The sequence below is a fragment of the Clostridium sp. MT-14 genome, assembly GCF_042436595.1.
Taxonomy (GTDB): domain Bacteria; phylum Bacillota; class Clostridia; order Clostridiales; family Clostridiaceae; genus Clostridium_B; species Clostridium_B aromativorans.
Genome location: NZ_JBHMIY010000009.1, coordinates 1 through 115,343, shown reverse-complemented (window position 1 = coordinate 115,343; position 115,343 = coordinate 1). Strand labels below are relative to the sequence as shown.

General features: G+C 32.8%; 103 protein-coding genes, 11 tRNA genes, 2 pseudogenes and 1 other annotated feature (1 of these 117 running past the window's edge). Of the genes and pseudogenes, 86 read left to right on the top strand and 30 right to left on the bottom strand.

All coding sequences use genetic code 11. The features are described from left to right. The 6 genes and pseudogenes from ACFHWD_RS08930 to ACFHWD_RS08905 form a co-directional block, all read left to right on the top strand. Positions 1–187, top strand: the final stretch of a protein-coding gene (locus ACFHWD_RS08930) for an ABC transporter substrate-binding protein (protein ID WP_378061451.1). It extends 1,163 nt beyond the left edge of the window; only the last 187 of its 1,350 coding nucleotides appear in the window; the start codon falls outside the window, past its left edge; the stop codon is at positions 185–187. A 32-nt stretch (positions 188–219) separates the two neighbouring features. Beyond that, positions 220–924 carry a glycerophosphodiester phosphodiesterase gene (locus tag ACFHWD_RS08925; protein WP_179978199.1) on the top strand — a complete coding sequence of 235 codons (705 nt, stop codon included), beginning with the start codon at positions 220–222 and terminating at the stop codon, positions 922–924. A gap of 34 nt (positions 925–958) precedes the next feature. Further along, positions 959–1,835, top strand: a pseudogene (locus ACFHWD_RS08920) (ABC transporter ATP-binding protein); the annotation flags it as partial. Between the two features lie 218 nt (positions 1,836–2,053). Next, entirely contained in the window at positions 2,054–2,821 is a 768-nt protein-coding gene (locus ACFHWD_RS08915) for an IclR family transcriptional regulator (protein WP_150356480.1), read from the top strand. A 66-nt stretch (positions 2,822–2,887) separates the two neighbouring features. After that, positions 2,888–3,775, top strand: a complete 888-nt coding sequence (locus ACFHWD_RS08910; protein WP_179978197.1) for a dihydrodipicolinate synthase family protein — start codon at positions 2,888–2,890, stop codon at positions 3,773–3,775. 38 nt (positions 3,776–3,813) lie between these two features. After that, complete coding sequence (locus ACFHWD_RS08905; RefSeq protein ID WP_150356482.1) at positions 3,814–4,794, top strand: D-glycerate dehydrogenase; 981 nt, start codon at positions 3,814–3,816, stop codon at positions 4,792–4,794. 169 nt (positions 4,795–4,963) lie between these two features. Here ACFHWD_RS08905 and ACFHWD_RS08900 read toward each other — a convergent pair whose 3' ends face one another. Next, positions 4,964–5,257: a hypothetical protein gene (locus ACFHWD_RS08900; protein WP_150356483.1), complete on the bottom strand. Its 294-nt coding sequence runs from the start codon at positions 5,255–5,257 to the stop codon at positions 4,964–4,966. A gap of 213 nt (positions 5,258–5,470) precedes the next feature. On the opposite strand from ACFHWD_RS08900, the gene ACFHWD_RS08895 reads away from it, so the two are divergent. The 3 genes from ACFHWD_RS08895 to ACFHWD_RS08885 all read left to right on the top strand — a co-directional run bounded on the left by ACFHWD_RS08895 (position 5,471) and on the right by ACFHWD_RS08885 (position 9,166). Continuing rightward, complete coding sequence (locus ACFHWD_RS08895; RefSeq protein ID WP_150356484.1) at positions 5,471–6,874, top strand: NAD(P)/FAD-dependent oxidoreductase; 1,404 nt, start codon at positions 5,471–5,473, stop codon at positions 6,872–6,874. 70 nt (positions 6,875–6,944) lie between these two features. Next, complete coding sequence (locus ACFHWD_RS08890) at positions 6,945–8,231, top strand: adenylosuccinate synthase (RefSeq protein WP_150356485.1); 1,287 nt, start codon at positions 6,945–6,947, stop codon at positions 8,229–8,231. Between the two features lie 179 nt (positions 8,232–8,410). After that, a complete protein-coding gene (locus tag ACFHWD_RS08885; protein WP_150356486.1) occupies positions 8,411–9,166 on the top strand; it encodes an acyl-[acyl-carrier-protein] thioesterase in 756 nt (251 codons plus the stop codon). 18 nt (positions 9,167–9,184) lie between these two features. On the opposite strand, the gene ACFHWD_RS08880 is transcribed toward ACFHWD_RS08885, so the two are convergent. After that, positions 9,185–10,414 (bottom strand): NAD(P)/FAD-dependent oxidoreductase, encoded by a 1,230-nt coding sequence (locus tag ACFHWD_RS08880; RefSeq protein ID WP_150356487.1) that lies wholly within the window; start codon positions 10,412–10,414, stop codon positions 9,185–9,187. Between the two features lie 164 nt (positions 10,415–10,578). On the opposite strand from ACFHWD_RS08880, the gene ACFHWD_RS08875 reads away from it, so the two are divergent. From ACFHWD_RS08875 to ACFHWD_RS08840, 8 genes are all read left to right on the top strand, one after another. Further along, entirely contained in the window at positions 10,579–10,959 is a 381-nt protein-coding gene (locus ACFHWD_RS08875) for a CoA-binding protein (protein WP_150356488.1), read from the top strand. 14 nt (positions 10,960–10,973) lie between these two features. Continuing rightward, on the top strand, positions 10,974–11,789 hold the full coding sequence (locus tag ACFHWD_RS08870) for a pyruvate, water dikinase regulatory protein (RefSeq protein WP_150356489.1): 816 nt from the start codon (positions 10,974–10,976) through the stop codon (positions 11,787–11,789). A gap of 315 nt (positions 11,790–12,104) precedes the next feature. Next, positions 12,105–12,179 (top strand) — tRNA-Glu (locus ACFHWD_RS08865). A 104-nt stretch (positions 12,180–12,283) separates the two neighbouring features. Further along, a tRNA-Asp gene (locus tag ACFHWD_RS08860) sits at positions 12,284–12,360 on the top strand. A gap of 128 nt (positions 12,361–12,488) precedes the next feature. After that, positions 12,489–12,563, top strand: a tRNA-Glu gene (locus ACFHWD_RS08855). 9 nt (positions 12,564–12,572) lie between these two features. Continuing rightward, a tRNA-Val gene (locus ACFHWD_RS08850) sits at positions 12,573–12,648 on the top strand. Positions 12,649–12,667: 19 nt separating this feature from the next. Next, a tRNA-Asp gene (locus tag ACFHWD_RS08845) sits at positions 12,668–12,744 on the top strand. Positions 12,745–12,749: 5 nt separating this feature from the next. Next, a tRNA-Thr gene (locus ACFHWD_RS08840) sits at positions 12,750–12,825 on the top strand. A 55-nt stretch (positions 12,826–12,880) separates the two neighbouring features. On the opposite strand, the gene ACFHWD_RS08835 is transcribed toward ACFHWD_RS08840, so the two are convergent. Then, a complete protein-coding gene (locus ACFHWD_RS08835; RefSeq protein ID WP_150356490.1) occupies positions 12,881–13,441 on the bottom strand; it encodes a TetR-like C-terminal domain-containing protein in 561 nt (186 codons plus the stop codon). A 135-nt stretch (positions 13,442–13,576) separates the two neighbouring features. Here ACFHWD_RS08835 and ACFHWD_RS08830 point away from each other — a divergent pair, with 135 nt between their 5' ends. From ACFHWD_RS08830 to ACFHWD_RS08820, 3 genes are read left to right on the top strand one after another with little or no spacing between them, the layout of a single operon-like run. Next, positions 13,577–14,305 (top strand): ABC transporter ATP-binding protein, encoded by a 729-nt coding sequence (locus tag ACFHWD_RS08830; protein WP_150356491.1) that lies wholly within the window; start codon positions 13,577–13,579, stop codon positions 14,303–14,305. Next, a complete protein-coding gene (locus ACFHWD_RS08825; RefSeq protein WP_229981231.1) occupies positions 14,302–15,321 on the top strand; it encodes an ABC transporter permease in 1,020 nt (339 codons plus the stop codon). The genes ACFHWD_RS08830 and ACFHWD_RS08825 overlap by 4 nt, the downstream gene beginning before the upstream one ends. A 37-nt stretch (positions 15,322–15,358) precedes the next feature. Then, complete coding sequence (locus ACFHWD_RS08820) at positions 15,359–16,504, top strand: HlyD family secretion protein (RefSeq protein ID WP_150356492.1); 1,146 nt, start codon at positions 15,359–15,361, stop codon at positions 16,502–16,504. 116 nt (positions 16,505–16,620) lie between these two features. Here the strand turns inward: ACFHWD_RS08820 and ACFHWD_RS08815 are convergent, their stop codons facing one another. After that, a complete protein-coding gene (locus ACFHWD_RS08815) occupies positions 16,621–17,607 on the bottom strand; it encodes an ATP-binding protein (RefSeq protein ID WP_179978196.1) in 987 nt (328 codons plus the stop codon). Continuing rightward, positions 17,600–18,598: a DnaD domain protein gene (locus tag ACFHWD_RS08810; protein ID WP_150358469.1), complete on the bottom strand. Its 999-nt coding sequence runs from the start codon at positions 18,596–18,598 to the stop codon at positions 17,600–17,602. Before ACFHWD_RS08810 ends, ACFHWD_RS08815 begins: the two co-directional genes overlap by 8 nt. A gap of 271 nt (positions 18,599–18,869) precedes the next feature. Here ACFHWD_RS08810 and ACFHWD_RS08805 point away from each other — a divergent pair, with 271 nt between their 5' ends. From ACFHWD_RS08805 to ACFHWD_RS08780, 6 genes are all read left to right on the top strand, one after another. Further along, entirely contained in the window at positions 18,870–20,222 is a 1,353-nt protein-coding gene (locus tag ACFHWD_RS08805) for an 8-oxoguanine deaminase (protein WP_268253789.1), read from the top strand. A 132-nt stretch (positions 20,223–20,354) separates the two neighbouring features. After that, the gene (gene ygeW, locus ACFHWD_RS08800) at positions 20,355–21,551 is read left to right on the top strand and encodes a knotted carbamoyltransferase YgeW (RefSeq protein WP_179978195.1); all 1,197 of its coding nucleotides are present in this window, start codon (positions 20,355–20,357) and stop codon (positions 21,549–21,551) included. A 118-nt stretch (positions 21,552–21,669) separates the two neighbouring features. Beyond that, the gene (ygfK, locus tag ACFHWD_RS08795; protein ID WP_150358472.1) at positions 21,670–24,690 is read left to right on the top strand and encodes a putative selenate reductase subunit YgfK; all 3,021 of its coding nucleotides are present in this window, start codon (positions 21,670–21,672) and stop codon (positions 24,688–24,690) included. A 24-nt stretch (positions 24,691–24,714) separates the two neighbouring features. Further along, positions 24,715–26,043, top strand: coding sequence for a putative aminohydrolase SsnA (gene ssnA, locus ACFHWD_RS08790; RefSeq protein WP_378061441.1), 1,329 nt, complete (start codon positions 24,715–24,717; stop codon positions 26,041–26,043). A gap of 169 nt (positions 26,044–26,212) precedes the next feature. Then, on the top strand, positions 26,213–26,797 hold the full coding sequence (locus ACFHWD_RS08785) for a TetR/AcrR family transcriptional regulator (protein ID WP_150358474.1): 585 nt from the start codon (positions 26,213–26,215) through the stop codon (positions 26,795–26,797). Positions 26,798–26,905: 108 nt separating this feature from the next. Then, entirely contained in the window at positions 26,906–27,667 is a 762-nt protein-coding gene (locus tag ACFHWD_RS08780; RefSeq protein WP_378061439.1) for a sulfite exporter TauE/SafE family protein, read from the top strand. Between the two features lie 95 nt (positions 27,668–27,762). On the opposite strand, the pseudogene ACFHWD_RS08775 reads toward ACFHWD_RS08780, so the two are convergent. Further along, a pseudogene (locus ACFHWD_RS08775) lies at positions 27,763–29,127 on the bottom strand (nucleobase:cation symporter-2 family protein). Positions 29,128–29,825: 698 nt separating this feature from the next. Between ACFHWD_RS08775 and ACFHWD_RS08770 the strand changes: the two are divergent. The 14 genes from ACFHWD_RS08770 (at position 29,826) to ACFHWD_RS08705 (ending at position 41,772) form a co-directional block, all read left to right on the top strand. Then, positions 29,826–30,923 (top strand): nitronate monooxygenase family protein, encoded by a 1,098-nt coding sequence (locus ACFHWD_RS08770; protein ID WP_179978194.1) that lies wholly within the window; start codon positions 29,826–29,828, stop codon positions 30,921–30,923. A gap of 4 nt (positions 30,924–30,927) precedes the next feature. Beyond that, a complete protein-coding gene (locus tag ACFHWD_RS08765) occupies positions 30,928–31,404 on the top strand; it encodes a MarR family winged helix-turn-helix transcriptional regulator (RefSeq protein ID WP_150358366.1) in 477 nt (158 codons plus the stop codon). Continuing rightward, complete coding sequence (locus tag ACFHWD_RS08760) at positions 31,397–32,374, top strand: beta-ketoacyl-ACP synthase III (protein ID WP_150358365.1); 978 nt, start codon at positions 31,397–31,399, stop codon at positions 32,372–32,374. Before ACFHWD_RS08765 ends, ACFHWD_RS08760 begins: the two co-directional genes overlap by 8 nt. A 27-nt stretch (positions 32,375–32,401) precedes the next feature. Then, positions 32,402–32,644, top strand: a complete 243-nt coding sequence (locus ACFHWD_RS08755; RefSeq protein WP_229981234.1) for an acyl carrier protein — start codon at positions 32,402–32,404, stop codon at positions 32,642–32,644. Continuing rightward, the gene (gene fabK / locus ACFHWD_RS08750) at positions 32,637–33,596 is read left to right on the top strand and encodes an enoyl-[acyl-carrier-protein] reductase FabK (protein ID WP_150358363.1); all 960 of its coding nucleotides are present in this window, start codon (positions 32,637–32,639) and stop codon (positions 33,594–33,596) included. The genes ACFHWD_RS08755 and fabK overlap by 8 nt, the downstream gene beginning before the upstream one ends. Beyond that, positions 33,584–34,522 carry an ACP S-malonyltransferase gene (gene fabD / locus ACFHWD_RS08745; protein WP_150358362.1) on the top strand — a complete coding sequence of 313 codons (939 nt, stop codon included), beginning with the start codon at positions 33,584–33,586 and terminating at the stop codon, positions 34,520–34,522. The genes fabK and fabD overlap by 13 nt, the downstream gene beginning before the upstream one ends. A 10-nt stretch (positions 34,523–34,532) precedes the next feature. Further along, positions 34,533–35,279, top strand: a complete 747-nt coding sequence (fabG, locus tag ACFHWD_RS08740) for a 3-oxoacyl-[acyl-carrier-protein] reductase (protein WP_150358361.1) — start codon at positions 34,533–34,535, stop codon at positions 35,277–35,279. Between the two features lie 24 nt (positions 35,280–35,303). After that, entirely contained in the window at positions 35,304–36,542 is a 1,239-nt protein-coding gene (gene fabF / locus ACFHWD_RS08735; protein WP_179978193.1) for a beta-ketoacyl-ACP synthase II, read from the top strand. A 1-nt stretch (position 36,543) separates the two neighbouring features. After that, on the top strand, positions 36,544–37,059 hold the full coding sequence (gene accB / locus ACFHWD_RS08730) for an acetyl-CoA carboxylase biotin carboxyl carrier protein (RefSeq protein WP_150358359.1): 516 nt from the start codon (positions 36,544–36,546) through the stop codon (positions 37,057–37,059). A 52-nt stretch (positions 37,060–37,111) separates the two neighbouring features. Then, on the top strand, positions 37,112–37,567 hold the full coding sequence (gene fabZ / locus ACFHWD_RS08725) for a 3-hydroxyacyl-ACP dehydratase FabZ (protein WP_150358358.1): 456 nt from the start codon (positions 37,112–37,114) through the stop codon (positions 37,565–37,567). Between the two features lie 24 nt (positions 37,568–37,591). Then, positions 37,592–38,935, top strand: coding sequence for an acetyl-CoA carboxylase biotin carboxylase subunit (locus ACFHWD_RS08720; protein WP_150358357.1), 1,344 nt, complete (start codon positions 37,592–37,594; stop codon positions 38,933–38,935). 79 nt (positions 38,936–39,014) lie between these two features. Further along, entirely contained in the window at positions 39,015–39,890 is an 876-nt protein-coding gene (gene accD / locus ACFHWD_RS08715) for an acetyl-CoA carboxylase, carboxyltransferase subunit beta (RefSeq protein WP_150358356.1), read from the top strand. Between the two features lie 49 nt (positions 39,891–39,939). Next, on the top strand, positions 39,940–40,785 hold the full coding sequence (locus ACFHWD_RS08710; RefSeq protein WP_150358355.1) for an acetyl-CoA carboxylase carboxyltransferase subunit alpha: 846 nt from the start codon (positions 39,940–39,942) through the stop codon (positions 40,783–40,785). Between the two features lie 39 nt (positions 40,786–40,824). Beyond that, positions 40,825–41,772 carry a phosphoglycerate dehydrogenase gene (locus ACFHWD_RS08705; protein WP_179978192.1) on the top strand — a complete coding sequence of 316 codons (948 nt, stop codon included), beginning with the start codon at positions 40,825–40,827 and terminating at the stop codon, positions 41,770–41,772. A 100-nt stretch (positions 41,773–41,872) separates the two neighbouring features. On the opposite strand, the gene ACFHWD_RS08700 is transcribed toward ACFHWD_RS08705, so the two are convergent. The 10 genes from ACFHWD_RS08700 to yqeC all read right to left on the bottom strand — a co-directional run bounded on the left by ACFHWD_RS08700 (position 41,873) and on the right by yqeC (position 52,066). Further along, positions 41,873–42,397 carry a ferritin gene (locus ACFHWD_RS08700; protein ID WP_150358353.1) on the bottom strand — a complete coding sequence of 175 codons (525 nt, stop codon included), beginning with the start codon at positions 42,395–42,397 and terminating at the stop codon, positions 41,873–41,875. A 109-nt stretch (positions 42,398–42,506) separates the two neighbouring features. Further along, complete coding sequence (locus ACFHWD_RS08695) at positions 42,507–43,706, bottom strand: S8 family serine peptidase (protein ID WP_179978191.1); 1,200 nt, start codon at positions 43,704–43,706, stop codon at positions 42,507–42,509. Positions 43,707–43,794: 88 nt separating this feature from the next. Continuing rightward, positions 43,795–44,688: a selenium metabolism-associated LysR family transcriptional regulator gene (locus ACFHWD_RS08690; RefSeq protein WP_229981236.1), complete on the bottom strand. Its 894-nt coding sequence runs from the start codon at positions 44,686–44,688 to the stop codon at positions 43,795–43,797. Between the two features lie 107 nt (positions 44,689–44,795). Further along, positions 44,796–45,227 (bottom strand): DMT family transporter, encoded by a 432-nt coding sequence (locus tag ACFHWD_RS08685; protein ID WP_150359037.1) that lies wholly within the window; start codon positions 45,225–45,227, stop codon positions 44,796–44,798. 123 nt (positions 45,228–45,350) lie between these two features. Beyond that, positions 45,351–45,830, bottom strand: coding sequence for a dUTP diphosphatase (locus tag ACFHWD_RS08680; protein WP_150359036.1), 480 nt, complete (start codon positions 45,828–45,830; stop codon positions 45,351–45,353). A gap of 296 nt (positions 45,831–46,126) precedes the next feature. Then, the gene (gene asnS / locus ACFHWD_RS08675) at positions 46,127–47,518 is read right to left on the bottom strand and encodes an asparagine--tRNA ligase (protein WP_150357999.1); all 1,392 of its coding nucleotides are present in this window, start codon (positions 47,516–47,518) and stop codon (positions 46,127–46,129) included. 61 nt (positions 47,519–47,579) lie between these two features. Next, positions 47,580–47,826, bottom strand: a binding site (T-box leader). An 86-nt stretch (positions 47,827–47,912) separates the two neighbouring features. Continuing rightward, positions 47,913–49,727 (bottom strand): DUF4434 domain-containing protein, encoded by a 1,815-nt coding sequence (locus tag ACFHWD_RS08670; RefSeq protein WP_229981238.1) that lies wholly within the window; start codon positions 49,725–49,727, stop codon positions 47,913–47,915. A gap of 137 nt (positions 49,728–49,864) precedes the next feature. Continuing rightward, on the bottom strand, positions 49,865–50,734 hold the full coding sequence (yqeB, locus tag ACFHWD_RS08665) for a selenium-dependent molybdenum cofactor biosynthesis protein YqeB (protein ID WP_179978188.1): 870 nt from the start codon (positions 50,732–50,734) through the stop codon (positions 49,865–49,867). A gap of 12 nt (positions 50,735–50,746) precedes the next feature. Next, complete coding sequence (mocA, locus tag ACFHWD_RS08660) at positions 50,747–51,322, bottom strand: molybdenum cofactor cytidylyltransferase (protein WP_179978187.1); 576 nt, start codon at positions 51,320–51,322, stop codon at positions 50,747–50,749. 21 nt (positions 51,323–51,343) lie between these two features. Further along, the gene (yqeC, locus tag ACFHWD_RS08655) at positions 51,344–52,066 is read right to left on the bottom strand and encodes a selenium cofactor biosynthesis protein YqeC (RefSeq protein ID WP_378061428.1); all 723 of its coding nucleotides are present in this window, start codon (positions 52,064–52,066) and stop codon (positions 51,344–51,346) included. Between the two features lie 337 nt (positions 52,067–52,403). On the opposite strand from yqeC, the gene ACFHWD_RS08650 reads away from it, so the two are divergent. The 3 genes from ACFHWD_RS08650 to xdh all read left to right on the top strand — a co-directional run bounded on the left by ACFHWD_RS08650 (position 52,404) and on the right by xdh (position 58,218). Further along, positions 52,404–54,158 (top strand): sigma-54-dependent Fis family transcriptional regulator, encoded by a 1,755-nt coding sequence (locus ACFHWD_RS08650; RefSeq protein ID WP_378061426.1) that lies wholly within the window; start codon positions 52,404–52,406, stop codon positions 54,156–54,158. Between the two features lie 195 nt (positions 54,159–54,353). Further along, positions 54,354–55,565, top strand: coding sequence for a diaminopropionate ammonia-lyase (gene dpaL / locus ACFHWD_RS08645; RefSeq protein WP_150358003.1), 1,212 nt, complete (start codon positions 54,354–54,356; stop codon positions 55,563–55,565). A gap of 67 nt (positions 55,566–55,632) precedes the next feature. Continuing rightward, a complete protein-coding gene (gene xdh, locus ACFHWD_RS08640; RefSeq protein WP_378061424.1) occupies positions 55,633–58,218 on the top strand; it encodes a selenium-dependent xanthine dehydrogenase in 2,586 nt (861 codons plus the stop codon). A 17-nt stretch (positions 58,219–58,235) separates the two neighbouring features. Here xdh and ACFHWD_RS08635 read toward each other — a convergent pair whose 3' ends face one another. From ACFHWD_RS08635 to ACFHWD_RS08615, 5 genes are all read right to left on the bottom strand, one after another. Beyond that, on the bottom strand, positions 58,236–58,739 hold the full coding sequence (locus ACFHWD_RS08635; protein WP_150358005.1) for an SEC-C metal-binding domain-containing protein: 504 nt from the start codon (positions 58,737–58,739) through the stop codon (positions 58,236–58,238). A 115-nt stretch (positions 58,740–58,854) separates the two neighbouring features. Further along, positions 58,855–59,418 (bottom strand): GerMN domain-containing protein, encoded by a 564-nt coding sequence (locus ACFHWD_RS08630; protein ID WP_150358006.1) that lies wholly within the window; start codon positions 59,416–59,418, stop codon positions 58,855–58,857. Between the two features lie 17 nt (positions 59,419–59,435). Then, positions 59,436–60,221, bottom strand: coding sequence for an MBL fold metallo-hydrolase (locus tag ACFHWD_RS08625; protein WP_378061421.1), 786 nt, complete (start codon positions 60,219–60,221; stop codon positions 59,436–59,438). Positions 60,222–60,243: 22 nt separating this feature from the next. Further along, positions 60,244–61,506, bottom strand: coding sequence for a UDP-N-acetylglucosamine 1-carboxyvinyltransferase (locus ACFHWD_RS08620; RefSeq protein WP_150358008.1), 1,263 nt, complete (start codon positions 61,504–61,506; stop codon positions 60,244–60,246). A gap of 235 nt (positions 61,507–61,741) precedes the next feature. Continuing rightward, complete coding sequence (locus ACFHWD_RS08615) at positions 61,742–61,906, bottom strand: DUF1540 domain-containing protein (RefSeq protein ID WP_150358009.1); 165 nt, start codon at positions 61,904–61,906, stop codon at positions 61,742–61,744. Positions 61,907–62,076: 170 nt separating this feature from the next. On the opposite strand from ACFHWD_RS08615, the gene ACFHWD_RS08610 reads away from it, so the two are divergent. Continuing rightward, on the top strand, positions 62,077–62,625 hold the full coding sequence (locus ACFHWD_RS08610; protein ID WP_150358010.1) for a 2'-5' RNA ligase family protein: 549 nt from the start codon (positions 62,077–62,079) through the stop codon (positions 62,623–62,625). A gap of 52 nt (positions 62,626–62,677) precedes the next feature. Here ACFHWD_RS08610 and ACFHWD_RS08605 read toward each other — a convergent pair whose 3' ends face one another. Beyond that, a complete protein-coding gene (locus ACFHWD_RS08605; RefSeq protein WP_150358011.1) occupies positions 62,678–64,576 on the bottom strand; it encodes a glutamine synthetase in 1,899 nt (632 codons plus the stop codon). A gap of 327 nt (positions 64,577–64,903) precedes the next feature. Between ACFHWD_RS08605 and murI the strand changes: the two genes are divergently transcribed. From murI to ACFHWD_RS08585, 4 genes are all read left to right on the top strand, one after another. Next, entirely contained in the window at positions 64,904–65,683 is a 780-nt protein-coding gene (gene murI / locus ACFHWD_RS08600) for a glutamate racemase (RefSeq protein ID WP_150357201.1), read from the top strand. 48 nt (positions 65,684–65,731) lie between these two features. Beyond that, positions 65,732–66,133, top strand: coding sequence for a DUF3783 domain-containing protein (locus tag ACFHWD_RS08595; RefSeq protein WP_179978184.1), 402 nt, complete (start codon positions 65,732–65,734; stop codon positions 66,131–66,133). A gap of 39 nt (positions 66,134–66,172) precedes the next feature. After that, positions 66,173–66,844: an XRE family transcriptional regulator gene (locus ACFHWD_RS08590; RefSeq protein WP_150357203.1), complete on the top strand. Its 672-nt coding sequence runs from the start codon at positions 66,173–66,175 to the stop codon at positions 66,842–66,844. A gap of 61 nt (positions 66,845–66,905) precedes the next feature. Continuing rightward, entirely contained in the window at positions 66,906–68,705 is a 1,800-nt protein-coding gene (locus ACFHWD_RS08585) for a heme NO-binding domain-containing protein (RefSeq protein ID WP_150357204.1), read from the top strand. Positions 68,706–68,771: 66 nt separating this feature from the next. Here ACFHWD_RS08585 and ACFHWD_RS08580 read toward each other — a convergent pair whose 3' ends face one another. Next, entirely contained in the window at positions 68,772–69,671 is a 900-nt protein-coding gene (locus ACFHWD_RS08580; protein WP_150357205.1) for a radical SAM protein, read from the bottom strand. A 132-nt stretch (positions 69,672–69,803) separates the two neighbouring features. On the opposite strand from ACFHWD_RS08580, the gene hydA reads away from it, so the two are divergent. Further along, positions 69,804–71,183: a dihydropyrimidinase gene (gene hydA, locus ACFHWD_RS08575; protein WP_378061416.1), complete on the top strand. Its 1,380-nt coding sequence runs from the start codon at positions 69,804–69,806 to the stop codon at positions 71,181–71,183. 75 nt (positions 71,184–71,258) lie between these two features. Here the strand turns inward: hydA and ACFHWD_RS08570 are convergent, their stop codons facing one another. Next, on the bottom strand, positions 71,259–72,308 hold the full coding sequence (locus tag ACFHWD_RS08570; RefSeq protein ID WP_150357207.1) for a transporter: 1,050 nt from the start codon (positions 72,306–72,308) through the stop codon (positions 71,259–71,261). A 185-nt stretch (positions 72,309–72,493) separates the two neighbouring features. On the opposite strand from ACFHWD_RS08570, the gene ACFHWD_RS08565 reads away from it, so the two are divergent. After that, positions 72,494–73,600: a hypothetical protein gene (locus ACFHWD_RS08565; protein ID WP_150357208.1), complete on the top strand. Its 1,107-nt coding sequence runs from the start codon at positions 72,494–72,496 to the stop codon at positions 73,598–73,600. Between the two features lie 61 nt (positions 73,601–73,661). Further along, positions 73,662–74,597, top strand: a complete 936-nt coding sequence (locus tag ACFHWD_RS08560) for a TIGR01212 family radical SAM protein (protein ID WP_150357224.1) — start codon at positions 73,662–73,664, stop codon at positions 74,595–74,597. Between the two features lie 53 nt (positions 74,598–74,650). Here the strand turns inward: ACFHWD_RS08560 and ACFHWD_RS08555 are convergent, their stop codons facing one another. From ACFHWD_RS08555 to murC, 6 genes are all read right to left on the bottom strand, one after another. Further along, a complete protein-coding gene (locus ACFHWD_RS08555) occupies positions 74,651–75,067 on the bottom strand; it encodes a hypothetical protein (protein WP_150357209.1) in 417 nt (138 codons plus the stop codon). 73 nt (positions 75,068–75,140) lie between these two features. After that, the gene (locus tag ACFHWD_RS08550) at positions 75,141–75,785 is read right to left on the bottom strand and encodes an HAD family phosphatase (RefSeq protein WP_150357210.1); all 645 of its coding nucleotides are present in this window, start codon (positions 75,783–75,785) and stop codon (positions 75,141–75,143) included. Between the two features lie 37 nt (positions 75,786–75,822). Then, positions 75,823–77,172: a [Fe-Fe] hydrogenase large subunit C-terminal domain-containing protein gene (locus ACFHWD_RS08545; protein ID WP_179978182.1), complete on the bottom strand. Its 1,350-nt coding sequence runs from the start codon at positions 77,170–77,172 to the stop codon at positions 75,823–75,825. Positions 77,173–77,351: 179 nt separating this feature from the next. After that, positions 77,352–77,427: transfer RNA gene (locus tag ACFHWD_RS08540), tRNA-Pro, on the bottom strand. A 65-nt stretch (positions 77,428–77,492) separates the two neighbouring features. Continuing rightward, the gene (locus ACFHWD_RS08535) at positions 77,493–77,813 is read right to left on the bottom strand and encodes a hypothetical protein (RefSeq protein WP_150357212.1); all 321 of its coding nucleotides are present in this window, start codon (positions 77,811–77,813) and stop codon (positions 77,493–77,495) included. A gap of 81 nt (positions 77,814–77,894) precedes the next feature. Then, on the bottom strand, positions 77,895–79,271 hold the full coding sequence (murC, locus tag ACFHWD_RS08530) for a UDP-N-acetylmuramate--L-alanine ligase (RefSeq protein ID WP_150357213.1): 1,377 nt from the start codon (positions 79,269–79,271) through the stop codon (positions 77,895–77,897). Positions 79,272–79,485: 214 nt separating this feature from the next. Between murC and purR the strand changes: the two genes are divergently transcribed. From purR to murD, 35 genes are all read left to right on the top strand, one after another. Beyond that, positions 79,486–80,301: a pur operon repressor gene (purR, locus tag ACFHWD_RS08525; RefSeq protein ID WP_150357214.1), complete on the top strand. Its 816-nt coding sequence runs from the start codon at positions 79,486–79,488 to the stop codon at positions 80,299–80,301. Between the two features lie 101 nt (positions 80,302–80,402). Continuing rightward, the gene (gene spoVG / locus ACFHWD_RS08520) at positions 80,403–80,693 is read left to right on the top strand and encodes a septation regulator SpoVG (RefSeq protein WP_150357215.1); all 291 of its coding nucleotides are present in this window, start codon (positions 80,403–80,405) and stop codon (positions 80,691–80,693) included. 201 nt (positions 80,694–80,894) lie between these two features. Then, positions 80,895–82,265 (top strand): bifunctional UDP-N-acetylglucosamine diphosphorylase/glucosamine-1-phosphate N-acetyltransferase GlmU, encoded by a 1,371-nt coding sequence (gene glmU, locus ACFHWD_RS08515; RefSeq protein ID WP_179978181.1) that lies wholly within the window; start codon positions 80,895–80,897, stop codon positions 82,263–82,265. Between the two features lie 21 nt (positions 82,266–82,286). Next, positions 82,287–83,246: a ribose-phosphate diphosphokinase gene (locus tag ACFHWD_RS08510; RefSeq protein WP_150357217.1), complete on the top strand. Its 960-nt coding sequence runs from the start codon at positions 82,287–82,289 to the stop codon at positions 83,244–83,246. Between the two features lie 225 nt (positions 83,247–83,471). Further along, complete coding sequence (locus ACFHWD_RS08505; protein ID WP_150357218.1) at positions 83,472–84,158, top strand: response regulator transcription factor; 687 nt, start codon at positions 83,472–83,474, stop codon at positions 84,156–84,158. Next, the gene (locus ACFHWD_RS08500) at positions 84,159–85,574 is read left to right on the top strand and encodes a HAMP domain-containing sensor histidine kinase (protein ID WP_179978180.1); all 1,416 of its coding nucleotides are present in this window, start codon (positions 84,159–84,161) and stop codon (positions 85,572–85,574) included. 83 nt (positions 85,575–85,657) lie between these two features. After that, the gene (locus tag ACFHWD_RS08495; protein ID WP_150357220.1) at positions 85,658–86,863 is read left to right on the top strand and encodes a S1C family serine protease; all 1,206 of its coding nucleotides are present in this window, start codon (positions 85,658–85,660) and stop codon (positions 86,861–86,863) included. 23 nt (positions 86,864–86,886) lie between these two features. Further along, positions 86,887–87,450: an aminoacyl-tRNA hydrolase gene (pth, locus tag ACFHWD_RS08490; RefSeq protein WP_150357221.1), complete on the top strand. Its 564-nt coding sequence runs from the start codon at positions 86,887–86,889 to the stop codon at positions 87,448–87,450. 176 nt (positions 87,451–87,626) lie between these two features. Beyond that, positions 87,627–91,148 (top strand): transcription-repair coupling factor, encoded by a 3,522-nt coding sequence (gene mfd / locus ACFHWD_RS08485; RefSeq protein WP_378061409.1) that lies wholly within the window; start codon positions 87,627–87,629, stop codon positions 91,146–91,148. A 70-nt stretch (positions 91,149–91,218) separates the two neighbouring features. Next, entirely contained in the window at positions 91,219–92,244 is a 1,026-nt protein-coding gene (locus ACFHWD_RS08480) for a peptidylprolyl isomerase (RefSeq protein ID WP_179978178.1), read from the top strand. A gap of 164 nt (positions 92,245–92,408) precedes the next feature. Continuing rightward, positions 92,409–92,957: a stage V sporulation protein T gene (gene spoVT, locus ACFHWD_RS08475; protein WP_150357785.1), complete on the top strand. Its 549-nt coding sequence runs from the start codon at positions 92,409–92,411 to the stop codon at positions 92,955–92,957. A 194-nt stretch (positions 92,958–93,151) separates the two neighbouring features. Next, positions 93,152–94,684, top strand: a complete 1,533-nt coding sequence (locus tag ACFHWD_RS08470) for a polysaccharide biosynthesis protein (protein WP_179978177.1) — start codon at positions 93,152–93,154, stop codon at positions 94,682–94,684. Positions 94,685–94,696: 12 nt separating this feature from the next. Then, positions 94,697–96,142, top strand: a complete 1,446-nt coding sequence (gene mazG / locus ACFHWD_RS08465; RefSeq protein WP_150357789.1) for a nucleoside triphosphate pyrophosphohydrolase — start codon at positions 94,697–94,699, stop codon at positions 96,140–96,142. 264 nt (positions 96,143–96,406) lie between these two features. Beyond that, complete coding sequence (locus ACFHWD_RS08460; RefSeq protein ID WP_150357791.1) at positions 96,407–96,682, top strand: HU family DNA-binding protein; 276 nt, start codon at positions 96,407–96,409, stop codon at positions 96,680–96,682. 60 nt (positions 96,683–96,742) lie between these two features. Beyond that, positions 96,743–97,003 (top strand): RNA-binding S4 domain-containing protein, encoded by a 261-nt coding sequence (locus ACFHWD_RS08455; protein ID WP_150357793.1) that lies wholly within the window; start codon positions 96,743–96,745, stop codon positions 97,001–97,003. Positions 97,004–97,060: 57 nt separating this feature from the next. Beyond that, entirely contained in the window at positions 97,061–97,351 is a 291-nt protein-coding gene (yabP, locus tag ACFHWD_RS08450) for a sporulation protein YabP (RefSeq protein ID WP_150357795.1), read from the top strand. A gap of 11 nt (positions 97,352–97,362) precedes the next feature. After that, the gene (yabQ, locus tag ACFHWD_RS08445) at positions 97,363–97,773 is read left to right on the top strand and encodes a spore cortex biosynthesis protein YabQ (RefSeq protein ID WP_150357797.1); all 411 of its coding nucleotides are present in this window, start codon (positions 97,363–97,365) and stop codon (positions 97,771–97,773) included. Positions 97,774–97,907: 134 nt separating this feature from the next. Beyond that, positions 97,908–98,180, top strand: coding sequence for a septum formation initiator family protein (locus tag ACFHWD_RS08440; RefSeq protein ID WP_378061404.1), 273 nt, complete (start codon positions 97,908–97,910; stop codon positions 98,178–98,180). A 179-nt stretch (positions 98,181–98,359) separates the two neighbouring features. Continuing rightward, complete coding sequence (locus ACFHWD_RS08435; RefSeq protein ID WP_150357801.1) at positions 98,360–98,770, top strand: S1 domain-containing RNA-binding protein; 411 nt, start codon at positions 98,360–98,362, stop codon at positions 98,768–98,770. A gap of 129 nt (positions 98,771–98,899) precedes the next feature. Beyond that, positions 98,900–98,988: transfer RNA gene (locus tag ACFHWD_RS08430), tRNA-Leu, on the top strand. A 9-nt stretch (positions 98,989–98,997) separates the two neighbouring features. Then, a tRNA-Met gene (locus ACFHWD_RS08425) sits at positions 98,998–99,073 on the top strand. A gap of 14 nt (positions 99,074–99,087) precedes the next feature. Further along, positions 99,088–99,164, top strand: a tRNA-Met gene (locus tag ACFHWD_RS08420). Positions 99,165–99,504: 340 nt separating this feature from the next. Beyond that, positions 99,505–101,892 (top strand): stage II sporulation protein E, encoded by a 2,388-nt coding sequence (gene spoIIE, locus ACFHWD_RS08415; protein WP_179978353.1) that lies wholly within the window; start codon positions 99,505–99,507, stop codon positions 101,890–101,892. 179 nt (positions 101,893–102,071) lie between these two features. Next, positions 102,072–103,460: a tRNA lysidine(34) synthetase TilS gene (gene tilS / locus ACFHWD_RS08410; RefSeq protein WP_179978175.1), complete on the top strand. Its 1,389-nt coding sequence runs from the start codon at positions 102,072–102,074 to the stop codon at positions 103,458–103,460. 3 nt (positions 103,461–103,463) lie between these two features. Next, positions 103,464–104,009, top strand: a complete 546-nt coding sequence (hpt, locus tag ACFHWD_RS08405; protein WP_150357803.1) for a hypoxanthine phosphoribosyltransferase — start codon at positions 103,464–103,466, stop codon at positions 104,007–104,009. An 82-nt stretch (positions 104,010–104,091) separates the two neighbouring features. Continuing rightward, positions 104,092–105,894 (top strand): ATP-dependent zinc metalloprotease FtsH, encoded by a 1,803-nt coding sequence (gene ftsH / locus ACFHWD_RS08400; protein ID WP_150357804.1) that lies wholly within the window; start codon positions 104,092–104,094, stop codon positions 105,892–105,894. 161 nt (positions 105,895–106,055) lie between these two features. Then, positions 106,056–106,439, top strand: a complete 384-nt coding sequence (locus ACFHWD_RS08395) for a thioesterase family protein (RefSeq protein WP_150357813.1) — start codon at positions 106,056–106,058, stop codon at positions 106,437–106,439. A gap of 168 nt (positions 106,440–106,607) precedes the next feature. Then, complete coding sequence (locus ACFHWD_RS08390; RefSeq protein WP_150357805.1) at positions 106,608–107,396, top strand: type III pantothenate kinase; 789 nt, start codon at positions 106,608–106,610, stop codon at positions 107,394–107,396. Further along, positions 107,396–108,358 carry a tRNA dihydrouridine synthase DusB gene (gene dusB / locus ACFHWD_RS08385; protein WP_150357806.1) on the top strand — a complete coding sequence of 321 codons (963 nt, stop codon included), beginning with the start codon at positions 107,396–107,398 and terminating at the stop codon, positions 108,356–108,358. Before ACFHWD_RS08390 ends, dusB begins: the two co-directional genes overlap by 1 nt. 58 nt (positions 108,359–108,416) lie before the next feature. After that, positions 108,417–109,241: a hypothetical protein gene (locus ACFHWD_RS08380; protein ID WP_150357807.1), complete on the top strand. Its 825-nt coding sequence runs from the start codon at positions 108,417–108,419 to the stop codon at positions 109,239–109,241. A 172-nt stretch (positions 109,242–109,413) separates the two neighbouring features. Next, complete coding sequence (gene greA, locus ACFHWD_RS08375) at positions 109,414–109,893, top strand: transcription elongation factor GreA (RefSeq protein WP_150357808.1); 480 nt, start codon at positions 109,414–109,416, stop codon at positions 109,891–109,893. 16 nt (positions 109,894–109,909) lie between these two features. After that, complete coding sequence (gene lysS, locus ACFHWD_RS08370) at positions 109,910–111,421, top strand: lysine--tRNA ligase (RefSeq protein WP_179978173.1); 1,512 nt, start codon at positions 109,910–109,912, stop codon at positions 111,419–111,421. Between the two features lie 193 nt (positions 111,422–111,614). Further along, a tRNA-Asn gene (locus ACFHWD_RS08365) sits at positions 111,615–111,689 on the top strand. Positions 111,690–112,023: 334 nt separating this feature from the next. Next, positions 112,024–113,415 (top strand): glycine--tRNA ligase, encoded by a 1,392-nt coding sequence (locus tag ACFHWD_RS08360; RefSeq protein WP_150357810.1) that lies wholly within the window; start codon positions 112,024–112,026, stop codon positions 113,413–113,415. 415 nt (positions 113,416–113,830) lie between these two features. Continuing rightward, positions 113,831–115,207, top strand: a complete 1,377-nt coding sequence (gene murD / locus ACFHWD_RS08355; protein ID WP_150357811.1) for a UDP-N-acetylmuramoyl-L-alanine--D-glutamate ligase — start codon at positions 113,831–113,833, stop codon at positions 115,205–115,207. Positions 115,208–115,343 lie beyond the last annotated feature (136 nt).

The window sequence follows — 115,343 nt, the reverse complement described above, 5'->3', positions numbered from 1 at the left end:
TCAACTTCATAATTCTCCTTCCACAGCTAAAGGTGCACTTATGTCTGTATTCCCGGAGGCAAGACAGACTGTTGAGACAAATATAGAGCAGATGCTTCAGGGTAAACAATCTCCGGAAGAGGCTGTTAAGAATTCGACAGACAGCATAAATTCGGCTATAGAGAAATATAATCAGAATAACAAGTAATATATGAGGAGAAAAAGGAGAGTACAGTGGTAATGGTCAAAACTTTAAATATTGCACACAGAGGATTCAGCGGAATGTATCCTGAAAACACCATGCAGGCTTTTAGAAAAGCAGTGGAAACAGGTGCGGATGGAATAGAGACAGACCTCCATATCACAAAAGACGGCGCAATAGTTCTCTGTCATGATGAGACAATAGACAGGACTACGGATGGAACCGGGTTCATAAAAGATTATACTTGTCGGGAGCTTATGAAGTTCAATGCCGGACATGGAGAAAGAATTCCAAGTTTGGATGAGCTGTTGGATTATATGAAGGATAAAAATCTTCTCCTAAATCTTGAACTTAAAAATGATATTGTACATTATAAGGATTTAGAAAAATATACAATAGACAAGATTCATCAATATGGATTAGAAAAAAATGTGATAATATCATCTTTCAATCATTATTCTATGCAGAAAGTAAAAGAGTATGACAGCAGTATTAAGACAGGGCTGCTGTATGGATTACCCATTCATAAACCGGGAGAATATGCAAGGAGGATAGGGGCTGATGCACTCCATCCTCTCTTTTCCCTTATTATGGATAAGGATATAATTGGCGATATAAAGGAAAATGGTATACTTATAAATACCTATACTGTAAATAAGGAAAGTGATATGAAAAAGCTTATTCATTTGGGAGTAGATGGTATAATAACGAATTATCCTAATGTGCTTAAAAAATTAATTTAGGAAATGATGTCTAAAAGGAAGGAGTATAGTAAAGATGGCGAATTTATCCCTGCGGCACATATGCAAAACTTATTCAGGTAATGTTGACACCATTAAAGATTTTAATCTGGAAATAAAGGATAAAGAATTTATAGTATTTGTAGGACCTTCAGGCTGTGGAAAGTCCACTGTTCTTAGAATGATTGCAGGGCTTGAGGAGATAACCGGTGGAGAGCTCTATATAGATAATCAGCTTGTAAATGGAGTGACTCCTAAGGATAGGGATATTGCTATGGTATTTCAGAACTATGCATTGTACCCGCATATGACTGTTTATGATAATATGGCCTTTGAACTTAAAATGAGAAAAGTACAAAAACTTCAAATAGATCAAAAAGTAAAAGATGCTGCTAAAACGTTGGATATATATGATTTGCTTAAAAGAAAACCTAAGGAATTATCAGGTGGACAAAGACAGAGAGTGGCTATGGGGAGAGCTATAGTCAGAAATCCAAAAGTATTTTTAATGGATGAACCTTTGTCAAATTTGGATGCCAAATTGAGAGTTCAGATGAGGACAGAAATATCAAAACTTCATAAGAAGCTTCAGACCACCTTTATATATGTAACCCATGATCAGACAGAGGCAATGACACTGGGTACAAGAATCCTGGTAATAAAGGACGGGGCTATACAAACAGGTGGATACTCCGCAGGATATATACAATCACCCTAAAAATGTATTTGTGGCAGGATTTATTGGAAGCCCGCAGATGAATTTCATAAATTCCAAATTGGATCATGTAAATGAAAAACTTGCAGTTTTATTCGAAGGAGAACAGATAATTCTGCAGGATGGCATGTCAAATGTTCTGGAAAAGAAGGGTTATGTGGGTAAAAATATTATAATTGGAATAAGACCTGAAAATATAAGAATACCTGGAGAAAAGACAGAAAATGAATGTCTGGTTTTTGATATGGACACGCGATTAACAGTATTGTAGTATGATTTTCATAGTTAAAATTTGAGATCACGGCTAATTTTTAAATAATGGCCGTGATTTTATTATTGACATTGGGATAGTAAATATTTATAATGTATTTAAAATATGGAATAGCGTTTCATATATAGAATAGTGAGGTGAATTGTTTGAACAAGGCAATTTTAAGAGGCTTAGATATTTTAAAATTTATCGGTGAAAGGGAAGAACCTGTTACTATAGCTGAATTAAGTAGAAGCCTGAATATACCTAAAACCAGTGTGTTTAATATTGTAAATGCACTGGTTGAAAGAGATTTTCTCTCGATAAAGGATAAAAAGTTGAAGAGCTATGAATTGGGTATTGGTGCATTTAAGCTTGGAAGTCTATATTTAAATAAAACCGAATTGATTAATATTGCAGATCCCATCTTAAAATTGGTAACTGATAATATAGGGGAAACTGTATTTTTAGCAGTAGTAAACAATAATGAGCTTGTATATATAGATAAGAAAGAATCAAAAAAAGCATTGAGAACAACTGCTGATTTGGGATCAATCATGCCTCTCTATTCTACAGGTTTAGGGAAAGCTATTTTGGCTACTTATAGTGAAGCAGAAATTAGTGAATATCTATCCAAAGTTAAATTGATACCAAGGACTAAAAGTACATTGGTAAATCCTGAAGACTTGCTAAAAGATTTAGAGGCAACGAGAAAAAGAGGGTATTCCATATCTGATGAGGAAAATGAAGATGGTATATTCTGCATAGGCGTTCCGGTATATAATAATGTAGGAAAAGCTATAGCTGCAGTATCTACTTCAAAATTGAAAGTTAAAAAATATGATGAAAATGTGGAAGAAAACAAGAATTTTATAATAAAGGCAGCTTTAGAAATTTCAAAGAAACTTGGATATACAAGAGAAAAATTATTTTGAGATAATAAGCTAAAAGCATATTATATATAAAAATAATTCTAAGGATAAAATGAGGAGGAAGTTTTAATGTTTAAAGGAATTTATACACCAATGGTCACTATTTTTGATGATAAGGGAAGTGTTAATAAAGAAGCTACTAGGATTTTAATTGAAAAGTTAATTTCTAATGGCATTGATGGTATTGTAGCTCTTGGAAGTACGGGAGAATTTTTTAGTATGTCGCTTGAGCAGAGAAAAGATTATGTGAAATTTGTATGTGAAGTTATTGCAGGGAGAGTTAAGTTTATAGTTGGGACAGGCTCCAATAACATAGAAGAAGTGCTGGAATTAAATAAGTTTGCAGAGAGCATAGGTGCGGATGCAGTTTTGATTGTAACTCCTTATTATTTTAGTTTAAATGATCAGCATCTCTATGAATACTATTCTATAACAGCCAGAAATACAAAATTGCCTATATTGTTATATAATTTTCCAGATAGAACAGGGACTAATTTATCACCTGATCTTGTGTTTAAACTGGCCGTTGATTTTGATAACATTGTTGGTATAAAGGATACCATTGATTCCATAAGCAATGTAAGAAAATATAGTGAAAAATTCAAAAATTCCCAAAGTGGTTTTTCTATATTTTCAGGATTTGAAGAATACCTGATACCCAATTTACTGTCACAGGGTTCAGGGATTATAGGGGGACTTACAAATATAAATGCCAAAATATTTATTGATGCTTATAAAGCATTTCAGAAAAAGGATGTTGACAAATTGATGATCTGTCAGGGCAAGATAAATAAATTGATGGGAATATATAATCTCATGGATCCATTTATGATAACATTGAAAGAAGCAGTAGGTATGCGTTTAAATATAAATATTAATACATCTTTAAAAAATTACAGTATCGAAGCAGATGAAAATATAAAAAATAAAATAAGGGAATTTATAAATATAAAATAAAAAGGGATAAAAATATTGAAAGATTAAGGAGGTAAGTTATGGATAGGCCTAAAGTATTTATAGCAAAGCCTGTTCCTAAAGAGGTGGAAGAGTTTATTGCTAAATATTGTGACTATAAAAAATGGGATTCCGATTCAGAAATATCTGAAGGGGAACTCATTAAAAATTTAAAGGATGTTGAAGGCCTCTTAACTTCAGGAACTAAAATCAATGATAGAATTTTGGCACATTCACCTAGGCTTAAAGTTGTTAGTGATATTTCTGTCGGATATGATAATTTTGAAATAAATGCTATGAAACAAAGGAAAGTGATAGGAACCAATACACCTTTTGTATTAAATGAAACCGTGTCAGATCTTATAATGACTCTTATTATGTCTACGGCTAGAAGAATCTCTGAATTGGATTCCTATGTAAAAAAAGGTAAATGGAAAAAAGATATTGACAGCAATCTTTTTGGAGTGGATATAAATCATGCCACTTTGGGAATCATAGGAATGGGTAGAATAGGTGAATGTGTGGCCAGAAAGGCAAAGTTTGGTTTTAACATGAATGTTTTATACCACAATAGAAATAGAAGGTTAAATATTGAAAATGAACTAGGTGTACAATATGAAAGCCTTGATGATTTACTTAAAAAGTCTGATTTTATTTCAGTAATGGTTCCATATAATAAGAATACCTATCATATAATTGATTATAAAGAATTTGATCTAATGAAGAAGTCAGCGATTTTCATAAACGCTTCTAGAGGGCAGACGGTTAATGAAAAGGCATTGGTGGATGCTTTAAATAACAATAAAATACTTGCTGCAGGACTGGATGTTTATGAAACAGAACCAATAGATCCTGAAAATCCTCTTTTAAAAATGACCAATGTTATAACTTTGCCTCATATTGGTTCAGCTACTGCGAAAACTCGTTTTGATATGGCAATGCTTGCTGCGGAAAATTTAGTAAAAGCAGTACTTGGAAAGACTGTACCCAATATGGTACCTGAATTGAAAGATTTAGTATAGATTTTTTTGTGCCAAGTTTTGTCTATTATAATAGTGAATTTATATTTTTTAACTTCTACGGGTATAAAAGCAAGAGATGCTTTGAATTAGTTTATGGTAGTTCAAAGCATCTTTTATTTATTTAAATGATATGGGTTGATAGTATAATGTAAATGAAATAAGCTTTTATTTAGTAATCCCAATCGTCAAAATCAAATGGAAATATGATTGGGAATATCACTGGACCAAATCCAGGATAATATGGACGTCTACGTCTGCGCCTTCTCCTGCGCCTTCTTCGGCCGTGTTGTCTGTATGCTGAGTCAAGATCAATTGGCTCTTCTATGCTTTCATCGTCATATTGGTCCGCTGCAGACGGAGCATAGGGACAATTGTAAAGGGGGCAATAATAGGGGTAAGTATTTCTAGTATAATCATAATTTTCCATGGATTCCTCGTTGATATCTTTATTGTCGTTGTTCATTAAATACCTCCATAAAATTTACTACAATAATATATTATGGAAATAGAGCTAAAATTGTTAATAAAATTATAATGTAAAGTTGTAATTTTTATTTAACTAAAAGTGTATACTTTGAAAATTTACGAATTTTTATTCAAAATTCATGAAAAATATTCGTATATTTTGTTGACTGGAGCGTCTAATTTTGATACCATGTTGAAGGAGGGATGCTACTTGAAAGAAAAATATGATGTTGTAATAGTTGGAGCTGGCCCTGCAGGAATATTTACTGCTTTGGAAATTACTAAACTTAATAGGAACATGAGTGTATTGATAATTGATAAAGGGCGAAATATAGAAAACAGGAAATGCCCTGCGAGAACGACTGGAAAATGTATGAATTGCAATCCATGTGGTATTACTTCTGGCTGGTCAGGTGCAGGAGCTTTTTCTGATGGAAAGCTTTCACTGAGTCCAGAAGTAGGAGGAAGGATTTTAGAGTATTTTTCAGAAGATGAATGTAAGAAATTAATAAAATATTGTGACGATATATATCTAAAATTTGGAGCCAATAAAACTGTATATGGATTAAATAATGAAAAAGTAGATAAAGTGAAATATGAAGCAAGCAAATATAATATAAGGCTTATAGAATGTCCGGTTAGACATTTGGGAACGGAATTAGCCTATGATGTATTGAAAAAAATGTATTATCATCTTTTAAATAATATAAATATAGAATTCAGTGAGCTTACCACGGTGAAGGATATATTGGTTGAGAATGGTGAAGTTATAGGGGTAGCTATTAAAAATAAAGATGGAGAAAAAAATATTCTGGCAGATTATGTAGTAGTGGCTCCAGGTAGAGGTGGTGCAGAGTGGTTTGCAGTTCAGTCCAAAAGACTGAAATTAAAAACCACCAACAATGCTGTAGATATAGGAGTAAGAGTGGAAGTTCCAAATTCTATAATGGATAACCTTACAAAAGATCTATATGAGGCAAAACTTATATATTATTCAGACACTTTTGATAATAAAGTTAGAACTTTTTGCATGAATCCAGGAGGAGTTGTATCGGAAGAACATTATGATGGTACCATAGCTGTAGTAAATGGACACAGCTATGAGGAAAAAGAGCTCAGAACAGAAAATACTAATTTCGCTATGCTGGTTTCTACATCTTTTACAGAACCGTTTAATCAACCCATAACCTACGGTAAATATATTGCGAAACTTGGGAACATGCTTACGGGAGGAGGGATTATGGTTCAAAGACTGGGAGATCTGTTAAATGGAAGGCGAACAGATTATTCAAGACTTAAGAAATCCACTACTATACCAACTTTAAAATCAGCAGTTCCTGGGGATTTAAGTTTTGTATTACCCCAGAGATATTTGACATCTATAGTTGAAGCATTAAAAGCTTTTAATAATGTTGCACCAGGACTTTACAGTAAAAACACACTGCTCTATGGTGTAGAAGTAAAATTTTATTCCAGCAAATTTGAAACCAATGACAAATTTGAAACATCTATAAAAAATTTATATGCCATAGGAGATGGTGCCGGAATTACAAGAGGGCTTATGCAGGCCTCGGTAACTGGAGTAGTAGTGGCTAGGGATATAACTAAAAAATAGCTAAAATATCTGCTTCTATTATAATTATTTATTTAAATATTAACCTATATAAAAAGGGGAGGAAATTCTTATGTCAGCATTTATTGTTTTGGGAGCCCAATGGGGTGATGAGGGAAAAGGTAAAATAACAGATTACCTTGCTAAAAATTCAGATGTTGTTGTTAGGTTTCAAGGTGGCAGCAATGCAGGACATACGGTTGAAACAGGCGGCAAACAATATAAACTTCATCTTATACCGTCGGGAATACTTTATGGGGATAAAATCAATATAATAGGTAATGGCGTGGTACTTGATCCAAAAGCTTTATTTGAAGAAATAGACTATTTGAAAAAAGCATATGTTAATATATCACCTCAAAACTTAATTATTAGCGATAGAGCCCAACTTGTGATGCCCTATCATAAAGTTTTAGATGGTATTAAAGAGAGGTCCAGAGGCAAAAAAGATATAGGCACGACAGGAAAGGGAATTGGACCTTGTTATACTGATAAAATGGAGAGAAGCGGTATAAGAATATGTGATCTCATACATCAAGATGTATTCGAGGAAAAACTGAGGGAAAATTTAAAAGTAAAAAACGATATAATAACAAAGGTATATGGAGAAAAGCCTTTGGAATTTGACTCGATATACAATGAGTACATTAATTATGGAAAAGCATTGGAACCTTATGTAAAAGATATATCAGTAGAGGTTTATAGAAATATAAAAGATGGAAGAAAAGTATTATTTGAAGGAGCACAGGGAACTCTGCTGGATGTGGATTATGGCACTTATCCTTATGTTACCTCTTCCAGTACTATTGCAGGAGGAGTTTGTATTGGTTCAGGGATTGGACCTACTGTGATAACGGGTGCAGTAGGTGTGGCAAAAGCCTATACTACAAGGGTAGGAAAAGGTCCTTTCCCCACAGAACTTTTTGATGAGACAGGAAATTGGCTTAGGGAAAATGGTCATGAATATGGAGTTACTACGGGTAGAGCCAGAAGGTGTGGATGGCTGGATTTGGTGATACTTAAGACCAGCGCCAGACTTTCGGGACTTACAAGTTTTGCAATTACTAAAATAGATACTCTGGCAGGACTTGAAAAAGTAAAAGTATGTATAGGGTATAAGCTTAATGGAAAGGTTATAGATTATGTACCTGCAAGTCTAGAGGATTTGGCTAGATGTGAACCCGTATACGAAGAATTTCAAGGGTGGAACAGGAGTATAGAGAATGCAAGGACCTATGATGAATTACCAGGTGCTGCTAAAAAGTATTTGAGTAAAATAGAAGATTTCACAGATACAAAGATATCTATAGTCTCTGTAGGACCAGGTAGGGATCAAACAATAGATGTAAGCCATATTTAAAGAATTAGTTTATATCATCTTTAAGTAAGTTTTTGTAATAAGACTTATTTAAAGATGATATCTTATTCTATGGAAAAAGTGAATATTGTATTATAATATTAATTATAGTATGTGGCTGGAGATGAAAATAAATTTATCTATTATATTTTAAATATTACAATTGAGGGGAATGAGAGATAATGAATAGATCAATTGCTGAAAAGGAATATGAAGTGAACTACTATGAAATAGATTATAAAGAGAGGCTGCTTATAACCAGTCTTGTGAATTACTTTGGAGATATAGCTACCAAGCATTCTGAAAATGTTGGAGGTGGACTGAGTTATTCGAGGAAAAATGGAGTGGCATGGGTGCTGTATAAGTGGAATATAGATATAAAGCACTACCCTGAATATGGTCAAAAAATCAGGGTGAGGACCAATGCCTGCTCTTTTAGAAAATTTTATGGTTACAGAACTTTTGAAGTATTTGATAAAGAAGACAATATGATAGCAAAAGCCAATTCAATATGGCTTTTAATAGATACCAATAAGAGAAAAATATTGAGAATAACTGAAGATATGTATAAAATTTTTGGATTGACGGAAAAGGACAATAAGCCTCTATTAATCAAAAATGTGAAATTACCTAAAAAATTTACCATAGAAAAAAGTTTCAATGTAAGATATAGTGACATAGATACCAACAAGCATGTCAATAATGTAAAATATATAGATTGGATTTTGGAAACTATTCCTCTGAATATAATACTTGAATACAACATAAAGCACATAAATATAACTTATGAAAAGGAAGCACTATACGGTGAAAAAATAAAGATATTTACTGAATTAAAAAAACAAGATGAAGGTTATATATCTTTACATAAAATTATTGATAACAATGGAAAGGAATTATCTGTAATAGAAGCTATTTGGGATGCCAATGAAAAATAAGAGAGAAATGCTGATGAATTATGATTCAGCAGCACTTGTCCCTGCTACAAAACCAGAACTCCATGCCCATTGTAAATTAAAACCACCACAGCATCCATCTACATCTAGTATTTCACCAGCTAGGTATAGATGTTCTATTTTTTTAGATTCAAGTGTATTATAGTCTATTTCATCAGTACTGACACCGCCGCAGGTGACCTGTGAATTTTTAAAGGAATTAGTATCGTATACCATGAATTCCCAGCATTTCAACAAATTGCATATGCTCTTTTTTTCACGCCAACTCAGCTCATAACAGGGCTTATGGATGTCATTTACTGCAGCTTCTTTTAAAAGTATTGGTATTATTTTTTTGTTTATTATTCCTATAAGTGAGTTATAAACGCTCCTGTAATTGAAAGTTCCCCAATGGTTTTCTAAAAATTCTAACAGACTTTCTCTTTTTAAATCTGGAAGCATGTCAATTCTGATCTTTACGGATCTTTTATTCAATAAATTACAGGAAGCTATACGGCTTATTTCCAATATAGGAGGACCTGATATGCCGTAGTCTGTAAATAGAATTTCGCCGTATTCTCGCTGCTGTATCTCATTATCTACTAATATCTCAACGTATCCATTGAATTTTACCCCAGATAGAGCTCTTAAGTGATCGTATCTTAATTTTAACTGCACCAGGGCGGGAAGAGGGGTTATTATACTGTGGCCTAAATTTTTGCATATATTAAAACCTGAGCCGTCAGAACCAGTATGGGGAGCAGATTTACCACCAGTGCATAATATGATTTTGTTGCATTTATAAACCTTATCACGGCAAAAAAGTTTAAAATATTTTTTATCGCGAATTATATCAGTAACTTTGGAATTTAAATAAATTGGTATATTTCTATCTTCAATTGCCATTCTTAATATATCCAGTACAGATGAGGCTTGAAGGGAAAGAGGATACATTTTTCCGTTTTCCAGAGTTGTTAGAGGAAGTCCTAGAGAATCAAAAAATGTGATTGTGTCCCTAACGGAAAATTTATTTAAAATATTTTTAACAAAATCAAGATTTCTACTGTGATATTTAGTGAAAATTATATTTTTATTTGTTATATTACATCTGCCGTTTCCAGTAGATAAGATCTTATTGCCCATCCTATTTTTGGATTCTAATATTGCCACATCTTTTCCATTGTCCTTTGCAGTAATTGATGCCATAATGCCAGAAGCACCTGCACCAATTACAATTATATTATGAAACAAAAGGTATACCTCCTTTTTAATAAAGCCTATAGTGTATATTTTAACTTACTTATGATATTTTTAGTATAGTTTATAATTATAAATTGCCATAAAATATATATATTTATGGAGAATTGTTTATAATAATATTAAGAATGAAATTATTTTATGAGGAGTGTATGAGTATGAAAGCTTCTAATTTTCTCTATTATAAGAATTGGGCGGTGATTGGAAATGTTTCTACGGAAGGGAAATATGCCTTTAAAATAGTAAATTCTCTAAAAAATTCAGGATATGATGTGATTGGAATAAACCCCAGAAATATTGCTGGAGATACTCACGAATATATAAAAAAGGCATTTTCAAAGATCCATGTACTGGATTTGTGTATAAATCCCAGCAAAGGAATTGATATAGTTAAGATAGCAAATGAAGCGGGAGTGGATAAGATATTAGTACAACCTGGAGCAGAAAGCCAGGAAATATTGGACTTTTGCAATAATAACGGAATAGATGCTGTCTGTGGATGTGCACTTGCAGAATTATCTAAAAGACATCAAAGGTAGGAGGGTTTTAATTTATGTTAAAAATATATGCAGTATCCGATTCCATAGGTGAGACTGCAGAACTTGTAGCTAAAGGAACTGCCTGTCAATTTTATTCTGATATAGAAGTGCATAGGGTACCGTATATAAAAAGCTGTAGTGATGTAAATAAATTTATAAATGGCTTGGATAGCAAAGAAAATATTATGATCATATCTACTATCGTACTTGTAGAAGTGAGAGAATTTTTAGTTCAGAGGTGTATAGAATCTGGTATACCTGTAAATAACATCTTAGGGCCCTGTATAAGTATGGCATCTAGGCTTTTAAATAAGATACCTGAATACAGGCCGGGTGCTGTATGGGAAATAGATTCCCGGTACTATAAAAAGATAGAGGCAGTGGAATTTGCTATTAGGTATGATGACAGTAAGGATAATTCGGGCATAAGATATGCTGATGTAGTATTATTGGGACTTTCTAGAACTTCTAAGACTCCACTTTGTATGTATTTAGCTAATAAAGGAATAAAAGCTTTGAATATACCACTTATGCCGGAAGTACCGATACCAGAGGAACTGTTTCAAGTTGATAGAAAAAAGATTGTGGCTCTTACTATAGATCCTATACATCTGATAGAAATAAGAAAACATAGAATGGATAGATATAATATGATGTCTACAAAATTGAAGTATGCTGATGAAGAGAGAGTTCTTCAGGAATTGGAGTTTTCGGACAGGCTTATAAAGAAATTACACTGCAAAGTAATAGACGTGACAAAAAGAGCTATTGAAGATACCGCCCTTATTATAATGGAGTATATAGGGTATGTAGGTACAAAAAACTATTAAGGTAAGCAGAAAGTTGAATAATTAATTTTAAACTCGAAGATTTTCTTAAAGTGTTGATATATAAGGATTTTAGAGAAAATATAGGGAAATGAATCTTATAATCTGGGAAAAAGGTGTTGACACTTTAAAGAATATTTTGTATTATAGACTATGTCAGGTCGCAGGGATATAACATAGAAGAATGTATAANGGATTTTAGAGAAAATATAGGGAAATGAATCTTATAATCTGGGAAAAAGGTGTTGACACTTTAAAGAATATTTTGTATTATAGACTATGTCAGGTCGCAGGGATATAACATAGAAGAATGTATAAGGCCCCTTGGTCAAGTGGTTAAGACACCACCCTTTCACGGTGGTAACAGCAGTTCAAGTCTGCTAGGGGTCACCACAATTATATGGGTACATACTCAGCTAAATGAGTATCTGCCTTATAAGCAAGATACTCATAATAGTTTGAGTGCCGTGGGTCTGCCATGTGGAGCTTTTTAATGTGGCTCAGTAGCTCAGCTGGTTAGAGTGCCGGCCTGTCACGCCGGAGGTCGAGGGTTCGATACCCTTCTGAGTCGCCATGTATACAAATATCTATATATTTGTAGAGCAAATAATGAATTGACTTAAATGAGAAGTCTACTCTAGAAGGGAGGCTTACTCATTTAAGTTGAGGATTGTAATGTGTTTTTTAATTTTATAAAATAAGGGCCCCTTGGTCAAGTGGTTAAGACACCACCCTTTCACGGTGGTAACAGCAGTTCAAGTCTGCTAGGGGTCACCACAATCATATGGGCGCATAGCTCAGCTGGGAGAGCATCTGCCTTACAAGCAGAGGGTCACAGGTTCGAGCCCTGTTGTGCCCACCATGTGAAATTGTTTTAATGTGGCTCAGTAGCTCAGCTGGTTAGAGTGCCGGCCTGTCACGCCGGAGGTCGAGGGTTCGATACCCTTCTGAGTCGCCATGTACGCTGGCATAGCTCAGTTGGTAGAGCAACTGACTTGTAATCAGTAGGTCGTGAGTTCGAAGCTTACTGCCAGCACCATGGATAGGTTTTACAGTACTTAGCTGTAAAGCCTATTTTTTATTTAAATACATTATTATCTTATATTAAAAGGTCCTTTAAACAGTACTTTGATCATCAAGCCTATTAGTTCTTCCGGATCTGTTTTCATTCCTGTTTCAACCCAATATGTTATAACTCCTATATTCGCAGAAGATATGTATTCCAGCAGATATTCATTTAAATTTCCTACATTTCTCTTTTCTGCTTTGAATTTTATAGAAAGTTTCTTTTTCATGGTACTTTTTATCTTGTATGTAAATAGATTATCTCCATTTTTACCAAGGAGAGCTTTAAAATAATTACTGTGCTGTTTTATGTAGTTGAATATTTTTCTTATGGTTTCTAAAAAAATATCAAGATCCTGCTGTTTATGGATTATAATATTTTCTGTTTTTATTATATTTACTAAGTCGGAAAGTAATCCTTCCTCTATTTCTTCCAACAGATTATCTATATTTTCATAGTAATTGTAGAATGTTCCGCGGTTTAAACTGGATTTCTGGCATAGTTCCTTTACGCTTATTTTGTTTATAGGCTTATGTGTATATAGTTCAATAAAGGTGTCTTTAAGTAACTGGTTTGTTTTTGAAGTCATGGATGCTCACTTCGCTTTCAGTTGAATTCATTAACATTTTACACGTAAAGTAAAATAAAAATCAACAGAATTGGAGAAAATGTTTATTATGTAGAGTCATCCCTGTAGTATAATCAGCATATGAGGAGGAATACTATGGAGCATAGTTCTTATAGTGTAGTAGTTCAAAATGTAGATAGATGCTTTGGAAAGCATCAAATACTTTACAATATAAACTTGAAAGTGACCTGTTCACAGATCTTCGGACTTCTAGGACCTTCAGGTTCAGGCAAGACAACTCTAGTTAAAATGATCGCGGGAATTGATGTGCCTACAAAGGGACAGGTTTATGTACTGGGAGAGGAAATGCCTAAACTTTCAATGATGAATAAAATTGGGTATATGGCACAGTCTGATGCCCTTTATGGAGATATAACTGCAGAGGAAAATCTGAAGTTTTTTGCTGCCATGTACAATATATCTAAAGAAAATTGTACAAAGCGTATTGATGAAGTCATGGAATTGGTAAATTTATCTGAACATTTAAAGAAGAAAGTCAATCAATATTCTGGTGGAATGAAGCGGCGTCTGTCACTGGCTATTGCAATGTTAAATCAGCCTTTAGTACTTATTTTGGATGAGCCTACAGTAGGCATCGACCCTGTGCTTCGGAAATCTATATGGAATGAGTTGGACAGGTTAAGCAAAGAGGGTACTACCATCATAATTACAACTCATGTGATGGACGAAGCTGATAAATGTGATAACCTTTGCATGATACGTAATGGAAGGGTAATTGCAGCAGGCACTCCTGATGTGCTTAAAAAAAATACTGATTCCAATACAATAGAAGAAGCCTTTCTGTACTATGGAGGTGCTAAATGATGAGAATTGCCGCACTTACTATACGTATCTTGCGTCAGCTTAGAAATGACCGGAGGACTATTGCACTTATGATATTGGCACCTATTTTTGTATTGACGTTGATGTCATATATTTTTAATGGAGTTCAGTATGATCCAAAAATAGGCGTTATAAATGCACCTGAGAGCTTTATAGACAGATTGGAGAGCAGGTATGCAGTTGTAGGCAGGTACAGCGAAAGTGAAGCAGATATGCTTATAAGAGAATCAAAATTGGATGCGGTCATAAATTATAAGAGAGGAATTCCATATATTACGCTTGAGGGAAGCGATCCGGGGAAAAGCAAAGCAGTTATTGTACTGGTTCAAAACAGTATTCAAGATGCAAACCTAGGTATTAAACCAGATGTAACTTATTTATATGGTTATGAGAATATGACTTCATTTGACAATTTTGGACCTATACTTATTGGTTTCTTTGTGTTTTTCTTTGTATTTTTAATATCTGGAGTTTCTTTTCTAAGAGAACGTACCCAGGGAACTCTTGAGAGACTGCTTGCTACTCCAATACGTAGATGGGAAATTGTACTGGGATATATTTTGGGGTTTGGTATTTTTACTATAATACAGGCAGCTCTTATAGCCTGGTTTTCAATCAATGTTATAAATATGATGATGGTGGGATCTTTTATTTTAGTACTTATAATTACATTTCTAACTGCCATGGTAGCATTAACTATGGGAACTGCTCTATCTGCATTTGCGGAAAATGAACTTCAGATGATACAATTTATACCACTTGTTGTAGTTCCGCAGGTGTTCTTTTCCGGGCTATTTGATATGAGTACTATGGATACCTGGCTTCAAGTAATTGGGAAATTTATGCCGTTGTACTATTCAGCCGACGCCTTAAAACAGATCATGATACGGGGCAGGGGAATGGCTTCGATCTGGACAGATATTTTTATTTTAATAGGGATTTGTATGGTTTTTATTGTATTAAATATATTGGCACTCAAAAAATATCGCAGAATTTAAAATAGAATTATTTTAGGATGATAAGGGAGAGAGTTTTATGAAACGAATATATATATGTATTCTATTTGCGGCATTTATATTAACAGGCTGTGGAAGTAAATCTTCTATAACTTTAAAAGGTGATATTGCTGACAATACTGTTTCTGTAAGCAGCACTGTTGGCGGCAAGGTAATAAAAATGAATAAAAATCAGGGTGAAAAAGTAAAAAAAGGTGATCTAATTGCTCTTATAGATAATTCAAGTCAAAAATATCAGGTGGCTCAATTACAGGCAGTGGTTGATATGAAAAAGGCAAAATTGTCTTCATTAAATGCAGGCACCCGTACTGAACAAATTGAACAGGCTAAAGCACAAGTCAAGGCTGCAGGTGCCCAACTTGATTTATTAAAATCGGGGAATAGACAGGAACAGATAAATCAGTCACAAAACAATGTTTCAATTGCACAGCAGGATTTAAATATTGCTCAAACTCAATATGATAACTCCAAATCAGATTACGAAAAATATTTGATTTTAAATAAATCAGGAGCCATATCTCAAAAAGAACTGGAAGATGTTAAGTTAAAAATGGATACTTCAAGTTATACGCTCCTGTCTGCAAAATCAAAATTGGACAATGCCAGACAGCAGTTAAATTTAATGCAGGAGGGCTCTACCTCTCAGGCCATTGAAACTGCCAGTGCAAATTATGAGGCAGCAAACGCCCAGCTGAAACTTCTTGAAAATGGCCCTACCGACGATGAGATCAAGGCGTCACAAGAAGATCTAAATCAATCCATAGCTCAGCTTAGCCAGGCAAAAAATGAGCTTAACAAATACAATATAACCGCATTGTCCGATGGAATTATAATAAGTAAAAATTTTGAATTAGGTGATATAGTGACTGCGGGAAGTAATATTGCGGACATAGCGGTGACAGACGATCTGTATGTCATCTGTTATCTGCCGGACAAGTATTTGGATAAAATACACTATAATCAGTATGTGAATGTAAAAACATCACTGGGAATACAGAAGGGAAAGATAAATTATATTGATCTTAAGAAAGGATACACACCTAAAGATAAACAATCAACTTCAGATAAGGATCATATAACTACTAAGATAAAAATTGCCATAAAAGATAAAACTGGGATATTAAAGTCTGGTATGACTGCAGAAGTTGAAATCCCATTTAAATAAATGAAAATAGAACTTTGAATATTTTTCTAGAGAATTAAAAAATATAAGGGAAATAGGCACAGATCAATTTAGAATATGATCCCATGCCTGTTCTCCCTATCTAGATAAAGTGGATTTTATTTTAAATTCTTATTTTGTATATTTTGTTTTATGCGTATGTCTTCTCCGAAGAATTTACATAGGGTAAACTCTCCCAGTAATCTGGAGGAAATTCTTTCAGAATAGGATTTTAAAAGTTCTTCTAAGTCACAATTAGTCGATATAAGCATTTTTTTTTGTTTTAATAATTTTCTATTTAGAATGTTAAATAGTTCAGTTTTAGAAAAATCTGTTATTTGTTCTGAACCCAAGTCATCTATTATAAGTAAATCACAGTTCATAAGGAAATCTTCTAAATTAGTATCATTTTTAAATCTTATATTTTTTAAGTCTTCTATTAGATCTTCTGAAGTTCTGTAAACTACTAAAAAACCTCTATCCAGCAATTCTTTTGATATGCAATTTGATAAAAAGGTTTTACCCGTGCCTGGATTGCCGTAAAATAACAAGTTTTCCTTAGAAGAAGAAAAATTTTCTATGTAATTCCAGGATATAGAGGCTATTCTCTCTATGTTTTTCCTGGGGCTGGTCGGATTTCCTTTACTTTTTAAAGAAGAATATACTTGAAAATTAAAATTGTCAAAATTATTTTTATTTAATATATTTATTAAATCAGAATTATTATAGTATAATTTGATAAGTTTCTGTTTATAACAGCTGCATTTTTGGTGGCCTATAAATCCAGTGTCTTTACATTTAGGACATTGATAATGTATTTCGAGATAATCTACAGGATAATTATTAATTGCCAAGAGTTCAGATTTCCTAATTCTCAAATCTGTAATTTTTTCTTTTAACTCTTTTAAATATTTATCTTTGTTTTCGACGTTATTTAATATATTTATTGACAATTCTAGACTGAGCTTTCCTATAGATCTTTGTATGTCAATTATCTCAGGAAGTTTTCTCCTGATTTCTTCTTTTCGTATGTTCAAAGATTTTTCATCTTCTTCTCTTATTTTTTCATACATTTTAATTATTTGTGAATGGTAGCTCTTAATCATTTTTATCCCATCCTAACAATTTTTTTTCCAGATCGTCAAAATCATAATTTCTCTGTTTAAAATTATTGAAAGTACTTTTAGAATTTCTATTTCCAATATTTTTATTGCTATTTCTAAAGTTATTATGAGGTGTTTTTTTTACATCTTTTTTTTCAATATCTTCTAAAGTTCTAATTTTATCTTTATTCCAACTGGTCAATATTCCGTCAATATATTTAAAATCAGCTTTATTTATTCTCTCAAAACATATATTACAAGCTTTGAATATTATTTCTAGAGAAAAATTATAGCTTTCAATCCATTTTGAAAGCATTTCTTCCTGTGGCTTCATTATTTCTCCGTCTTTTATACCAAGATAATTTAGAATTTTTCTTATTTTAATCCATCTATCTTCACGGTTTTTTATAAAAATCTGAGCATCATTTACATTCTTTATCTTTGCATCAAACCAGGATAGAGCAGTTTTTTCTATATATCTGCTGTTTGTTTTACCCTTTGATGTACAGTATTGAACTAGGAGAAGTATAACTTCAGGGGAAAAATTGAGGTCATTTATCCAGCTTATATACATAGTCATTTCTTCTGAAGATAGAGGTCTTCCCGTGGATTTTTCTATATCTTCCAGCATATCTTTTATAGAATCTTTACTTAGTTCTTCTAATAAATTTATGCTATTTTCATTTTCTGTTTTTCTATCGGCTAAATCTAGAAAATCTATATTGTAATTTCCCATGTTGTCAATAGGAATCATTTTAATAACATTTTCGTCATTCCAATAATTCCAGGCGTTTAATACATCAGTTTCTAAAAGATGTAAAGCACTTGCCATAACTTGAGAGCTGACACCTAATTCACCAGATTTGCAATATTTTAGTCCCAGGAGATATACTTTGACAAATTCTCCCCGGGCCTTAGGCATAAATTTATCTATAAAGATATTGCTTACAGGTGTATAGTTTGTTTCATTAGTTTTAAATACAAAAGTACTCATATTTTTTACCTGCCTCTTATAAATTCCATTTTTAAAAAGCTACTATAATAAATCATTATATCAAAATAAGAAAAGTATAACAATGAAATGGATAGCTATTGTGGAAATTACTGTATATTGACAAAGGTTAATTATCATGCTAAAATTAGATTGATTAGTTAATTTAATATTCAGATTTTTCTTAACTAATTGTTAATAATACTGAATTCAGAATGTATATTTTATCTATATGTAAAGGTTTTATTATAATGGATCAGGGGAGAAAATAAAAATGATAATTCTTAAAAATATCAGTACTGTGTATACTTTCGATGATAAAGATAATGTGTTTACAAATTGCGACATTCTTATTGAAGGATCTAAAATTATAAAAATGGGGAGAAATATTTTACCAGATCATGAATGTGAAGAAATAAATTGCACAGGACTTGTGGCACTTCCGGGCTTTGTAAATACTCATCATCATTTATATCAAAGTTTGTTTAGGGGAATTAAGGAAGTACAAGAGCAGCCACTTTTTCCCTGGCTTACAAAGCTCTATAGTTATTGGAAGAATATAAACCCAGAAGCAGTTTATTATGGTGCCATGGTAGGATTCAGCGAACTTTTAAGAACAGGATGTACTTTGACTTCAGATCAGCATTATGTTTTTCCATTTGATCAGCCTGAGAATTTAATTGATATGGAAATAGAAGCATCACGTAAAATAGGAATTAGATTTCATGCCACCCGGGGTTCAATGTCTTTGGGAAAAGATAAAGGAGGGCTGCCTCCTATAAGTGTTATTCAAAAAGAGGATAAAATATTAGAAGATTGTAATAGGTTAGTTGATGAATATCATGATCCAAAGGACTTTTCTATGATTAGAATAGCGTTTGCACCATGTTCTCCATTTTCTGTGACTAAAGATTTAATGATAGAGACGAGAAAATTGGCGAGACAACTGGGAGTTATGATGCATACTCATTTAGCTGAAACCAAGGATGAAGAAAGATTCTGTATTGAAAAATACGGGAGAAGACCCTTTGAGCTCATGGAAGATATTGGATGGATTGGCTCAGACGTGTGGTTTGCACATGGTATATATTTAAATGATAGAGAAATCAGCAATTTAAAGGGAACTGGTATAGCTCATTGTCCATCTTCAAATATGAAATTGGGAAGTGGGATTTGCAGAACTACTGATATTGTAAAAGCATCAGGAAAATTGAGCATTGCAGTAGATGGAAGTGCAAGTAACGATGGTTCCAATATGTGGGAGGAAGTAAAAAGAGCATATTTATTAAATCATTTGAAATATGGTAATTATGGGTTGAGTGCATACGACATATTGAAAATTGCTACTAGAGGAGGAGCTGATGTACTGGGAAGAGCGGATACAGGAAGATTGGCTGTGGGAAAAGCAGCTGATATTATACTATTTGATCTGAACAAAATTGAATATGCTGGTTGTCATGATCCATTGATATCTTTGGTGTGTCTTGGTAACAGTTGTTTTACTAAAATGACTATAGTGAATGGGGAAGTTGTATCAATGGATGGAAAAATTCTGACAATTGACTGTGATAAGGTTTTTAGAGAGGCTAATAAAATTGCAATTCATATGTTGAAAAAACAGTCTTAGAATATTGACAAAGTAAGTATATTATTATAATATTTAATTAACTAGTTAATCAAATATTTAATAAAATTTAGTTCCCGTTTTAGCGTGGATTTCTATAAGTTCATAAATGAATTTAAAATTAGGAGGGTAATTATGTCTGAAATTAAAAATTTAATTCAAAAACTGGGAAATTTGAATTATGAAAAAATGTACAATAATGATTTTTTCCTAACATGGGAGAAAACAGATGAAGAACTTAAAGCCGTGTTTACAGTGGCCGATATTCTTCGCGAAATGAGACAAAATAATATTTCCACAAAGATTTTTGAAAGTGGACTTGGTATTTCAGTATTTAGAGACAATTCCACAAGAACAAGGTTTAGTTTTGCCAGTGCCTGTAATTTACTTGGACTTGAAGTACAGGATTTAGATGAATCTAAATCTCAAATTGCACATGGTGAAACCGTACGTGAGACGGCAAATATGATTTCTTTTATGGCTGAAGTTATAGGAATAAGAGATGACATGTTCATAGGTAAAGGCAACAAATACATGCATGATGTAGCTGATGCGGTTAAACAAGGCTATGAAGACGGCGTATTGCAGCAGCGTCCATCTCTTGTAAATCTTCAGTGCGATATAGATCACCCAACTCAGTGTATGGCAGATTTATTGCATATGATACATTATTTTGGTGGCATAGAAAATCTTAAGGGTAAAAAAATAGCAATGACATGGGCGTATTCACCTTCTTACGGGAAACCCTTGTCAGTTCCGCAGGGAATCATAGGATTAATGACAAGAATGGGTATGGAAGTTTCTCTGGCTCATCCAGAAGGATATGATCTAATGCCGGAAGTAGAACAGGTTGCTGCGAGAAATGCAGAACTGAGTGGTGGTAAATTTGTTAAAACTAATTCAATGACAGAAGCATTTAAGAATGCTGATGTTGTTTACCCTAAGAGTTGGGCATCCTTTGCTGCTATGAAAAAAAGAACCAACTTATATGGAGAAGGTAAATTTGATGAGATAAAAGTTCTTGAAAATGAACTATTGGCAGAAAATGCTAAACACAAAGAGTGGGAATGCACTGAAGATATGATGAAACTCACCAAGAGTGGAAAAGCTCTTTATATGCACTGCCTTCCAGCAGATATAAGCGGTGTGAGCTGTAAAGAAGGAGAAGTAGCGGCTTCGGTATTTGATCGCTATCGTGATCCACTATATAAACAAGCTGGATATAAGCCATATATTATTGCAGCAATGATAATGCTCAGTAAGGTTAGAAATCCAATTGAGGTACTTAATAAGCTTTTGAATTCAAATGTACCTAGATTTTTAGGAAAGTAAAGAACAGATTACATTAAAGAGTGACTCAAATTTATTTTGAGACACTCAATTCATATAATGTCAAAATAATCTATGAGATGTTATTGAAAATTTATTTTGTTTGGAGGGAGAATGAAAAATGAGTGATAGAATGTGCCCCATTTCTTTTGAAAAAATGATTAATTGGATCATTACAGAATTAAATGAAAATGGCACTATATTCGGAATTCATAAAGGCAAATTTTATAAAAATAAAGAACACAAATCTGCTGTAATATTTAATGAAAAATTATCTTCACCTTTGGGACCGGCAGCAGGTCCTAATTCTCAACTTGCTCAAAATATTATAGCGGCATATTTGACAGGAAGCCGTTTTATTGAACTAAAAACAGTACAAGTTATAGATGGAGAGGATTTGCCTGTAGCAAAACCATGTATTCATGCTCAGGACGAAGGTTACAATGTTGAATGGTCTACTGAATTGAAGGTTCAGGAAGCTTTTAATGAATATATAAAGGCGTGGTTTTTACTTCATGTTCTAATGAAAGAGCTTGATTTAAGTGAAAAAAGGGATTTTATGTTCAATATGAGTGTGGGTTATGATCTAAAAGGCATAAAGTCTCCTAAAATAGATGCCTATATCGAGGGAATGAGAAATGCTGTCAATACGGAAATATGGAAAGAATGTAAACAAGTACTTTCTTTAAATATGAATTTATTTAAGAAATTTAGCGAAAAAGATTTAGATAATATAGATTCTACTATATGTTCTTCTATTACATTGTCTACTTTACATGGATGTCCCCCTGAAGAAATAGAAAAGATTTCGAATTATCTTCTTGAGGAAAAGCATTTAAATACATTTATAAAGATGAACCCTACTTTGTTGGGAGAGAAATTTGTCAAAAATACCTTTGATAAAATGGGTTATGATTATATAGAATTAAATTCAAGCAGTTTTACAAAAGATCTGCAATATGCCGATGGAATAGCTATGTTGGGGCGATTGAAGGATAAGGCATCAAAATTGAATCTGGAAATAGGAGTAAAATTAACCAATACACTGCCAGTTAAAATAGTAAATGACGAACTTCCAGGTGAAGAAATGTATATGTCCGGGAGAGCTCTCTTTCCACTTACGATAACTCTGGCAAGCAGATTGTCTAAAGAATTTAATGGGGATTTGCAGATATCTTATTCGGGAGGAGTTGATTTCTTCAATGTAGATAAAATTTTAGCTGTAGGTATACAACCGATTACATTTGCTACAACTATTTTAAAACCAGGTGGATACGAGAGAATAACCCAGATGGCAAAAAAAGTGGAAGGACAGCTTAAAGGAAGCATTTCCTGTATTAATGTGATTCAATTGGAGGAACTTGCGAAACATTCATTAAAGGACAAACATCATCTCAAAGAATTGAGAACGGTGGACAGCAGAAAGATTTCTAAAGAACTTCCAATTTATGATTGTGCCATAGCGCCTTGCAGTATAGGATGTCCTATAAATCAGCAAATTCCTGAATATGTGAATTTGGTAGGAAAGAAAAAGTATGACGAAGCTTTTTCCATAATTGCAAAAGACAATACATCTCCAGCAATTACAGGTACAATTTGCAATCATAATTGTCAGTATAAATGTACAAGGCTTGATTATGACGAGTCTGTGCTCATTAGGAATATGAAGAAAATAGCAGTGATAAATTCTCAAGATAGGTATGTGGAGAATATCAAACCGGTAGAATTGAAGAGTAATAAAAAGGTGGCAGTTATAGGTGCAGGTCCGGCAGGACTTTCAGCAGCTGCATTTCTCAGAAGAAATGGCATTGATGTAACGGTAATGGATAAAAGGGAAAAGCCTTATGGTATAGTAGAATATGTAATTCCGGAATTCAGAATTTCTTCAGATATGATTAGGAAGGATTTTGAATTGGTTAAAAAGCATGGAGTAAAATTTAAATTTGGTATAGACGGAGTTTTTGATATAAATAGATTGAAGAAAGAATACGATTATATAGTGATTGCAACAGGTGCATGGAAGCCTGGGAAGATATCACTAGAGGAAGGAAAGGAGAAAGTAGTTGATGCCCTGGCATTTCTGGAAAAATTCAAATCAGAAAAAGAAAGCATAAGATTAGGAAAGCATGTTTGCGTTATCGGAGGCGGCGATGTCGCAATGGACTCTGCTAGAGCTGCCAAGAGAGTATATGGCGTTGAGAATGTATCCATAGTTTATAGAAGAACGAGAAAATACATGCCAGCTACACTGGAAGAATTGAAATTGGCCAGCTCAGAAGGCATTCTGTTTAAAGAACTCCTCTCACCTAAAGCTGTGAGAAAAGGTGAACTTGTCTGTGATGTAATGAAATTGGGCTCAAAGGACAGCTCGGGTAGGAGGAGACCCGAGGTAACAGGGGAAATTAAAAAACTACCGGCGGATACAGTTATTTTTGCAGTGGGAGAACAAATAGATACGGACCTATTGTCCAGTAATGGAGTAAAATTGAATGACAGAGGATTTCCTGAGATAAATGATTTTTGTGAAACCAGTATCCCAAAAGTATATGTGGCAGGAGATGTTAAAAAAGGACCATCTACTATTGTAAGTGCTATAGCGGATGGAAAGATAATAGCTAAAAATATATTGACAAGGGAAAACCTAAATAATGATTTTGCAGATAAAAATATTTCCTTAGATATAAAAGAATTATATAACAAAAAGGGAATACTTAGAGATCCTGTCTGCGAAGAATATGAATCGGAAAGATGTCTTGCTTGCAGCCATATTTGTGAATTATGTGTTGATGTGTGTCCGAACAGGGCCAATGTACTGATCAAAGTTGAAGAAAATTTCGAGTCCAAACATCAGATTTTACATGTAGATGGAATGTGTAATGAGTGTGGAAATTGTGGTATCTTCTGCCCTTACGATGGTAACCCTTACAAAGATAAAGTGACTCTTTTCTGGTCAGTGAGAGATTTTGAAAATAGTACAAATAAGGGCTTTGTCATATTGGATAGGGAAAAGTCTCTATTTAAAGTTAGAAAAGAAAATGGACAGGTTACCGATTATATACTTGGGGATAAGAATGTTGTTTCAAAGGAGATGGAGTCCATAATTAATACCTGCATGAAGAAATATAATTATATGTTAAAATAATTTATAGGTTAGGAGGAAGGATAAATGTATCTTGTTGGAAATGGCAAGGTTATTACTAGAGATGAAATCAGACCCATTATAGATAATGGTTGTATTGCAATTGATGGGAACAAAATTATGGAGGTTGGAACCACAGAGAATTTGAGGACAAAATACGATGATGCCAGATTTATAAATGCAAAAAATAGGCTCATTATGCCGGGATTTATAAATACTCATATGCATTATTACAGTACTTTTGCTAGAGGCATGGCCAATGACAGCCCACCTGCTAAGAATTTAGTTGATATACTTACAGGGCTATGGTGGAGACTGGATAGGACTCTCACACTGGAAGATGTGTATTACAGTGCCATAGTTCCCATGATAGATGAAGTAAAAAATGGAGTGACAACGGTTTTTGATCATCATGCCAGTGCACATGCAGTTAGAGGAAGTTTGTTTAAAATTGCTGAAGCTGCGGAGAAGATAGGGATTAGAAGTAATTTGTGCTATGAAACTTCTGATAGAGATGGAGAAAAGATAGCTGATGAAGGTATTGCTGAGAATGTAGAGTTTATTAAGTATTGCAACCGTAAAAATGATGATATGCTAAAAGCTATGTTTGGACTTCACGCTTCCATGACAATATCGGATAAAACTTTAGAAAAATGTTTAAATGCTATTTCAGGTCTGAATACAGGATTTCATGTTCACACTGGTGAAGGCGTTCAAGATATGATAGATTCAAAAGCTAAATATGGTAAGGGAATTGTAGAGAGATGGTATGATGCGGGGGTGCTTTGTGATAAGACTATTTTGGTGCATTGTATTCATGTGGCTGAGAAAGAACTTGATCTAATCAAAAAGAAGAATGCCATAGTAGTCCATAATCCGGAGTCCAATATGGGAAATGCAGTGGGAGCTTCTCCTGTACTTGAGATGTATAAAAAAGGAATATTACTTGGACTTGGAACGGATGGGTATACTACAGATATGATGGAATCCTATAAAGTCGGAAATCTTATTCATAAACATGTAAAAAAAGATTCAACAGTGGCGTATACGGAAATACCAAATATGTTGTTTGAAAACAACAGGAAGATAACTGAAAGATTTATCGATGGACAGGTAGGAATATTGAAAGAGGGAGCATTAGCTGATGTAATTGTAGTTGATTATAATCCACCTACTCCTATCAATAAAGATAATGTCAACAGCCATCTGCTGTTTGGTGTTAATGGGAAATGTGTAGATACAACTATTATAAATGGAAAAGTCATTATGGAAGACAGAGAACTTATTGATATTGATGAGGAAGGTATTATGGCAAAGAGCCGTGAACTTGCAAATAACCTTTGGAAGCGTTTCTAAAAATTGATTTTATAAAGATAAATTCCGGTAAGATAAATTTTTGCCGGAATTTATCTTTATGTTGAAATTAAATCCATTTTACTTTAAAATTTGGAGTATATGGAGTTATTGTTAAATGTCGAACTCATTTAATGTGTAACTTGTTAAGAGAAGAGAGGTTATTGATAATATGACAAAAGATATAAAAAAAAAGATACTAGATGCTGCTATGAAAGTGGTATCCAGGGAAAAAATAAGTGGAACACGTATGTATATGATAGCTGAAGAGGCTAAAATGAGCCAGGGTAATTTACATTATCATTTTGCCACTAAAAATGACATAATGACATCACTTTTAGATGAGGTACAAGAAAAATTTTCTGCTTTACGTAAAAATTATATTGATTTAAAAAATAAAGATGCTAAAGAGAATATTAAGGGTCTTTTTGATCAGAAAAAAGATGAAATTATGAATAGAAAAGAATTGGAATATATTCAATTTGACTACTGGGTCCAGGGAACAGTAAATGAAGAGATAAGAAAAAAATTTCAGAATACCTTTAACATATGGAGAAATAATGTAAATGAAATATTGGAAAAAGGTGAATCCATAGAAAAAGTGAATGATGAAATCAAAAATATGTTACCGTTTATAATGGTATCTTTAATGCTGGGTGGTTCATTACAATATCTTATAGATGAGGGGAAATTTGATCTGGATAAATATTTTAATGCAGCGGAAAAGCTCATATTTGATGAAATTTTTCAAAAGTAGAATTATTTATAATATATAATTTGGAAATGAGTGCGGGTTATCTTATATGAATTTAAGCTCATTTCCATTTTTAAGCATTAATTTATCATAGGAAAAGAGGAATTTTAATTGACACTAGAAATTATAGTAGTTATGTTTATAACAGGTGCTATTTTAGGATTTGTAGGAGCGGGAGGTTCAGGATTTATAATATCAATTCTAACTGTAATATTCCATTATCCAATCCATACATCTCTTGGAACAGCCCTTGCAGCAATGATTTTCTCATCCATTTCGGGTTCTTTAAGCCACTATAAAGAGGGAAATGCCGTATTGAAAGTTGGGATTGCAGTTGGACTATTTGGTGCAATAGGAGCGTGGACTAGCTCTAATTTTTCATACTTCATACCGGCTGATAAATTGAAATGGATTACTTCTGGAATGTTGTACTTGTCAGCGGTGGTCTTGTGGATCCGTATGTTTATAGTTTCACGCAACTATGCAAATATAGATAAGTCTGGTGACTTACCTCCTGGAGTGAAATTCTGGATATCATGCGGCAGCATAGGTTTGATTACTGGTGCTATTTCAGGTATGTGTGGTATAGGTTCTGCTTCCTTCATCCAAATTGGTTTAATGTTTATACTGGGAATGTCAATACGTGAATCTGCTGGAACTACCATGATGGTGATCGTTCCCATAGCTTTAGCTGGTGGAGCTGGATATTATCATTTGGGATATTTAAACATTCATTTGCTGATTGAAGTGGTAGCAGGTACAATGATGGGATCTTATATAGGTGCCAAACTTACAAGGCGGGTTCCTGTACCTATACTAAAAACTGCAATGATTTTAGTACCTATTACAGCAGGTACTTTACTTTTATTTTGATCAAGAGAGATTATGTATTTTTATCCGATTTACAATAATATAAAAAGAACTGCCTTAAAGTATTTTTAGGCAGTTCTTTAAATACATAGATTAGTTTATTTAATTTCAGTATTTTTTATATTCTGTGAATTATTACTGCTTTTGACGGCGCTTTCATGATGTCCGTGATTTAAAAAGGCGTTGAGAATTACAGCTGTTACAGTTGCTGTTACAATTCCACTACTGAATATGGAATTAAATATCTGAGGAGTATTTTTTAATAAATCTGGAACCATAGTTACTCCAAGACCTAATCCTATAGAACAGGCAACTATCAGCATGTTTGAATTTTTGTTGAAGTCTACGGAAGAAAGCATTTGAATACCTGCAACGGCAACCATTGCAAACATTATGATAGTTGCTCCTCCTATAACAGGCTGAGGAATAATAGTAGCTAAAGCGGCGAATTTCGGAATTAATCCAAGAGCAATGAGGATGATACCAGAAGCCACTACTACGAAACGACTTGTTACCCTGCTCAGAGCTAAAAGACCTAAATTCTAATTGAATGTAGTATAGGGGAATGAATTGAATATGCCACCTAAAAGTGAGGAAATACCCTCCGCTCTTATTCCACGAACAATATCCTTTTCACTTATATCCTTGTCACAGACCCTACCTATTCCAAGGTAGGTACCGGTGGATTCAATCATTACTGTAAGCATTACAAAACACATCATGATTATTGTACCTATGTTGAATTTAGGTATACCAAAACTGAATGGATGTACAAAGCTCAGCCATTTAGCGTTTGTGACTACAGAAAAGTCAACCATACCCATGAAGGATGCTACTATAGTACCAATCACAATACCATTTAAGATAGATATGGATTGAAAAAATCCCTTTAAGTATTTATTTGATAATAAAACTATAACGATTACAAATCCAGCTAATAAAAGATTTTTTATATTTCCAAAATCCTTTACACCACTGCCACCTCCAATACTGGTAGCGCCTACATTGATTAATGAAAGACCGATCATAGTTACGACAGTTCCTATTACTACATTGGGAAAGAGCTTCAATATTTTCCCGTATAGTGGAGCGACCAGAAACATAAATATAGCTGATACTATTATAGCTCCGTAAACCGTTTGCATTCCAAAATTTTTACCGATAATAATTATTGGACCAACTGCTGCAAATGTACATCCCAAAATTGCGGGAAGTCTTATTCCTATAAAGTTTCCAATACCAATAGCTTGTAGTAAAGTTGCGATACCACAGGTAAATAGATCTGCGGCTACCAAAAGCGATAGATGTTGTGGAGTCAGCCCTACAGAGCTGCCAATTACCAAAGGTACTGCTACAGCACCTGCATACATAGCAAGTACATGTTGAAGTCCTAAAGTGGCGAGTTGAGGAATTGGCAGCATTTGATTTACTTTGTCTACTTTTTTTACATCTTTTTCTGTCATGTATAGTCCTCCTTTAAAATATAATCTTTATCTAAGGGCTACCATATTTATTACAGAGTTCAAAGTGAAAGGAGTAAATATCAATTAATGGTAATTTTAGGTAATAACCAAAATCTACCAAAATAGAACGCTGATATTTAAATATGTGCCTAGATAAGTTTTTCTAAGGTTCATATAGGAAAAGCATTCTTTATCCGATAGCTACCTGCTCTAATACTGCCACTTCTATAAGTGACAGATAAGGGCAGCTACGCCCCTGGATAACGATTTCTAAACTTCAGATGGTGTCAAAAACCCCACCTGAAGCAAAGAACTCTGTTTATGCATGAATTCTACTTGAACCTAATGGTTATTTGATATTTATTATTAAAATGGCAATTCTAATATAAATGTAGCATATAAAAGAATTCCCATAAGAGTAAAAGAATTTTAATAAAATTAATTAACTAGTTAGTCAATAAGTTATTACTTCTGATCATACAATATTAAAAAAATATTGTCAATATTTTAGCAATGAAATTATTGTTTAAATAATATATTTTTAAACAATTTTGAAAATATATTTGTAAAATAATTTATACATAAATAGGAAAAAATATTGATTTTATTGATAAAAACTATAGACAGCTTTAATTTTTTAATATATACTTTGATTATCAAAATATTTGATTATCAAAAATTTAAAAGGGGAGAGTTATATGAAATTACCTCCATTGATTATAGGAAATTTGAAAACTACTATACCCATTATTCAAGGCGGTATGGGTGTGGGTATTTCTGGATATAGGCTTGCACAGGCAGTGGCAAATGAAGGTGGTATTGGCGTGATTTCTACAGTGCAGATAGGATACAGAGAACCAGATTTTGAAACAAATACCAAGGAAGCGAATATCAGAGCTTTGAGAAAGGAAATAAGGAAAGCCAGGAAGTTGTCTCCTAAAGGTATAATTGGAGTAAATATCATGGTAGCCATAAGTGACTATGAAGATATGGTAAAAACTTCTATAGAAGAAAAGGTTGATATAATTATATCAGGTGCAGGTCTTCCACTTAGTCTTCCTAGACTTGCGGTAGGGAGTGATGTTAAGCTGGCACCTATAGTTTCTTCAGGGAAAGCAGCTTCTATTATAATAAGAAGCTGGATTAAAAGATATAATAGAATACCGGATGCAATTGTAGTGGAGGGACCAGAAGCAGGAGGACATTTGGGATTTCATCTAGAACAGCTTAAAGAAGGGAAAGAGCATTTGGATGATATAGTGTGCGATGTCATTAAAACTGTGAATTCGTTAAAATGTGAAAAAAATATTCCAGTAATAGCAGCAGGCGGTATTTATACGGGAGGGGATATTGTAAGGTTTTTAAGATTAGGGGCAAGTGGAGTTCAGATGGGAAGTCGTTTTGTGGCTACTGAAGAATGTGATGCACATATAAATTTTAAGAGAGCATATATAAACTCGAGAAAAGAGGATATAAAGATAATAAAAAGCCCTGTAGGCCTTCCTGGAAGAGCTTTGAGAAATAAGTTCATACAAGAAGTTGAAAAAAATAGAATTGTACCCTGTAAATGTTACAATTGCTTGAAAAAATGTGATCCCAATAAGACCCCCTATTGTATATCTGAAGCTTTAATTAATTCAGTCAGGGGGAAAATAGAAAAGGGACTTGTGTTTGTTGGAAGCAACGCCTACAGAATAGATAAGATAGTTAAGGTTAAAGAACTTATAGGGGAACTTATTACAGAAGCAGAGGATCTATATGTAAATGATAAAGCAGTAAATTTGTTAAAGTGGTGATTTGATGAACAAGGGTATAAATATTGTAAATGAATTATTGGTGGATCTTTTTAATGATATTTTAGCAATAGAACAAAAATCTCTTCAATATTCCATATTTAAAGATCTATCTATTACAGAAGTACATACCATAGAAGCTATAGGTATGTATAAACCCAGAACTATGACAGAAGTAGCCTGTCAATTAGATATAACCCTCAGCACTTTAACTACGGCTATAAATCATCTGGTAAAAAAAGAATACGTTATAAGGGAACGCAGCGAGCATGACAGAAGGATTGTATTTATAAAATTGACAAAAAAAGGAAAACTGGCTTTTAGAGTCCATCAAAAATTTCACTCCGATATGGTTAAGGAAACCATAAGAGGATTGACGGAGCAGGAAGAGAAAGTTTTGGTTGAATCACTGGAAAAGCTAAATAATTTCTTTAGATCAAAATATAATCTTAAATCCGGATTGAAGGAGAAGAATAATGAATAAGGTTGAAATTATAGGTACAGGAAGTTATGTACCTTCTAAAATTGTGGATAATAATGAGTTGAGTCATACGGTAGATACGAGCGATGAGTGGATAATAAGTAGAACGGGGATAAAGCAGAGGAGGATATCAGAAGGAGAGGATACTTCAGATATGGCTACGAAGGCTGCAATAAATGCCATAAAATCTGCAAAAATAGAAGTAAGTGATATAGAACTTATAATATTAGCTACAGCTACTCCAGATAATTTTATACCATCAACGTCCTGTATAGTACAAAAAAATATAAAGGCAGTTAATGCAACTTGTTTTGATATATCAGCAGCTTGTTCGGGGCTTATATACGGAATAGATGCAGCTGCACAGTTTATAAGAACAGGAAGGTTTAATACGGCACTTGTTATAGGAGCCGAAACTCTTTCCAAGATAATTGACTGGAAGGATAGAAATACCTGCATCTTATTTGGAGATGGTGCTTCAGCTGTTGTTTTAAGAAAGGGAGAAGAAGAGGGGATACTCTCCATAAAAACAGGTTCGGATGGCAGCAAGGGAAGGGCATTAATCTGCCCGGCAGTACCGGTAAATAATTTTTTATCCGGAAATGAAATGTACTTAAATAAAAGTACGGTGAGCATGGATGGAAAAGAGATATTTAAATTTGCAGTGAAAGTTCTGGTAAAGTTAGTGCAGGAGCTGGCTGATGAATCAAACTGTGATCTAGAAGAAATCAAATATATAATTCCACATCAGGCCAATTATAGAATAATAGAATGTGCTGCTAAAAAATTAGGGATAAACTCAAATAAATTTTATACCAATCTGGATCTTTACGGTAATACGTCGGCTGCCAGCATTGGGATAGCTTTAGATGAAGTATATAAAAAAAGCTTAGTAAAAAGAGGGGATAAAATTCTCATTATAGGCTTTGGAGGAGGATTAACCTATGGAGGAATTATGATTGAGGTATTATAAATTCATAGAGGATTTTGGAGGATAATAATGATAATTCAAAGAATAGAAAAAATAATAGCAGATCAACTTGAGTTGGGAGAAAAGAACATAGATGTAAAAACTTCTTTTGAAGATTTGGGCATAGATTCATTGGAATTATTTCAAATAATAATTGAAGTAGAAGAAGAATTTCAAGTTGAAATAGAAGATGTGGAGGATATAAAAACCATAGGAGATCTAGTAGAGATCGTAAAAGACAAAATTAGAACAGGAGGAAATACTCATGATTGATTATGTATTCCCCGATATAATAGGAGTAAAATATCCGATTATTCAAGGAGGAATGGCATGGATTGCAGATAGCTCTTTGGCAGCAGCAGTATCTAATGCAGGGGGGCTTGGAATAATAACAGGGAATGCACCTATTGAATGGGTGAGAAATGAGATTAGACAGGCAAAGAAGCTTACAGATAAACCCTTTGGTGTAAACATAATGCTCTTGTCAGAGTCTGCAGAAGAGGTAGCTAAAATGGCATGTGAAGAAGGTGTTAGAGTTGTGACCACCGGAGCCGGCAATCCAGGAAAGTATATAGATATGTGGAAGAAGTACAATATAAAGGTTATTCCAGTGGTGGCATCTGTGGCGCTGGCCAAAAGAATGGAAAAAGCAGGAGTGGATGCTGTCATAGCAGAAGGCTGCGAGTCAGGGGGGCATATAGGAGAACTGACTACTATGTCGTTAGTTCCTCAGGTGGTTGATGCCGTGAATATACCTGTAATTGCCGCAGGGGGAATAGGAGACGGAAGAGGAATGGCAGCAGCTTTTATGCTGGGGGCGCAAGGGATTCAGCTTGGAACTAGATTTTTGGTAGCAAAGGAGTGTACGGTTCATCAGAATTATAAAAACAGAGTATTAAATGCCAGAGATATCGATACACAAGTTACAGCCCGAGCTACAGGGCATCCAGTACGTGTTATTAGAAACAAATTAGTGAGAAAATTTCAGCTCTTGGAGAAAAGTGGAGCTGATTTAGAGGAATATGAAAAGCTTGGTAAAGGAGCCTTGTCCAGGGCAGCTCGCGAGGGTGATGTAGATAATGGTTCTGTTATGGCAGGACAGATAGCAGGCCTTGTTTGCAAAGAGCAGAGCTGCAGCGAAATAATAGAGGAAATGCTCAGACAGGCAGAAAATGATATTAAAGATGTAAAAAATATATTTGGAGGTAGATTATGGGTAAGATAGCTTTTTTATTTTCGGGTCAAGGAGCCCAATATACAGGTATGGGAAGGGATCTTGCAGATAATATAGAAGTTTCTAGAAAAGTGTTTCAGGAGGCAGACGAAGCAGTGGGGTTTCCCATAAGCGAAATGTGTTTTGAAGGACCACAAGAAGAATTGGATAAAACTGAAAATACTCAGCCGGCAATCTTAACTACCAGTATAGCTGCATTAAGAGCTCTTGAAAGTTTTGATATAAAGGCTGATATTGCGGCAGGATTGAGTTTAGGGGAATACTCTGCACTTGTATGCAGTGGCTCCATGGAGTTTAAGAAAGCGGTTGCTTTAGTGAAAAAAAGGGGAAAATACATGCAAGAGGCAGTGCCTGAAGGTGTTGGAACTATGGCTGCTGTCATGGGATTGGATTACCTGACAATAGAGAATGTCTGCAGGGATTGCGAGACTGTGGGTATAGTTGAACCCTCTAATATAAACTGCCCTGGACAGGTAGTAATTGGAGGGGAGATAAAAGCAGTTGAAGCTGCCTGTCAGCATTTGAAAGAAAAAGGTGCTCGCAGGGTAGTGAAACTTTCGGTAAGTGCACCTTTTCATACATCTATGTTAAAACCGGCAGCAGAAAAACTAGAGTTGGAATTAAATAAATTTAATATAGGGAGATTTTCTATTCCTGTAGTGACAAATGTTACAGGGGAAATTATTAAAAGCTCCAAGGATGTGAAAGCACTGCTGAAAAAACAGGTTATGAGCACAGTTCTTTTTGAAAAGTGTATAAATACCATGCTTAAAGTGGGAGCTGATACTTTTGTGGAGATAGGACCCGGGAAAGTATTGAGTGGATTTGTAAAAAAGATAGATAGGAAAGTTACCTTATTGAATGTTCAAGATATGGATTCTTTAAATAATGCAGTACAAATATTAAAGAATAGATAGGAGAAATGAAATGGATATTGCCAGTAAAAATGTAGCGATAATTACAGGGGCAGCGAAAGGTATTGGAAGGGCTATTGCACTTAGGTTGGCAGAAGATGGATTTGACATAGCGATTAATTACAGAAGTAGTTCAGCTAATGTAAAAGAACTGATGGATGAAATTGAAAATAAGGGCTGTAAAGTGATTGCTGTACAGGGGGATGTAAGCATATTTGAGGAAGCTAAAAATATTATAAAGAGGGCAGTAGAGGTTTTTAAAAGAGTAGATGTCCTCGTAAATAATGCGGGGATAACCCGGGATGGACTGCTTTTGAGGATGAAAGAAAATGACTTTGATAAGGTAATAGAAGTAAATTTAAAGGGCACTTTTAATTGTATAAGGCATGTAAGCCCTGTTATGCTTAAACAGCGAAGCGGGAAAATAATAAATATATCTTCAGTAGTAGGTATAACCGGTAATGCAGGTCAAGTGAATTATTCGGCCGCAAAAGCTGGAATAATAGGAATTACCAAGTCTACGGCTAGGGAATTGGCATCAAGAGGAATAAATGTAAATGCAGTGGCTCCGGGTTTTATAAAAACGGATATGACAAACAGCTTATCAGAAAAAATAAGAGAAAATACGCTGCGTACTATACCGTTGAAAAGGTTTGGGACTGTCTATGATGTAGCAAATGTGGTATCTTTCTTGGCATCATCTGATTCAGACTATATAACGGGTCAGGTAATAAATATAGATGGCGGAATGGTAATGTAAATTTTTAAAGGTCAGGTGATATTTATGAAAAGAGAAGTTGTAATTACAGGATTGGGAGCAGTTACGCCAGTGGGAAATGATGTTAAAACTTTTTGGAATAATATAAAAGACGGGGTTTGTGGAATAGATTTTATCAAAGCATTTGATACGGAGAATTTCAAATCAAAATTAGCAGCTGAAGTGAAAAACTTTGATGCTAATAAAAGCCTAGGAAGGAGAGAGGCTAGAAGACTTGATAGGTTCTCACAATTTGCCCTGGTTTCTGCAGAAGAGGCAGTAGAAGATTCAGGTCTTGATTTAGATGCCATAGATAGATACAGGTTTGGAGTATTAGTAGGTTCCGGTATTGGAGGCATAGGGACAATAGAGGAAGAGCACAGCATCCTTGTGGAAAAAGGGCCTAACAGAATAAGGCCGCTATTTATACCTATGATCATAGGGAACATGGCAGCAGGGAATATAGCTATAAAATTTGGAGCCAAAGGTATATGTACTACGGTAGTATCAGCTTGTGCTACAGGTACTAATGCCATTGGAGAGGCCTACAAGATCATTGAAGATGGAAGGGCCGATATAATGATTGCAGGAGGAGCAGAGGCTTCTATAACACCTCTTTCTATATCGGGATTCATATCATTAACTGCATTGAGCAGAAGTAATGATCCTAAAAGGGCTTCTATTCCATTTGACAGGGAAAGAGGGGGTTTTGTCATGGGGGAAGGCTCAGGTATTGTTGTATTGGAGTCATTAGAGCATGCAAAAAGTAGAAATGCACATATTTACTCTCAAATAGTTGGGTATGGCTCTACCTGCGATGCTTACCACATAACAGCTGTAGCTCCGGATGGAGAAGGAGCAGCAAGAGCTATGAAGATGGCAATAGAGGAAGCAGGAATAGACAAAAGAGAGGTTTCCTATATAAATGCCCATGGAACAGGCACTGTGAGCAATGATAAATCCGAAACCAGGGCTATAAAGAAAGTATTTGAAGATTATGCAAAAGAAATTCCTGTAAGCTCCACGAAATCAATGACAGGACATCTTCTGGGAGCAGCAGGGGCAATAGAAGCCATAATATGTGCTAAATCCATAGAGGATAATTATGTTCCACCTACTATAGGTTATAGAGAAAAAGATGAAGAATGTGATCTTGATTATGTACCTAATAAAGGTAGAAATTTAGAAGTTAAGTATGCTATGTCTAATTCTTTTGGGTTTGGGGGACATAATGCAGTTATTTTATTAAAAAAGTGGAGTGAATAATATGGATTTTGAAGCAATTGAAAATATGATAAAGGTTATGGATAACTCAAAGCTTGGTTATTTAGAAATTAATTGGCAGGATATATCTATAATAATGAAAAAAAAGGGAGAAAAGGGAAATATAAAGCAGATAAATATTGTAAAAGAAAATGAACGTGAAGACAGTATTGCAGCGGGAAAATGTGAAAATAAATGTGAAGAGGAAGAGGGCGATACAGTAAATAAGCTTGAATCAGATAAGAAAGAAAAAAATAATAATGAAGAAGAAGATAATATAAAGGAAGTTACATCACCTATTGTAGGTACTTTTTATAGCTCCCCAGATCCAGAGAAACCTGCTTTTGTAAATGTAGGAAGTAAGGTAAAAAAGGGGGATACTCTATGTGTCATAGAGGCCATGAAACTTATGAATGATATTCAAAGTGAAATAGATGGAGAAGTGGTGGAGATTTTAGCTAAAAATGAGCAAATGGTGGAATATGGGCAGCCCTTGTTTAAAATAAAGACCGATAACTGAAGTTGATTACAGACTCTAGTATTGGAAGATCTATGGAATGGAGGAAAGATATATGGACGAAGACAGGTTTAATGTAAATTTTGGTTTAAAAGAAATAAAGGAAATTATACCGCATAGATATCCATTTTTACTAATAGATAAAGTTACTTATATGGAGCCGGGTAAAAAGGTCACAGCTTATAAAAATGTCACTGGAAATGAGTATTTTTTTCCGGGGCATTTTCCAGAAGAACCTATAATGCCGGGGGTACTCATAATAGAGGCTCTGGCCCAGGCTGGTGCTGTAGCTATACTGAGTAAAAAAGAATTTAAGAATAAAATAGCTTTTTTTGGAGGAATAAATAAGGCAAAATTTAGGAAAAAAGTAGTTCCTGGGGATATACTTAAACTAGAAGTTGAAATTATAAAAATCAAGGGCCCTGCTGGAATGGGAAAAGCAACAGCATATGTTCAAGATAGGAAAGCTGCAGAAGCGGAATTAATTTTTATGATAGGAGACAAAAACTAATTGTCAGGAGTTGAGTTTTAAAAAATGTTTAGTAAGATTTTAATTGCAAACAGGGGAGAAATAGCAGTTAGGATAATTAGAGCCTGTAGAGAAATGGGAATAGAAACTGTGGCTGTATATTCTGAGGCCGATAGAGAGGCACTACATACCCAGTTGGCAGATGAAGCTATTTGTATAGGACCTGCTTCTCCTAGAGAAAGCTATCTAAATGTGCAAAATATAATAAGCGCAACAGTTTTATCTGGTGCTCAGGCTATTCATCCTGGATTTGGATTCTTATCTGAAAATAGTAAATTTGCCAGTATATGTAGAGAGTGTAATATAACTTTTATAGGGCCTTCTCCTGAGTGTATTGAAAGTATGGGTAATAAATCCAATGCCAGGTATATAATGAATAGGAACGGTGTTCCGACTGTGCCGGGATCAGAGGGAGCTGTTACTTCAGGCGAGGAACTTCTGGAGGTAGCCAGGAGGATAAAGTATCCTGTTATGATAAAGGCTTCAGCAGGGGGCGGTGGAAGAGGTATACGAGTTGTATATGCGGAGGCTCAACTTATAAAAAATTATGAAAATGCCAAGCTAGAAGCTAAAAATGCTTTTGGTGATGACACCATATATCTAGAAAAATTTATAGAAAGACCAAAACATATAGAAATTCAGATACTTGCAGATAATTTTGGGAATACGGTTTACCTGGGAGAAAGAGATTGTTCCATGCAGAGGAGAAATCAGAAAGTGCTGGAGGAAACGCCCAGTAAAGTTGTTACAGAAGAACTTAGAAGATCTATGGGGGAAACGGCGGTAAAAGCTGCTAAAGCAGTGCATTATACTAATGCGGGAACGGTAGAGTTCCTTTTAGATAAAAATAATAATTATTATTTTATGGAAATGAACACCCGTATTCAAGTAGAACATGGCATAACTGAAATGGTAACGGGAATAGATCTGGTAAAGGAGCAGATAAAAATTGCAGCTGGAGAAAAACTTGATTTTTGCCAAAATGATGTAAAGATTCACGGACATTCTATAGAATGCAGAATAAATGCGGAGAATGTGCAAAAGGGATTTATACCCTCACCGGGGAAGATAAAAGATCTATACGTACCAGGTGGTTTTAATGTGAGAGTTGACAGTGCAGTTTATTCGGGATATGATATTCCTCCTTATTACGATTCTATGATAGCAAAGCTAATTGTATATGGTAAAAATAGAGAAGAGGCTATATGTAAAATGAAAAGAGCTCTGGGAGAATTTATTATAGAAGGGGTTGATACCAATATAGATTTCCAATTTAAAATCATAAATAGTGATGATTTTGTGAAAGGAATTTATGATACAAAATTTATAGAAAATAATTTGACAGGTTAGAGCCATATTTTTGTTTTATGCAATAAAGTTAGCTGGTAATTAAGTTAAGCAACCAACTCAATAAAAGAGGTGATAGATTTTGTTGGATAAATTATTTAAAAAAACAAAGTATATTACAGTAAGTCAGAAGGCTCTAAGTAATATTGATAATAGCTTAAGTAAAAGACCAAGTATACCAAGCGGTGCTTGGGTAAAATGCGGTAACTGCGGTAAAATATTGTATAGAAAGGATTTAAAGAACAATTATAGTATATGTCAATATTGCAATCACCATTTTAGAATAAATGCAAGAGAAAGAATTGATCTTATAGCCGATAGGGAGAGCTTTTATGAATTTGATAAAAATATGACTTCAGCTAATCCCATAGAATTTAAGGGGTATAGGGATAAAATTAAAAATATGCAGAAAAAGACTAATATGGCGGAGGCAGTAATAACGGGACAATGTACTATATTTAAAGAACCATCGGTTATATGTGTAATGGACAGTAATTTTATGATGGGAAGTATGGGTTCTGTAGTAGGAGAAAAAATAACCAGGGCAGTGGAAAGAGCCATAAAGCTAAAATTTCCATTGATTATTTTTACAGCTTCCGGAGGAGCGAGAATGCAGGAAGGTATTTTTTCGCTTATGCAAATGGCCAAGATAAGTGGAGCCATTTCCAGACTGAATGCAAATGGCCTCCTTTATATACCTGTACTTACGGATCCAACTACAGGTGGAGTCACAGCTAGTTTTGCCATGCTTGGAGATATAATATTAGCTGAACCTGGTGCACTTGTGGGATTTGCCGGAAAAAGAGTAATAGAGCAGACTATAAAACAAAAACTTCCCGAGGGATTTCAAAGCTCTGAATTTCTATTGCAGCATGGTTTTATAGACAGTATAGTTTCAAGAGAAGATTTAAAAGGAACTCTGGGAAAGATACTGTCGATTCACAGCAGAAATAGGTAATATTTTAAAATTTTTTATGTAAATTTTCTAAAGGAAAGGAAGCTCTCGTATGGAAAAATTGGGAAGGGTTCAAAAAATTTTGAATAGGAAGCTTGATGTTAAGGATGCATGGAGAAGGGTGACTTTAGCTAGGATGTTGGAAAGACCAACTTCTTTAGATTATATAAAAAATGTATTTGATTCTTTTATGGAACTTCATGGTGACAGATATTTCGGAGATGATCTCTCCGTAGTTGGAGGTATTGCACTTTTGGATGGAGAACCTGTAACTGTAGTAGCCCAGCAAAAGGGTAGAAATACTGAAGAGAATATTAAGAGGAATTTTGGTATGCCAAATCCTGAGGGATATAGGAAAGGTTTAAGACTCATGAAGCAAGCGGATAAATTTGATAGACCTATTATATGTTTTGTAGATACTCCCGGAGCTTTTTGTGGAATGGAAGCAGAAGAAAGGGGACAGGGAGAAGCCATAGCAAGAAATCTGATGGATATATTTAATCTGAAAGTGCCTATAATATCCTTAATAATAGGAGAAGGTGGCAGTGGAGGGGCTTTGGCTTTTGCCGTGGCAGATTCGGTGTGGATGCTGGAAAATTCCATATATTCTGTTTTATCTCCAGAGGGATTTGCAGGTATACTTTGGAAGGATGCCTCCAGAGCTAAAGAGGCAGCAGCGGTTATGAAAATCACAGCTCAAGATTTAAAAAAATATGGTATAATAGATAAAGTATTAAAAGAACCTGTAGGTGGAGCGCAGAAAGATGTAAGAAAGATATCTAAAGTTATAAAAGGTCAGTTTATAGAAGAAATAGGTATACTTAGAAAGCGTTCTAGGAAGGAATTGTTAGAAGAAAGGTATAATAAATTTAGATGCATTGGAAAATTTATAGAATAGATAATTAAATTATCATATTTTAATATAGAGGTGAATTTCATGGGAATTAAATTGTTGTGTACGCGTAATTTTGGCGATAAAAATATTGCCAATATAAAAAAATTAGGATACGATGTAAAGATCGTAGGGGAAAATGGAGCTCGCTATACAGAGAATATGAAGGATACAGAAGTACTGCTCTGTTATGATCCATTTAAGACCCTGGATATAAGCGGCATGAAAAATTTAAAATGGATACAGTTATTCAGTATCGGTATAGATCAGCTTCCCATGGATGTAGTTAAAAAAAATCATATATTAATTACCAACAATAAGGGTGGATACAGCATACCCATGGGTGAATGGATAGTATTAAAGATATTGGAAATGCTTAGACACAGCAGAAGGTTTTATGAAAATCAGCGGAACAGATTGTGGAAATTGGATACCGGTATATTGGAATTATGGGGTAAAACCGTAGGCTTTATTGGAACTGGAAGTATAGCAAAGGAAGCCGCCAAAAGATTGGTAGCATTTGATGTAAAAATAGTAGGATTGAATACAAAAGGCGAAGATGTAGCTTACTTTAACCAGTGTTTTTCATCGGAGCAAATAAAGGACATGTTGAAATTATGTGATATAGTTGTGATAACCATTCCCTATACTAAAAAAACATGTCATATGATAGATGGTAGTGCATTTAGAGCTATGAAAAATGGGGTCTATATAGTAAATACAGCAAGAGGTTCTATAATGGATGAAAGTGCCTTTATAGAGAATGTAAAGAATAAAAAGATATTAGGAGCAGCCTTAGATGTGGTGGAAGAAGAACCTTTAGATAAGGATAATCCTCTTTGGGAATTTGAAAATGTAATAATAACGCCACATAATTCCTGGGTGTCTGAAAGGGCTGACATTAGAAGATTTAATATGATATATAATAATTTAAAAAGATATGTATCAGGAGATAAATTAGATAACTTAGTAGATGTATACAGGGGTTATTGAAAAATATAAAGAGCTTTAAATGAAAGCAAGATACACTAGAGAGGGGAGATATATCTGGACCTACTAGTGTATCTTTATTAGCTTGTAAGAATTATTGATTTTAATTTACAGAGGGGGATGTAGTTGTGGGTGGCACGAAAGTTCTGGCTGCAAGCTCCTGATCATACAGGTAGAGTGCAGCTGGATTATCTCCTATCCTTTTTAATGTTTGAATGGCATTGTTGAATGTATCTTCCTCTTCTACCTGTTCATTGATAAACCATTGAAGCAAAGCTATTGAAGCATAATCCTTATCTTCACTGGCTATAGACATTAAATTATTAATTCTTGAAGTGACTATTTGTTCATGCTTTAAGGCAGTTTCAAAAACTTCAAGTGGTGATTCGTAGTCATTTTTAGGATCGCTAAATCCTTTTATGGTAATATTGCCACCTACTTGATTTAAGTAGTCAAAAAATTTTGATGCATGGAAATTTTCTTCCTGTATCTGAACTTTAAAGAAGTTGACAAAACCATTTAGATTTTGTCTTGCAAAATATGCTTCCATGGCCAAATAAATATTAGCAGAATAATATTCAAAGTTTATCTGATCGTTTATAGCTTTTTCTAATCTTTTGCTTAGCATAATAATACCTCCTAAATTAAATTGTTATCATATAATAGTATATATTATATGATAACATATAATAATCCAATGTTCAAATACTTAATGAACATTAAGGTTTTAATATTGTTTAAGGAAGCAATTTATTTATATTTATTGTACCGGCACCTTGATACCATTTAGGAATATTTAAAAGATCACAAGATATTTTAAGAAGTGACATTAAATCATTAAAAGTGAGATCAGGATTGTTTTCGTACAGGAGAGCACATATACCGCTTACGTATGCTGCTGAACAAGAAGTACCTGTATAACAAGTATAGGGATTTCCCAAAGGTTTTGGATATATTTTCATTCCATTTCTTTCTGATATATATTCTGGACTGGAATTTATGGAACATATATTTACACAAGCAGCGGTTAAATCAGGTTTTCCGATTTTATCTACAGGTCCGCAGGAAGAATATTCATAAGGTTTAATTATATTAGCACTTGTATCTATACCAGATACTGTTATGCAGTTATCAAGAATAGCTATACCTCTTATGCTTCCCTGAAGGTTGCCGCAGTGGCCTGAAGGCACTATAACAGTTATATTCATTTTTACTGCTATCTGAAAAGCTTTTTCAAATAGAGATAATATAAAATGATTATTTGCACATAATTCAAAAGGGAGGCAAATTATCTTTATGTTTTCATTTTCACTATCATTTAGAAGAAGCTGAATAGAAAATAAGATATCTGATACTAGTCCCTTTCCGAGGGCATTGAAAGCCTTTATTGAATAAATATTGCTGTTTTCGGCAACACCCCTATATATTCCACCGGATTCATTTCCATTTCCACATATGATTCCACTCATAAAAGTTCCGTGCCCATTGTCATCGTAGGGATGTTTATATCCTTTTATTAAGTCTATAAATTTTTTGATTTTATTTTTAGGGCTTAAAAGATCAGGATGGGGATAGACACCTGAATCCACTATGCCTATACATATGCCTTTTCCCGTAAGACGATACTTTTCTCCAGATATTATACCATTTGAAACAAGTACACTTTTGCCAGCACATAATAGAGCGAGACAATCATCTTCTATATGTCTTACCTGTGGTAATTCTATTAGTCTATTTATGGCATTAGGTGTTAAGATGGCACTTATACAATTTATAATTGGTATAACATGAAGTAATTTTCCTTTGTATATTTTTATTTTTTTTTCTATAGTCTCTGGAAGTGAAGTATATTGTAATATTATCCTATAGTTTTTATATAAATTTTTATCTATTGATGATTTCAAATTGGATCCTAATTTATTTTTAATGGAAAACATACTATTCCCCTTAAAATTATTTATAATATATTATAATAATTATTATAATATATGTGCTCCGGCTGAAAATAATTAAATGTATAAATAGTTATTTTATAGCAAAAGTTTTTTTACACAGATCAAAAAAAGCTTTTGCTGTTGGAGTAAGAGTTCTCTTAGAACTTAAAATTAAATATATTGCCCTGTTTAAAGATATATTTTTTAATTTACTTTCTTTTATGACTCCCCAGGATATATAATCTCTAAAGACTTGATTTGAAACTACTGCTATACCTAATCCATTTTTTACAAATTGAATAAGTGTGTCTAAATTATTTACTTCAAAATAGGAATTTATATTTGAAATATTGTATCCGTTTTCCTGGAGAATATCCTCAAAAGTTTTTCTAGTGGCAGAACCTTTTTCACGCAGTATGAAATTATACTTAAAAAGCGAAACTATATCTATGATGTCTGGAATATTAAATGAAGGAGGAGATATTATAACTAACTCGTCTTTAGTCAATTTATAACTTTTAATTTTTTCATCATTTACCGGTTCACCTACGAGACCAATTTCACAGTCAAATTTTATTATATTTTTAATTATTTCGGCAGAACTTAATTCTAAAACATCAAAGGTTACCTCAGGATATATACTGTGAAAATTTTTTATTAGAGAAGGAACTAAGGCATTGCATGGTGTTGTACTGGCGGCTAATTTAAGTTTACCACTTATAGTCTTATTAAAATTTACTAAGGTATGTATAGCTTTATCACGTGTATTTAAAATCTCTATGGCAAATTTTAAAAAAGACTCTCCAGCAGGAGTCAATAATACCTCTTTTGAAGTCCTGTCAAAAAGTTGTACTTTTAGTTCTTTTTCTAGAATGGAAATATGAGAACTAATAGCAGGCTGTGACAAGAATATGGAGTTTGCAGCCTTTGAAAAACTTTTAAACTTAGCTACATTTATAAAGGCCTCTATTTGTTTAAAATCCATTTTTAAGCATCCCCCCTAAGAACAAACTGATTTATTTTAATTAATTTATGTTTCTTCATTAATTATATAGTTATCTTTAAAATTAGTCTAATATATTTAAATATTTATCAACCCTTCCATTTTAGCACTAATATGCCTATAATCATAATTATTATTCCAGCTATTTTATTGAAAGTGAAATTGATTTTCTGAGAATCAAACAGACCCCAAAAGTCGATTAAAGCTGCTGCTAGCAATTGAGATACAAGAATTATTGAAATAGAATGAGTTGTACCTAAAGATTTAATTCCCTGCATCACAGTAAAGGTTATAATTACTCCAAATACGCCACCTAAAAAATATAATTTTTTACAGCAATTTATATTTCCCCAGTTTTCCTTTCCGGATGATAAAACTATTATTAGTGTTATTATAAACCCAACACCCTGGACTATTGTATTCGTAGCCCAGAGACCTATTTTTTCACTGAGTCTGGTATTGAAGACACCTTGAATACTCATGCTTATTCCAGCTATTATTGAATATAGTATGCCAAGCATAAATTATCACCTTCCACAATTTAGTTTAACCATAATGGGGCTATATATTTAATAGTTCTATTTATAAAATCTGGAAGGGATCAAAAATATTCTCAAGATGATAGATCTTGAGAATATTAAAAGTCAATTATAATTGGATCTCTTAATTATAAAAGAATTATTATAATAGGCATCTTCTATTTCTTTTAGTGAAAATCCTAATTTGTTTCCTAAACTTATGAAATCTTCAAACAGAGTTATGTAATGATCTTTAGAAGAAGATATTACAAAATCATTTATATCAATATATAGGTTTAAAAATTGTGATGTCATATCATATTCATTAGGTTTTATTTTTACGTTAATATCTGTAAATCCCTTTTCAATACCTAAAGTCAGCATAAAACACAGGGAATTTATATAGCTTTTTAAAATTAAATTTTTATTTATAGTTTTATCATTACTCCAAAAGTTAAAACATCGAGTTTCATTAGCTAATTCGGCCATTTTTACTTGAAGTGCAAGGGTTTTTTTTGAAATTAAAGAAGTTTTATCAACAGAAATGTTTTTTTTAATTCTCTGATCCAAATTTTCTTGTAATTCAAATAATTTTGTGAGGTTCATAAATAGGCTTCCTTTCTTTCTATATTTATATAATTTTTAAAAAGTTTTTATAAGTACTTTTTTACTTAATTATATTTTAACTAAATTTGATAGATATTGAAACAATGTGCAACCGGTTACAACAAAAATTTCAAGAAATTTTTTAGAATCTAAAATATAAATATAAATTGTAAACCTATTTAAAACCAGAAGTTTTAATTGCTTTTGAATGTTATTTGTAACAAAAGAAAGGTTTATTCAAAATTTTATTTTGAATAAACCTTTCCTTATTTATTTTAAAAGTATAAATTTATATATTAAAATTCAGCAGAACCAGTAGTTCTGGGGAATGGTATTACGTCTCTTATGTTGGACATTCCAGTTATATACATAATTATTCTTTCAAATCCCAGCCCAAAGCCAGAATGTTTTGTCTCCCCGTATTTTCTAAGTTCTAAATACCACCAGTAGTCTTTTTTATTGAGGCCGAGTTCCTCTATTCTTTTTTCCAGTACATCATATCTTTCTTCTCTTTGGCTTCCCCCAACTATTTCACCAACTCCTGGAACTAATAGATCGGCAGCAGCTACTGTCTTTCCATCCTCATTTTGTCTCATATAAAAGGCCTTTATCTCCTTTGGATAATCAGTTACAAATATAGGTTTATTAAATACTTTTTCAGTTAAATATCTTTCGTGTTCTGTTTGGAGATCAATTCCCCACTCCACTGGATACTGAAATTTTTCTCCGCTTTTTTTAAGGATATCTACAGCTTCAGTATAAGTTATTCTGTCAAAACTTGAGTTAACTACATTATCCAACCTATTAAATAGATCTTTATCTATAAATGAATTAAAAAATTCCATTTCTTCAGGAGCGTTTTCAAGTACGTATTTTATCACATATTTTACTAAATCTTCAGCTACGTCCATATAATCTTTTAGTTCAGCGAAAGCCATTTCTGGTTCTATCATCCAAAATTCAGCAGCATGTCTTGCTGTATTTGAGTCCTCGGCTCTAAATGTGGGTCCAAAAGTGTATACGTTTCTGAAAGCCAGGGCCATGGTTTCAGCAGATAGCTGACCGCTTACAGTTAAATTAGTTTCCTTGCCAAAAAAATCCTTGGAAAAATCTACGGTTCCATCTTCTTTTTTAGGTATGCTGCCTAGATCAAATGAAGTTACTTTAAACATTTCACCGGCGCCTTCACAGTCACTTCCCGTTATTATAGGAGTATTTGCGTATACGAAACCTCTCTCTTGAAAGAATTTATGGACGGCATAGGCTGCTATAGAGCGAACTCTAAATACTGCAGAAAAAGTATTGCTTCTAGGCCTTAAATGAGCTATAGTTCTCAAATATTCAAGAGTATGTCTTTTCTTTTGAAGCGGATAATCTGGAGCTGAATTGCCTTCTAAAATTATTTTACTGGCTTTAAGTTCAAAAGGCTGTTTTGCATCTGGAGTAAGAACTAATATACCTTCAACTAAGAGTGATGAGCTAATGGCCAATTTTGATATCTGTTTAAAATTTTCAAGTGTATTATCAAAAACTATTTGAATATTCTTGAAAAATGATCCGTCGTTTAATTCTATAAATCCAAATGATTTAGAATCTCTTATAGTTCTAATCCAGCCTGAAATTTGAATATTTTTGCCCGAAAATTTTTCACTTTCCCTGTACAGAGATTTTACTAATGTTGTTTTCATAGTGTCCTCCTTTGTAAACATATTATATTTTGAATTATTAATAAAAAAAGCCCTTCGTCCTTAAAGGGACGAAAGACTTTACTCGCGGTACCACCCAATTTGCCATAAAATATGACCAACTTTAAGATAACAACATATATTTTATTATCTTTCACTTTAAGGTACTGATTACCTCTAAGCCTACTTTCACGAAAGATTTCGGTTAGAAACTCCGAGATGTTCTTCGATATAGATCTATATTGGACTTCCACCATTACCAATTCGCTTTGAATAGATTCTATATTTACTCTTCTCTTCATGGTCTTATAAATTTATACAGTTTTAATATCATAAATCTTCATTCTAAGATTATAATATTTATAAGATACATTGTCAACAATTAGTGTATAAATGTTTAATTTCTTATTTCAAATTCATCTATGAAAGTATAATAGTTTGGTTTAGTGATGGAAGTAAGCTTTATATATCGGGCATTTATAGGCTTGTCTAAGGTAAGATATATGGGATATCTTGAGCCATTTCTATCCGAAAAAGGTACAGAAGGTATTCTCAACAGTCCTACGGGGGTAAAATTTATTCCATCTTCAGATATACCAATAGAAGCCCTTTCAGGGAGTTCAGCCCAGGGAATAGGATCTCTGAGATAATCCACTACGAATTGCTGTACGGGTTGTATTTTACCTAAATCTATATTTATATCTATAGGATCGTTATACCATCCTACGAAGTCACTGCTTTTTGAAGAGTTTATAGAAGAGTATTTACCATCTGTGAGTTTGATAAAATGTACATCATTATACTTTTCATGGGGCAAAGGCGTAATAGAGTACTTGCAGTTTTTAGAAAGCAAATGTGGTAATTTGGCGAAAGTATCAATATTAACGGATACTGAATTCGAAGGTTTTGAAACATTCCCTGAAAATCCAAGGGATCTTACTGTATAAGTGCAGGATTTTGTATTCTCTTTTAACAAAGGCATGTCTATAATAGATTTTGAAAACCCGTTGGGGTTGCCACCATATTTTCTCTGAAGCATAATTCTTGAAATCAAAATATTGTCCCTATATATTTCGTAGCCGCATATGTTATCGGTGTTTTTGGGAACAGACCAGCTTATTTTGAATTTGTTATTTTCCACAGTTGTTATAGTTAAATTTTGAGGACTGTCTAATTTTTTATAAGGGAGTTTTCCGTGCTCTACATAATATGAATATGCTTTATTAAATCCACTGTCTATATTATTGGGACTGTAATAGTGACTGTAGGAAAAGCATATTATGTTGTCTACACAGGGGCTCTCCAATGTGAGTTGTTTTAGGAATCTGTCTAAAGGTACACTGGAATTATTTACATAGTCGAAATTTTCGGCATTTGACCAAAATAACATGCCAGGTTTTTTAGCTACAGCTTTTTTTAAGGCAGTATACCAAGAATTGACTTCCTCTAAATTTAATCTTCCACTTCCTACAGAGTCTTGTGGGCAAAATATGTCCCCCTTTTTAAAATTGGTTTTTGAAAATAGGTACTGCCAATTTGAAGAATATTGATTAGCAGTACCAGCAGATGAATTCATAAATGGAGATAATAGTATAGGAAGACGCTCTCCTTTGGAATTAAGATGGTTTATGTGAATATTAATGGCATTGGCTAAATTTTTAAATTCACTTATTTTAGTGTATTTGGCGTTGTCGACTTCGTAGGGGAAATACCACCCGTAGAAGGCATTTGGATATTTAGAATGATACTTTTTATACAGATCATCGGCTACAACGTTAGCTCTTTCCATCTGTGAGTTTAGCCACAGGTAGTTGTCTGCAGGTACCTGCCACCAGTCAGTGTTAAAATTAGGTCCTATAAAAACTTTCATGTTTAGGTGCTCCGCATTTTTTAAACATAATTCCACAGGATCTATATTCCCATATATTTTTTTATATCCAGAGATATTATTTTTATAGCAAGTATTTGTTATATTCCCTTGAGTTTGGGACACGTTTGTTATTATTATATATTTCATTTTATTTTCTTTGAGATAATTCAATTCATTTTTCCAGTCATTGCTATTCCAATGTTGTGTCATATCCAGCTGTATAAAGCTTCCCGTTATTATAGGATAATTTCTATTAGATCTAAGAGGGCTATTGAAGTAAATGAGTCCAAAAGTAAAAATTAATATAATTAAAGCTATATAGAGGAATTTTTTATTCATCATGGTGATAGATTTTCCTTTCTTAATTCTAAAAATATTTAAATGTATTTTGCATTTAAATAATAACATATAAATTATAAAGGAGTAAACTTTTAAAGTTTACTCCGAGCTCTGTACAAAAAAATGAATTGCTGCATAGTTTAATTATGCAGTAATCCCTTTTGTAAATGTGTCTTAATATTCTGTACTCTGCAATGATCTTCCACATTTGATTTATTGTTTTGCAAATATAAAATAGCTTCCAATACACCACCAGCAATATTTCTTGCTTTATCAGAAATTGTAAAGCAGTTCTTACGCTCCGAAGCCCTGGGATCTATATCAGCTATCTTAAGTCCCTTAAATACAGTACTGTTATCTCTTATAATACCTCTTAACACTCCTGTCAATGAGGCTTTTATTTTTACATTGTCTACTAGGGCTATGGTGCTGCCTTTTTTTACTAGATCTCCAATTTGCTTAATATTTTTTATGATTCCACTGCAGGGGCTGTATATCACTCGTTCTTTAGAAAAACCAAGTATACTTCCAGGGCATCCTGTGTCGGCCATGGCACAGCCGCTGTATATAACTCTTCCCAAATTGTGACCTCTCATGGTTTCAACAACTGCATTTACATCGTCACCTGCTTTAAAGCCAGGGCCTAGACCTATAGTTATATCTGCCATGTTTATATTTGTTCCTAAATTTTTTTTAGCCAGTATTGCATCAACTAAAATTTTAGGCCTTATGGTATTTAAACAATTACAGTGTGGATCTACCATTATAGGAACTCTGTTATTTATCCACGCATCATATATATTTTTCATATTTTTAGCATATACAGCGGTAATTCCTTCTATTGTAATCTTACCCTCGTATATTGCTTCGCTAAAAGATACCAATCTTCTAATAGAAGTGGGATTTTTAACTTCTAAAACCAGAACCTTAAAACCACATCTGTGAAGCTTTTGCACAGTACCTGAAGCAATATCTCCTCCTCCTCGAATTATCACAATATCATTACGCATATTAGATCACCCTTATTTTATATTTAATATATTTTTATAATCGTACGGTGTATCAATATCAAAAATAGGATATTGATTTTTTAATTCTAAAAAGATTATTTTATCAATGTTTTTATTTATTATAGATTTTCCACCAGTGTCACCGGTTAAATTCAGAAGTTCTTTTATATAGTCTTTTGGAAAAATGACAGGGGAACCAGGCCTAAGCTTGAATTTAGGTACTATAATAAAATGTCTATGAAATTTAAAGCACTGCACTAAATCGTTTATAGTATTTGAAGTTAGCATAGGCTGATCACCTGTGAAAAACATATATCCGTCAGCAGGGACTGAATTGATAATTCCGAGTTTTATAGATTGACTCTGACCAATGTAAGCCCTGTTGTTTTTTACAACATTTAACCCCTTTTTTTTAGCCAAGTTTATCACTTTTACATCTCGTGCAACTAGAATGACTTGATTAAAAGTACAATTTGCTATGGCATCAATAGTGTGTTCAAGTAATGGTTTACCCTTATAAGGTAAAAGCAGTTTATCGGTACCCATTCTATGAGAATATCCTGAAGCCATTATAATAGCATTGATCATTTAATTTATAGTTTACCCCCTTTAAAGTACCTCATAAATTTTATTTTTTAAGCTGCCCATAATTATTCTATCTACGTAATTATGAGGTTTAATGTTTTTCGATAATATTTTTGAAAATACTGTTGAATTTGTGTCTTCCACTTTGTTGATGAATAGAATTTTTTTACCCGATGATTTTTTAAATAAACCATTAGGATGAAGTATAAGTGAAATCAAATGATTTAATGAGACTTTTTCACCTAAGTGAGAATTAGTTAGTTCTATAAATCTATCAACTCTATGGATATTATCTGAATTGATTGTCTTACCTAAGCAAGTTATATCAATTATTCCAACAGTAATGTTGGTGCCTTTGAAGATTACAGGTTCGTTTTCTCTCCAACCTTTTAGAGATTTGCCTTTTGAACCATCTGCTTCTATTAATATATAGTTAAAATTATGAAGCTCTTTTATTAATGTATCTTCATCTAGTCCCGATATTTTTGAATTATTATCTAATATATTACCATAAACATAGATACCTTTTTCAGGTAATGTACAGCAGTGCAGAAAATTTTTTTTACCTATAGCCATAAAATCATACTGTTCTTTAGAGGGAACATAAATTTTTGTAGTAGTAAATAACAGTACTTTATTTTGAGATCTAAGTTCCTGTGCTAAGTTAAACATAAAAGAGGTTTTACCTCCAGATCCAACTATTGATACAACGCAGTTTTTATATATACCCAACAAGTCTTTCAGCAATTTTTGAACACCTCGTTTATCAGTGTATTAAATATATATTACTGATTTCTATTAATACAAGCAATAAGTATACCTAAAGTATTTGATAAGCCATTGATATAATAATTATGTATGCTAAATTTAAAGATAAAGCAAAGGGTTAATTTTAAATTTATGGATATAAAATTGTGGTTGGAAAATAAAAAAACTATATTATAGGCAGTTCCATTATCAAATTGATAATTATATGTATATTTGATAAATTTCATAATGCTATAGGGTATAATAAAATCAAATTATAATTTTAGTATAAATATATCAAGATGATAATTTATTAGATCTAAAAAGGATTGATGTAATGATGGAAACTTCTTTTTTAAAGCAAATACAGCCTACAGTTATCAAGTATGCAAATATAATTTCAAAAACAATAAATGTAGATGTAGAAATAGTTGATAAGAATTTTTTAAGAATTGCGGGTACAGGTATCTATAGTCAAAAGACAGATGAAGATATTTCTACAGAAGGTTATGTATATAATCATGTTCTTAAAACTGGAGAAACACAGGTAATAGAAAGTCCAGGTAAAAATTTTTTGTGTAGGAATTGTAATAATAGGAAGCATTGTATTGAAAAAATGCAGGTTTCTATGCCTATAATTTATGAAGAAAAGATTATTGGGGTTATAGGATTTATATGCTCAGATGATGAACAAAAGCAGCGGGTAAAGAAAAATATAAAATCTTATCTGGAAATTTTAGAGCAAATATCAGATTTTATAAGAGCTAAGATATATGCCCATTTTGAAAATAAGAGAAACAATATGATGATAGATCTTTTAAAACAGGTTATAGATTCTGTGAATAAGGGTGTAGTGGTTTTGAGTGATAATAATGAAATTGTTCATATGAACAGCAGTGCGTCAGATCAGCTTAATATAGATCCGGAAAAATTTAAACATAGTATAGATGTGACTGCAACTGGTGAATATATAGCAGGTACAGAAGTGTATACAGTTATAGTAAACAAGAAGAAATTATATTTAATGGGACAGTTGATTCCAGTATATCCGAGATTAGCCACCTATGATAGAATATTTATATTTGACAAAATAAAAAAATTAAAGGCGGATATGTATAAGGTAGCAAAAATACGAGAAGTTAAAGCTGATGATATTATAGGAAAGTCTAAAGTTATGATTAAATTGAAAGATAGGATAAAAAAGATGGCTTCTTCAAAATCCACAGTACTTATAACAGGAGAAAGTGGAACAGGGAAAGAATTGATCGCCAAAGCTATACATTCTGAAGGTGATAGGAGGAATAAGCCTTTTATAGCCATAAACTGTGGAGCTATACCTGATAATCTTTTGGAGAGCGAATTATTTGGATATGCCAGAGGTGCTTTCAGCGGGGCAGATCCTAGGGGAAGAATAGGAAAATTTGAACTGGCCAATGGGGGTATAATATTTTTGGATGAAATAGGTGATATGCCACTATATTTACAGGTGAAGATACTAAGAGTAATTCAAGAGAAAAAAATAGTCAGAATTGGATCCAACCAGCTTATGAATTTAGATATACGTGTTATAGCAGCCACTAATAGGGATTTAAAAAAACTTATAAAGGAAAATAAATTTAGAGAGGATCTATATTATCGTTTAAATGTCATACCTATGGAAGTACCACCTCTCAGGTGCAGGAAAGAGGATATAGAATTGCTTGCTATGAATATAATTGGGAAATACAATTATGCTTTTAATAAATCAATTCATGGCATTGATAGTAGAGCAAAACAGCTCTTAGTAGATTATTCCTGGCCGGGCAATGTAAGAGAACTGGAAAATACTATAGAATTTATGATGAATATGGCTGGCAAAAGTGGAATTCTAACTGTAGATATGCTTCCTGAAACTATTTTAAACTATAAGGGTCAGATAGATGAAAAAATTTTAGCACATGAATCGATAAAACCACTTAAAGAAGTTGAAAAAAAATATATATTGAAGGCTTTAGACTTGTATGGCTCTGATACGAAAGGCAAGCAAATGGCAGCAAATAAATTGGGTATAGGAATAGCTACCTTGTATAGAAAATTGGGAGGCATAAAATAATTTTTTATTGGTTATCATTATGATACTTTATTATCATAATGATAACCAAGATATTGTGTATTGTCGCATATTATACAGCGATATCTTTTGAATTTTAAATATCAACTTTTATAGAGTTTTTCTAAATTGTTATGGAATGATTATTGCTGTAGTTAATTGCGTAAAAAGTTATTATGAAGAGGAGACATAAATAAAATGGATAAAAAGATATTGTGGAAGAAAAATACTATCGGAGTAAAGGAAAAAAAATCTGTAGAATTTTTAAGTAAGAGGGAAATTGAAAAGGTTAAAAAATTTCATGAAAGTTTTCCCCAATATTCAGAAACACCTTTAGTGAATCTGAGCAATTTGGCTAAAAAAATTGGTTTAGGTGGTATATATGTAAAAGATGAATCCTATCGTTTTGGGCTAAACGCCTTTAAAGTTTTAGGAGGTTCTTTTGCAATGGGAAACTACCTGGCTCAAAAATTAAATAGGGATATATCAGAATTGGGATATGCCAAAGTCACTTCAGACAAAGTAAGAAAGCAATTGGGAGAAATTACTTTTATAACTGCTACAGATGGAAATCACGGGCGCGGAGTTGCATGGACGGCATCTCAACTAAAACAAAAATCAGTAGTATACATGCCAAAGGGCTCATCTCAAAGCCGTTTTCAGAATATAAAAAATGAAGGTGCAGATGTAACTATTACGGATTTGAATTATGATGATGCAGTTAGATTGGCAAATAAGCATGCAGAAGAGAATGGATGGGTAATGGTTCAAGACACCGCATGGGAAGGTTATGAAGATATCCCTACCTGGATAATGCAGGGATATGGGACAATGTCCTTAGAAGCATTGGAGCAGTTGAAAAAGTTAGAAGTTGAAAGACCAACTCATATATTTATACAAGCTGGAGTTGGTTCACTGGCTGGTTCGGTTCAGGGGTTCTTTGCATCTGCATTTGGAGAGAATTGTCCTAAGACAGTTGTAGTGGAGGCCGATGAGGCAGCTTGCCTGTATAAATCAGCTGTAGCAAATGACGGAAAAGTTAGATCCGTTGGAGGAGATATGCCTACTATAATGGCGGGACTTGCCTGCGGTGAGGCAAATACCATAGGCTGGGAAGTATTGAAGTCCTATAGCAGTGAATTTATTGCTTGTCCCGACTGGGTTACGGCTAAAGGAATGAGAGTTCTTGGAAATCCATTGAAAGGAGATACTAGAGTTATTTCAGGAGAATCAGGTGCAGTTACCACAGGGCTTTTATGTTCTATAATGACAAGAGACGATTTAAAAGGACTTAGAGAAGAGCTGGAATTAGATGAAAATTCAAAGGTACTTTTATTTAGTACGGAAGGCGATACGGATCCGGATAAATACAGAAGAATTGTATGGGATGGAGAATATCAGAGCATATAATTTATAAATATTGTAATCATAATATCTAATTTTTATATATTTTAGATATGTCAAAGAGGAGAGTAATATGTATAAATTCACTTTAAATGGAGTTCAAAAGATTGTAAGTGAAGATAAAAAGCTGTTAGATTATCTAAGAGATGATGAAAGGTTGACCTCAGTAAAGAATGGCTGTGGTGAAGGAGCCTGTGGAGCCTGCATGGTGTTATTAGATGATAAAGCAGCAAGGGCATGTTTGTTTACTTTGTCTAAAGTAGAAGGAAAAAATATAACGACTATTGAAGGCTTTACAGAAAGAGAAAGAAAAGTGTTTGCATGGGCTTTTTCTGAAGCTGGGGCAGTGCAGTGCGGTTTTTGTATTCCTGGGATGGTTATAAGTGCTAAGGCTCTTCTAAATAAAAATTTAAACCCAACTTCTAAGGATATAAAAGCCGCTATCAATGGCAATATATGTAGGTGTACTGGCTATGTAAAAATAGAAAAAGCTATAAAAATGGCGGCTAAGGCTTTTAGAGAAAAAATCAAGCTGCCTGAAAGAAATTTTAAGGGACTTGTAGGAGAGAGAATATACAGGGTTGATGCAGAGGACAAGATATTAGGCAGGGCAGAGTATTCGGGGGATATGTATGTAGATGGAATGCTATATGGTTCAGCTTTAAGAAGTAAGTATCCTAGGGCTTTAGTGAAATCAATAGATACGACAGAAGCAGAGAATTATCCTGGTGTTGTGGCAGTTCTTACGGCTAAAGATGTGCCGGGTAAAAGATATTCAGGTCATATAGTAAGTGATTGGCCGATTATGATTGCACAGGGAGAGGAAACCAGATATTTAGGAGATGCTGTTGCCCTGGTAGCAGCGGAGACTAAAGAAGTATTGCAGAAAGCATTGGGTCTAATTAAAGTAGAATATGAAGAACTTAATCCATTGACGTCTCCTGAAGCAGCTATGGCAAAAAATGCACCTAAAATACATTCTAAAGGAAATATATTGTCAAGAGAAATTTTAAAAAGAGGAGATCCGGATAAAGTTATAGCAGAATCTAAATATGTAGTTACCAACAAGTATTCAGTCCCATTTACGGAACATGCTTTTTTAGAACCAGAGTCTGCATTAGCTATGCCATATGGGGAAGATGGAGTAAAGGTATATACTGGAAGTCAGGGCATATATGATGATCGTAGGGAAATCTCAAGTATCCTGGGATTGCCTCCTGAAAAAGTAAGGATAATTAGCAAATATGTTGGCGGAGGATTTGGTGGGAAAGAAGATATGAGCGTGCAACATCATGCAGCTCTTCTGGCTTGGTATGCTAAAAAACCGGTGAAGGTCACTTTAACTCGTAGAGAAAGTATAATTGTACATCCTAAGAGGCATGCTATGGAAATGGAATTTACGACTTCCTGTGATGAAAATGGTATCTTAACAGCTATGAAAGCACGGATCATATCTGATACTGGTGCTTATGCTTCTTTGGGAGGACCTGTCCTTCAAAGAGCTTGTACACATGCGGCAGGACCTTATAATTATCAAAATATAGAAGTGGAAGGAATTGCAGTGTATACAAATAACCCTCCAGCAGGAGCTTTCAGGGGATTCGGGGTTACGGAATCTGCTTTTGCTACAGAATGTAATTTGAATCTATTGTCAGAAAAAGTTGGAATATCACCTTGGGAAATAAGGTATAAGAATGCTATTGAACCTGGAGAAGTACTCCCCAATGGACAAATAGCAGGAGATGATGTGGCTTTGAAGCAAACTCTTCTGGCGGTTAAGGATGAGTATGAAAAATATCCTTATGTGGGAATAGCTAGTTGTTTTAAAAACAGCGGTATAGGGGTAGGACTTCCGGATATAGGAAGATGTAGATTGACTGTAGTAGATGGAAAAGTGCATATAAGGACTAGTGCAGCTTGTATAGGTCAAGGTCTTGCGACTATGGTAACTCAAATACTTTGTGAAACTGCAGGTGTCACTCCAAAAGATGTAGTAGTGGATTCGCCTGATACGGAAATTACTCCAGATTCAGGTACAACTACTGCTTCAAGGCAGACGGTGTTTACAGGAGAAGCTGCCAGGTTGGCATCGCTAAAACTCAAAGAAGCCCTCGCACATGAGCCGCTGGAGAGTTTAGAAAATAAGGATTTTTATGGAGAGTATTCTGGAGTTACAGATCCTATAAATTCAGATAAACCCAACCCTATAAGTCATGTGGCCTATGGTTATGCAACCCAGGTAGCAGTTTTAGATGAAAAGGGAATAGTTCAAAAAATAATTGCAGCTCATGATGTAGGGAAAGCTATAAATCCAAGCAATATTGAGGGACAAATAGAAGGTGGAGTTGTTATGGGACTTGGATATGCTCTTACGGAAAATTATCCATTAAAAAATTCAGTACCTACAGCTAAATTTGGTACTTTAGGACTTTTTAGGGCACTGAAAGTTCCAGAGATAAAAACCATAATAATAGAAAATAATAATTCTTCTCTTGCTTGTGGAGCTAAAGGAATAGGAGAAATAACCTGCATTCCTACAGCACCGGCAATTCAGGGAGCATATTTAAAATTAGATGGAAAATTTAGAACCAAGCTGCCATTAGAAGATACGGCGTATAATAAAAAAATTTTAAAACATAATAAGAAATCCCTACACTAACGTGTAGGGATTTCTTATTAATTATTTTTTCCACAGCATTGTTTGTATTTTTTACCACTTCCGCAGGGACAGGGATCATTTCTACCTATTTTAATTTTATTAACCACTGTTTTGGAATTAACCCAATTTTTATGAATTTCTTTTCTCTTTTCTTTAGAAAATATGGAATTCCACTGGGGAAGTTTATATAAGTAATCTGCTTTTGCATCTAACATATTGTAATATAATTTTTCAAAATTAATTTCTATGTCAATAGTTGAAGTTCTCTTCAGATTTTCTAAATTTAATGGCTTCTCTATGCTTTGATTTATTCCATCTAAAAACCCTGTAAAAAATATCGGTGATATTTTAAATTTTTTAGCTAAATTTTCTATTGTTCCGCTTATGGTAGAGTTATGTTCTGATAATATTTCTGTATAAATGTTTCTTTCAATTGAACCATATTCTTTCCAAAAAGCGTTTTCTCCTTTTGCCTTCACAAAATCTACTACGGTATCTGTCCATTCTTTATATAAACTCATATATTATCCTGCTGCAGTATTTGGCAGCAAGTACCTCCTTTCAAAATTGAAAATAAATTTTAGATGTATCCTGGTATAAAAGTTTGTGTAAAGGTGATTTCAATAAATTCACTTATTATTTTTTTAAGCTTTCAATATCATTTTTACCAAGAGGTTTGGATAAATCAAAATTATCCCCCCAAATTTTAGAATCTTTGTTATCTATAAAAATTTTAACTTTTTTCACAGTTGGAAGTTGTTCAAGAGAAAAAACTATGCCCTTTAAACAAGCTTCTTCTTCTACCGGAGTCATTTTAGTATTAGCTTCCTTACTTAGATTTAAATAGGCAATATTATCTTTTATGGAAATACTCATAACTCTACTCTCTTTTGGAAGTATAGGTGCTAATCTGCTATTTACCGAGGGACCTTTTATCAGTTCATTTACTATTGTTTCAGCCAATAGCTCATCTTCTTTTATAACTCTGCTCTCCTTTGTAATTTCAACAGTATTTGGCTTACTTGAGGAATTGAAATAAACATCTAGATCCAATAAGTTAGTTTTTCCTTTTGAAAGTACTATATCTTTTTCTTTTTGTTTATTATTTATGCTCAGTTCATCTTTTTTTTCACAGGCAGTCAGTGTCAGAAAGGAAAATGCAATTATAGAACATATTGTCATACTGAAAATTCTTTTCATATATTACCACCTTTTTATTAAAAATTTATGAAGTTACTGGGCTCATCACGTTTTGCCATAGAAATATTTATATCTGATTTTAATTTAACTCCAGCTTCATTTAAGGTAGTTGCTACAGTTTGATAAGCTAGCTCAGGATAGTTGTTTATCTTACTTAAATGTCCCAGAATAATTCTTTTGAATTTTCCATTTAAGATATCTAAGATAGCTTTTCCACAATCATCGTTGGATAAATGTCCTATTTTACTTAATATTCTTCTCTTTAATTCATAGGGATATGGACCGAATTTTAACATTTCTACATCATGGTTGCTCTCTATAAGCAGTACGTCTGAATCCCTAAGTATAGCTTTATTTTCTTCTGAAATAAATCCTGAATCCGTTGCTACACAAGCTCTCTTACCATTGCAGTCAACAGCATATCCACAGGGATCTACAGCATCATGGGATATAGAATAGCTGATTATGTCCATATCTTTAATGCTAATATAATTATTCGTAATTATATTGAGATTGTTTTCTTTTATTTTTCCCACAGATTTCAACATAGCTTTCCATGTGAGAGTGTTAGCATATATAGGTATATTGTATTTTCTGGATAATACACCTACTCCCTTAATATGATCAATATGTTCATGGGTAACTAATATTGCATCTATTTCATTGGCATTATAGCCTATTTTTGCAAGACCTCTTTCTATGCTTTTGCCAGAAAGACCAGCATCTATTAAAATTTTGGCATGGCAAGATGCTAAGAATATACTATTTCCACTGCTGCCGCTGTACAAAGGACAAAAAATCATGTTAAAAGTCTCCCCATAAAAATTATTTAGAATAAGATACCCTTTTTATATCAGCACCTAAAGCTTTAAATTTATCTTCTATATTGGGATACCCCCTGTCAATATGTTCAATACTTAAAACTTCAGTAGTACCCTCTGCAATAAGTCCGGCTATGACCATTGCTGCACCGGCTCTTAAATCCGTAGCTTTTACTACGGCACCGCTTAGTTTGCTTACTCCATCTATAATTGCAGTTCTACCTTCTACTTTTATATTGGCACCCATTTTTTTCAACTCATCTACATGTTTAAATCTACTTTCCCATATGCTTTCATTTATAATACTCCTGCCTTTAGCTACGGTTAAAAGTGCACTGAGAGGCTGCTGTACATCAGTTGGAAAACCAGGATAGGGTTGAGTTTTAATGTTTACTCCCTTTAATTTCCCATTGGATTTTACGGTTATAGAATCGCCGTCTTCTATTACTTGGGCACCCATTTCTATGAGTTTTGCCGATATTGATTCCAGATGTTTTGGTATGATGTTTTGAATTTCTACTTCGCCGCCACATGCAGCAGCAGCGATCATATATGTACCTGCTTCTATTTGATCTGGAATAACGCTGTAGGAACATCCTCTCAATTCTTTTACCCCAACAATTCGTATCGCTTCTGTTCCAGCGCCCTTTATATTTGCTCCCATGCTGTTTAAAAAATTTGCTACATCTACTATGTGAGGCTCTTTTGCCACATTTTCTAAAGTAGTTATACCTTCAGCAAGTGTAGCAGCTAGCATTACATTTATAGTAGCACCTACACTTACCACGTCAAAAAATATGTTAGTTCCAACTAATTTGTCAGCGTTTACTATTACACACCCATGTTTAATTTCTACTTTAGCGCCTAAAGCTTCAAATCCCTTTATATGTTGATCTATGGGTCTGACACCTATGGGACATCCTCCGGGCAGTTCAACTCTGGCTTTTTTAAATCTGCCTAGTAGAGCACCTATAAGGTAATAAGAAGCCCTCATTTTTCTTACATCATCTGTATTTGCATCTATACTATCTATGGTGGTACTATCAATTACCACCGAATTTTTACCTGTTTTTATTTTACAGCCTAAACTCTCAAGAATTCTTTCTATGCAGTGAACATCTTCTATATCAGGAATATTGTCGATTGAAGATACGCCCTTACTAGCCATTATTGAGGCTGGTAATATTGCAACAGCAGCATTTTTCGCGCCATTAATTTCTATAGAACCGGAAAGGGAATTTCCACCGTTAATTACCAATTTATCCATTCATATATCCATCCTTATCACAAATTTGTATTTATATAAAGTTTAGAAAATCTCAAAATTTAATTCATATTACACAAAATTTATTATATCATAATTCCATGCTATTTTAACACAAAATTTTAAAATATGAACAGAAGGCTTAAATAATTATTTGAAAATAAAAATCCAGTTTTAGCAATGATAAAACTGGATTTTTATGTGTAATATTATTTTAGATGAATATATATTCGAGGAATTACTCTTTTACAAAGCTTCCACAATCAGTACACTGAACATCCTTGGCCATTGACTCATGCTTTGTGACCTGTATTTTATTAAGTGTACAATGGTTGGTATCCTTTGCATGAAATTTGCACTCATTGACTATACATCCAATACTGTTATTGTGATCAGTATTCATAATAGCACCTCTTCTTTTATAAATTTTATAACAATAATATTTTTTCACCATTGAGTAGTTTATATACTGAAAAATTATTGAAATTTTTAACATTATGAAGCTGGTGATTCTGTGATATAATATTATAAAATGGCATTTGTATAATATTAATTTGGGGGACTGAGGAAATAATGAAATATTATTTAGTGGCCTTGTTTGATAAGGATTCTTATTCATATATTGAGCGCATACAAAAAAACATATGTAGAAAGTATAGATTGTATAAAAATATGCCAGTTTTACATATAACTCTTGAAGTTGTGGAAAATCCCGATATAGATAAATTTAATGAAATTGTTTCAGGGATATTGAAACCCTATAAGAAATTCAAAGTGGAGATAAATGGAGCTATTTGTTTTGAACCTCCCTATAAATCTGTGAATTTAAAAGTAGAAAATAAAGGATATATTATAAGATTGGCTAGACAGATAAATGAAAAATTGAGATTATATAAATTTGATGTTAGAAAAGATATAAGTAAATGGGATTTACATATATCTCTGGCTAATACCAATTACGCTATGAGAGAATGGAGTTCTAAGGAGTATTCAGCTGCATGTGAGAATGTAAAAAGACAAGGTGTCCACAAAATGGCAAGAATTGATAGAATAGCATTGTGGAAACCGATAAATAATAAAAAGGATATGCTGATAAAAAATTTTTATTTGAAAGATTTTTAGAATATTTCATATAAATGAGAGCAAGATTTGATCTTGCTCTCATTTATATATTTTAGATGTCCAATAAATTTTTTTTGTATATTGAATATAAATTTCTTAACTCGGACATCCTTTCCTCGGCTTCTATTTGAAGTTTAGAAACTTCCTCGTAATTTTTGTTTTCAGATGCAATTTTTATTCTTGAAAATAAACTTTTTTTAGAATAGGAATCTTTCATTAAATAATATCTTAATTCTTCTATTTTCATCCAATTTGCTACATCCAGATCCAGTGCTTTATCTATAGAATGAAGCATTTTATAGCCCCTTATTTCATCACAGAATTCGTTTATGATTCTATGATTTATTTCTATTAGCCACCTTTTTGTAGCACCAAGTTTAAAGCTATTTATCAATTTGTCATTTAATACATCATCTTTAACCAATACAGCTTTCTTCTCAGGATATTTATCAATAGCCGAGAGATTGTCATATACAGTAGCAGGAGCCTTGCCAAAGAATTTTTCTCTTTCTTCATCGGTAAAATCTTCAAATATATTCTCCTCACTTCTATAAGCTCTATCTTTTTCTAGATAATCTGCTTCCTCACCAGGTTTTTTAGAGAGCTCGGATAGAAGTTCATCTTCTGTTTTGTTATTTTTCAAAGCGTAATTTATACCGTCCATCATAGCCATATACAGTGCAGTCAAAGCTAGATAAGTATTGGTGCGTGGGTTTGGAGCTCTTAATTCAAACCTTGTAGCCAGTGGATTTTTTAAATCTCTTATTACACCTATAAGTACCGTTCTATTTCTTGAAGGTATATCAACAGAATGTCCTATAGAGGTTACAATACAAATTGGAGCCTCAAATCCTGGTTTTAATCTTCTAAGTGCATCAGTTGTAGAAGAAACAAAAGGATTGATGACTTCATAATTTTTAAGTATTCCCATTACGGAAGAATATCCAAAAACACTTAAAAAGTGTTCTTTAGTTGAAGAAAATAAATTTATTCTCTTATTGTTTTTCAATTTCAGAGCCAATCCTATGTGAGTGTGTTCGCCGCTGCCAGCTACCCCATCTATTGGTTTAGCAAGGAAAGTAACTTCAAGACCATTGTTCCTGAAAGTTTCTTTGACTATACTTTTTACAAGGAGCTCATTGTCAGCACACTGCATGGCATTAGAATATTTCCAATCTATTTCCAATTGCTCCATTATATGATTGAAATTTCCTGATTCATCGATTTTGGCTTTTACTCCACCTACTTCTTTATGGCCCATTTCCGGTTCCAGGCCATATGATTCCATAGTCAAAATAGTTTGTTCCAAGGCTGTCCTAACTACACCTTTTGTTCTAGTCCAATATTGTTCCTGAAGTACCTGAGATGTAGAAAGCTCCTCAATTTCAGCCTGATCGTTAGGTGTCTTTACCCAAAACTCTAATTCTGTAGCACAAGTAACAACTATGTCATCTATATCGTCATATTTTATGTTAAAAGGCGTTAGGGAATCAGGATGTTCTGTGAATAAATTTAGAAGGTTTGTTTTGAAGTGTTGAATACAGTTTTTCAAAGTGTATCTTGAATCTACAGCTTGATTTTCATGGTACAGAAAACAGGGAATTCTCAGTGTTCCGATAGGTTTTCCTGTTTCAGCATCCTTATTGTCCGTATTGTATTCTACATACCAGTTTACATCTAAGTCGCATACCATATCCACTTTTGCATTATTTAAGCTGGCAATTCCGGGAAGTACTACGGATGAGCCGTCAGTTTGGATTGCACCTTTTAAAAAGGCGTTTATGTCCTCAAGGAGAACTTTGATGGGAATTTTTTCGTCGGTGTCATTTCCAGAAAGGTCTATACCTACCAGGGATACGAATTTTATTTCTGGATGGGAAGTTAACATTTTCTTTAAATTTTCTTCAGAGTGCATTTCTTTAGGCACTATATAGATCAGATCTTTTAACATGGTGTTCCCTCCTGTGAATAATTTTTTAGAAGAGTATTTTAATACTCTAATCATTGTGCATAATAAATTTATGGTTTATATTTTTAAATTTTATATACCTATGATTTTATAATTAATATGTATGTATGTCAACACATTTTGAAGGAATTTAGACTTAAAATTGCAATATTGTTAATATACAAGTACCGTATATTTCACTAAAAGCATAAAATAAAAATTTTGTGTATATTTATACATATGTTTTAATATTTGTATACTTTAAATCTATAATATATAATATAAATGATAAAATATTATTTATTCAATTGGAGTTAATGAGGTGATAGAATGGAGTCAGAGAACAGACCAATTGGTTTTTTTGATTCTGGAATAGGTGGAATAAGTGTTTTAAAAGAGGCTGTTAAAATTTTACCAAATGAAAATTATGTATATTTTGGAGATTCAAAAATGGCTCCTTATGGTATAAGAACTGTGGAAAATGTAAAAGAACTTACGCTTAATGCTGTAAAATTCTTATTGAAGAAAGATATAAAGGCATTGGTTATCGCCTGCAATACTGCAACTAGTGCGGCTATAATAGACTTGAGAAAAGAATATAGCAAATACATGCCGGTAATAGGTATAGAACCAGCATTGAAGCCAGCTATGGAAATTAATAGAATAGGGAAAGTAGTGATAATGGCGACCACTATGACATTATCTGAAAAAAAATTTAATAACCTTATGAAAAAATATGATAAAAATTCAATGATAGAGCCGCTCCCTTGTCCTGGACTTGTGGAACTCATCGAACAGGGTATAATAAAGGGAAAAGTAATTGAAGATTATTTAAATCCGAAATTGCTTCCTTTGAAGAAACAGGGAATTGCAGCTGTGGTATTGGGATGTACACATTATCCTTTTATAAAGGAAAGCATATCTAAGATATTGGGTAATGATATACCTATAATAGATGGCAGCAAAGGTACTGTACAGCAACTTAAAAGGCAACTAATCAAGTATAACATTATAAATAAAAATATAGATAAATTGGGCAGTATAAAGATATTTAATTCTATGAATAGCCAGGACATTATAAAATTGAGCTATGAGCTTTTAAAAAGATAAATTGATCAGTATTTTATTTGAAAGTGATGTTTTGAAAGGATGATGTACATGTTTCTACAAAGTAATAAAGCCATAATTTTATATGGATTTGATAAAAATGATGAAAAGATTATAAAAGATATAGGCAGAGAATTTAATGTCAGCAATTTTAAAATAATAAAAAATCACATGACAGAAATGAAAATAAAAGACATATTATCTGGAAATTCAGGAGAACAATTAAAAAAACAGGATAATGTTTATTTTTTAAATGAAAAAGTAATATTATTTAATGATTTGACGGATAAACAGATAAATGGAATTATGAGAGAATTAAAAATTAAGATAGAGAGTACACCTATTTTGGCCGTGGTCACTGAAACTTCTGTAAATTGGAGTTTTAAGTATTTGTTGAATCATCTCCTCCAGGAGAGAGCATGGTTTAAGAAAAATAAAGAAGTTTCAAAATAGTATGATATAGTATGACCTTTTTAGTAATGGGAGGAAAAAATGAGTAGAATAGGAGAAAAAATAAAATCTGCAAGAATTAAATCGGGAATGAGTCAAAAAAAGCTTGCTAAGAAGTTGGGAGTTTCCGAAGGATTTATAAATGAAGTTGAGATAGGGAAAAAAATAGCTAATCAGGGAATAATAGATAGGATTTCTAAAATTTTAGGTAAAGATATGAATGATATAACAATGTCTTTTGAAGAACAGACACATGAGGTCAAAAAAGAAGAATTTTCTCCGATATATAATAATAAGAAAGAAAAAGTTAAGGATATTTGGAATGAAGCCTTTGGATCCGTTTTGAAAAAAGTACCTGTGTATAAATACGAAATGGATAAACCTATTGGGTTTAAACAACTTCCTCTGATTGAAAATAAAATAGAGGGATATGCACAGGACAAGGTTTTTTATTTGAAAATAGAGAGCGATGATATGGAAGGTTTTAGAATACAGAGAGGGGATTTGGCCTTTGCACATATTACGGGAGAAATTGAAAACAATTCTATATATTTGGTGGAGTATAATGACAGCAGAGTGCTGAGGCAGATAAAGAAATTGGATAACAATAAAATGCTTCTTATAAGCGGTAAAAACACTGTAAGAACGGAAACTATTGAAGTAAAAAGTTTAAATGTAATTGCAAAATTAGATAAAGTAGAGATTATGCTATAAATAAGCTGTACAGTTTAAATGGAACTTTTTATACATGAAGTCACACAAGGAGGATAAAAAAATGAAAGGTACTGTAATTGCCACATGGATGAGGACATGCAGGAAACTTTATGGTGATGAAACTGTAGATACTGCTATGGATAAAGTTGGATGGGGAGCATCTAAAATATTTTCACCTATTGAAAATGTAGATGACGCAGAGATAAAAAAGGTAATTGAAATTATAGCAAAAGATAATAATGAGGATGTAAAAACATTATGGAAAAAGATAGGTCTTGATAATATAAATGCTTTTTATAAAGATTATCCAGCTTTTTTCAAACATGAAAACTTGTATTCATTTTTGAGATCAATGTTTGATGTACATGTAGTTATGACTAAAAAATTTCCAGGAGCCAAACCACCTCTCGTAGTAATAAACCCTATATCATCTAAAACCGCTGTATTTGAATATAAATCTGATAGAGCCATGTTTGATTACCTTATGGGTATGATAGAAGGAAGCGCTAAATTTTTTGGAGAAAAGCTTGGAATAGAGAAAATCGAAGAAACAAATAATTCTGTAAAGTTTAAATTTACTTTTGATAAAGATATATATTATAAGAAAGTTTATGGGTTTAATAAACTGCTTTCTTTGGGATTTATAAAAAATGTTGGAATAAAAGTTGGAATATTCAGTTTGGTATTGTGCTTGATAGTGTCTGTTCCACTATTAGGGTTGAATAATTTATTTAAGTCTATAATAATCTCATTGGTAGCTTTTTTAGGAGCTTATATATCTGGTTCCATACTTATGAAACCTCAGTCTATTATAATGGATACGATGAATAAGATCAATAGAAATAATTACATTGAAGATGGGGATATAGAGACGAATGATTTTTTTGAAAACATATATGACCTTTTAAAGAAGCATAAGAAAACAATAAAATCAGATTTTGTGGGATTCAAAGGTGTAACTGATGAAATGAACACATTTGTGTTAAATATAGATAAAATATCCAATTCAATGAACAATACTTCAGGTGAGATATCTGATGTAGTAGAACAGGTGGCCAATTGTGCGGTAAATCAGGCAGAAAATACAGAAAAAGTGGTATCTGTATTGAATGACAACATTGAAAATTTAAAAATTATAGTGCAAAATGAAAATGGTAATAAGCTGGAACTTGAGAAATCTATGGATAAAATAAGCAACAGTTATAAAAACGTAGATAGTACAAGTAAAAATATATTGAGTACTTTGGAAAGTTTTAAAAAAGTCAGAGATATGGGAACTGAACTTCAATCAAAGGCAAAGGATATAACAGGTATAGTTTCCATAGTTTCAGGAATTTCAGAACAGACTAATTTATTGGCTCTCAATGCATCTATTGAAGCTGCTCGTGCTGGAGAGCAGGGTAAAGGGTTTGCAGTGGTAGCTGAAGAAGTGAGAAATCTGGCAGAACAATCTCAGGATGCCGTAAAAGATATAAATTCCAACTTGGTTAAATTTGCAGAAGATATAAAGGAACTGGTGAAGAATATAGAGGAACAGTTCGATATACTGAAACTGGAAAGTGATAAGCTTCAAAATGTAAGAGATATAAGTTATGAAGCTACAGATTCTATAGAGAAGGTTGCTTCTTCCATGATAAAAACTATAAATAAGCTAACTGAAGAATCGGATTCTATATCTGGGATATATGATAATATGGAATCTCTGGCAGCAATTGCAGAGGAAAACTCAGCGTCTTCAGAGGAAGTTAGTGCCAATGTGTCCAATTATACTAATGACATTAAAAATCTTATGGGCAGTATAGGTGAGTTTAAAAAGATAACAGAATCCTTTAAATCAGAACTGGATAAATACAAAATATGAAAATTTGAGAACTGACTAATAAATAGATATTTGATATATTTTTTAGTCAGTTTTTAATAGAATTAATTATACTCCCTGTAGATCAAAATCAGGTACAAAGTCTTCGGAACACGTACCGTTTTCTTGAATGAACGCATTTTTTATTCCAAGTGAAATACAATAATTTATGAGGGAGTCATAATGTTTAGGATTTAATGCTCTATTTATTTCTGGAAATTTGTAAGCATGATACACGGGGGTATATTGATTCATGATGCTTATATATACTGAATTTCCAAAAGTGTTATAGATATAATCCATTATCTTTTTTGAGTCAAATAGCAGACCTGGGATCATAAGATGACGTATTATTAGTCCCTTTGTTATAAGACCGGAACTATTAAATGTTACACTTCCTACCTGACGATACATTTCTTTTATAGCTCTCGAAGCACAATTAAAATAGCCAGGTGCATTGGAATACTTTATAGCATATTTATTACTAAAGTATTTTAGATCGGGAAGATATACATCTATGTATCCCTCAAGAGCTTTTAATGCTTCTGTAGTCTGGTAACTATTGGTGTTGAAAAGTATGGGAAGGGTAAGTCCCTTTGATTTAGCTATATCAAGTGCCTGAACTATTTGGGGTATATAATGGGTGGGAGTGACTAGGTTTATGTTATGTGCCCCTCTTTCCTGCTGTTCTAAAAATATGTCACTGAGTCTTTCTATAGATACTTCTTTACCTATATTTTCAGAACTTATGCTGTGATTTTGGCAAAATACACATTTTAAATTACAATGGCAAAAAAATACGGTACCTGAACCAATACTTCCTGAAATACAGGGTTCTTCCCATTTGTGAAGAGAGACCTTGGCTATTTTTACATTTTTACCAGCATTACAAAAACCAATGTGTCCTTTTAATCTGTTTATCCTGCAATTTCTAGGGCATAGGTTACAGCTTTTAAGAGTATCTATCATGAAGAACACTTCTTTCCTAATGTTTATATAATAATATGTTAAAATATATTCTCTATTTTGTAAAGAAGCTATGGAATGATTTTTGCTTAATTGTATAGTAGATATAATAATAGCTTTTTGGAGGTGATTCACGTGTCTACTTTAATAAAAAACGGAACTATTGTAACTGCAGATGATATATATAGGGGAGATGTGTATATTGAAGACGAAATTATAAAAGAGATCGGTTTGAATATATGTAAAAGAGCTGATGTGGTTATTGATGCAAAAGGTAAATATGTAATACCAGGGGGCATTGACATACATACTCATCTTAATATTCATGTTGGAAAAGTAACGGCAAGTGATGATTTTTATACAGGTACTGTGGCAGCTGCCTGCGGGGGAACTACATGCATAGTAGATCATATGGGATTTGGTCCCAAGGACTGTGATCTGACGCATCAGGTAAAAGTCTATCATAAATATGCAGACGGAAAGGCTGTTATAGATTATGGATTTCATGGTGTTATACAGAATATAAATGATAATAGACTGGAGGAATTGAAAAAGCTGCTGGAAGAAGAGGGAATTCCAAGCTCTAAAATGTATCTTACCTATGATTTCAAATTAAGTGATTATGAAGCTTTAAGGCTCCTTGCTAGACAGAAAGAACTGGGGGGAATTACTGCAGTACATTGTGAAAATAATGATTCTATAAAATATCTTAAAGAATATTTTATCAAACAGGGTAAAATACAGCCCATATATCATGCTTTAAGCAGACCGGCTGAGGTGGAGGGAGAAGCAATAAACAGAATGATAAACCTTGCAAAGATAGCAGGGGATGCACCACTTTATATTGTCCATCTTTCTACGGAAATTGGTTTGGAATATATTAAAATGGCAAGAGATAGGGGGCAAATGGTATATGCAGAAACTTGTCCTCAATATCTTTTACTCACAGAAGATAAACTTAGGCAACCTGATGGATTGAAGTATATTTTCAGTCCACCTTTGAGAAGAGAAAGGGATACAGCTGCATTGTGGAGTGGAATTAAAGATGGATATATACAGACCATAGCAACAGATCACTGTCCATTTTTCTATAAAGGTGAAAAACAGCTTGGGAAAGATAACTTTGCAGGTTGTCCTAACGGGGGACCCGGTATTGAAGAAAGAATACCTCTTATATTTTCTGAAGGTGTTGTAAAGGGGAGAATAGGAATAAATAAATTTGTAGATGTATGTTCCACAGCTCCTGCCAAGCTTTCAGGACTTTATCCCAGAAAAGGACATATTGCAGTGGGTTCAGATGCAGATATAGTTTTAATAGATCCGGATAAAGAGGTTACTATGACCAGGGACATTCTTCACGAGAATGTTGACTATACTATGTATGAAGGATTTAAGGTGAGAGGCTATCCTGTTTTGACTATGGTAAGAGGAGAAATAATCGTACAGGATAATAAATTTATAGGGAAAAAAGGATATGGGAAATTTATAAAAAGACATAGGATAACTCACCTATAATCGACTTAATGATTGATGTTATATATCATATAAAGAGAGCTATTTCAAAGTTTTGAGATAGCCCTCTTATAAGTCTTATTTACTATATTCTCTTATATAAAAAATTATACATTGCAGTATAAATATGAAACTAACCACTCCAAATGCAGGGTATAATAGAGAAATTAAATTTATAAATCCAATTTGGGATATAGGAATTGTGATTAAAATGATTAAGATTACTGACTTATTGTAAGATATATTGAATATTTCCTGCAGATTTTTACCTACACTGTATACATCGGACACTTCTGTAGAAAACATTTCAAGCCAAATTACAAAAAGAAGCATTGTTTGAAGCAGCTTGCCAAATCGGTTGGCTATGTAGAGCAGAGGAATTTCATATTTAAATATGTAAGGTATATTTGAGATCAGTAAAAAGTTTATTATAAAAGCCAAAATTGTAAGCCCCAGAGCTCCTATAATAGATCCAGCTATAAGACTTTTTTTCTTGCCGATGGAAAGGCTAAGGGGTACAAGTACTCCGCTGCAGCATAGTACATTGAATCCTGAATATACTAATGAAGATAAAAGCCAGTTATTTTTGTAATAGGGTATGCTTTTTATAAAAGATAGATTTACATTTTTGTAGAAAATTAAATGCAGCAGAAATAAAGTTAATATTACAAGTATAAGAGAGGGTACTATTACTGAATTTATTTCCATCAGTCCTTTGGTATCTCTAAATAGGATAATTATGGATGCGAATACCATAAAAAATATACCTACCCACCTGGATACGCCAAAATATTGATGTATTAAGGCACCGCTTCCTGCCAATATTATTGAGGAACCTCCAATTAAAAAAAAGGTAGTTAAAAAATTAGTTACCATACCTAAAAATCCGGGGCTTACCAAAAGAATAAGCCCATCATAGGAATTTAACTTATATTTTATGCTTAAGTTGATTACTATAATAGACATTATTATGTATATAATACCACAGATTAATATGCCAAAAAAGCTTTTGTATCCATATTGAGTGAAAAATTGGCTTATTTCTTGACCTGATGCCAATCCTGCACCAACTACTGTACCTATAAAAACGGCAGATATTTGGAAAATTAAAATTATTTTCTCCTTCAAAGAGTGTACCCCCTAAATAAATCATTATTAATATAATTATATAAATGTAATATGAAAATAATGAATTATAAATTAAAATTCTATTTAGGGGAAAAATATAATTTATAAAATAGTAAAACAGAATAAATAAACGTTGAAAGGGGTGAATTTCTACTGCAGATATAATAACATGTAGTGGAAAGTACATGAAAAAAAAGGCTTTATTTCAAGTGACTTTTCTTATAGTTTTTTTTTGCGCCATGGTATCAGGATGTAATTTAAATAAAAAAGAGGATACAAAAAATGTAAATCAAAGTTTTGATATGAAATCTGCTACGGCTACAGCCGATATTTATATGAAATATCTCATAAAAGGTGATATGGAAAATGCTAAAAAGTTGTATTCTAAGGATCTTTTGAAAGATGCTCGTAGTGACGAAAATAAAAATTTGCGAATTTTAGGATATAATCTGATTGACAGCAGTGAAGTTGGAGAATCGGGAGTTTTAAAAATGAAAGTTGCAAGAGCTGATTTGATCAGACCTTTTGCAACTCTAGATGAATATTCCATAAAGGTAATAAAAGAAGGTAATGATTACAAGATCGGTGAAACCAATAATACACCGGATAGAGAAGTATTTGTGGAGAGAAATCAGCTGAAAATGAGGAGTAAAAATAGCGTAGTTGTAAATTTAATAACGGATATTGTAAGTATGCCTAATTATGTATTTAGTAAAGATGACAAGGCAAATGTGGAAAAGGTTCCTGTTCCAAAGAGAAATTTTGGCATTATGGATTTTTCTTATGATGGAGATCGACTGGCGGTGGTGACTTATTCTAGTGATTCATATATAGGCATAATTAGAATAAATGAAAGTATGCAGACCCAATCCCAGGATTCAGGAGATCAACAAGGCGATAGCTCAGGAGGGCAAGGTGGTGGTGGACAGCAAAATGAGCAGCAGGGAGCAGAAAAGCCTATAGGTAAGGATATAACCGATTTGGATGTTTTGAAAAATTCCAAAGTTGAATTTTTGGCTTTCTCTCCAGATGAAAAATTTATCGTAGTTCAATATACCAACAATGCAATAGGTAATTGTATACGGGTATATAAGACAGATTCTGGTGATATGATAAGCTATAAATTTGAAAAAGCGTTTCCTCTTGATAAGGTAAATGTGATTTTTTCCTCCTTTGATGAAGGAATATTGAGTTTTGATGTTGTCTCTAAAAACAATAGTAAAGGGGAGCTTTCTCAAATAATTGGGGAATGGGAATTGGATCTGAGAAATTTTAAGGCAGCAAAGATATGATATAATCTCAGTAGGTTGATTTTAGTACTTGAATTATTTTTGGAAAGGATAGGACTTGGGAATGCAGTGGGGTGACAAGGCATATTACAGTCTAAATTATTATTTGAGAAAAAAATTTGGATGCAAGGTTTTTAAAATATCCTTAGATGCAGGATTTTCTTGCCCCAATAGAGATGGAAGAATAAGTAAGGAAGGATGTATATTTTGTAGTAAAAGGGGATCGGGAGATTTTGCTGGGAATAGAAAAGTTTCTATAACGGAACAATTTGAAAATATAAAACAGATGATGAGTAAAAAATGGAAAAATGGAAAGTATATAGCATATTTTCAGGCGTATACTAATACTTATGCTCCAGTGAGAGTACTTAGAGAGAAATATGAAGAAGCTGTAAATCAAGAAGGAGTAGTGGCACTAGCTATAGCTACTAGACCGGATTGCCTTGGATATGATGTTTTAAATCTATTGCAGGAATTTAATAGAAAAGTTTATACCTGGGTAGAACTTGGTCTTCAGACTTCAGATGATCATACGGCAGGTATAATAAACAGAGGGTATAAATTGGAAACTTTTGAAAAAGCAGTAGCTTCACTTAGAAAAATAGGAATTGATGTGGTGGTTCATATAATAATGGGTCTACCTGGAGAAAATAAAATTAATATGATGAATACAGTAAAATATATTTCACATCAGGACATACAGGGGGTAAAAATTCATTTGCTTCATTTAATGAAACACACTCCTCTTGTTAAATTATATGATGTAGGACAATTAAAATTTATGACAAAAGATGAATATATAGACATGGTGTGCTGGACTCTGTGCAACATTCCTTCGGGCATGGTGATTCATAGACTTACCGGCGATTCACCTAGGAACCTGCTTATAGGGCCTAAATGGAGCTTAAAAAAATGGGAGATTCTAAATGAAATTGACAGAAGGATGAAAGATAGAAAAATATATCAGGGTATATATTTTCAAAATAAGATTTTACCCTAAGATTACCGTTGCTAATACTCCCATTTATAAATTTATCCTCTGCCAAACTCCAGCTATAGATTGCTGGAATTTGGTGAATTTGCTTTTATGCAATTGGACTTTATCCATCCCTTAGAGTTTATTCTAGAGCTTCCTGCAATAGAAACTTCATACCAGAATTCATTTAAGATCTCAATGCTGTCATGAACTCTTATTGGTGTATTTTTTTCTAAAGTATTTATTATACCTGAATTTAAAATAGGAGCCAGATATATATTGCTTTTTACAGTGACTAGGGCATTTACATATTGAGGAGTAATATATCTAACATTTATTTTTGGGGGAATTTCCTTAGATATTTTTGACTTCAAACTGTCATTTTCATATTTTAAAGATAATATCTGTCTTCTCTGCGAGGAAATTTTACTTTGAAAATTATATAGGATTACGGAAGTACAGATTATAAGCGTTATGAACAAAAAAGCCAACATTAATATTCTCCATATCTATTAATTTAATACATTATATTCAATATGGTACTTAAAGATGAAAATTTATATAATTTTACACTAGATCTGTATATTCAAAAATGCTCATATCTGTGTAAGCCAATATATCCTCCCACTGATAATCTGAATATGTATCATGTATGCCGACAACGGTCATACCTGCTGATTTGGCTACTTTTATAGCAGATAGGATGTCCTCAAATACAGCACAATCCTCAGGATTTAAATTCAGTCTATCAGCAGCTAAAAGGTATATGTCTGGGAATCCTTTTCCTCTTTTTACATCTTCTGTAGTTACTATTGAATCAAATAGATTGTATATTTTATTTTTCTTTAAACTTGTTTCTGCTATAGCTTTATAATTGCTGGTGGCGAGAGCCATTTTTATTTTTTTCTTTTTTAAGAGATGTAAAAAATCTCTTGCACCAGGTTTTAAAGAAATATTATGGGAATATTCATAGAAAAGCATATTGTACCACTCTTTTTGTATCTCAGATACACTTTCAGTTAAATTAAATTCATCTTTAAGATATCTTGCAGTTTCATCAAGGGTCATATTTTGAATAGTGTTTTTTAGTTCTATGGTAAAAGGTATATTTTTCTCACTTAAATATTCTTTATCTATATTTTCCCAAAGCCACATGGAGTCCAGGAGAGTTCCATCCATGTCAAAAATAGCTCCCTTGATATTTTCAAGCATGACGATCACCTCATATTGTGTTATGAAAAATAATATTTTAATTAAAAAATCGTTCTAACAATTTTATCTTGTTTTTATCTTTAAAATCCTCTATGGAATGTATGCCTATCTTATCCAATATCTCATTCATGCAGTCACTGTCAATGGAGACTTTTATTTCAGAATCATCGGCAAATTTATCCACATATTTTTTACCTTCTTCTTTTGGTATAATTGCCTTGGGCCCACCTACACACCCACCGATACATCCCATGCCTTCAATGAAATTAGCCTCTATTTCCCCATTTTGAGCTCTGGAAAGTATGGATTTGCATTCTTTTACACCATTTGCCTTTACTGCTTTGAATAATTTGTATTTTTCAGGGAAAATTCTTTTTACAGCTTCACTTACTGCAATTGATACTCCGCCTGTACGTGCATATAACCTTCCGCCGCTGGAAGCATATTCTGTAGAAGGCTCTTCTTTGAGCTCATTTGGATGTATATTAAGAGTATCAAATATATCTTTTACTTCTGAAAAAGTTAGTACAAAATCTATATTTTTAATTATGTCTTTTTCTTTTGCTTCAGATTTTTTAGCAATGCAGGGACCTATAAATACCACCTTGCAATTTGGGTTTAATTTTTTGAGTACTCTTCCTCCAGCGGCCATAGGAGAAACAGATGGTGATACGTACTTTATCAAATTATTGTAAATTTTTTTTAACATACCTACCCACATAGGGCAGCAGCAGGAAGTTATCATAAAATCTTTTTCGTCTTTTATATGATTATCAAATTCTATGGCCTCTTTTAAAGTGAGCATATCCGCAAAAAATGCCACCTCAATCATGTCTGTAAATCCTAATTTTTTAAAGGCACTTCTAAGTTTCCCAAGAGTTACATCTTTCCCAAACTGACCTATTATAGCAGGAGCTACAATTGCTATTACCGGTGAGTTGCCTTTTAATATATTCGCTAAGGGAAGAAATTGTACTTTATCCATTATACCTCCAGTAGGACAGGCTTCTACACAAAAACCACAGTCGGTGCATTTGTGTTTATCAATATGGATACTATTTTGGGCAGCATCCATTAAAATAGCATCAAAAGGACAGGATTTTTGGCATAGAGTTTTGCCGGTTTTGTCCATACATTCCATAGTACAGAATTTTACTTTATTGACTATTTTTCCATCAGGTTTGTAAGATTTTATTGCTTTTTTTAGATCCTCCGTAAAATTAGAACTGCAGTCTGTACTGGTGCCGCATAGTGAAGATATGATTTTACAAAGCTCTTTTTTATTGATTTTACTCTGTGATAAAATAAATTTTACTTCATCTTCAAAATTTCCATTATAATAGGATTCTATCAGGGATTTAAATAAATTTCTATATTGATCTTTCATATTAATGGTACAGCTCCTTATGTAATTGATTTGTTGATGAGCTCAAAGTTTGATTTAATGTATAGGAAACCCCTAGCTTAAAAATAAGCTGGGGCTCTTACTTTAACATAATATAAACTAAAAAAGGTAGGTATCATCAAATCAATAGATCTAAATATCCACAAACCCACCTATATAAATGGTCGGAGTGACAGGATTTGAACCTGCGACCTCTTGCTCCCGAAGCAAGCGCGCTACCATCTGCGCTACACCCCGTTTATATAATACATTATAACATATATTATATAAACGTCACAGTAGAAATTTTATATGAAAATATTTTATTTTGCAGTCATATTAGAATTATCGCCTTCACCTCTTGTAGGAACTGTTGACATTAAAAATCCTACCAGTATAGATACTAAAGCTGGAGATATTATATTTATATAAGCTATATAAGAGGTTCTGTATAATATGAATGCACTTAAACCTGTTATAATCAAGGTTATAAAAAACAGATAGATTATAAATTTAGCAAAAGATTTAAAAAATTTTTCATATAACTTATGCCTTATGGGTCCGCTGAGTATTTTTATAAATAAAAAATAGGATACTAGTATTAAGAATATATCAACTGATGCAGATATTAAAAAGTTTTTCAAATTAAAACACCTCCAATGGCTTATCAATTATAGTATTACCTTATTAGAAGTGTTTTAACACCAAATTATAGATTTTATAAGTTATTTTGATTGCAAATACATTTCACCTATTTTAAAAACATCTCCTGCACCTATAGTTAAAAAGAGATCTCCTTCCTTTAAATTATTTTTTAAATAGTTTACTATTGAGTTGAAATCTTTAATATAGCTGCACTTTATTCCTCTTTTTGAAATATCATTAGCTAGCATGGCTGAGCTCACTTTGCCGGTATCCTTTTCCCTTGCTGGATATATATCTGCGAGGATTAATTCATCTACATTATCAAAAGCGGAAGTAAATTCTCTGTATAAGTTTATAGTTCTCGAAAAAGTATGTGGTTGAAACACGCAGATTATTCTTTTATGAGGATAATTTTGAGCTGCACTTAAAGTTGCCTTTATTTCAGTAGGATGGTGGGCATAGTCATCTATTACTGTTATCCCATTTTTTTTGCTTTTAATTTCAAATCTTCTATGGGTACCTTTAAAATCCTCCAGTGCATCTTTAATATTTTCTGTTGATATATTTAAAATTAAAGAAACAGCTATACTGGCAAGCGCATTTAATATATTGTGTCTGCCCGGGATGGCTAGGTGTAGGGAAAGTATGGCTTTATTATCCTTGTACACTTTAAAGTAGGCACATCCATTTTTATCAAAATGTATGTCATGAGCAGTGATATTTCCGCTATTTATACCATAGGTAATTATATTACAGTTTACGCTGGATATTACTTTATTTATTCTATTATCTTCATTGTAACATACTAGATACCCATTCTGAGGAATCAATTTAGCAAATTTTACAAAGGCATTTTGTACATTGTCTATATTTTTATAGTAGTCAAGGTGCTCGGCATCTATATTTAAAATTATACCTATAAATGGGAAAAATTTCAAAAAGGATTCTTTGTATTCACAAGCTTCCGTAATGAAGTACGGACTGTTTCCTATTCTGACATTTCCATTTATAATATCTAAATTTCCTCCTACTAATATGGTAGGATCTAAATTTGCCTTAAGTGTTATAGAGGACAACATGGAAGTAGTAGTGGTTTTACCATGAGTTCCGGATACTGCTACGTTGTATTTATGACCTTTCATTATATTTCCTAAGAATTCAGCTCTGGACATTAAGGGAATATTTAAATTTTTAGCCTTTAAGAGTTCTTCATTATCTTCGGAAATAGCGGCTGTATATACTACTAAGTCTATGTCCTGTGTTATGTTTTCAGCAATTTGACCTATATATATTTGAGCGCCCATTGATTTGAGTTTGTCTGTTATTGGAGAAGCTTTAATATCAGAACCGGATACTTTAAAATTATTTTCAAGCAAAATTTCAGCTAGGCCGCTCATACTTATTCCGCCTATGCCTATGAAGTGCACTTTTTTATTTTCTACAAAATCAAATGACAATTTAAATCACTCCTTATATTAACTAACCTATCAATAATTATATACAAAAATTAGCTAAAAAACACAATAAAATTATATTTCTATGTAAAACGTTTTTATTTCTTCAGGTGTTTTATAAATAAGTATTGATTAACCGTAGCTTTTAGAATACAATATGAATAATAGAGTATAATATTAGAATATTATTCGTAAAGTTATATAGATAGGTGATAAAATGCAAAAATTTAGTAGAAACAATAGAATAGCTGCAATAACGAAAATATTACTTGAAAATCCTAATAAAATAATGGGACTGAATAATTTTACCGAAATGTTTAATACTGCAAAATCTACAATAAGTGAAGACATAGTAGTAATCAGAGACACTTTGAGTAGATTGGATATGGGAAGAATAGATACTGTAGCAGGGGCGGCAGGTGGAGTTAAGTACATATGCGGTATATCTCCTGAAAAGACCAAAAAATTTGCTGAAAAATTATGTATTATTTTGAAAAATAGAGAAAGAATAATACCAGGTAATTTTTTATACATGACGGATATAATGTTTAATCCAAATATAATACATACAGCAGGAGTGGTTTTAGCGTCTATTTTTATAGATATGGATATTGACTGTGTGGTTACAGTGGAAACGAAGGGAATACCCCTGGCTTATGAAGTAGCTAAAATGATGGGGGTTCAACTTGTGGTTGTGAGGAGAGAAACAAAATTTACAGAGGGTTCTACCATAACTGTAAATTATGTATCTGGCTCTACAGGAAGAATTCAGAATATGTCATTATCTAAAAAAGCATTGAAAAAGGGAAGCAGATGTATATTTATCGATGATTTCATGAAGGCAGGCGGAACTGCCATGGGTATAATTGATCTTTTAAAAGAATTTGAAAGTGAACTTTTGGGTATAGGATTTTTAATAGATAATGTGGGAATTCCCAAAAAATTAGTACAAAATTATGTATCGATAGTGGACTTTGAGGGTATTAATGAAAATGGGAATGCACTATTGACTCCTTCAAAAATGTTTAGCTAATGAAGTTTTCAAAAAATTTTATTAGTTTTTAACAAAATAAGGAGGAAAAAAATAAAATATAGAGAATAGTATATACATAAGCATCTTGGAGGTGGATTTATATGCAAATTACAGACGTTAGAGTGAGGAAAATTGCTGCCGAGGGTAAGATGAAAGCTATTGTTTCAGTAACCTTCGATAACGAATTCGTAGTTCACGATATAAAGGTTATAGAGGGACAAAATGGTCTTTTTATAGCAATGCCAAGTAGAAAAACTCCTGATGGAGAATTTAAAGACATTGCTCACCCAATAAATACTCAGACTAGAGAAAAGATACAAAAAGCAATTCTTGATGAGTACGAAAAAGTTAAAAGTGAGGAAGTTGCTACCGAACAAAAGACGGAGGAATAATAAAGGGGAGTGTTTGCTCCTTTTTATTATTTCCTGTTTTTTTTGTATATTTAAGGATATCTGAAAGAGAGTTTTTTAGAATTATTCCGAAAATTATATATGAGGTTGCAAATAATTTTCATATAAAATATAATATTATAGAGCGTTTTAATATGATATAGTGTAGAAAAATGAGCTTATATGCCATAAAGAGGTGTTAAAATGTATAATTGTGCTATAATATTAGCGGCTGGCAAAGGGAAAAGAATGAAATCTTCTATCCCTAAGGTTTTACACAGAGTATGTGGGACAGAAATGGTTAACATAGTTATTGATGTTGTGAAAAAAGCACAAATAGAAGACATAGATGTAGTAATTGGCAGGGGGGCAGAACAGGTAAAGGAAGCTACTAAGAGTAGAAACGTAAAGTATTCTTTCCAAAATAAGCAATTGGGTACTGGACATGCGGTTTTGTGTGCCAGCGATTTTTTAAAGGATAAAGAGGGGACAGCAGTTATATTTACGGGAGATTCACCTTTAATAGAAGAAGATGTTATAGAAGATATGTTAAATTTTCATAATAAAGGTAGATATAAAGCGACTATATTGACATCTATAGTAAAAGATCCTAATGGATATGGGAGAATTATAAGAGAAAAAAATGGAGAAGTGCTTAAAATAATTGAACATAAAGATTGTTCATTAGAAGAATTAAAGGTTAATGAAATAAATTCCGGAATGTATTGCTTTGATATAAAGGAGCTTGTTGAAAGTTTAAACAAATTACATAACAACAATGTTCAAGGTGAGTACTACTTAACTGATGTCATAGAAATATTGAAAAATAAGGGTGAGAGGATAGGGGCCCTTCCAGTAAGTTTTGAGGAAATTATGGGGGTCAATTCCAGAGTACAGCTTTCAGAGGCTGAAAAGGTTATGAGAAATAGAATAAATAATGTGCACATGGAAAATGGAATTACACTTATCGATCCAAATACTACTTACATAGGACTTGATGTTAGAATAGGGAAGGATACCATAATATATCCAGGTAACGTGATTCAGGGAAATACTGTTATAGGAGAAAACTGTATATTATATCCTAATTCACGTATAAAAGACAGTGTGATAGAAAATAATGTGACAATACAGAGTTCAGTGATACTAGAGAGTAAAGTGGGAGAAAATGTTACGGTAGGACCTTTTGCATACATAAGACCTGAGAGTGTGATAGGCAATTCAGTGAGAATAGGTGATTTTGTAGAAATAAAAAAGTCTATTATTGGGGATAAAACTAAGGTATCTCATTTGACATATATAGGTGATGCCGAAGTGGGGAATGAGTGTAATTTTGGATGTGGAACTGTGGTAGTGAATTATGATGGCAAAGTGAAAAATAAAACTTTAATTGGGGATAATTCATTTATAGGGTGCAACACAAATTTGGTTTCACCAGTTAAAGTAAATAACAACACTTATATAGCAGCTGGATCTACTATAACAGACGAAGTCCCGGAAGGATCACTTGCTATAGCTAGAGCAAAGCAGGTAAATAAGAAAGGTTGGGTATATAAAAAAGGATTAAGGAAATAAATTTTAGGAGGGCTTTACATAATGATAACCCATGGTAAAAATATTAAAATTTTTGCGGGAAATTCTCATCCTGAATTGGCTAAGCAAATAGCTAATATCTTGGGAACTGCAGTTGGAGATGCAAAGGTTTCGACTTTTAGTGATGGAGAAATATCTGTAGATATTAATGAAACCGTAAGGGGTATGGATGTATTTATAATTCAATCCACAAATAATCCCGTAAATGATAATCTAATGGAACTTCTTATCATGATTGATGCATTTAAAAGAGCATCAGCGGAAAGGATAACTGCTGTAATACCTTATTATGGATATGCCAGGCAGGATAGAAAAGCCAAGGCGAGAGATCCGATTACTGCAAAATTGGTAGCAGATATACTGACAGCTGCAGGAGCGGATAGAGTTCTTACAATGGATCTGCATGCAGCACAAATTCAAGGGTACTTTAATATACCTTTAGATCATCTTCTAGGAGTTCCCATACTGGCAAAATATTTTATACAAAAAGGATTTAAAGAGAGAGAAGATATAGTTGTAGTATCTCCGGATCTCGGAAGTGTAACAAGAGCCAGAAAATTTGCGGATAAACTCCATGCACCTATAGCTATTATCGATAAGAGAAGACCAAAAGCCAATGTATCAGAGGTAATGAATATAATTGGGGATGTAAACGGGAAAATCGCCATATTGGTAGATGACATGATAGATACAGCTGGAACTATAACAAATGGCGCTCAGGCTCTTGTGGATAGAGGGGCAAAAGAAGTATATGCATGCTGCACTCATGCTGTGTTATCTGGACCAGCCATAGAGAGAATAAGGAATTCTGTTATAAAAGAACTTGTAATGTTGAATACAATAGATCTTCCAAAGGAAAAGATATTGGATAATTTTAAAATATTGTCTATAGCTTCGGTTTTCGCAGAAGCTATAAGGAGGATATATGAGGGCGTTTCGGTAAGCAAGCTGTTTGAAGATTGATGAGGAAAGAGCATGTAGAATTTTTTCTACATGCTCTTGTATTAAGATGTAAGTCCATTTTGTAACTTATTTGTAACTTTTAAAGAGAGAATATTTTTTATATAGACATATGTGATAAATTTAATTGTAGATAATTAATAATTAAATGTAAAATATTAGTGTAATTGATTGGGAAATATAATTAATAATAAATACTATGGATAGAAAGTGATTAGGAGGATGATGATGGAGGGCTCAATAGGTAAAATTTTGATTGTAGATGATGATGAAAATATTTGTGAAGTAATAAAGATGTATTTGGAGAGTGCAGGATATAAAACACAAATTGCAAATGATGGAAAATCAGCAGAAACTCTATTTCTAGAATATAAACCGGACTTAGTGTTATTGGATATAATGCTTCCCAATATAGATGGCATAGATGTGCTTAAGTGGATAAGGAAAGAATCTCAAATTCCTGTGATTATGCTCACTGCCAAAGGAGAGACTTTTGATAAAGTTTTAGGACTTGAACTAGGGGCAGATGATTATATAGTAAAACCTTTTGAAGCCAAAGAAATGTTGGCCAGAATTAAAGCGGTGTTGAGAAGATATACTGTAGATAATGATAATAGAGAGGTACTTAAATTTGAACAATTGACAATTGATATAAATTCATACACAGTTATATATAAAAATGAAGAAATAAAGATGCCTCCCAAGGAATTTGAATTGCTGTATTATCTGGCTAATAATAAAAACAGGGTATTTACTAGAGAACAGTTATTGTGTGAAGTTTGGGGATATGATTATCCGGGAGACTCTAGAACAGTGGATGTTCATATTAAAAGGCTTAGAGAAAAACTTCAAGGAGGGCCTAACTGGCAAATAGAAACAGTATGGGGTGTAGGGTATAAATTTGAGGTGAAATAGATGAAAAAGGGGTTATTTTCAAAACTTATGGCTGCATTTATTGCAATTATTATAGTGAGTTTTGTAATGACAGCGGCTTTTTTATCCTATTGGTTTGAAGGATATTATTTTAAAAAGAGAGAAAGTGAATTGCTCAGAGAATCTCAATTTATAAAATATAAGGCTATTCAATATTTAGATGGAAACTTAACAGTAGATGACATAAATGAAACTTTAACTTATATAGGAAATTATCTATCAGCAGACATATGGCTTGTGGATAATTATGGATATGTATATTCTGTTTCAAAAAGTGAACACAAAAAATTAATAGCTACATCAAAACAAATAGTTACCAGTGATCTAAAGGAACTTAGAGAAAACAAAACAGTAGATAAGAGTGAGACCTATTCAAGTGTATTTACGGGTCCAGTCCATACTTTTGAAATACCAATTTTTTCAAATAAAGTTTTTAAGGGTGCCATAATGATGCATACATCAATAGATGAATTAAAGGGACCCCTCATAAGAGTATATGAAATCATATGGATGTCAGCAGTTTTTGCCATTATAATATGCTGTTTTGTAATTTATTATTTGTCCCAGAGAATAATAATAAAGCCGCTTAAAGTAATAAATTATGCTGCGGATAAAATATCCAGGGGTGAAGTGGAGAAGAGAGTCGAGGTTAAATCAGACGACGAAATTGGTGAGTTAGCGAAGTCTTTCAACAGTATGGCAGATTCCCTGCAACAAGTGGAAAAAAACAGAAGGGAATTTATATCCAATGTATCTCATGAAATAAGATCTCCAATAACATCTATAAAAGGTTTTATTGGAGGAATGATTGATGGAGTTATTCCAGCGGAGAAACAAAATTACTATCTATCTGTAACTTATTCTGAGATACAGAGGCTTACCAGGCTTGTAAATGATCTCCTGGATTTGTCGACTATTGAATCGGGACAGCTTAAGCTTAGAATAGAAAAGGTGGACATAAATGAAGTTATAAGATTATGTGTTATAAAATTTGAGACCAGAATAAATGAAAAGAGATTGAAAGTAGATGTACTTTTAGAAGATGATAAACTCTATGTGGCAGCAGACAAGGATAGAATAACCCAGGTAGTTACGAATTTAATCGATAATGCTATTAAATATGTAAATCAAGATGGAAATATAAAGATTTTTACTAAGATAAAAAGCGAGAAGGTATTGGTATCCATATATAATGATGGCTCTAATATACCAGAGCCTGATATGAAATATATATGGGATAGATTCTATAAGCGTGATAAATCCAGGACTTCAAAAATAAGTACAGGGCTTGGACTTCCTATTGTAAGGAGCATCCTTACCCAACTAGGCGAAGATATATGGGCTGAGAATAAGGAACCTAATGGGGTTATGTTTACTTTTACTTTGAAAAGAGTTTAACAAATTATTTTATTTTGTTCATATTTGTGTAAAACTTTTTTATTATAATAATTCTAGATTTTAGATATTATGAGGTGTATTTAATGGATGATAACAACAGATATGATAACATAAAGGATGTTTCATGGGAAAACGTAGAGTCCAGTAAAGCAAAAATAAAATTTATAAATAGCAAGAGAAGATCAAATATGGTGAAATTAGGGAAAATGTGTTGCTTTATTCTGATAGCTGCTGTTTCGGGAGGATTATCTGGAGCTTATATGAGTAGTAAAAAGGAAGTTACTAAAATTTATACACCTAATAATAATCAGGTAGTAGTTGAATCCAATGAAAATGTTAATAGGGCTAAATCGGAAGATAAATCGGGAAATACGTCGGAGAATTCTATAACTGAGGTGGCAGAAGCTGTGAGTCCAGCAGTAGTGGGTATAAGTAATAAAGCAGAAGATTATTTTGGACTGCAGGATTTAGGGAGTGGTTCCGGGATAATAATAGATTCAAATGGATATATAGTTACAAATTATCATGTAATACAGGGTGCGGATAAAGTTATGGTTAAATTGTCCAGCGGAAAAATACTGGATGCATCTGTAGCTGGTGTGGATGAAAGGTCTGATTTAGCTGTAATAAAAGTAAATGCAAAAAATCTTCCAATAGCTAAACTGGGGGATTCTTCTAAAGTGAAAGTTGGAGATGCTGCTATTGCCATAGGAAATTCTTTAGGCGAAGAATTTCCAGGCTCAGTTACAGCAGGTATAATAAGTGCAATAAATAGGAAGATAGAGTATAATGGAGTTATATATAAGGTTATTCAGACTGATGCAGCTATGAATCCAGGGAATAGCGGAGGCCCTCTTTGCAATATACAGGGTTATGTCATAGGTATAAATAGCCTGAAATTAAGTGCTGGTTCCAAGGTAGAGGGAATTGGTTTTGCTATAACTATAAACGAGGCAAAAAATATAATAAAGTCACTTATAAGCAATGGTCAAGTTTCGAGGCCGGAATTAGGTATAAATGGAGAGAGTGTAATATCGCAGGATAATAGAGTTCAGGGAATATATATTCAGCAAGTGGAGAAAAACAGTGGTGCTTCGGTGGCGGGTATAAAGCCTACGGATATACTGATAGAATTAGATGGGAATAAAGTAAAGAGTATGTCAGATATAGAAGCTATATTAGGAGGACATAAATTAGGAGAAAAAATTTTAGGTAAAATTTGGAGAAATGGGGAAATTATAGAAATGCAGATAACTTTGTCTCAAATTCAAAAGGATAATCAAAGATAAAATAGTAAGATTGGAGTGAATTGATGTTTTTAATAGTTGGCTTAGGAAATATAGGGATTGAATATGAACACACGCGCCATAATATAGGATTTGATGCTGTAGATCTGTTAAGTAGTAAGTACAATATTGTTTTAAGTAAGAAAAAATTTAAAGGAACTTGTGGAGAAGGTATTATAGAAAATAATAAAGTTGTATTATTAAAACCAGATACTTATATGAACTTGAGTGGAGAAAGTGTGGTGGAAGCTGTAAATTTTTATAAAATAATGGGCAATAATATAATAATAATACATGATGATATAGATATTCCTGTTGGAAGACTTAGAATAAAAACTCATGGAAGTGCCGGAGGTCATAACGGGGTAAAAAATATAATATTTAACCTGGCTACAGATCAATTTGTAAGAGTGAAGATAGGCATAGGACAACCTGAAGGTCAGCTTATATCCCATGTTTTGGGTAGATTTTCTAAAAATGATAAAATTTATATGGAAAAAGTTCTAAAGGTCAGCCGAGAGGCAGTAGAATGTATTTTGAAAAATGGCGTAGAAGAAGCCATGAACAGATTCAATGGGTTGCTTTTATAGTTTGTATAAATAAAATAGTATAAAAAAAACCGTATAATCTCTCTAATAAGGAAGAGATTGACGGTTATTGTGCGTTCAATTAAAAATGTTTAAAGTTGGAATTTGTAAGTAGATATTGTGATAGATAATTTTATTAAGTTATGATGGATGAATAAATTTATAGGGTGGTTGTTAGGATGAGATTAGAAGGGCTTATGAAACCCATTAAAAAAAGTGATAAGTTTAAAAATGTCATAAAGGAAATATCCAGAGATAAATTTCCTATAGGAGTGTATGGACTTTCAGAATCTGCGAGAAGTTATTTAACATATGGAATATATGAAACTTTAGATAAGCCGATCTTGATTGTTACTCACAGTGATGTAGAGGCTAGGAAATTGTATGAGGATTTATCCTTTTATTTGTCTCAGGTATATTATTTTCCAACTAAAGAAGTGGTATTCTACAATATAGATGCTATATCTGGAGATTTGAGATGGGAAAGATTGAAGGTAATAAGACAGATATTGAATTCACGCAAGAAAATTATAATAACTTGTGTGGAATCATTGAGTTCAGTATATATTCCTGTAGAATTATATAGAAGATATATGTTTAAAGTATCCGTTGGAGATGTCTTAGATTTAAAGGATATTGCAGAAAGACTAATTCAATGTGGATATGAAAGAAGTGAAGTTGTAGATGCAAAAGGCCAGTTTTCTATAAGAGGGGGTATAATGGACATATATTCTCCAATTTCTGCGGAACCATATAGGCTGGAGTTGTTTGGCAGCCAAATAGAATCTATTAGAAGTTTTAATCTGGAATCTCAAAGAAGTATTGAAAAAGTGGATAGTATAGAAATTTTTCCTGCCAGAGAAATTATACTTGACAAAAGTAGAATTAGAGCCGGGGAAGAGGGAATAAAAGAAGATCTGGCAATAGTAGTTGAGAAATTAAAAAAATTAAAAGACAATGAAGCAGTTAAGAGAATAAAAGAAATTACCGTAAAAAATTTAGAAGTTCTTGAACAAAGCTGGAATTTTGAAACTATTGATAGCTTTTTACCTTATTTTTATGAAAATCCATCAACTTTTTTTGATTATGTAAAGGATTATTTTATAATCATGGATGATGTTCAAAGATGCGAGGGAAAATTAAATAGTGTATATTTTGAATTTGAAGAAAACTATAAAAGCTTTTTACAAAGAGGAAATATACTTCTTAAACAGAGTAAAATGCTCATTGGTAAATCTCAGCTAATTGAAGAACTCAAGAGGAGAAAGAGCATTATATTAGATCCTATTGCCAAATCAGTTAAAACATTTTTACCCAAATCAGTAATAAATTTTTCGCAGATAACTCTCAATGATTATCATGGACAAATAGATCTGCTTATTGAAGATATAAGAGATAGAAAATCTAAGGGTTTTAGAATATTGATTTTATCAGGTACAAGACCTAGAGGAGAAAGATTGGTTGATACCTTGAGAGATAGGGATATAGATAGCAGCTATAAGGATGTAGTACGTGAAATTATGCCTGGGGAAGTGGTTATAACTTTTGGAAGCCAGCTAAAGGGTTTTGAATATCCAGAGCTCAAGTTGAGTGTTATTTCAAGTAAAGAAGTCTTTGGAGAAGCTAGGAGAAAGAATATAAAAAAGGCCGTGAAAAAGGGTGCAGGTAAGATCAAAAGTTTTACTGAGTTAAAACCTGGGGATTTTGTAGTTCATGTCAATCATGGAATAGGTGTTTATAAAGGTATAAAACAACTGGAATTTCAGGAGCATAAAAAGGATTATCTAGAGCTTGTATATGAATCTGATGACAAATTATATGTGCCGGTGGAACAACTTGATATGGTACAAAAATATATAGGGGCTGAAGGTAAAACTCCCAAAATAAATAAATTAGGAAGCTCGGAATGGGCGAAGGCCAAAAAAAAGGCTAAGAAGTCTATAGAGCAGATAGCGGAGGATTTAGTAAAATTATATGCTATTAGATCTACTTTAAAAGGCTATAGATATTCAAAGGATACCGTTTGGCAAAAACAATTTGAAGATGAATTTCCATACGAAGAGACGCCAGATCAATTATCAACCATTCAGGATATAAAAGAAGATATGGAGTCAGATAAAGTTATGGATAGATTGCTCTGTGGTGATGTGGGCTACGGTAAAACTGAAGTTGCTGTAAGAGCAGCTTTTAAAGCTGTAATGGACGGCAAACAAGTTGCCTTTTTAGTTCCAACTACTATATTGGCACAACAGCATTATAATAATTTCGTTCAAAGATTTTCTGATTTTCCTGTAAAAATAGATATGATAAGTAGGTTTAGAACCCCTGCTCAACAAAAGCTTACTATAAAGGCTGTGAAGGTGGGAAATGTGGATATATTAATTGGCACTCATAGGATATTACAAAAGGATGTTCAATTTAAAGATTTAGGACTTCTTATAATAGATGAGGAGCAAAGATTTGGCGTCAGTCATAAAGAAAAAATTAAGAAAATCAGAAAAAATGTAGATGTATTGACTTTAAGTGCTACACCTATACCGCGAACTCTCCACATGTCACTTGTAGGAGTCAGAGACATAAGTGTAATAGAAACACCACCAGAGGAGAGATATCCTATACAAACCTATGTGGTAGAATACAATGATCAATTGATTAGAGATGCTATGCTCAGAGAAATAAATAGAAAGGGACAGATTTATTTTGTATACAATAGGGTCGAGAACATAAAAGAAATGGCCGCCTATGTATCAAAATTAGTTCCAGAGGCCAAAGTAGCAGTGGCCCATGGCCAAATGCAGGAAAGAGAACTTGAGAATATAATAATAGATTTTATGAAAGGTAAATATGATGTTCTTGTGTCTACAACTATTATAGAAACTGGCATGGATATACAGAATGTAAATACCATGATAATATATGATTCAGATAAGATGGGGTTATCTCAGCTCTATCAATTAAGAGGAAGGGTGGGACGAACAAATAGAATAGCTTATTGTTACTTGACTTATAGAAAAGATAAGGTTCTGACAGAAGTAGCTGAGAAAAGACTGAAGGCCATTAAGGAATTTACAGAGTTAGGATCTGGATTTAAGATAGCTTTAAAGGATCTGGAGATAAGAGGGGCAGGCAATATGATGGGTGCATCACAGCATGGACATATGGCTGCCATAGGGTATGATCTATATTGTAGAATGCTTGAGGACACTGTGAAGCTTATAAAAGGTGAAATACACAAAGAGCCGGTGGAGACTACTGTGGAATTGAAGATAGATGCTTATATACCGGATAGTTATATAAAAAATGAAGTTCAGAAAATAGAAGTGTATAAGAAGATAGCTGCTATAGATTCCTATGATGATATGCTGGATGTAAAAGAAGAATTGGAAGATAGATTTTCTAGTATACCATCTTCAGTACAAAATCTTATGGATATAGCCTATATAAGGAGTATTGGTAAGGAACTTGGGATAGAGGAGATAAAAGAAGTAAAGAGAGAAGTTGTATTTACATTTGAAAGTCAAAATAGAGTGGATCAAAATGTAATGAAGGGCCTTTTAAAAAATTATTCAAGAAAAATAGTACTAAAAATGAATAAAAAGCCTGGTTTTGGATATAGATTAGAAAATGTAAAAAGAGAAAATATTTTAAGTGATATTAAGAAAATTATTAATTATATGCTACAAATATATGAACAAAAATAGCTTTGTGGTAAAAATACTTTTATGTTAAAATAAATCTGTATTTTAACATAGAAAGAGTGGGGGAATAATTGTGAAAAATATAAAAAGGTTAGCAACCGCTATGTGTATAATGACGTTCATGTTCTCAATTGCCGGTTGTAATATGATAGAAAAAACGCCAGAAGCTATAGCTAATAGTACTGTAGCGGTAGTTAATGGAGAAAAAATCACCAGAGGCGATTTAGACAAAAATCCATATACCATGCAACTGTTAAGTCAGGCTAAACAGCAATATGGAGAGGATTATGAGAAAAATGAAGAAGCTGTAAATACTATAAAAAGCCAAAAAGAGCAAATACTTGAGGATATGATTACAAATAAAATAATTGAACAGAAGGCTAAAGAGTTAAAACTTTTGCCAGATGAAAAAAAGCTTAAGACAGATATGAACAATCAAATTGCCCAAATAAAAAAGCAGCAGTTTGGAAATAGTACTGAGCAATTTGATGCGGCACTAAAAGCTCAGGGATTTACTGAAGATTCATTTAAAAGCATGTATTTATCTCAGCTTAGAGAACAGCAAATGCAACAAAAAGTAAGTGATAGCATTACAAAAAATATAAAGATAACAGATAAACAAATAGAGGATTATTATAAGGCAAATCAGGATAAATATACGGAACTGCCCAATAAAATGCACCTGGCACATATCCTTGTAAAGACTAAAGCTGAAGCTGAAAAGGTAAAGACAAGGCTGGATAAGGGGGAAGATTTCTCAAAGGTTGCGAAAGAAGTTTCCCAGGATACAGCAACAAAAAATAAGGGTGGAGATTTAGGCACTATAAAATATGATGATTCCCAGTATGACGCTCAGTTTATGGCAGGGGCAAAGGCGTTAAAAGGAGGAGAAATATCGGATCCGGTACAGAGTAGTTTCGGATATCATATAATAAAGTGTATAGATAAAGTCAAATATCCTGTTAAGCCTCTCAGTAAGGTTAAAGATGAGATAAAAAAACAACTGGAAAGTGATCAAAAAAGCAAACTGGTTTCCCAGAAATTACAGCAGTGGAAAAATGCTGCAAGTATAACCAAAAAGGAAAAAAATATTATGTAAATATATATTTTACATATAAGTACCATATAGGGAATTATGATGATTTATGTCATAGTTCTCTTTAATTTTATAATTTAAATAACAATTGTGTATAAAATTTCATATTTAGAAAAATAATATTAATACAAGTTATATATTATTATTTTTGAGGAGGAATTCTAAACATGAAAGCAACAGGAATTGTTAGACGTATAGACGACCTAGGTAGAGTTGTCATACCGAAGGAAATAAGAAGAACACTTAGAATAAGAGAGGGGGATCCTTTAGAGATATTTACGGACAGAGAAGGAGGCGTTATATTAAAAAAGTATTCGCCTATTGGTGAGCTCAGTGATTTTTCCAAGGGATATACTGAATCACTACAGCAGACTGTAGGTCATATAATTATGATATGTGATAAAGATAGTGTTGTATCCATAAGTGGAGCTCCTAAAAAGGAATATGTGGATAAAAAAATAAGTTCAGAATTGGAAAAATTAATAGATGATAGAAAGACAGTTTCAGCTTCTGAAGGAAAAGGAATTATACCCATATATGATGATGAAGATATTCAGGGAAAATATTCTGCTCAAGTTATATGCCCTATAATATCTGGTGGAGATGCTATTGGAGCTGTAATAATAGCATCCAAAGAGGAAGCTAAATTTGGCAATGTGGAAACTAAGCTGGCTGAAACAGCATCTTCATTTCTTGGAAAGCAAATGGAACAATAGGAAAAAATGGCGGCATTAGCTGCCATTTTTTTATGGGCAAACTTCATCTCAGTGTAACAGTCATTTAATCTATTAAAGAAGTATTGACTGTGATATAAAAAATATTCACTTAAAGTAATAATACTTTCAAATTTTAAATAATTATAAACATGGAAATAAATTATTTGCAACTATAGCAATTTGGAGGTATTTTTATGAAAAAACAGTCACTTATAAAAGGTACGATTATATTAGGAGCAGCAGGTATAATATCCAAATTTCTAGGATTATTTTTTAGATGGCCACTTCAAATGCTAGTGGGAGATGAAGGGGTGGGATATTATCAGATGTCTTTCCCCCTTTATATGTTTTTTGTTGCAGCTGCATCGGGTATACCTGTGGCTGTATCTAAAATGGTATCGGAAAAAAATGCACTTGGGGATTATAAAGGTATTATTCAAGTATTGAGAAAGTCTTTACTTTTAATGTTCATTTTAGGAACAGGTTTTACGGCAGTGCTTCTTATATTCTCAAATCCAATTATACATTTTCTAAAATGGGATAGAAAGTCCTACTATTCACTGGTAGCTATAGCCTTTGCACCTATGTTCATATCTATAATGAGTGCATTTAGAGGCTTTTTTCAGGGACTTCAAAATATGAACTATACCGCTGTATCTCAGATTATAGAGCAGATAGGAAGAGTGGTAGTTGGAGTTGGACTTGCATACTTGCTTTTACCTAAAGGCATAGAATATTCTGCAGGTGGAGCGGCTTTGGGGGCAGCTGCAGGTGGATTATTTGGGGGAATATATTTAATAATAAAATATATTCCTATAAGAAAAGAAATAAATGTTAAAGTGGCAGATAACAAAGATATACTGAGCAGACTGTTGTATATAGCAATTCCAGTATCTTTAGGGGCTGCCGTCAGTAGTATAATGAGTCTTATAGATTCGGCACTGGTGCCTCAGAAGTTATTAGAAGCAGGTTTTACATATAAAGATGCAGCAATATTATATGGACAACTTACGGGAAAAGCATTTATATTGATAAACATACCTCTTACTATATCAGCTGCATTATGTGCCTCCTTAATGCCTATAATTGCAGAATCACACATATTAAATAGAAAATTAGATGTGATTAACAAGGTGGATTTATCCTTTAGACTTTCTATGGTGATTGCTCTTCCTTCTATGCTTGGATTGTATACTTTGGCTTATCCGATTTTAGATTTGATATTTCCAGGTCAATCTGCCGGTTCTAGTATACTTCAGTATTCTGCACTATCAATACCATTTATAATATTGGTGCAGACATCTACCGCTATATTACAAGGGGTAGGATATTATATTAGGCCTGTACTCAATCTATCTTTAGGATGTATTGTAAAAGTAATTTTGACTTCATTTTTAGTAGCAATTCCCCATGTAAATATTTATGGAGCCATTTGTGGAAGCATAGCAGGCTATGTTCTGACTTGTATTTTAAATATAATATTTCTTGTTAGAAAATTAAAAATAGATGTAAATTATTTTGAAATCGTAGTTAAACCCGCCTTTGCTTCTATTTTTATGATAATAGCTGTTGTAATTATCTATATGTGCGTCTATAATTATACAGTAAGCAGTAGAATAGCATGTTTTCTGGCTATAATTTCAGGATTGATCATCTATATTCCGCTTATAGTTATATTTAAAATATTTAGGTATAACTATATAAAAAGTAAATTTTTAAAAAGATAAGGAGGTTTACAAATGATTAAGGTAGTAGGCCTAGGTCCAGGCTCAGTAGAATCTCTTACCTTGGGTGCCGTAAATATACTTAAAAATTCAGATGAAGTCTATTTGAGAACAGAAAAACATCCCACTGTAAATTATTTAAAAAAATTAGGCATAAGTTTTCATACCTATGACTATATGTACAAAGACAAAGATAAATTTGAAGATGTATATAAATCTATTGCAGAGGATTTGGTACAAAAAGATGAAAAGTTCAAACAGATAGCCTATGGAGTTCCAGGTCATCCTCTAGTAGCGGAAAAGTCAGTTCAATTATTGATAGAACTATGCAGAAAAAGATCTTTGGATATAGATATAGTACCGTCAGTCAGTTTTATAGATACTATTATAGAGAGACTGAATATAGATGCTGGCGACGGGTTGAAAATAATTGATGCTTTTAACATAAAAAATCAGATGCTGGACAAAAGAACTGGTATCATAATAACCCAAGTGTACGATAAATTAATTGCATCCCAGGTTAAATTGGCCTTGATGGAGTACTATGGAGATGATATTGAAATATATTTTATAAAGTCTGCAGGAATTAAAAACAGTGAGATTATAAGGAAAATAAAATTATATGAGTTAGATAGGCAAAGCGATATAGATTATTTAACAACAGTTTATATACCTAAAAATTTAGAAATTACATATGATTTAAAGGATTTATTGGATATAATGAAGAAATTAAGAAGTGATACAGGATGCCCTTGGGATAAAGGGCAAAATCACGACAGCTTAAAAAAATATCTTATAGAAGAAAGTTATGAGGTGATGGAAGCTGTAAATGAAAAAGACGATGCAAATCTTGTAGAAGAACTTGGTGATGTATTATTTCAGATAATATTTCACTGTCAAATAGGAGAAGAGGAGGGATTTTTTAATATAAGGGATGTAATTAATGGCATATGCCATAAGATGATAAATAGGCATCCTCATGTATTTGGAAGTGAGAATATAGACAATACAGAGCAGGTACTTACGAATTGGAATATTATAAAAAAGGAAGAACAGGGCTTAAAAACATATACAGATGAGCTTATACATGTAGCTAAAACTTTGCCGGGTCTTATGAGAGCAGTAAAGGTTCAGAAAAAAGCTGCAGATGTGGGATTTGATTGGGACAAAGTTGAAAGTGCACTGGATAAAGTTTTAGAGGAATATTATGAAGTAAAAAATGTATATAAAAGTGAAGAAAAGGTAAAAATAGTAGAAGAAATAGGGGATTTAATATTTGCATGTGTAAATGTAGCAAGATTCCTTGACATCGACCCTGAATTTGCATTAAATTATACTATAGAGAAATTTATAAAACGTTTTGCATATATAGAGAAAAGTGCTATGGCTCATGGTTTAGATATGATGGATATGACATTAGAGGAAATGGATAAACTTTGGGAGGAATCTAAAAATAAATAAATCTGAGTTTTATATGCAAAAAAAAGAAGGAGTTTATAAATTAGTGCAGAATATGGCTATATATATTATAATTAAATATAGTAAGTGATAAATAATTTAATTACGTATGCAATATACATAAGTTAAAGGTTAGTTGTTTTTGTACGAATACATGAATGTTTATTACTTTCTATAGTTCCTAATTGAATTTAATTGGGAGTAATTTGTAAAGATATTTGCATGATTTTGCACATATGTCTATGAAAATAAGAGGAGGTAAAAAAGGTGAATAAATCAGAATTAATTGCTAGTATAGCAGAAAAGTCAAAGTTAACGAAGAAAGATGCAGAGGCAGCTTTAAAGGGATTTATAGAAAGTGTAGAGGAAACACTTGAAAAAAAGGAAAAAGTTCAATTAGTTGGATTTGGAACATTTGAAGTGAGAAAAAGAGCTGCTAGAATGGGAAGGAATCCTAGAACTAAAGAGGAGATAAACATACCAGAGTCAACAGTTCCTGTATTTAAAGCGGGTAAAGAATTTAAAGATAAAGTAAATAAATAATATATTTTCAGAAAACCTGGATGAAAATCTGGGTTTTCTGCTTTAAAAAGGAGAATTTGCATGAGGTTAGATAAATATCTTAAAGTATCTAGAATAATAAAGAGAAGAACCGTTGCAAAAGAAGCCTGTGAAAGTGGAAGGGTTATAGTAAACGGTAAAGTGGCAAAACCTAGCACTGAGATCAAAGAGGGAGACGTAATAGAAATCATATATGCAAACAATAGTCTTAAAGCAAAAATTTTAAATGTTAAAAATTATGTTAAAAAGGAAGATGTTCAAAATATGTATAAAATAATTGCGGAGACAAAAGATGTGAAATAGAAAGTAATATAAATTATTCCAGCCACATATATTTATTATAGGTGGAGGGGATGTTTTATGGAGAAAAAAGAAATAAAGCTTGAAGACAAAAAGAGCCTACTAAGTCTTGAAAATAGGAAAAAGTTAATACTAACAGGTATTATTGAAGTTATAAGTTTTAATGAGGATCAAATATCGTTAAATACCAATCTTGGAATTCTTGATATTAAGGGTAAAGATTTAAAGATGAATAAATTAGATGTCCAAAATGGTGATGTTAGTATAATAGGCACTATAAATTCCTGTGTTTATATAAATAATGAGCCTAAGAAGAAAAAGCATAATTTATTGTCTAAAATGTTTAAGTAGTTAGGATTATTATGATTATATCAATAGGTGATCAGGTCAGAATTATATTGTTTAGTATTATGGCAGGAATAATAACTGGGGTGCTGTTTGATTTTTACAGGTTAATAAGGGGATTAAGTGGCTTAAATAAAATAATAATGTTTATAGAAGACACTCTATTTTGGTTGTTTACAGCTGTAATTGTATTTGTATTTTTGATGTATACTAATTATGCTTATTTAAGAATGTATGTATACATTTTATTGGCAGTGGGTATATATTTGTATTTAAAAATTTTTAGCCGCATATTTATAGGCTTTTATGAAAAATTGTTTAGAATATTGGGAAGGGTATTCAGGGTAATTTTAAATACTCTAGTATATTTTTTTCAGTACGTTATTTATATAATTAAGAAAAAAAATAAAAGAAATTATAAGAATTAACTTGAAGAAAATTAAAAATCAAATTACAATATAAATATAATGTTATTTGTGATAATTGAAGATAAGATTATGTTCTCATAGGCATCTAATATAGTTTAGATAAAAGTTTTAATTAAAGAAACTGGTGATTATTGTTGAAGATAAAGGTTAAATGGAAGAATATATTCTTTTTACTGTTAGTTTTATACATAGGCTATATATTCGTAAGCCAGCAGATTACTATGCAGAATATAAAAAAGCAAATAGTCGAGAGAAAAACTGAAGAACAAAAGCTGAAGGTAAAAAACCAAAAATTACAGGATGAAATTAAAATGTCTGCATCTGACATATATATAGAAAAATTAGCCAGAGAGAAGTTGGGTCTTATTAAACAAGGTGAAACTCCTGTAATAGATAATAATAAATGAATTATATTATAAAAAACTATAGCAGAATTTTTAAATTATATCTGCAGGATGATGGAGGATAAATAATTGTGGAAGCAGGAAAAATTTTTGGGCAAGATCCAAGAAGTCCTACTCTATTAAAACTAGAAGAGTAAAATATTAGTATATAAGTATTATTTTTAAGGAGGAGTCTTTTTAATATGACCTTGAAGGCAGGAAGCATACTAGAAGGTACGGTAGTCAATATTACTAGTTTTGGAGCCTTTGTAGAAGTTGAGGGTAAAACTGGGTTAGTCCATATATCTGAGGTATCAGATACTTATGTTAAAAATATAAGGGACTATTTAAAGGAAAAGGATAAGGTAAAAGTTAAGGTGATTTCTATCGATGATAATGGCAAGATAAGTTTATCTATGAAGCAAGTAGATCAAGATAAGAAGAGTTTGAGACCATTAGAGATAGACTGGCAAAAGGAAAATAACAAGCAAAATCAAGGCAGTTTTGAAGACAGGTTATCTAAGTTTTTAAAAGATAGTGAAGAGAGATTTCAAGACATAAAAAAACATCAGGATTCTAAAGGAAAAGGTTATAAAAAATCGTCTAATTATTGATTATAAATTTAAAGAGGTCTGCAGATGACCTCTTTTGTTTTAAAATAAAAGTTTTATAAAATTGTTGACAATATTCTATTTATCATATATAATAACTTATGTCGTCAAGTTGAGAAACTGTTAAATATTGCTGGAGTGGCGGAACAGGCAGACGCACAGGACTTAAAATCCTGCGGGCTTTAAAACCCGTACCGGTTCGATTCCGGTCTTCAGCACCAGAATAATGACGCGGGGTGGAGCAGCTGGTAGCTCGTCGGGCTCATAACCCGAAGGTCGGAGGTTCAAATCCTTTCCCCGCAACCAATTGTATATAATATGGCGGAATAGCTCAGATGGCGAGAGCATTCGGTTCATACCCGAAGTGTCATAGGTTCAATTCCTATTTCCGCTACCAATAGTAAGGACTTGTTAAATTTAACAAGTCCTTTTATGTTTAAATAATAAACATTTATACACAAAGTTCTACATTGGATTTTGTGGATTTTATAATATAAGTAGAATTATAAACATTGTAGATAAATATTGATGATTACATGTGGATAAAAAAATTTTCCAGTACATATATTAAAATTCAATGGTATTTTTTAAGCCTAATTGTCTAAAAGGAAAATTATAGAAAAAACATAGAAATTAATGTCCTAAAAAAAATATGAATACACCTCACCTTCTGACATTTATTTCCATAAGATATTGCTATAATAAAGAAAGTGATTTTATAGGGTGGGGTGATATTGATGCAATACGGAGCAGAAGTTTTTCCTTATCAACGAACAAAAAAAATAAGTAGTGAGAGGAAAAAGAGTAAATTTAAAAATCTAGATCTTATTATTAAACTGGCATTTTACTTTTTAGCAGGTTTCTTAGTGGGAAGAGTTATGATGGTAAATCTTATGGCACCTTTTGGAATAGCATTTTTCATATCAATAGCGGCGTGTGAAAAGCAGATACCTTCACTAGCAGCAGCTCTTGGCACGCTTCTCGGATATATATCTATATATGGAAATGTAAAGTATTTACCAGTATACTGTACAATAACTGTCACATTAGCTTTGTTGAATTATATTTTAAAAAGTATAGATAAAAATAAGAAGCTTGTTTGGTTGTTTTCAACTACATTTTTAGAATTCTTTTTTTATAAACTTATTGTAGTTAAATTAACTGCTGGAGTAGCTGCATTTAATTCCGTTTTTGAAATTCTATGTATCTTCTCATTATATTATATTATTAGCTATTCTATAATATGCTTTAAAAAATCAAAAACGCGGCATTTATATAACAGTGAAGAGATAATTAGCATGGCTATAACTATATCTTTAATTATAGCGGGAACTTGGGGAAGCAGTATAGGCGGAATATCCATTAGGAATATAATAGCCTTGAGTTTTATTCTCATATTAGGTTATGTAAAAGGAAGTACTTCAGGTGCAGCAGCAGGGGTGGCAATGGGAACTATTATAGGAGTTACCTCTAATGATGTGATAATTTACACTGCAGTTTATGGGTTATGTGGGCTTGTATCAGGTGTATTTAGAGAAACAGGTAAATGGTTTAGTGGTTCAGCTTATATTGTAGCCTTTGCTATATTGAAGATGTATTCTAATATAGGTGCCGAATTTAAAATTATAGAGGTAATTATAAGCTGCATTATATTCCTTGCCATACCTAAAGGAATATATAAAAAGGTGGAATTGGAGTTGGATTGCCGGAAAAAGCAGGAATATTTAAAAGAAAATTATGCAGGCAAAATCAAATCTATTTTCACAAAAAAATTGGACAACTTCTCTGGTGTGCTTGTTAATATGTCATCTGTTCTAGCTGAACTGGCTGAAAATGATAAACTGGCTATGAAAAATAAGAGCAGTGCTCTTGTGGAAAATTTAGCAGATAGGGTTTGCACGAGCTGTGATATGAAGTCCATGTGCTGGAGAAGAGAAACTTTTTATACCTATAATGCATTTGTGGAATTAATACAAAATTATCAGGAAAATAAAAAACATATTCCAGAGGAAATTCAAAGGAAATGTATTAAGCGAACCCTTCTAATGAAAAATACTGAGGAAATCATAAACAATTATATTGTGGATGAGATGTGGAGAATAAGACTGGGAGAATGCAGGGAACTTCTAGCGTCTCAGATAGAAAACATGGGCAGAACAGTGGCAGAAATAGCGGAAGATTTTGATTCTGATATAAAATTTAATCCTGAAATTGAAAATGATATCCGAAGAATTTTAAATAAGGAAAATATACGTTATAAAGATGTATTTTGTTTTAATGATAGAAAAAATCATCTAATTGTGAATTTATCTATGGAAGCTTGTGGAGGGAAACAAAAGTGCATGAAGGATGTGCTGCCACTTATAAATAGTGTTTCAGGCAAATTAATGTGTGTAAATGATAAGGGGTGCAATATAAATTATTCTATGGGTACCTGCAGTATAACTTTTGAGGAAATGCCTAAATATCATGTAGCAACTTATGTCAGTGGAAATTGCAAAGATGGTGAAAAATATAATGGAGATAGTTATAGCTTTGGCAAATTGCCAGACGGGACATATATGACAATAATAAGTGATGGCATGGGTTCGGGGCCTCAGGCAGGTCAAGAGAGCACTGCTACAGTTGAACTTATAGAAAAGTTTACTAATTCAGGGTTTAAAAAAATGACTGCCATTAATACAGTGAATTCTATCATGGGTATTAAATTTAATGAGGATGAAAAATTTTCCACTTTGGATTTAAGTAGTGTGAATTTATATGAAGGGGAGATAAATTTTATAAAGATGGGGGCAGCAGCTAGCTTTATAAAAAGGGGAGATGACATAATAGTTATAAAATCCAAAACTCTTCCTATAGGGGTATTGGATAAACCGGATATAGATATAACCGACAAAAGAATAATTAATGGAGATTTTGTAGTAATGGTAAGTGATGGAGTACTGGATTATGACAGTGAAACTACGGGGAATTTTCAGTGGATGGTGGAATTTTTAAAAAAGTTGGATTGCACAGATCCAAAAGAAATGTGTCAGAAAATAATTGACAGAGCTAAAGAATTGTCTGGCGGAAAAATAAAGGATGATATGACAGTGATAGTTGAAAAAATATATAGTCTTTATTAATGGGATATGATGATGATAGAATTGAGAATTTTTTATATTATAAGAGTTGGGCTGTTGATGATTTATAGGATCAACAGCCTAAATAGGTAGTATACTATTTGACCACAAAAAATAATATATTTATGGTATAATGTAATAACATATTATGATAAAGATTTTTGATTTGGGAAGTGCTTGTTTTGATAGAATCTGTATTGAATACTATAAAAAAAAATAAGATGTTTAATAGCAATGATAAAGTAATAGTGGCTGTGTCGGGAGGGCCAGATTCTATATGCCTGTTACATATATTATATATTTTACGTAAGAAATTAAATATTACACTGGTTGCAGCCCATGTAAATCATTGTCTGAGGGGTATTGAGGCTGATGAGGATGAATTATATGTAAAAAGATTTTGTAAAAACCTAGAAATTGAATTTAAAAGCTTAAAGATAGATATAGATAGTATAGCTAAAAAGAGGAATATTTCCTGTGAAAGTGCAGGAAGAGAAGAAAGATATAAGTTTTTTAAAAGACTTAAAATTGAGCTGGGAGCTCAAAAGATAGCTATAGCACATAATGCTAATGATCAGGCAGAAACGATCTTAATGAGAATTATAAGGGGAGCTGGATTAAATGGACTTATTGGGATAAGACCGATAAGAGATGACATCTTTGTAAGACCACTAATACATAATACCAGAACTGAAATTGAAAAATATTGCAGTGATAATAACCTTCAACCCAGAGTTGATAAGACTAATTTTGAAACGGTATATTCCAGAAACAAAATAAGATTAGAGCTTATACCATATATACAGAAAAATTTTAATAAGGATATAATTGAAGTATTAAATAGATTTTCGGAGACAATAAAAGTAGATAATGACTATTTAGAATATATTTCAAGGGAAAAATTTAAAAAATATTGTGATATAAAGCCAGAAAAGGTTATAATATTTAAGGAGGCATTTTTAGAGAAAAAAGCCATATTAACTAGAATAGTTAGGTTTTCATTAAAAAGTATAGCTAAAAGTTTGATAGACTTTGAAAAAGTTCATATACTTGGCATAATAGATATTCAAAAACATTCCACAGGTAAAGAGCTGATGCTTCCGCATAATATTTTAGCAGTGAATGACTATGGTAATATAATAATAAGAAAAAATACAATGAAAACTAATAAATTCTGCTCGGAACAATATAAATTGAAAATTGGGTGCAATTACATTCCGAATATTAATTCAAGAATCTATTTGAAACTAACTGACATGGGAGGATATGTGAGCTATAATCAAAATAGGTTTATTCAATATTTTGATTATGATAAGATACAGGGAGATATAGTGTTGAGGAATAGAAAAAAGGGGGATAGGATAATACCACTTGGAATGACAGGGAAAAAGAAACTAAAAGATCTTTTTATAGATTTAAAGGTACCCAAAGACACAAGGGATAACGTCCAATTAATATGTTTTGGCGACAAAATTGGATGGGTAGTTGGATATAGAATAAGTGAACTTTTTAAAGTTGATAAAAATAGTAAAACCATTTTAACTATAGGATTTGAAAGCGGGGAACTATAAATCATGAGTACTATAAGTGATGATATTAGAGAAGTATTGCTTGATGAGAACACGATAAAAGGAAAAGTTAGGGAAATAGGAAAAAAAGTAAGTAGAGATTATGAGGGCAAAGATCTATTGCTGGTGGGTATATTAAAAGGATCAGTCCCATTTATGGCAGATTTGCTGAGACAGATAACTATTCCATGTAGTATGGATTTTATGGCGGTTTCCAGTTATGGAAACTCTACGAAAAGTTCAGGTGTTGTAAGAATTTTAAAAGATTTGGATTATGAAATAGAAGGTAAGTATGTGTTGATAGTGGAGGATATTATAGATTCAGGTACAACTTTGGCATATTTAGTTGATTATTTAAAAGGCAGGAAAGCTAAAAGCATAGAAATAGCTTCTCTCTTAAATAAGGCTGAAAGAAGAAAAGTCAATGTTAAAGTTAAATATATAGGATTTGAAGTCCCCGATTACTTCTTAGTAGGATACGGATTGGATTATGCAGAAAAATATAGGAATTTTCCATATATTGGTATATTAAAGGAGGAAGTTTATAAATAATTAGCATTAAAATTTATTGTAAAGAGATATTACTTATGATACAATTTTACAGTATTAAACTGGAAAGAGAGGGGGGCCTTTAATGAAAAAATTTTCAAGTGCAACGGCCTGGGTTATAGTTTTTATATTAGTAATTCTTGCTGCATTACTATTATTGAGAACCGATAATAATTCAGTATCTATTACTTTCAATGATTTTCAAAAGGATTGGTTAAATAACGATATAAAAAGTTTTCAACTTAGAGAAGATAAAATGACAGTTCAAGGAAGTTTAAAAGATGGAACACCTTATGAAACTGTAGTTCCATCTGAAAGACTGTTTCAATTTATAGGAGAACATCCTAAAGATGGTGAAGTTCAAGAAATGTACGTCAAGCCAGCTACAATGCCCATGTGGGTTCAGTATTTACCTACAGTTCTGGTAATACTTATGCTTGTGGCATTTTGGTTCATGTTTATTCAGCAGTCGCAAGGCGGTGGAGGGAACCGGAATGTTATGAATTTTGGTAAGAGTAGAGCTAAGATGGCGGCTCCGGATAAGAAAAAAGTGACTTTCGCAGATGTTGCGGGGGCAGATGAAGAAAAAGAAGAACTAGCGGAAATAGTGGATTTCCTAAAGCAGCCTAAGAGATATATAGAGATGGGAGCTAGGATACCTAAGGGAGTTTTACTCGTAGGGCCTCCAGGAACGGGTAAAACACTTTTGGCAAAGGCAATATCCGGTGAGGCAGGGGTACCATTTTTTAGCATATCGGGTTCTGATTTTGTAGAGATGTTTGTTGGTGTAGGTGCTTCTAGGGTAAGAGATTTATTTGAGCAGGCAAAGAAAAATTCACCTTGTATAGTGTTTATAGATGAGATAGATGCAGTTGGACGGCAAAGAGGAGCTGGACTTGGTGGAGGTCACGATGAAAGGGAGCAGACTCTAAATCAACTATTGGTTGAGATGGATGGATTTGGCGCTAATGAAGGAATAATAATGATAGCGGCTACAAATAGACCTGATATACTGGATCCTGCCTTGTTAAGACCTGGAAGATTTGATAGACAGATATTGGTGGGTGCTCCAGATGTCAAGGGAAGAGAGGAAATATTAAAAGTTCATTCCAGGAATAAGCATTTATCCGATGAGGTGAAATTGGATGTTTTGGCAAAGAGGACTCCAGGGTTTACTGGTGCTGATTTAGAAAACCTGATGAATGAATCTGCTCTTTTGGCAGTTAGAAAAAATAAAACTTTAATTGGAATGGATGAATTGGAAGAAGCAGTAACTAGAGTTATAGCAGGCCCTGAGAAGAAAAGTAAGGTTATTGATGAAGAAGATAGAAGACTTACTGCATACCATGAGGCAGGTCATGCAGTGGTTATGAAGCTTTTACCTAATTCAGATCCGGTTCATCAGATAAGCATAATACCAAGAGGAATGGCTGGCGGATATACCATGCACCTACCTGAAAAAGACAGCTCCTATATGTCAAAAGCAAAGTTGGAAGATGAAATTGTAGGGCTTCTAGGAGGAAGAGTGGCAGAAAAGTTAGTTATCGGTGATATTAGTACTGGAGCTAAAAATGATATTGAGAGAGCTACGACTATAGCTAGAAAGATGGTAATGGATTATGGAATGAGTGATCTTGGACCTATTGCCTTTGGCTCGGGGCATGATGAGGTGTTTTTAGGAAGGGATTTGGGAAAAGGTAAGAATTATAGTGAAGAAGTAGCTTTTGAAATAGATAAGGAAATAAGGAAATTGATAGATGAAGGCTATAATAAAGCTGAGAAACTTCTTTCACAGAATATGAACAGATTGAGGGCTGTTGCTGAGAAACTGCTTGAAAAAGAAAAACTTGAGGCAGATGAATTTGAAGAGGTTTTTGCTCAAGCTTAATTTAATACGATATATAAAAAATCCTATGTTACATAGGATTTTTTATATTGTAAACTAAGAATGGTTTTGTAAGTAATATATTTTAAAACTTAACTGACAGTGATATAATAAATCTATGTGTTTTATAAAGTGTAAATTTTATGCGGAGTGAGATGATTATAGTGGAATTTAATTTAAAAGAGGGTATTACCTCTACTGCGGAGATACAAATAACTAAGAATGATACAGCAAAAAAAATGGGTTCTGGTGATTTGGATGTATTTGCTACGCCTGCAATGATAGCGCTTATTGAAAATACATGTAAAAACTGTGTGGATCTTCACCTTCCTTCAGGCTACACTACGGTGGGAATAGAGGTAAACGTAAAACATATTAAGCCATCACCAGTAAATGTAAAAGTTAGATGTGAAGCAATTCTTGAAAAGATTGACAGGAAGAAGTTATTTTTTAAAGTTGAAGCCTGGGACAATAAGGGCAAAATTGGAGAGGGATCCCATGTTAGATATATAGTAAATAGTGAGGAATTCATGAAAAAAATACAATAGGGAAATGAACGCGATTTATCTTGACAAATAGAATTTTATTGATACAATTAAATTATAATTTTGACAGAGCTTGACATAATTCTAGAGCAGCTTTAAAGTTGCTCTAGAATTATGTATATTATGAATAAAATGATTTACTAATTTTATTTAGAAAGATGGTGTTGTTTAGTGATTTTAGTTTTGGATGTGGGTAATACCAATATTGTATTGGGGGTATATGACGATAATGAGCTTATTTCAGTATGGAGATTATCCACAGATGATAAAAGGACAGCAGATGAATATGGAGTTCAAGTAATGGAACTATTCCTACAAAATAAATTGAATTTATCGGATATAAAAGGAGCTATTATATCTTCTGTAGTACCTAATATCATGTATTCATTGGAACATATGGTAATAAAGTATTTTAAAGTTATTCCCATTATAGTTGGGCCTGGAGTAAAGACTGGAATAAATGTCAGATATGACAATCCGAGAGAAGTGGGAGCAGACAGAATAGTGAATGCTGTAGCTGCTCATGAAATATACAAGAGATCTATAATTATTATAGATTTTGGAACAGCTACTACATTTTGTGCAGTTACTGCTAAAGGGGATTATCTAGGAGGAACTATATGCCCTGGAATAAAGATATCTTCAGATGCTCTATTTGAAAAGGCTGCTAAACTTCCTAGAGTAGAAATTATTAAACCCGCTGGGGTTATATGTAAAAATACTGTCTCTAGTATACAAGCTGGCCTAGTATATGGATATATTGGACAGGTAGATTACATAGTTAAGAGAATGAAAAAGGAAATGATGGATTTAGGCGAGGATGAACCCTTTGTGATAGCAACTGGAGGTCTTGCCAAGCTTATAAAGGAAGGAACTAAGTCCATAGATATAATTGATTCCATATTGACATTAACAGGACTTAGAATAATTTATGACAAAAATAAGGAGCCGATATCTTAATGAAAATAGGGAAAGCGGAATTTTGTAATAATGTATTTTTAGCTCCCATGGCGGGTGTTACAGATAGGGCATTTAGGGAAATATGTAGGGAGATGCAGTGTGGATTTGCCTATACGGAGATGATAAGCTCTAAAGCTTTGTTTTATGGAAATAAAAAAACTCAGGATATGTTTCTGACCTCTTCTAAAGAAAAATCTGTAGGAGTGCAGATATTTGGGAGTGATCCCCTTGTGATGGCTAAGTCCTGTGATTTTTTTAACGATAATGAAAAGATTGTTCTTGTAGATATAAATATGGGGTGTCCGGCCCATAAAATAGTAAAAAACGGAGAGGGATCTGCCCTGATGAAAAACCCTATTCTTGCATCACAAATAGTAAAAGAAGTGAAAAGGGCTTCTTTAAAGCCTGTTACTGTGAAAATGAGAATTGGGTTTGATGATCGCAATATAAATGTAATAGATTTTGCGAAATGTATGGAACAATCTGGGGCAGATGCTATAGCTGTTCATGGCAGAACTAGTGCTCAAATGTATATTGGCAAAGCTAATTGGGATATAATAGGGGAAGTAAAGAAAGCAGTTAAAATTCCAGTTATAGGCAATGGAGACATATTTACAGCAGAGGATGCAGATAGAATTTTAAATAAAACGCAGTGTGATGGAATAATGATTGGGAGAGGAGCTATGGGGAATCCTTGGATATTTAATCAAATACTGCAGTATGTGAATAATTGTCCTGTAGAATATCCTACACCTAGGGAAAGGGTGGATGTGTGTATAAGACATTATAAAAAGTCAATTTATTACAGCGGTGAAAATAGAGCGGTTAAGGAAATGAGAAAGCATATAGCATGGTATATAAAAGGTTTGAAAAATAGTAAGGAAATAAAAGATAAAATAAACTATGAAAAGCACAGTGAAGGTGTATTTGAAATTTTAGATAAATATAGAGATCTATTGTAATTTTTGATTTAAAGGGAGAATAGAATAATATTGTAACTAATTTAAAAGGATAACAAGCTTGAAATCTATTTTGTATGCTAGATCTGACAGAAACATATTTTATGATGACAATAGTTTTTGGGGAAGGATGAAAGATAGATTTAAAATAAGAGTGGAGGAAAAACTTTTTATAAAAGAATTTGGAGTCAAAATTGGAATTGTAAGATTTCCATTGAATATTAATATTAATTCCTATAAAAATAATATTCTGAGAGCTCAAAAGGTGTCAAAAATAAAAGATATGCAGTTGGCGCCTAAAATTTATAGATATTTTGATTATAATTTGTACAATAAATTCCAAAGGGAATTGATGGCCTTTAGTATTGTAACAAGTTCGAAAATCATACTTAGAAATAGAAAAAAAAGTATAAGACGCAGTTGTATGGTTGTTTATGATGCTTCAGAGCCTATTTTATTTGACACTATATGCTTTTTAGCTAAAGAAGCTAAGTTTATAGTTCTGCTTTCTAAGAATATTATGAGGGCAAATGGGATCAGACAGTATGTTACGGCAAATTATGGTGTAACACCTATAGTCACGTCGGATATGAATTTTTCTTTTAAAAGTGCAGATTTTATTATAACTTCTAGGGGAATTGATATAAATAGCAAGGCATATATATGGTATCTGGATAATAGCTATATACCTTATTATAAAAATAATATTATAGTTAATGATATTAGATATAAGATTCCCTGGAGTTTTAAGTATGAAAACATATCCTTTGAGCTTTTGGGATCTATACTTTGTCAATTAGGCGAAAGAAATGTAGAGAGATCTTTGCACTCCAATGGTGTGTTTTTAAATAAAATAAAATTTAATAAAGATGAATTGATTTTATAGAAACGGGGAGAACTATAAACTAATGAAATGAAATTTTTATTACGTTGACAATATAGTAGTGCTGTTTTATAATTACTTAAATGATAATGGAGAAGGGCAATTAATAGTAATAAAATTCAAGATATTATGGGATATGATAGAATTTTATATAATTATAAAAGGGGAGAGCAGAATGAGCACGTCAAAAAAATATGTAATGACTTATGAGGGAATAAGAAAACTTGAACAGGAATTGGAGAATTTAAAAACAGTTAAGAGGAAAGAAATTACGGAAAAGATTAAAACAGCTCTTTCGTTCGGGGATTTGAGTGAAAATTCAGAATATGATAGTGCTAAAAATGAACAAGCATTTGTAGAGGGAAGAATAGTTCAACTTGAAAATATGCTAAAAAATGCTACTATAGTAGATGAGGATGAAATACCACCGGATGTAGTCAGCGTGGGTTCCATTGTAAAGGTGAAAGATTATGATTTTAATGAAGAGGTTGAATATTTAATTGTAGGATCTGCAGAAGCTGATCCTGTTAATAATAAAATATCAAATGAATCACCTGTAGGTAAAGGACTAGTGGGGAAAAAAGCGGGGGATATAATTGAAATACAAGTTCCTGATGGTGTTAGTAAATATAAAATACTGAGTATAAGAAGATAATTGGAGGGTAATATTCATGACTAAAGAGGAGAAGAGTATACACATGCTGGAAGAAAATTCTAATGAATTGATAAAGGAAAGATTGCAAAAATTAGAGCTTTTGAAAGAAGAAGGAAAGGATCCTTTTGAAGTTTATAAAGTAAATAGGACTCATACTTCTAAAGAAGTAAGGGATAACTATGAAACTCTAGAGGGAAAAGATGTAACTGTTGCGGGAAGATTGATATCAAAAAGAGTACACGGTAAAGCCGGGTTTTCAGATTTATATGACAGGTATGGAAAGATTCAACTGTATATAAAAATAAATGATGTGGGTGAAGATAAGCTCAAGGAATATAAATCCTATGATATAGGTGATATTTTATCCGTAACAGGCAGAGTATTCAAAACTAAAACTGGTGAGATAACGATTCATATTATAGATTTTCAGCTGGTATCTAAATCTTTAAAACCTCTTCCAGAAAAATGGCACGGGCTCAAGGATCCGGATTTAAAGTATAGACAAAGGTATGTGGATTTGATAATAAATCAAGAAGTGAGAGATACTTTTTTGAAGAGAACTGCCATAATAAAATCAATGAGAGAATTCCTAGATAACAAGGACTATATAGAAGTGGAGACACCAATACTTTCTTCAATAGCTGGTGGAGCTGCAGCAAAGCCTTTTACGACCCATCATAATGCACTTGATATAGATATGTATTTAAGAATTGCTACAGAACTATATCTTAAAAGACTTATAGTTGGCGGTTTCGAAAAAGTATATGAAATTGGTAAATGCTTTAGAAATGAAGGTATGGATATAAGGCACAATCCGGAATATACATCGATTGAATTATATGAAGCCTTTGCCGATTACAATGATATGATGGAACTGACTGAAAATATGATAGCCTATGTATGTGAAAAAGTACTGGGAAGTACTAAGGTAATATATCAAAATACAGAAATAGATTTTAAACCACCATGGAATAGAATTACCATGGTGGATGCGGTTAAAAAGTTTACAGGAATAGATTTCGATGAAATAAAAACCGATGAAGAGGCCAGAAAGATTGCCAGTGATAAAGATATTGAGCTTAAGAAAGCCCTGGGAGATTGTACAAGGGGAGATATATTAGATGCGGTGTTTGAAGAATTTTGTGAAGAGAAATTTATTCAGCCTACTTTTGTAATGGATTATCCGGTGGAAATATCTCCGCTGACCAAGAAAAAGAGAGGAAATGATAAGTTCACAGAGCGATTTGAGGGCTTTGTGTTTGGAAGGGAAATATGTAACGCTTATTCGGAATTAAATGATCCTATAGTTCAGAGAGAAAGATTTCTGCAGCAATTAAAGGAAAGAGAATTAGGTGATGATGAAGCGTATATGATGGATGAAGATTTTATAAATGCACTTGAAATAGGTATGCCGCCGACTGGAGGGTTGGGGGTAGGGATAGATAGACTTATAATGTTTTTGACGGATTCCTATTCTATAAGAGATGTTATACTTTTCCCTACAATGAAACCCAATCAGCAACAGTAAGTTTCATAACATCATTAAAATTATTATTTTATTACTGAAATTAAATATGTGTGACATAGTTTAAAATCTAGGGGTTTTTTATTAATTTAGGAACCCTTGGATTTTTTATAATAAGCCTTAAATTTATTATCTTTTGAATATAAAATATATTGCAATTTTTAAATTGCATGATATAATTATACATGTAAGTCGTTCCGTGGTAGCTCAATGGTTGAGCATTCGGCTGTTAACCGAAGGGTTGGAGGTTCGAGCCCTCTCCACGGAGCCATTTTATTCTACAATTTTAATGAATTAATATTTACATTTGCATATTATGGGGTATAATAAAGTTTATATAAACAATTTAATAAGCAGCTATGATAGAGAAAAATAGCACTATAAATTTCTAAAGAGAAGTTGTGGGTGGTGTAAACAACGAAATTTTTTGCTAGAGGAGCTTTTGAGCTGGATATGTGAAAGATGAGCCTACGCTAAATAGGGTGGAACCGCGGAGTTAATTCGTCCCTTTACGTCAAGCTCTTTTTTTATACCTAAAATCATAATTTGTGTTTAAAAATAATTAATTATAAAAACTGAATAATTTATGGGAAGGAGAAATATAAATGAATTTTGAAAAGACTATGGATAAAATAGTGGCTTTAGCTAAAAATAGGGGATTTGTATATCCTGGTTCAGATATATACGGAGGACTTGCAAACACTTGGGATTATGGACCCGTTGGAGTAGAACTCAAAAATAATGTAAAAAAAGCTTGGTGGAAGAAATTTGTCCATGAAAATGAGCACAATGTGGGAATAGACTGTGCAATACTTATGAACAGCGAGGTTTGGGTGGCTTCAGGCCATGTGGGAAATTTTACTGATCCACTTATGGATTGTAAAGAATGTAAAGCCAGATTTAGAGCAGATAAACTAGTAGAGGAACACATGACTTCAAAGGGAATAGAAAAGGCCAGCGCGGATGGATGGAGCAATGAAAAATTAAAAAAATATATAGATGAAAATAATATTGTATGCCCAAGCTGTGGGAAAAAAAATTTCACTGATATAAGACAGTTTAATCTTATGTTTAAAACATTTCAGGGAGTTACAGAAGATTCAAAGTCAGAGATATATTTAAGGCCTGAAACGGCTCAAGGTATATTTGTAAATTTTAAAAATGTCCAGAGAACGAGCAGGAGAAAAATCCCCTTTGGAATAGCTCAAATAGGTAAGGCTTTTAGAAATGAAATAACCCCTGGAAATTTCACTTTTAGAACTAGAGAGTTTGAGCAAATGGAGCTGGAATTTTTCTGTAAACCGGGAAGTGATTTAAAGTGGCATAGCTATTGGAAAGATTATTGCTGGAAATTTTTATTGAACCTTGGTATGAAAGAAGAAAATATAAGATTTAGAGATCATGGTAAAGAAGAGCTTTCTCACTACAGTAATGCAACTTCCGATATAGAATATTTATTTCCCTTTGGTTGGGGAGAACTTTGGGGAATAGCAGATAGAACGAACTACGATTTGACCCAACATCAAAATCACTCGGGGAGAGAAATGACTTATATGGATCCTATGACTAAGGAAAAATATATACCTTATTGTATAGAACCTTCTGTAGGAGCAGATAGAGCAGTGCTTGCATTTTTAGTTGATGCCTATGATGAAGAAGAACTAGAAGGGGGAGATGTAAGGACAGTATTGCATTTCCATCCTGCAATAGCACCGTTTAAAGCAGCAGTTCTTTGTCTTAGCAAGAAGCTGTCGGAAAAATCTCTAGAAGTTTATAACATGTTAAAGGGAGATTTTAATATAGATTATGACGATGCAGGAAGTATAGGTAAGAGATATAGAAGGGAAGATGAGATTGGGACTCCTTATTGTATAACAATAGACTTTGATACTATGAAAGATGATACTGTTACTATAAGAGATAGAGATACCATGAAACAGATTAGGGTTAAAATAGAGAACTTAAAGGGATTTATTGAAAATAAAATACAATTTTAGTAGTATGCCGTGCTAATCTTGATTTAAAGACATGTGATTAGTGCGGTAAATTCAAATAAAAAATTTACCGAATAACTTTAGTTATTCGGTAAATTAGGGTTTAATCATGGGGATATGTTATATGTTTAATTAAAACTTGGGGAATTATATTAATGTTTCCTTACGGCACAATCTTAGTATAGCATAGTAATAGAATAACTTTCAATAGCCAACAATAAAGTTGTTAAATTAAATATTTTCTCATAATTTTGACTATAATCGACATATTTTATTTTGACAATATCTATATGGTATGATAACAATGCTTCGTATTAAATTTCATTCAAAATTTACGGTATATTATTTTATAATATGTTGTGTTATTATATAATCGAAATATAAATTATTGTAATGGATTTGGTATGGAGGTAATTTTATGAAGAAAAACTTTGAAGAGTTTAAGGAGTTTATAAAAGGTAAGAGAACAGCGGTAGTTGGCATAGGCATAAGTAACAGGCCTCTAATTAATTTTTTATTGAACTTAGGTGCTAAAGTTACTGCTTTTGATAAAAAAAATGAAAATCAATTAGGAAAAATAGCAAAAGAATTTAGGGAAAAGAATATAAATCTTATATTAGGAGAAGATTACCTTCATAATTTAAACAATTTTCAGGTGATATTCAAAACACCTTCTATGAGAATAGATAATCCGTATCTTGTAAGAGCCAGGCAGAAAGGAGCCTATATAACTTCTGAGATGGAGGAATTTATTAAGTACTGTCCTGCTAAGATATATGGAGTAACTGGAAGTGATGGCAAAACTACTACTACTACTATTATGTATAATATTTTAAAAGAGCACGGATATAAGACATGGGTGGGAGGAAATATAGGCACTCCACTATTTTCTAAAATAGGTGAAATGAGAAGTGAAGATAAAGTTGTATTGGAGCTGTCAAGTTTTCAATTAATGACTATGAATGTATCACCTGAAGTTGCAATTATAACAAATATTAGCCCCAATCATTTGGATATCCATAAAGATATGAATGAGTATATAAATGCTAAGAAGAATATATTTAGATATCAAGATAAAAGTAATTTGCTTGTGCTAAATAGGGATAATGACATAGTAAATTCCATGGTGGCGGAAGCTCCGGGAAGTGTAAGGCAGTTCAGCAGTAAAAGGGTGTTAAATAGAGGAGGATATGTAAAAAATAATAGTTTATATATAGATGAGAATGAAGTTTGCAAAGTAAAGGAAGTTAAAATTAGGGGAATGCATAATGTTGAAAATTTTTTAGCAGCTTTTTGTGCAGTGAAAGATGATGCGGATATTGGCGATATGAGGGAAGTAGCCATTAATTTTTCTGGCGTGGAACACAGATGTGAATTTGTAAGAATTGTGGATGGAGTAAGATATTATAATGATTCCATTGCTTCAAGCCCTACTAGAACTTTGGCCGGGCTCAAGGCTTTTGAGAAACCCGTCATATTGATAGCAGGTGGATATGATAAAAAAATACCCTTTGATGTTTTGGCAGAAGAAGGATATAAAAAGATAAAAGCTCTAATACTAATGGGTGCTACAAAAGGTAAGATAAAAGAAGCGTTTGATAAATTGAAAAATGAAAAGGGAATTCATGTACCAATAGTTGTAGTTAATTCTTTATTTGATGCAGTTAATAAAGCCAGAGAGCTGGCAGAGAATGGAGATATTATTACTCTTTCACCAGCTTGCGCTAGCTTCGACATGTTTCCAAATTTTGAAGTTAGAGGAAACAGCTTTAAGGAGATAGTGTGTAAACTTTAATTTTATCAGTCGATAGTATGTTCCAATATAATTGATCATCTTGCACTTATAAAATAAACAGCACCTAGTGTATCAGTATATGAATGGTATAGAAAAAGCTATTATACAGCAGGAAATATAAGATAAATTGGTTTTA

Coding starts and splice junctions, on each gene's coding strand:
- ACFHWD_RS08700 (WP_150358353.1), bottom strand. CDS start 42,397: ATGCTAAGCAAAAGATTAGAAAAAGCTATAAACGATCAGATAAACTTT.
- yabQ (WP_150357797.1), top strand. CDS start 97,363: ATGATTATATCAATAGGTGATCAGGTCAGAATTATATTGTTTAGTATT.
- yabP (WP_150357795.1), top strand. CDS start 97,061: ATGGAGAAAAAAGAAATAAAGCTTGAAGACAAAAAGAGCCTACTAAGT.
- ACFHWD_RS08695 (WP_179978191.1), bottom strand. CDS start 43,706: ATGTTTTCCATTAAAAATAAATTAGGATCCAATTTGAAATCATCAATA.
- ACFHWD_RS08615 (WP_150358009.1), bottom strand. CDS start 61,906: ATGAATACTGATCACAATAACAGTATTGGATGTATAGTCAATGAGTGC.
- ACFHWD_RS08875 (WP_150356488.1), top strand. CDS start 10,579: ATGAAAGCTTCTAATTTTCTCTATTATAAGAATTGGGCGGTGATTGGA.
- murD (WP_150357811.1), top strand. CDS start 113,831: ATGAAGAAAAACTTTGAAGAGTTTAAGGAGTTTATAAAAGGTAAGAGA.
- ACFHWD_RS08620 (WP_150358008.1), bottom strand. CDS start 61,506: ATGGATAAATTGGTAATTAACGGTGGAAATTCCCTTTCCGGTTCTATA.
- ACFHWD_RS08815 (WP_179978196.1), bottom strand. CDS start 17,607: ATGATTAAGAGCTACCATTCACAAATAATTAAAATGTATGAAAAAATA.
- spoVT (WP_150357785.1), top strand. CDS start 92,409: ATGAAAGCAACAGGAATTGTTAGACGTATAGACGACCTAGGTAGAGTT.
- yqeB (WP_179978188.1), bottom strand. CDS start 50,734: ATGCGTAATGATATTGTGATAATTCGAGGAGGAGGAGATATTGCTTCA.
- ACFHWD_RS08435 (WP_150357801.1), top strand. CDS start 98,360: ATGACCTTGAAGGCAGGAAGCATACTAGAAGGTACGGTAGTCAATATT.
- fabZ (WP_150358358.1), top strand. CDS start 37,112: ATGGACGAAGACAGGTTTAATGTAAATTTTGGTTTAAAAGAAATAAAG.
- ACFHWD_RS08910 (WP_179978197.1), top strand. CDS start 2,888: ATGTTTAAAGGAATTTATACACCAATGGTCACTATTTTTGATGATAAG.
- ACFHWD_RS08500 (WP_179978180.1), top strand. CDS start 84,159: ATGAAAAAGGGGTTATTTTCAAAACTTATGGCTGCATTTATTGCAATT.
- ACFHWD_RS08545 (WP_179978182.1), bottom strand. CDS start 77,172: ATGAAAGATCAATATAGAAATTTATTTAAATCCCTGATAGAATCCTAT.
- ACFHWD_RS08650 (WP_378061426.1), top strand. CDS start 52,404: ATGATGGAAACTTCTTTTTTAAAGCAAATACAGCCTACAGTTATCAAG.
- mazG (WP_150357789.1), top strand. CDS start 94,697: ATGATTAAGGTAGTAGGCCTAGGTCCAGGCTCAGTAGAATCTCTTACC.
- ACFHWD_RS08805 (WP_268253789.1), top strand. CDS start 18,870: ATGATAATTCTTAAAAATATCAGTACTGTGTATACTTTCGATGATAAA.
- ACFHWD_RS08595 (WP_179978184.1), top strand. CDS start 65,732: ATGTTTCTACAAAGTAATAAAGCCATAATTTTATATGGATTTGATAAA.
- ACFHWD_RS08635 (WP_150358005.1), bottom strand. CDS start 58,739: ATGAGTTTATATAAAGAATGGACAGATACCGTAGTAGATTTTGTGAAG.
- dusB (WP_150357806.1), top strand. CDS start 107,396: ATGAAAATAGGGAAAGCGGAATTTTGTAATAATGTATTTTTAGCTCCC.
- fabK (WP_150358363.1), top strand. CDS start 32,637: ATGATTGATTATGTATTCCCCGATATAATAGGAGTAAAATATCCGATT.
- spoVG (WP_150357215.1), top strand. CDS start 80,403: ATGCAAATTACAGACGTTAGAGTGAGGAAAATTGCTGCCGAGGGTAAG.
- ACFHWD_RS08510 (WP_150357217.1), top strand. CDS start 82,287: ATGATAACCCATGGTAAAAATATTAAAATTTTTGCGGGAAATTCTCAT.
- murI (WP_150357201.1), top strand. CDS start 64,904: ATGGAGTCAGAGAACAGACCAATTGGTTTTTTTGATTCTGGAATAGGT.
- ssnA (WP_378061441.1), top strand. CDS start 24,715: ATGTATCTTGTTGGAAATGGCAAGGTTATTACTAGAGATGAAATCAGA.
- hpt (WP_150357803.1), top strand. CDS start 103,464: ATGAGTACTATAAGTGATGATATTAGAGAAGTATTGCTTGATGAGAAC.
- ACFHWD_RS08890 (WP_150356485.1), top strand. CDS start 6,945: ATGTCAGCATTTATTGTTTTGGGAGCCCAATGGGGTGATGAGGGAAAA.
- asnS (WP_150357999.1), bottom strand. CDS start 47,518: ATGAAAACAACATTAGTAAAATCTCTGTACAGGGAAAGTGAAAAATTT.
- ACFHWD_RS08900 (WP_150356483.1), bottom strand. CDS start 5,257: ATGAACAACGACAATAAAGATATCAACGAGGAATCCATGGAAAATTAT.
- ACFHWD_RS08755 (WP_229981234.1), top strand. CDS start 32,402: ATGATAATTCAAAGAATAGAAAAAATAATAGCAGATCAACTTGAGTTG.
- ACFHWD_RS08835 (WP_150356490.1), bottom strand. CDS start 13,441: ATGACTTCAAAAACAAACCAGTTACTTAAAGACACCTTTATTGAACTA.
- ACFHWD_RS08705 (WP_179978192.1), top strand. CDS start 40,825: ATGGGAATTAAATTGTTGTGTACGCGTAATTTTGGCGATAAAAATATT.
- ACFHWD_RS08885 (WP_150356486.1), top strand. CDS start 8,411: ATGAATAGATCAATTGCTGAAAAGGAATATGAAGTGAACTACTATGAA.
- dpaL (WP_150358003.1), top strand. CDS start 54,354: ATGGATAAAAAGATATTGTGGAAGAAAAATACTATCGGAGTAAAGGAA.
- pth (WP_150357221.1), top strand. CDS start 86,887: ATGTTTTTAATAGTTGGCTTAGGAAATATAGGGATTGAATATGAACAC.
- ygfK (WP_150358472.1), top strand. CDS start 21,670: ATGAGTGATAGAATGTGCCCCATTTCTTTTGAAAAAATGATTAATTGG.
- ACFHWD_RS08760 (WP_150358365.1), top strand. CDS start 31,397: ATGAATAAGGTTGAAATTATAGGTACAGGAAGTTATGTACCTTCTAAA.
- ACFHWD_RS08360 (WP_150357810.1), top strand. CDS start 112,024: ATGAATTTTGAAAAGACTATGGATAAAATAGTGGCTTTAGCTAAAAAT.
- ACFHWD_RS08605 (WP_150358011.1), bottom strand. CDS start 64,576: ATGTTAAAAGATCTGATCTATATAGTGCCTAAAGAAATGCACTCTGAA.
- fabG (WP_150358361.1), top strand. CDS start 34,533: ATGGATATTGCCAGTAAAAATGTAGCGATAATTACAGGGGCAGCGAAA.
- ACFHWD_RS08820 (WP_150356492.1), top strand. CDS start 15,359: ATGAAACGAATATATATATGTATTCTATTTGCGGCATTTATATTAACA.
- ACFHWD_RS08625 (WP_378061421.1), bottom strand. CDS start 60,221: ATGATTTTTTGTCCTTTGTACAGCGGCAGCAGTGGAAATAGTATATTC.
- ACFHWD_RS08550 (WP_150357210.1), bottom strand. CDS start 75,785: ATGCTTGAAAATATCAAGGGAGCTATTTTTGACATGGATGGAACTCTC.
- ACFHWD_RS08565 (WP_150357208.1), top strand. CDS start 72,494: ATGAAAAAAAAGGCTTTATTTCAAGTGACTTTTCTTATAGTTTTTTTT.
- ACFHWD_RS08870 (WP_150356489.1), top strand. CDS start 10,974: ATGTTAAAAATATATGCAGTATCCGATTCCATAGGTGAGACTGCAGAA.
- ACFHWD_RS08785 (WP_150358474.1), top strand. CDS start 26,213: ATGACAAAAGATATAAAAAAAAAGATACTAGATGCTGCTATGAAAGTG.
- ACFHWD_RS08690 (WP_229981236.1), bottom strand. CDS start 44,688: ATGGATTTTAAACAAATAGAGGCCTTTATAAATGTAGCTAAGTTTAAA.
- glmU (WP_179978181.1), top strand. CDS start 80,895: ATGTATAATTGTGCTATAATATTAGCGGCTGGCAAAGGGAAAAGAATG.
- ACFHWD_RS08505 (WP_150357218.1), top strand. CDS start 83,472: ATGGAGGGCTCAATAGGTAAAATTTTGATTGTAGATGATGATGAAAAT.
- ACFHWD_RS08590 (WP_150357203.1), top strand. CDS start 66,173: ATGAGTAGAATAGGAGAAAAAATAAAATCTGCAAGAATTAAATCGGGA.
- lysS (WP_179978173.1), top strand. CDS start 109,910: ATGACTAAAGAGGAGAAGAGTATACACATGCTGGAAGAAAATTCTAAT.
- spoIIE (WP_179978353.1), top strand. CDS start 99,505: ATGCAATACGGAGCAGAAGTTTTTCCTTATCAACGAACAAAAAAAATA.
- ACFHWD_RS08610 (WP_150358010.1), top strand. CDS start 62,077: ATGAAATATTATTTAGTGGCCTTGTTTGATAAGGATTCTTATTCATAT.
- ACFHWD_RS08680 (WP_150359036.1), bottom strand. CDS start 45,830: ATGAACCTCACAAAATTATTTGAATTACAAGAAAATTTGGATCAGAGA.
- fabF (WP_179978193.1), top strand. CDS start 35,304: ATGAAAAGAGAAGTTGTAATTACAGGATTGGGAGCAGTTACGCCAGTG.
- ACFHWD_RS08710 (WP_150358355.1), top strand. CDS start 39,940: ATGGAAAAATTGGGAAGGGTTCAAAAAATTTTGAATAGGAAGCTTGAT.
- ACFHWD_RS08585 (WP_150357204.1), top strand. CDS start 66,906: ATGAAAGGTACTGTAATTGCCACATGGATGAGGACATGCAGGAAACTT.
- ACFHWD_RS08905 (WP_150356482.1), top strand. CDS start 3,814: ATGGATAGGCCTAAAGTATTTATAGCAAAGCCTGTTCCTAAAGAGGTG.
- ACFHWD_RS08470 (WP_179978177.1), top strand. CDS start 93,152: ATGAAAAAACAGTCACTTATAAAAGGTACGATTATATTAGGAGCAGCA.
- ACFHWD_RS08560 (WP_150357224.1), top strand. CDS start 73,662: ATGCAGTGGGGTGACAAGGCATATTACAGTCTAAATTATTATTTGAGA.
- ACFHWD_RS08770 (WP_179978194.1), top strand. CDS start 29,826: ATGAAATTACCTCCATTGATTATAGGAAATTTGAAAACTACTATACCC.
- mocA (WP_179978187.1), bottom strand. CDS start 51,322: ATGATCAATGCTATTATAATGGCTTCAGGATATTCTCATAGAATGGGT.
- ACFHWD_RS08685 (WP_150359037.1), bottom strand. CDS start 45,227: ATGCTTGGCATACTATATTCAATAATAGCTGGAATAAGCATGAGTATT.
- ACFHWD_RS08825 (WP_229981231.1), top strand. CDS start 14,302: ATGATGAGAATTGCCGCACTTACTATACGTATCTTGCGTCAGCTTAGA.
- ACFHWD_RS08630 (WP_150358006.1), bottom strand. CDS start 59,418: ATGAAAAGAATTTTCAGTATGACAATATGTTCTATAATTGCATTTTCC.
- ACFHWD_RS08670 (WP_229981238.1), bottom strand. CDS start 49,727: ATGATGAATAAAAAATTCCTCTATATAGCTTTAATTATATTAATTTTT.
- ACFHWD_RS08495 (WP_150357220.1), top strand. CDS start 85,658: ATGGATGATAACAACAGATATGATAACATAAAGGATGTTTCATGGGAA.
- ACFHWD_RS08555 (WP_150357209.1), bottom strand. CDS start 75,067: ATGTTGGCTTTTTTGTTCATAACGCTTATAATCTGTACTTCCGTAATC.
- ACFHWD_RS08455 (WP_150357793.1), top strand. CDS start 96,743: ATGAGGTTAGATAAATATCTTAAAGTATCTAGAATAATAAAGAGAAGA.
- ftsH (WP_150357804.1), top strand. CDS start 104,092: ATGAAAAAATTTTCAAGTGCAACGGCCTGGGTTATAGTTTTTATATTA.
- ACFHWD_RS08765 (WP_150358366.1), top strand. CDS start 30,928: ATGAACAAGGGTATAAATATTGTAAATGAATTATTGGTGGATCTTTTT.
- ACFHWD_RS08810 (WP_150358469.1), bottom strand. CDS start 18,598: ATGAGTACTTTTGTATTTAAAACTAATGAAACAAACTATACACCTGTA.
- ACFHWD_RS08720 (WP_150358357.1), top strand. CDS start 37,592: ATGTTTAGTAAGATTTTAATTGCAAACAGGGGAGAAATAGCAGTTAGG.
- accB (WP_150358359.1), top strand. CDS start 36,544: ATGGATTTTGAAGCAATTGAAAATATGATAAAGGTTATGGATAACTCA.
- fabD (WP_150358362.1), top strand. CDS start 33,584: ATGGGTAAGATAGCTTTTTTATTTTCGGGTCAAGGAGCCCAATATACA.
- ygeW (WP_179978195.1), top strand. CDS start 20,355: ATGTCTGAAATTAAAAATTTAATTCAAAAACTGGGAAATTTGAATTAT.
- mfd (WP_378061409.1), top strand. CDS start 87,627: ATGAGATTAGAAGGGCTTATGAAACCCATTAAAAAAAGTGATAAGTTT.
- greA (WP_150357808.1), top strand. CDS start 109,414: ATGAGCACGTCAAAAAAATATGTAATGACTTATGAGGGAATAAGAAAA.
- xdh (WP_378061424.1), top strand. CDS start 55,633: ATGTATAAATTCACTTTAAATGGAGTTCAAAAGATTGTAAGTGAAGAT.
- ACFHWD_RS08830 (WP_150356491.1), top strand. CDS start 13,577: ATGGAGCATAGTTCTTATAGTGTAGTAGTTCAAAATGTAGATAGATGC.
- ACFHWD_RS08580 (WP_150357205.1), bottom strand. CDS start 69,671: ATGATAGATACTCTTAAAAGCTGTAACCTATGCCCTAGAAATTGCAGG.
- ACFHWD_RS08925 (WP_179978199.1), top strand. CDS start 220: ATGGTCAAAACTTTAAATATTGCACACAGAGGATTCAGCGGAATGTAT.
- purR (WP_150357214.1), top strand. CDS start 79,486: ATGCAAAAATTTAGTAGAAACAATAGAATAGCTGCAATAACGAAAATA.